At 41.7% G+C, this 101,580-nt stretch carries 94 protein-coding genes and 2 pseudogenes (1 of these 96 cut by a window edge); 23 read left to right on the forward strand and 73 right to left on the reverse strand.

Annotated features, from left to right (window positions below; translation table 11 throughout):
* On the reverse strand, positions 1–795 hold the 5' portion of the coding sequence (locus tag LJE09_RS01040; RefSeq protein ID WP_118613952.1) for a homoserine dehydrogenase. Its footprint begins 501 nt before the window's first position; only the first 795 of its 1,296 coding nucleotides appear in the window; the start codon lies at positions 793–795; the stop codon falls past the left edge of the window.
* Positions 796–848: 53 nt separating this feature from the next.
* Positions 849–1,109, reverse strand: coding sequence for a hypothetical protein (locus LJE09_RS01045; RefSeq protein WP_008704052.1), 261 nt, complete (start codon positions 1,107–1,109; stop codon positions 849–851).
* Positions 1,110–1,215: 106 nt separating this feature from the next.
* Between LJE09_RS01045 and LJE09_RS01050 the strand changes: the two genes are divergently transcribed.
* Together LJE09_RS01050 and LJE09_RS01055 are read left to right on the forward strand one after the other, a co-directional pair.
* Positions 1,216–1,437 (forward strand): helix-turn-helix domain-containing protein, encoded by a 222-nt coding sequence (locus LJE09_RS01050; protein ID WP_026648433.1) that lies wholly within the window; start codon positions 1,216–1,218, stop codon positions 1,435–1,437.
* Between the two features lie 374 nt (positions 1,438–1,811).
* Positions 1,812–3,182 carry an NAD(P)/FAD-dependent oxidoreductase gene (locus LJE09_RS01055; RefSeq protein ID WP_055057424.1) on the forward strand — a complete coding sequence of 457 codons (1,371 nt, stop codon included), beginning with the start codon at positions 1,812–1,814 and terminating at the stop codon, positions 3,180–3,182.
* 100 nt (positions 3,183–3,282) lie between these two features.
* Here LJE09_RS01055 and LJE09_RS01060 read toward each other — a convergent pair whose 3' ends face one another.
* From LJE09_RS01060 to gap, 5 genes are all read right to left on the reverse strand, one after another.
* Complete coding sequence (locus LJE09_RS01060; protein ID WP_118613954.1) at positions 3,283–3,756, reverse strand: GNAT family N-acetyltransferase; 474 nt, start codon at positions 3,754–3,756, stop codon at positions 3,283–3,285.
* A 34-nt stretch (positions 3,757–3,790) separates the two neighbouring features.
* Entirely contained in the window at positions 3,791–4,981 is a 1,191-nt protein-coding gene (gene rlmD, locus LJE09_RS01065; RefSeq protein ID WP_118408906.1) for a 23S rRNA (uracil(1939)-C(5))-methyltransferase RlmD, read from the reverse strand.
* Positions 4,982–5,649: 668 nt separating this feature from the next.
* The gene (gene tpiA / locus LJE09_RS01070; protein WP_022381027.1) at positions 5,650–6,399 is read right to left on the reverse strand and encodes a triose-phosphate isomerase; all 750 of its coding nucleotides are present in this window, start codon (positions 6,397–6,399) and stop codon (positions 5,650–5,652) included.
* Positions 6,400–6,443: 44 nt separating this feature from the next.
* Positions 6,444–7,637, reverse strand: a complete 1,194-nt coding sequence (locus tag LJE09_RS01075) for a phosphoglycerate kinase (protein WP_025577282.1) — start codon at positions 7,635–7,637, stop codon at positions 6,444–6,446.
* 158 nt (positions 7,638–7,795) lie between these two features.
* A complete protein-coding gene (gap, locus tag LJE09_RS01080; protein WP_008704062.1) occupies positions 7,796–8,815 on the reverse strand; it encodes a type I glyceraldehyde-3-phosphate dehydrogenase in 1,020 nt (339 codons plus the stop codon).
* Positions 8,816–9,133: 318 nt separating this feature from the next.
* Between gap and LJE09_RS01085 the strand changes: the two genes are divergently transcribed.
* On the forward strand, positions 9,134–9,952 hold the full coding sequence (locus tag LJE09_RS01085; RefSeq protein ID WP_227310913.1) for a histidinol-phosphatase HisJ family protein: 819 nt from the start codon (positions 9,134–9,136) through the stop codon (positions 9,950–9,952).
* Positions 9,953–10,209: 257 nt separating this feature from the next.
* Positions 10,210–12,291 (forward strand): amylosucrase, encoded by a 2,082-nt coding sequence (locus LJE09_RS01090; RefSeq protein WP_179962913.1) that lies wholly within the window; start codon positions 10,210–10,212, stop codon positions 12,289–12,291.
* A 76-nt stretch (positions 12,292–12,367) separates the two neighbouring features.
* On the opposite strand, the gene LJE09_RS01095 is transcribed toward LJE09_RS01090, so the two are convergent.
* The 4 genes from LJE09_RS01095 to LJE09_RS01110 all read right to left on the reverse strand — a co-directional run bounded on the left by LJE09_RS01095 (position 12,368) and on the right by LJE09_RS01110 (position 17,311).
* Positions 12,368–14,902 carry a cation-translocating P-type ATPase gene (locus tag LJE09_RS01095; protein ID WP_022381066.1) on the reverse strand — a complete coding sequence of 845 codons (2,535 nt, stop codon included), beginning with the start codon at positions 14,900–14,902 and terminating at the stop codon, positions 12,368–12,370.
* A 195-nt stretch (positions 14,903–15,097) separates the two neighbouring features.
* Entirely contained in the window at positions 15,098–15,547 is a 450-nt protein-coding gene (nifU, locus tag LJE09_RS01100; RefSeq protein WP_008704067.1) for a Fe-S cluster assembly scaffold protein NifU, read from the reverse strand.
* A gap of 85 nt (positions 15,548–15,632) precedes the next feature.
* A complete protein-coding gene (gene nifS, locus LJE09_RS01105) occupies positions 15,633–16,817 on the reverse strand; it encodes a cysteine desulfurase NifS (protein ID WP_022381065.1) in 1,185 nt (394 codons plus the stop codon).
* 17 nt (positions 16,818–16,834) lie between these two features.
* Complete coding sequence (locus tag LJE09_RS01110) at positions 16,835–17,311, reverse strand: RrF2 family transcriptional regulator (RefSeq protein ID WP_022381064.1); 477 nt, start codon at positions 17,309–17,311, stop codon at positions 16,835–16,837.
* A gap of 186 nt (positions 17,312–17,497) precedes the next feature.
* On the opposite strand from LJE09_RS01110, the gene LJE09_RS01115 reads away from it, so the two are divergent.
* A complete protein-coding gene (locus tag LJE09_RS01115) occupies positions 17,498–18,829 on the forward strand; it encodes a polysaccharide biosynthesis protein (protein WP_055057375.1) in 1,332 nt (443 codons plus the stop codon).
* Between the two features lie 264 nt (positions 18,830–19,093).
* Positions 19,094–20,125, forward strand: coding sequence for a 3-deoxy-7-phosphoheptulonate synthase (locus LJE09_RS01120; protein ID WP_055057376.1), 1,032 nt, complete (start codon positions 19,094–19,096; stop codon positions 20,123–20,125).
* A gap of 250 nt (positions 20,126–20,375) precedes the next feature.
* Here LJE09_RS01120 and xerD read toward each other — a convergent pair whose 3' ends face one another.
* The 42 genes from xerD to LJE09_RS01330 form a co-directional block, all read right to left on the reverse strand.
* Positions 20,376–21,260, reverse strand: a complete 885-nt coding sequence (gene xerD / locus LJE09_RS01125) for a site-specific tyrosine recombinase XerD (RefSeq protein ID WP_008704075.1) — start codon at positions 21,258–21,260, stop codon at positions 20,376–20,378.
* Between the two features lie 253 nt (positions 21,261–21,513).
* Positions 21,514–22,107 (reverse strand): stage II sporulation protein M, encoded by a 594-nt coding sequence (locus LJE09_RS01130; RefSeq protein ID WP_055057377.1) that lies wholly within the window; start codon positions 22,105–22,107, stop codon positions 21,514–21,516.
* Positions 22,108–22,325: 218 nt separating this feature from the next.
* Positions 22,326–23,885, reverse strand: a complete 1,560-nt coding sequence (gene rny, locus LJE09_RS01135) for a ribonuclease Y (RefSeq protein ID WP_008704078.1) — start codon at positions 23,883–23,885, stop codon at positions 22,326–22,328.
* Between the two features lie 174 nt (positions 23,886–24,059).
* On the reverse strand, positions 24,060–24,647 hold the full coding sequence (locus LJE09_RS01140) for a regulatory protein RecX (RefSeq protein ID WP_179961384.1): 588 nt from the start codon (positions 24,645–24,647) through the stop codon (positions 24,060–24,062).
* Positions 24,648–24,649: 2 nt separating this feature from the next.
* Positions 24,650–25,714, reverse strand: a complete 1,065-nt coding sequence (gene recA / locus LJE09_RS01145; RefSeq protein WP_022381059.1) for a recombinase RecA — start codon at positions 25,712–25,714, stop codon at positions 24,650–24,652.
* A 341-nt stretch (positions 25,715–26,055) separates the two neighbouring features.
* On the reverse strand, positions 26,056–27,504 hold the full coding sequence (glgA, locus tag LJE09_RS01150; RefSeq protein WP_008704084.1) for a glycogen synthase GlgA: 1,449 nt from the start codon (positions 27,502–27,504) through the stop codon (positions 26,056–26,058).
* 53 nt (positions 27,505–27,557) lie between these two features.
* Positions 27,558–28,364 carry a sporulation transcription factor Spo0A gene (gene spo0A / locus LJE09_RS01155; RefSeq protein ID WP_022381058.1) on the reverse strand — a complete coding sequence of 269 codons (807 nt, stop codon included), beginning with the start codon at positions 28,362–28,364 and terminating at the stop codon, positions 27,558–27,560.
* Positions 28,365–28,584: 220 nt separating this feature from the next.
* Positions 28,585–29,802 (reverse strand): SpoIVB peptidase, encoded by a 1,218-nt coding sequence (gene spoIVB / locus LJE09_RS01160; protein WP_227310914.1) that lies wholly within the window; start codon positions 29,800–29,802, stop codon positions 28,585–28,587.
* A gap of 154 nt (positions 29,803–29,956) precedes the next feature.
* Positions 29,957–31,648, reverse strand: coding sequence for a DNA repair protein RecN (gene recN, locus LJE09_RS01165; protein WP_227310915.1), 1,692 nt, complete (start codon positions 31,646–31,648; stop codon positions 29,957–29,959).
* An 83-nt stretch (positions 31,649–31,731) separates the two neighbouring features.
* Positions 31,732–32,190, reverse strand: a complete 459-nt coding sequence (gene argR, locus LJE09_RS01170; RefSeq protein ID WP_062807869.1) for an arginine repressor — start codon at positions 32,188–32,190, stop codon at positions 31,732–31,734.
* Between the two features lie 18 nt (positions 32,191–32,208).
* Positions 32,209–33,069 (reverse strand): NAD(+)/NADH kinase, encoded by an 861-nt coding sequence (locus LJE09_RS01175; protein WP_062807870.1) that lies wholly within the window; start codon positions 33,067–33,069, stop codon positions 32,209–32,211.
* Between the two features lie 23 nt (positions 33,070–33,092).
* Positions 33,093–33,902, reverse strand: a complete 810-nt coding sequence (locus LJE09_RS01180) for a TlyA family RNA methyltransferase (protein WP_008704090.1) — start codon at positions 33,900–33,902, stop codon at positions 33,093–33,095.
* Positions 33,899–35,770 (reverse strand): 1-deoxy-D-xylulose-5-phosphate synthase, encoded by a 1,872-nt coding sequence (dxs, locus tag LJE09_RS01185; RefSeq protein ID WP_227310916.1) that lies wholly within the window; start codon positions 35,768–35,770, stop codon positions 33,899–33,901. Before dxs ends, LJE09_RS01180 begins: the two co-directional genes overlap by 4 nt.
* A gap of 13 nt (positions 35,771–35,783) precedes the next feature.
* Positions 35,784–36,671, reverse strand: a complete 888-nt coding sequence (locus LJE09_RS01190) for a polyprenyl synthetase family protein (protein ID WP_227310917.1) — start codon at positions 36,669–36,671, stop codon at positions 35,784–35,786.
* The gene (gene xseB / locus LJE09_RS01195) at positions 36,655–36,894 is read right to left on the reverse strand and encodes an exodeoxyribonuclease VII small subunit (protein ID WP_008704094.1); all 240 of its coding nucleotides are present in this window, start codon (positions 36,892–36,894) and stop codon (positions 36,655–36,657) included. Before xseB ends, LJE09_RS01190 begins: the two co-directional genes overlap by 17 nt.
* Entirely contained in the window at positions 36,872–38,101 is a 1,230-nt protein-coding gene (xseA, locus tag LJE09_RS01200) for an exodeoxyribonuclease VII large subunit (protein ID WP_195382732.1), read from the reverse strand. Before xseA ends, xseB begins: the two co-directional genes overlap by 23 nt.
* Positions 38,098–38,520, reverse strand: coding sequence for a transcription antitermination factor NusB (gene nusB / locus LJE09_RS01205; protein WP_008704098.1), 423 nt, complete (start codon positions 38,518–38,520; stop codon positions 38,098–38,100). Before nusB ends, xseA begins: the two co-directional genes overlap by 4 nt.
* A 64-nt stretch (positions 38,521–38,584) precedes the next feature.
* Positions 38,585–38,971 carry an Asp23/Gls24 family envelope stress response protein gene (locus LJE09_RS01210; RefSeq protein ID WP_008704100.1) on the reverse strand — a complete coding sequence of 129 codons (387 nt, stop codon included), beginning with the start codon at positions 38,969–38,971 and terminating at the stop codon, positions 38,585–38,587.
* Between the two features lie 68 nt (positions 38,972–39,039).
* Positions 39,040–40,629 (reverse strand): peptide chain release factor 3, encoded by a 1,590-nt coding sequence (locus LJE09_RS01215; RefSeq protein WP_008704101.1) that lies wholly within the window; start codon positions 40,627–40,629, stop codon positions 39,040–39,042.
* Between the two features lie 155 nt (positions 40,630–40,784).
* On the reverse strand, positions 40,785–41,537 hold the full coding sequence (locus LJE09_RS01220) for a SpoIIIAH-like family protein (RefSeq protein ID WP_020994069.1): 753 nt from the start codon (positions 41,535–41,537) through the stop codon (positions 40,785–40,787).
* A gap of 10 nt (positions 41,538–41,547) precedes the next feature.
* Positions 41,548–41,808 (reverse strand): hypothetical protein, encoded by a 261-nt coding sequence (locus LJE09_RS01225; protein WP_227310918.1) that lies wholly within the window; start codon positions 41,806–41,808, stop codon positions 41,548–41,550.
* Positions 41,809–41,848: 40 nt separating this feature from the next.
* A complete protein-coding gene (locus LJE09_RS01230; RefSeq protein ID WP_008704104.1) occupies positions 41,849–42,415 on the reverse strand; it encodes a stage III sporulation protein AF in 567 nt (188 codons plus the stop codon).
* 32 nt (positions 42,416–42,447) lie between these two features.
* Positions 42,448–43,677, reverse strand: a complete 1,230-nt coding sequence (locus tag LJE09_RS01235; protein ID WP_227310919.1) for a stage III sporulation protein AE — start codon at positions 43,675–43,677, stop codon at positions 42,448–42,450.
* Entirely contained in the window at positions 43,674–44,060 is a 387-nt protein-coding gene (locus LJE09_RS01240; protein WP_020994071.1) for a SpoIIIAC/SpoIIIAD family protein, read from the reverse strand. The genes LJE09_RS01235 and LJE09_RS01240 overlap by 4 nt, the downstream gene beginning before the upstream one ends.
* Positions 44,061–44,112: 52 nt before the next feature.
* Positions 44,113–44,307: a stage III sporulation protein AC gene (spoIIIAC, locus tag LJE09_RS01245; RefSeq protein WP_008704108.1), complete on the reverse strand. Its 195-nt coding sequence runs from the start codon at positions 44,305–44,307 to the stop codon at positions 44,113–44,115.
* A gap of 81 nt (positions 44,308–44,388) precedes the next feature.
* Positions 44,389–44,907: a stage III sporulation protein AB gene (locus tag LJE09_RS01250; protein WP_008704109.1), complete on the reverse strand. Its 519-nt coding sequence runs from the start codon at positions 44,905–44,907 to the stop codon at positions 44,389–44,391.
* Positions 44,892–45,830 carry a stage III sporulation protein AA gene (spoIIIAA, locus tag LJE09_RS01255; RefSeq protein WP_227310920.1) on the reverse strand — a complete coding sequence of 313 codons (939 nt, stop codon included), beginning with the start codon at positions 45,828–45,830 and terminating at the stop codon, positions 44,892–44,894. Before spoIIIAA ends, LJE09_RS01250 begins: the two co-directional genes overlap by 16 nt.
* Before the next feature lie 34 nt (positions 45,831–45,864).
* Positions 45,865–46,995 (reverse strand): hypothetical protein, encoded by a 1,131-nt coding sequence (locus LJE09_RS01260; protein WP_025577324.1) that lies wholly within the window; start codon positions 46,993–46,995, stop codon positions 45,865–45,867.
* A 3-nt stretch (positions 46,996–46,998) separates the two neighbouring features.
* The gene (locus LJE09_RS01265) at positions 46,999–47,550 is read right to left on the reverse strand and encodes a 4'-phosphopantetheinyl transferase family protein (RefSeq protein WP_008704112.1); all 552 of its coding nucleotides are present in this window, start codon (positions 47,548–47,550) and stop codon (positions 46,999–47,001) included.
* Entirely contained in the window at positions 47,547–49,373 is a 1,827-nt protein-coding gene (locus LJE09_RS01270) for an ATP-dependent helicase (RefSeq protein WP_227310921.1), read from the reverse strand. The genes LJE09_RS01265 and LJE09_RS01270 overlap by 4 nt, the downstream gene beginning before the upstream one ends.
* Before the next feature lie 2 nt (positions 49,374–49,375).
* Complete coding sequence (gene gltX / locus LJE09_RS01275) at positions 49,376–50,827, reverse strand: glutamate--tRNA ligase (RefSeq protein ID WP_227310922.1); 1,452 nt, start codon at positions 50,825–50,827, stop codon at positions 49,376–49,378.
* Between the two features lie 754 nt (positions 50,828–51,581).
* Positions 51,582–53,297, reverse strand: a complete 1,716-nt coding sequence (locus tag LJE09_RS01280) for an acetyl-CoA carboxylase carboxyl transferase subunit (RefSeq protein WP_022381150.1) — start codon at positions 53,295–53,297, stop codon at positions 51,582–51,584.
* Between the two features lie 182 nt (positions 53,298–53,479).
* On the reverse strand, positions 53,480–54,826 hold the full coding sequence (locus LJE09_RS01285; RefSeq protein ID WP_055059529.1) for an acetyl-CoA carboxylase biotin carboxylase subunit: 1,347 nt from the start codon (positions 54,824–54,826) through the stop codon (positions 53,480–53,482).
* A gap of 3 nt (positions 54,827–54,829) precedes the next feature.
* Complete coding sequence (gene fabZ, locus LJE09_RS01290) at positions 54,830–55,261, reverse strand: 3-hydroxyacyl-ACP dehydratase FabZ (RefSeq protein WP_008704118.1); 432 nt, start codon at positions 55,259–55,261, stop codon at positions 54,830–54,832.
* Positions 55,262–55,280: 19 nt separating this feature from the next.
* On the reverse strand, positions 55,281–55,742 hold the full coding sequence (gene accB, locus LJE09_RS01295) for an acetyl-CoA carboxylase biotin carboxyl carrier protein (RefSeq protein WP_055059530.1): 462 nt from the start codon (positions 55,740–55,742) through the stop codon (positions 55,281–55,283).
* Between the two features lie 87 nt (positions 55,743–55,829).
* The gene (gene fabF / locus LJE09_RS01300; RefSeq protein WP_026649079.1) at positions 55,830–57,065 is read right to left on the reverse strand and encodes a beta-ketoacyl-ACP synthase II; all 1,236 of its coding nucleotides are present in this window, start codon (positions 57,063–57,065) and stop codon (positions 55,830–55,832) included.
* A gap of 14 nt (positions 57,066–57,079) precedes the next feature.
* Positions 57,080–57,820: a 3-oxoacyl-[acyl-carrier-protein] reductase gene (gene fabG / locus LJE09_RS01305; RefSeq protein ID WP_055199938.1), complete on the reverse strand. Its 741-nt coding sequence runs from the start codon at positions 57,818–57,820 to the stop codon at positions 57,080–57,082.
* A gap of 1 nt (position 57,821) precedes the next feature.
* Positions 57,822–58,742: an ACP S-malonyltransferase gene (gene fabD, locus LJE09_RS01310; RefSeq protein WP_118521349.1), complete on the reverse strand. Its 921-nt coding sequence runs from the start codon at positions 58,740–58,742 to the stop codon at positions 57,822–57,824.
* A 166-nt stretch (positions 58,743–58,908) separates the two neighbouring features.
* A complete protein-coding gene (gene acpP, locus LJE09_RS01315) occupies positions 58,909–59,142 on the reverse strand; it encodes an acyl carrier protein (RefSeq protein ID WP_008704123.1) in 234 nt (77 codons plus the stop codon).
* A gap of 249 nt (positions 59,143–59,391) precedes the next feature.
* The gene (locus LJE09_RS01320) at positions 59,392–60,588 is read right to left on the reverse strand and encodes an FtsW/RodA/SpoVE family cell cycle protein (RefSeq protein ID WP_055059531.1); all 1,197 of its coding nucleotides are present in this window, start codon (positions 60,586–60,588) and stop codon (positions 59,392–59,394) included.
* A gap of 257 nt (positions 60,589–60,845) precedes the next feature.
* Positions 60,846–63,860 (reverse strand): hypothetical protein, encoded by a 3,015-nt coding sequence (locus tag LJE09_RS01325; protein WP_227310923.1) that lies wholly within the window; start codon positions 63,858–63,860, stop codon positions 60,846–60,848.
* 58 nt (positions 63,861–63,918) lie between these two features.
* Positions 63,919–66,009: an efflux RND transporter permease subunit gene (locus LJE09_RS01330; RefSeq protein ID WP_055199934.1), complete on the reverse strand. Its 2,091-nt coding sequence runs from the start codon at positions 66,007–66,009 to the stop codon at positions 63,919–63,921.
* Between the two features lie 337 nt (positions 66,010–66,346).
* On the opposite strand from LJE09_RS01330, the gene LJE09_RS01335 reads away from it, so the two are divergent.
* Positions 66,347–67,006, forward strand: a complete 660-nt coding sequence (locus tag LJE09_RS01335; protein WP_055199933.1) for a TetR/AcrR family transcriptional regulator — start codon at positions 66,347–66,349, stop codon at positions 67,004–67,006.
* A 76-nt stretch (positions 67,007–67,082) separates the two neighbouring features.
* Here the strand turns inward: LJE09_RS01335 and LJE09_RS01340 are convergent, their stop codons facing one another.
* The gene (locus LJE09_RS01340) at positions 67,083–67,883 is read right to left on the reverse strand and encodes an MBL fold metallo-hydrolase (RefSeq protein WP_008704134.1); all 801 of its coding nucleotides are present in this window, start codon (positions 67,881–67,883) and stop codon (positions 67,083–67,085) included.
* Between the two features lie 364 nt (positions 67,884–68,247).
* Here LJE09_RS01340 and LJE09_RS01345 point away from each other — a divergent pair, with 364 nt between their 5' ends.
* The 3 genes and pseudogenes from LJE09_RS01345 to LJE09_RS18635 form a co-directional block, all read left to right on the forward strand.
* Complete coding sequence (locus LJE09_RS01345; RefSeq protein ID WP_020994075.1) at positions 68,248–68,571, forward strand: spore coat associated protein CotJA; 324 nt, start codon at positions 68,248–68,250, stop codon at positions 68,569–68,571.
* The gene (locus LJE09_RS01350; RefSeq protein ID WP_008704137.1) at positions 68,568–68,843 is read left to right on the forward strand and encodes a spore coat protein CotJB; all 276 of its coding nucleotides are present in this window, start codon (positions 68,568–68,570) and stop codon (positions 68,841–68,843) included. Before LJE09_RS01345 ends, LJE09_RS01350 begins: the two co-directional genes overlap by 4 nt.
* A 3-nt stretch (positions 68,844–68,846) precedes the next feature.
* Positions 68,847–68,942: pseudogene (locus tag LJE09_RS18635) on the forward strand (manganese catalase family protein); the annotation flags it as partial.
* Between the two features lie 104 nt (positions 68,943–69,046).
* Here LJE09_RS18635 and LJE09_RS01360 read toward each other — a convergent pair.
* The 4 genes from LJE09_RS01360 to LJE09_RS01375 form a co-directional block, all read right to left on the reverse strand.
* On the reverse strand, positions 69,047–70,480 hold the full coding sequence (locus LJE09_RS01360) for a GH25 family lysozyme (protein ID WP_008704138.1): 1,434 nt from the start codon (positions 70,478–70,480) through the stop codon (positions 69,047–69,049).
* Between the two features lie 44 nt (positions 70,481–70,524).
* Complete coding sequence (locus LJE09_RS01365) at positions 70,525–70,818, reverse strand: phage holin family protein (RefSeq protein ID WP_020994077.1); 294 nt, start codon at positions 70,816–70,818, stop codon at positions 70,525–70,527.
* Between the two features lie 73 nt (positions 70,819–70,891).
* Positions 70,892–71,047, reverse strand: a complete 156-nt coding sequence (locus LJE09_RS01370) for a hypothetical protein (protein WP_020994078.1) — start codon at positions 71,045–71,047, stop codon at positions 70,892–70,894.
* Between the two features lie 109 nt (positions 71,048–71,156).
* Positions 71,157–71,390: a DUF739 family protein gene (locus tag LJE09_RS01375; RefSeq protein WP_008704142.1), complete on the reverse strand. Its 234-nt coding sequence runs from the start codon at positions 71,388–71,390 to the stop codon at positions 71,157–71,159.
* 160 nt (positions 71,391–71,550) lie between these two features.
* Between LJE09_RS01375 and LJE09_RS01380 the strand changes: the two genes are divergently transcribed.
* The 10 genes and pseudogenes from LJE09_RS01380 (at position 71,551) to LJE09_RS01425 (ending at position 80,395) form a co-directional block, all read left to right on the forward strand.
* Positions 71,551–72,048, forward strand: coding sequence for a helix-turn-helix domain-containing protein (locus LJE09_RS01380; RefSeq protein WP_008704143.1), 498 nt, complete (start codon positions 71,551–71,553; stop codon positions 72,046–72,048).
* 1 nt (position 72,049) lies between these two features.
* A complete protein-coding gene (locus LJE09_RS01385; protein WP_008704144.1) occupies positions 72,050–72,370 on the forward strand; it encodes a DUF4258 domain-containing protein in 321 nt (106 codons plus the stop codon).
* On the forward strand, positions 72,370–72,597 hold the full coding sequence (locus LJE09_RS01390) for a type II toxin-antitoxin system MqsA family antitoxin (protein WP_008704146.1): 228 nt from the start codon (positions 72,370–72,372) through the stop codon (positions 72,595–72,597). The genes LJE09_RS01385 and LJE09_RS01390 overlap by 1 nt, the downstream gene beginning before the upstream one ends.
* A 41-nt stretch (positions 72,598–72,638) precedes the next feature.
* Positions 72,639–73,106, forward strand: coding sequence for a hypothetical protein (locus LJE09_RS01395; RefSeq protein ID WP_008704147.1), 468 nt, complete (start codon positions 72,639–72,641; stop codon positions 73,104–73,106).
* 138 nt (positions 73,107–73,244) lie between these two features.
* A complete protein-coding gene (locus LJE09_RS01400) occupies positions 73,245–74,075 on the forward strand; it encodes a hypothetical protein (RefSeq protein ID WP_008704148.1) in 831 nt (276 codons plus the stop codon).
* 429 nt (positions 74,076–74,504) lie between these two features.
* Complete coding sequence (locus LJE09_RS01405; RefSeq protein WP_025577348.1) at positions 74,505–75,047, forward strand: Uma2 family endonuclease; 543 nt, start codon at positions 74,505–74,507, stop codon at positions 75,045–75,047.
* A 170-nt stretch (positions 75,048–75,217) separates the two neighbouring features.
* Positions 75,218–76,633, forward strand: a complete 1,416-nt coding sequence (locus tag LJE09_RS01410; protein ID WP_227310924.1) for a recombinase family protein — start codon at positions 75,218–75,220, stop codon at positions 76,631–76,633.
* A gap of 130 nt (positions 76,634–76,763) precedes the next feature.
* Positions 76,764–77,306, forward strand: a pseudogene (locus LJE09_RS01415) (manganese catalase family protein); the annotation flags it as partial.
* Between the two features lie 278 nt (positions 77,307–77,584).
* Complete coding sequence (gene trkA, locus LJE09_RS01420) at positions 77,585–78,943, forward strand: Trk system potassium transporter TrkA (protein WP_118616635.1); 1,359 nt, start codon at positions 77,585–77,587, stop codon at positions 78,941–78,943.
* 12 nt (positions 78,944–78,955) lie between these two features.
* Positions 78,956–80,395, forward strand: a complete 1,440-nt coding sequence (locus LJE09_RS01425; RefSeq protein WP_144137254.1) for a TrkH family potassium uptake protein — start codon at positions 78,956–78,958, stop codon at positions 80,393–80,395.
* A 174-nt stretch (positions 80,396–80,569) separates the two neighbouring features.
* Here the strand turns inward: LJE09_RS01425 and LJE09_RS01430 are convergent, their stop codons facing one another.
* The 3 genes from LJE09_RS01430 to LJE09_RS01440 all read right to left on the reverse strand — a co-directional run bounded on the left by LJE09_RS01430 (position 80,570) and on the right by LJE09_RS01440 (position 83,299).
* Entirely contained in the window at positions 80,570–81,496 is a 927-nt protein-coding gene (locus tag LJE09_RS01430; RefSeq protein ID WP_144137259.1) for a radical SAM protein, read from the reverse strand.
* A 217-nt stretch (positions 81,497–81,713) separates the two neighbouring features.
* Positions 81,714–82,424, reverse strand: a complete 711-nt coding sequence (sigE, locus tag LJE09_RS01435) for an RNA polymerase sporulation sigma factor SigE (protein WP_020994083.1) — start codon at positions 82,422–82,424, stop codon at positions 81,714–81,716.
* Positions 82,425–82,441: 17 nt separating this feature from the next.
* Positions 82,442–83,299: a sigma-E processing peptidase SpoIIGA gene (locus LJE09_RS01440; protein WP_144137255.1), complete on the reverse strand. Its 858-nt coding sequence runs from the start codon at positions 83,297–83,299 to the stop codon at positions 82,442–82,444.
* Between the two features lie 295 nt (positions 83,300–83,594).
* Here LJE09_RS01440 and LJE09_RS01445 point away from each other — a divergent pair, with 295 nt between their 5' ends.
* Positions 83,595–84,467, forward strand: coding sequence for a shikimate dehydrogenase (locus LJE09_RS01445; RefSeq protein WP_025577361.1), 873 nt, complete (start codon positions 83,595–83,597; stop codon positions 84,465–84,467).
* 15 nt (positions 84,468–84,482) lie between these two features.
* On the opposite strand, the gene LJE09_RS01450 is transcribed toward LJE09_RS01445, so the two are convergent.
* The 11 genes from LJE09_RS01450 to LJE09_RS01500 form a co-directional block, all read right to left on the reverse strand.
* Positions 84,483–84,962, reverse strand: a complete 480-nt coding sequence (locus LJE09_RS01450; RefSeq protein WP_025577363.1) for a YdcF family protein — start codon at positions 84,960–84,962, stop codon at positions 84,483–84,485.
* Positions 84,955–85,470, reverse strand: a complete 516-nt coding sequence (locus tag LJE09_RS01455; RefSeq protein ID WP_055057400.1) for an SEC-C metal-binding domain-containing protein — start codon at positions 85,468–85,470, stop codon at positions 84,955–84,957. The genes LJE09_RS01450 and LJE09_RS01455 overlap by 8 nt, the downstream gene beginning before the upstream one ends.
* A 454-nt stretch (positions 85,471–85,924) precedes the next feature.
* Positions 85,925–86,752, reverse strand: coding sequence for an HAD family hydrolase (locus tag LJE09_RS01460; protein WP_022380911.1), 828 nt, complete (start codon positions 86,750–86,752; stop codon positions 85,925–85,927).
* Between the two features lie 93 nt (positions 86,753–86,845).
* Positions 86,846–88,126 carry an adenylosuccinate synthase gene (locus LJE09_RS01465; RefSeq protein WP_022380910.1) on the reverse strand — a complete coding sequence of 427 codons (1,281 nt, stop codon included), beginning with the start codon at positions 88,124–88,126 and terminating at the stop codon, positions 86,846–86,848.
* A gap of 144 nt (positions 88,127–88,270) precedes the next feature.
* Complete coding sequence (purB, locus tag LJE09_RS01470) at positions 88,271–89,704, reverse strand: adenylosuccinate lyase (protein ID WP_020994086.1); 1,434 nt, start codon at positions 89,702–89,704, stop codon at positions 88,271–88,273.
* Positions 89,705–89,832: 128 nt separating this feature from the next.
* Positions 89,833–90,519 carry an amino acid ABC transporter ATP-binding protein gene (locus LJE09_RS01475; RefSeq protein WP_008704195.1) on the reverse strand — a complete coding sequence of 229 codons (687 nt, stop codon included), beginning with the start codon at positions 90,517–90,519 and terminating at the stop codon, positions 89,833–89,835.
* A 66-nt stretch (positions 90,520–90,585) separates the two neighbouring features.
* Positions 90,586–91,236, reverse strand: a complete 651-nt coding sequence (locus tag LJE09_RS01480) for an amino acid ABC transporter permease (protein ID WP_020994087.1) — start codon at positions 91,234–91,236, stop codon at positions 90,586–90,588.
* Between the two features lie 135 nt (positions 91,237–91,371).
* Entirely contained in the window at positions 91,372–92,268 is an 897-nt protein-coding gene (locus LJE09_RS01485; RefSeq protein WP_144137256.1) for an amino acid ABC transporter substrate-binding protein, read from the reverse strand.
* Between the two features lie 107 nt (positions 92,269–92,375).
* Positions 92,376–93,170, reverse strand: coding sequence for a hypothetical protein (locus LJE09_RS01490; RefSeq protein WP_144137257.1), 795 nt, complete (start codon positions 93,168–93,170; stop codon positions 92,376–92,378).
* 13 nt (positions 93,171–93,183) lie between these two features.
* Positions 93,184–94,431: a DUF5716 family protein gene (locus LJE09_RS01495; protein ID WP_144137258.1), complete on the reverse strand. Its 1,248-nt coding sequence runs from the start codon at positions 94,429–94,431 to the stop codon at positions 93,184–93,186.
* Positions 94,415–98,002 (reverse strand): DUF5717 family protein, encoded by a 3,588-nt coding sequence (locus tag LJE09_RS01500; protein WP_227310925.1) that lies wholly within the window; start codon positions 98,000–98,002, stop codon positions 94,415–94,417. The genes LJE09_RS01495 and LJE09_RS01500 overlap by 17 nt, the downstream gene beginning before the upstream one ends.
* A 399-nt stretch (positions 98,003–98,401) precedes the next feature.
* On the opposite strand from LJE09_RS01500, the gene LJE09_RS01505 reads away from it, so the two are divergent.
* Together LJE09_RS01505 and LJE09_RS01510 are read left to right on the forward strand one after the other, a co-directional pair.
* Entirely contained in the window at positions 98,402–99,208 is an 807-nt protein-coding gene (locus LJE09_RS01505) for a transglutaminase domain-containing protein (protein ID WP_118566394.1), read from the forward strand.
* Positions 99,209–99,491: 283 nt separating this feature from the next.
* Positions 99,492–100,853, forward strand: a complete 1,362-nt coding sequence (locus LJE09_RS01510) for an MATE family efflux transporter (protein ID WP_118633711.1) — start codon at positions 99,492–99,494, stop codon at positions 100,851–100,853.
* Positions 100,854–101,106: 253 nt separating this feature from the next.
* Here LJE09_RS01510 and LJE09_RS01515 read toward each other — a convergent pair.
* Positions 101,107–101,580 (reverse strand): RNA-guided endonuclease InsQ/TnpB family protein (locus tag LJE09_RS01515; protein ID WP_227310926.1); only part of this gene is annotated, 474 nt, incomplete at its 5' end.

Genomic DNA, 101,580 nt, shown 5'->3' on the forward strand with positions numbered 1-101,580 from the left:
CACATATGCTTCAATTCCGTCTGCTTCGTTTCTTGCAACACCCAGAAGCTTGATATCACGTCCCATTTCTTTCGCATAATGAATATCTTTTGATGTGATCTTGGCAATTCCCTCTGTATATACATCGTTAAATACCACACGTGAGTTAAATGCCACAGATGCAAGGATCGCTACCTTACGTCCTGCATCCAGACCTTCGATATCAGCAGTCGGATCAGCCTCCGCATATCCAAGTTCTGTTGCAAGTGCCAGGGCATCCTTAAACTCCATACCTTCCTGAGTCATCTTTGTCAGAATAAAGTTTGTGGTTCCGTTTACAATACCCATAACTTCTGTCATGTGATTTCCTGCCAGACACTGTTTCAATGGTCTGATGATCGGAATACCACCTGCTACTGCTGCTTCAAACAGAAAATCCACTTTACTCTCATGTGCCGCATCCAGAAGCTCATGACCATGTACTGCGATCAGATCCTTGTTTGCAGAGACTACATGCTTACCGGCTTTTAATGCAGAAAGGATATACTCTTTTGCAGGATTAATCCCACCCATCAGTTCAATCACAATCTCAATCTCCGGATCATTTATAATCTCATCCCACTGGCTGGTGAGCAATGAGGCGTCTTCTATCTTCGCTGCTGCCTTCTCTATATTTCTCACAAGGATTTTCTTTATCTCAACTTTACAGCCAATCTTGGCCGACATTTCCTTTTCCTGATTCTTCAGTACCTTATATACACCTGTTCCTACTGTTCCAAATCCTAACAGTGCGGCTTTGATGACATTTTTATTCATTTTGCAGGATTCCCCTTTCGTTTTCGTTGGTTTTTATAGTATGGCAGAATTTCCTATTTGTCAAGTTTGTCTGCATTTTTAAGTAAAATCTTTATCATATTTTCCAGTTCTTTGTTCCGTCTGCGAAGCCATCTCACATACCATAATATCCCCACTCCTGCCACCCAGGCAGAAATACAGAATATTCCATCCAGGATCATATAAACAGTTCTCTCTGTTCCCCCGGCAGGGGCTCCACTCAGGAAGCAGTAATACATTGCCACTGATATGCAGGCTGCGGCCACGCCTTCCATTATCTTTCTGATCGTCTTCATTATATCACTTTCCTTCTCAATAGTGTCTTTATAAAGACACTGTTACAAGACCTATTTTAACCCGATAATAAATATGAATCAAGAACAAATCGGACGGTTATTACATATGATAAGCTATAGAAAATTATGGAAGACTATGAAGGAGCGGAAAATCAGCCAGTATGCCCTGTACACTCACTATGGCATAAGCACTTCTTTTCTGGATAAACTCCGTCATAATGAAAATGTGGAAATCCGCAGTCTTGATATCTTATGTTCAATCCTTGACTGCGATTTCGGTGATATTGTAGAACACATTCCGGATAATGCTGAACCTGAGGAAAAATAATTTTTTCGGGTTCAATATCAATATGATGTAGTTGTGTCCTTTTATAGAACTATTTGTTCTTTTTATCTTTCTCATGATGCTAGAGCGTGTCTGAAAAATCATTCCCGCAATCTCCACAGGGGACTTACCTGATTCGGTTAAAACATTATTTATAATGTTATCCTATAAGTCCATTCACAAAAACATAAGATTTTTTCATTTATTTATGATATACTTATTACTGTCTCCTTCGTTCTCAGTAACGCAGACTTATCTATGGCATTCTCTTCAGGCGCATAATATCATCCGCTTCGCAATTTATCAGTTAAATAGTGCGTTCAGGAGACTTGCTGCAGATTTACAAAATATTTTTACCTGAAAGGATCGTAGTATATATGAAATATGATGTAGTGATCATCGGCGCAGGACCTGGCGGTATTTTCTCTGCCTATGAACTGATGAAACAAAATAACGATTTAAAGATTGCTGTTTTTGAGGCTGGAAATCCTCTCAGTAAAAGACATTGCCCAATTGATGGTGACAAAGTAAAAACCTGTATCAAATGTAAAACCTGTGCCATTATGAGCGGCTTTGGCGGTGCCGGTGCTTTCTCTGACGGCAAATACAATATCACAAATGATTTCGGCGGAACACTTTATGAACATATTGGAAAGAAAGACGCTCTTGACCTGATGCGTTACGTAGATGAGATCAATGTTGCCTACGGCGGACAGGACACAAAAATGTATTCTACAGCCGGAACCAAATTCAAAAAACTTTGTATGCAGAACAAATTAAAGCTTCTGGATGCTTCCGTACGTCATCTGGGAACAGACATTAACTATGTGGTTCTTGAGAACTTATATGCAAAATTAAAAGAGCATGTTGATTTTCATTTCAACACTCCTGTAGAACGTCTGGAAGTACTTGAAGACAGATACCGTATCATCACAAAGAATGATACCACTGACTGCAGCAAATGCATTGTATCCGTAGGCAGAAGCGGAAGCAAATGGATGGAACAGATCTGTAAAGAACTTGATATCCCAACCAAATCAAACCGGGTAGACCTGGGTGTACGTGTAGAACTTCCTGCTGTTATCTTCTCACACCTGACAGACGAACTGTATGAGAGTAAGATTGTCTACAGAACAGAAAAATTCGAAGATAATGTGAGGACTTTCTGTATGAATCCTTATGGCATCGTTGTAAACGAAAATACAAACGGCATTGTCACAGCAAATGGCCACAGCTATGAAGATCCGTCCAAACAGACAGAAAATACAAACTTCGCACTGTTGGTGGCCAAACATTTCTCCGAGCCATTTAAAGACAGTAATGGATATGGCGAAAGCATTGCCCGTCTTTCCAATATGCTGGGCGGCGGAGTGATCGTACAGCGTTTCGGCGATCTGGTGCGCGGAAGAAGGAGTACGGTTGCACGTATCGAAGAAGGTATGGTACGACCTACTCTCGCAGCTACTCCCGGTGATCTGAGTCTTGTTCTCCCGAAACGTATCCTTGACGGAATCATTGAAATGATTTATGCTCTGGATAAAATCGCTCCCGGAACAGCTAATGACGACACTCTCCTCTATGGTGTGGAGGTTAAGTTCTATAATATGGAAGTTGATATTGATGAAAATCTGGAAAGCAGATACAAAGGCCTGTATATCATTGGAGACGGAAGCGGTGTAACCCATTCCCTGTCCCATGCTTCTGCAAGCGGTGTATATGTAGCACGCCAGATTGTTGAGAATCTGTAAAAGACCGGATTTCTTCTGATGGATACCTCTAACTACAGCAATCAATAACCTTAAAGTCCCAACCTGTCTCTTACAGTTGAAACAGATGGGGACTTGTTTATTATATTTTCTGGTATGCCATCCATTTATCCATTCCCAGACGTTCAAATGAACCGCAGTACTGAAATCCGCATTTTTCCAGAAGTTTCTGCATGGGGATGTTATCGCTGTATGTATCCATACGGAGATTCAGTGTCTGAGCATAGGCCCAGTCCAGACAGAATGATGCGGCTCCTCTTACTATTCCTGTGGACGCTACCCTGTGAACTACTCCATAGGGTTCTTCATTCAGCCATTTTCCATTAATTTCTTTATAATCTTCATCTTCTTCCGCCGCATAATAGAAAACACAGGCAATCTGCCCTTCTGACATGCACAGATACATTTTATCAATATCATGCTTTATCAGTTCTGCTGAGGGGTAATCTTCACCCCACTGTTCTGCATTGCCATTTTCTCTCATAAATTTGCGGGCTTTATCATAAACTTGCATGATCTGCCCAAGATCCTGCACTGATGCTTTTCTTATTTCCATGAAACCTTCCTTTTCTTTTGGTATTTATATTCTTTTAGTATTTGTATTCGTTTTGATTTTTCGTCTGTTTCTCAAATTTTTTCGTCAAAAGGCAAATATTTTCACAATGGTCTGTAAAACTGAACATATCTACCGGCTGTATTTTTCTCACATCATAGCCATGTTTTGTCAAATACTCCAGATCTCTTGCCAGTGTTTCCGGTCCACAGGAGATATATACGATTCTTGATGGATTCAGTTTGATAACAGAGGACATAAACTTTTTATCACTGCCGGTACGTGGCGGATCCATAAACACAACATCTGCATGTTCTCCGTTTTCTGCCATGTTTTCCATAAATTCTCCTGCATCTCCCTGATAGAAACGTGCATTTGTAATCTTATTTTCCTTTGCATTGATTCTGGCATCGCGGACTGCATCCGGATTTAATTCCACACCAATGACATTCTTTGCCCGCTTTGCGGCTACAAGTCCGATTGTTCCTATTCCGCAGTATGCATCTATCACTGTTTCTTTTCGTCCAAGCCCCGCATATTCAATTGCTGTCTTATACAGAATTTCTGTCTGTACAGGATTTACCTGATAAAAAGACTGCGGAGAAATGCGGAATGTACATCCGCAGAGCGTATCCCGGATATATCCTTTTCCATAAATGACGATATCACGCTCACCCAGTACCATACTGGTCTTCTTATCATTGACGTTAAGCACAACTGTTGTAATCTGTGGGTATTTCTTTCTCAGAGCTTTCACAAAATTATTTTTTGAAGGAAAGATCGGGGAACCAATCACAAGAACCACCATGATCTCATCTGTGGAAAACCCTCTTCTCACCAGCACATGGCGCAAAAGTCCATATCCTGTGTCCTCATCATATGTTTTGATTCTAAAAGATTTCAGCATATCCCGAATTGTACGGATGATTTCCTGACTGATCTTATCCTCGATCATGCACTCTTCTATCGGAACAACCTTATGTGTTTTCGCTTCGTAGGTTCCACAGATAATATTACCTTTTTTATCCCTGTCAAATACTGCATGAACTTTATTTCTATAATAAAAGGGATCATCCATTCCCATGATTGGTTTTACATTTGCAAACTTTCCAAGAAGCTTCTTCATCCTTTTCTGCTTGGCGGCAAGCTGTTCTTTATAAGGAACACCCTGATACTGACAGCTTCCGCATTTCTTTGATACACTACATTTTGTTACTTTTTCTTCCATAAAATATTAACCTGCTTTCTATAATTACACATTTTTTACATTATATCAGCGAAAATGGATTCCCGCAATCAGACAATCTTTATTTATCTGTCAATTTCCTCTCCGAATGTCGAAAAAACAGGGATTCTGTCGAAATGTTTTTGACTGATTTCTGTTGAAACTTGTAGACGAATGTAGAAAAATATGATATAGTTTATACATACAAAAGAGAAAATCATCGAATTGCCAAAGAGAAAAACATTTATATCACCAAGGATAAAAACTCAGAAATACTCCAAAATACAAAAGATAAAATACATGAACTAAATACACCTGATAAATAGTCAAAATACAAAAGTATCGAGGCATTCCTTTCGTGCAAAAGAGATTTACCCAAAGTACAAAAGAAACAGCTTACAGCAGATTTTTACACCAGATAAAAAAGACAGTTTCAGTAATGAAGCTGTCTTTTTCTTTATACATATTAATTTCATAAGATACTATGTGTCTGACATAGCCAAACAAATATTCGCAACAGCAATTAAAGCAGGTAACTTACCTGCTTCAACTATAACAATCCCCTGAATACAATCCAATCAATAAAATTACCAATTTTCCTGTATTCAGGGGCATTATATTATTTCTCGTTTGGACACAAAGATTATCTGCTTATAATCAGTTTTTTATTCTTATTTGTAGTTTACGATCTTTCCGAAATCAGCTTTCAGAGAAGCGCCACCTACAAGGCCGCCATCGATATCGTTCTGAACGAATAAGTCAGGTGCTGTTGCAGGATTTACAGATCCGCCATACTGGATACGGATTGCTTCTGCTGTTGCTTCATCATAGATTTCAGCGATGCATGCACGAATACCTGCGCATACTTCCTGAGCCTGCTCAGTTGTAGCTGTTTTACCTGTTCCGATTGCCCAAATTGGCTCGTAAGCGATAACTGCTGTCTTAGCCTGATCTGCTGTAACACCCTGGAATCCAACTTTAACCTGCTGACGGATGAAATCCATTGTCACGCCCTGTTCTCTCTGAGTAAGAGTTTCGCCACAGCACATGATAGGTGTAATTCCATGTTCGAAAGCTTTGAGAACTTTCTTGTTAACATCTTCGTTTGTTTCTCCGAAGTATTCTCTTCTTTCGGAATGTCCAAGAACAACATATTTAACTCCGGCATCTACGAGCATTGCAGGGGAGATTTCTCCTGTGTATGCACCTTTCTCTTCAAAGTACATGTTCTCAGCACCAACCTGGATGTTTGTTCCCTTAGCAGCTTCTACAACCGGGATGATATCGATTGCAGGTACGCAGAATACTACGTCTACTTCATCGTTAACTACTAATGGTTTTAATGTTTCTACTAATTTAACGGCTTCGCTTGGTGTCATGTTCATTTTCCAGTTACCAGCGATAATTTTCTTTCTTGCCATGATGATTTATCTCCTTAGTATCCCTGTGGGATGTTATTATATTCTTATTTATCGTTTGCTGCTGCAACACCCGGGAGTTCTTTTCCTTCCAGGAATTCAAGAGATGCACCGCCACCTGTGGAGATGTGTGTCATCTTGTCGCCATAACCAAGGATGTTAACTGCAGCTGCAGAATCACCACCACCGATAATAGTTGTGGCATCTGTTTCAGCAAGTGCTTTTGCAACAGCTTCTGTACCATGAGCGAAGTTTGGCATTTCGAAGCAGCCCATCGGTCCGTTCCAAACAACTGTCTTAGCATCTTTTACTGCGTCACCGAAAAGCTTCTCTGTTTCCGGTCCGATATCCATTCCTTCCCATCCGTCCGGAATCTCACCACGTTTAACAACCTGGATATTACAGTCATTAGAGAAGTTATCACCGATTCTGTTATCTAACGGAAGAAGAAGTTTCACACCTTTGTCTTCTGCTTTCTTCATCATGTCCAATGCATACTGAAGATAATCATCCTCACAAAGAGATGTTCCGATATGTCCACCCATAGCTTTTGAGAATGTGTAAGACATACCACCACCAATGATAAGAGTATCTACTTTATCAAGAAGGTTATTGATTACAGAAATCTTACTGGAAACCTTAGCTCCGCCAAGGATGGCAACAAACGGTCTCTCAGGATTGTTCACTGCATTTCCAAGGAAATCGATTTCCTTCTGCATTAAGTAACCAACAACTGCTGTATCAACATATTTGGTCACACCAACATTAGAGCAGTGTGCTCTGTGAGCTGTACCAAATGCATCATTAACAAATACATCACAAAGAGAAGCAAGTTCTTTGCTGAATTCGTCTCCGTTCTTTGTTTCTTCTGCGCGATAACGTGTGTTCTCAAGTAAGATAACATCTCCGTCTTTCATCTCAGCTACTGCTGCTTTTGCGTTAGGTCCTACTACTTCAGGATCTGCTGCAAACTTAACTTCCTGTCCTAATAATTCGGAAAGACGTTTTGCAACCGGTGCAAGAGATAATTCCGGTTTCGGCTCTCCCTTCGGTTTTCCAAGGTGGGAGCAGAGAATAACCTTTCCGCCGTCAGCGATCAGCTTCTTGATTGTAGGAAGAGCTGCAACCAGACGGTTCTCATCTGTGATCTTTCCATCCTGAAGAGGAACATTGAAGTCACATCTTACAAGAACTTTTTTGCCTTTTACATTGATATCATCAACAGATTTTTTATTCAGCATTTGTGGTGCCTCCTTAATAATATTCTTTAACAGTTACTGCATATCTGTAAACAGTAACTTATTGATTTCCTGCTGTCATTCCAGACCACGCGAAAAGGGTCCGGTCCAAATCAGACCGGACCCTTCGTTGGAGTCTATTCCTTTACACTTACTGAAAATTAAGCGTTCAGTAATTTACCAAAGTGTTTGATTGTACGAACCATCTGGCTTGTGTAGGAGTTCTCGTTGTCATACCAGGAAACTACCTGTACTTCTGTTGTGCCATTCTCAAGTGGAAGAACCATTGTCTGAGTAGCATCGAACAGAGAACCAAATCTCATACCAACGATATCGCTGGATACGATTTCATCTTCGTTGTATCCGAAGGATTCATTAGAAGCTGCTTTCATAGCTGCGTTGATCTGTTCTTTTGTTACGTTTCCTTCAACAACTGCTGTTAAGATTGTTGTAGAACCTGTTGGGGTAGGAACACGCTGAGCAGATCCGATAAGTTTACCGTTCAGTTCCGGAATAACAAGACCGATAGCTTTAGCAGCACCTGTGCTGTTAGGAACGATGTTAACTGCAGCTGCACGAGATCTTCTTAAATCACCTTTTCTCTGTGGTCCGTCAAGTGTCATCTGATCGCCTGTGTAAGCGTGGATTGTGCACATGATACCGGATTTGATTGCAGCAAGATCATTTAATGCTTTAGCCATTGGAGCTAAGCAGTTTGTTGTACAGGAAGCTGCGGAGATGATGTGATCTTCTTTTGTAAGAGTTTCATGGTTTACATTGTAAACGATTGTCTTAAGATCGTTTCCAGCCGGAGCGGAAATGATAACGTGTTTAGCACCTGCATCGATATGAGCCTGAGCTTTGTCTTTGGATGTATAGAATCCTGTACACTCAAGAACTACGTCTACACCGATTTCTCCCCATGGAAGTTCAGCAGCGTTAGCTTTTGCGTAAATTTTGATTTCTTTTCCGTCAACTGTGATGGAATCTTCTCCTGCTGTTACTGTATCTGCAAGAGCATATTTTCCCTGTGTTGAATCATATTTTAATAAGTGAGCAAGCATTTTAGGAGATGTTAAATCGTTGATTGCTACGATTTCAAATCCTTCTGCTCCAAACATCTGACGGAATGCAAGACGTCCAATACGTCCAAAACCATTAATTGCAACTTTTACTGCCATGATAAAATTCCTCCTATGAATTAAGTGGTTAATTATGGTAATCCTTTGTTTGTTAAAGAATCATCAACCTGTAATGTATTGTACATAATTCTAAACAAAAATTCAAGACCATTTTCCAAAAAACAGATAAAAATTAAGTAAAAAATGTAAATTATATGTTATACTGTGTATACAGTGCTTTATGAATACACTGATCCGGGCCTGTAATTGTGATATTTCAGGTGCAGATATATCCATTTAAGAGGACACAGTATTCATTTATAATATATCACACGCAAATATAACAGTACTGTTTTTACAGAAGAAAGGACTGAAATTATGGGCAGACAAATATTGTGGGATTGTCATATGCACTCTTCTTTTTCTGCTGACTCGGATACGCCTATGGAAGTTATGATCCATCGCGCTGTTGAAACGGGACTACAGGGAATTACTTTTACGGAACATCTGGATCCGGATTACCCTGTTACTCCGGACAATCTGGATTTTTCTCTGGATATTCCGGCTTACAAAGAAAAGCTGGCTGAACTTTCAGATATATATAAGGATAAAATTCAGGTACGTTTCGGAATTGAACTGGGACTGCAGATGCATCTGAGAGAATATTTTGACTCACTTCTCTCTCAGACACCTTTTGATTTCGTTATCGGTTCATCCCATCTTGTCCATGGGTATGATCCTTATTACCCGGAATTTTTTGAAGGACGTAAGGAATTTTTATGTTATATGGAATATTTTGAATCCATTCTTGAAAACATTTCCGCATATGACGGATTTGACGTTTACGGACATATTGATTATGTTGTCCGTTATGGTCCTAACAGGAACCGGGAATATTCTTACGGACGGTATAAAGATATTTTGGATGAGATTCTGAAGAAACTGATTTCCATGGGAAAAGGCATCGAACTTAATACAGGCGGATATCATTATGGTCTTGGAGAACCCAATCCATGTACTGCCGTAATAAGGCGCTATAGAGAACTCGGCGGAGAGATCATCACCATCGGAGCAGATGCGCATACTCCGGATAAAATCGCCTGTGCATTTGATAAAGCTGCCAGTGTACTGGAAGCCTGTGGTTTTCGTTACTATACAATCTTCAAAGACCGTAAACCGGAATTTATTTCTCTGTAAAACGTGTCAGTACTTGCCTATATGGCAGTTCCTATAATATAATATTACATATGATTTCAGAAGCCCAATTTCCAAACTGCTCCAAATACTGTTTCTCTGGTCTGCATCATAGCTGATCATGATAAAAAACTGACAGCAGATATGGAAATTGCAGCTTTCTGTATATATTCGTAACTGTCCGGTGTCTCCATATTTATGTTTTATATGTCCCGACACTGCCCGGTTACTGTATTTTTCATAAACCAGGGAGGAATATTATGGCTAAAAAAAGACTCCAGAAGAAACGTTCTTCATCAACAGTCAGAAAGCAGGAATCAGAAATTTTACAAGTGACTACTTCCAAAACTGAGCCTGTCAGAGTTGAAACTTCTAAAGTAGAACCTGTTAAGGTCGAGACTTCCAAAGTGGAACCTGTTAAGGTCGAGACTTCTAAAGTAGAACCTGTTAAGGTCGAGACTTCCAAAGTGGAACCTGTTAAACTGGACGTTCCTGTTGATCTTACTTTATATAATGAACGTTTTCAGAAACATTATGATGAGCTGAAATGGTTATATTGCGAATTATATCAGGATCATGATGATGTCATGACCTATCTGCATGATCTTACTTCTAATATGGAAGCTTTCTATAACAGCAGAAATTCAGCATTAAAGGCATCTGATAAAAAGCGTGAGGCTGATCCGGACTGGTATAAACGCAATGACCTTGTAGGCATGATGATGTATGTAAACAATTTTGCACATACTTTAAAAGGTCTGGAGGAACATCTGGATTATGTGGAAGAATGCAATGTCAATTATCTTCATCTGATGCCTCTGCTCGCATCTCCGAAAGGAAAAAGTGACGGTGGTTACGCAGTAGCTGACTTCCGCACAGTGCAGCCTGAGCTTGGTACTATGGAGGACTTTTCAGAGCTTACCTCCAAATGCCATGAACGCGGCATCAACATCTGCCTTGATTTCGTTATGAACCATACTTCCGAAGAGCATGAGTGGGCCAAACGGGCTCGCGCAGGTGAAAAAGAATACCAGGACCGTTATTTCTTCTTTGATACCTACGATGTTCCTGCACTCTATGAGAAGACCTGTCCACAGGTATTCCCAACTACCGCACCGGGCAACTTTACATGGCTGGATGACCTTCACAAGCATGTCATGACTACTTTCTATCCATACCAGTGGGATTTAAACTACAGAAATCCTGTTGTGTTTAACGAAATGGTCTACAATATGTTATATCTGGCAAACCAGGGTGTTGACATCGTACGTCTCGATGCAGTTCCTTATATCTGGAAGCAGCTTGGAACAAACTGCCGCAACCTGCCACAGGTTCACACAATCGTACGTATGATGCGTATGATCTGCGAGATCGTGTGCCCGGGAGTCCTTCTTCTCGGAGAGGTTGTCATGGCTCCTGAAAAAGTTGTTCCATATTTCGGTACACTTGAAAAGCCGGAATGCCATATCCTGTATAACGTTACTACTATGGCAAGCACCTGGCACACAGTTGCAACCAAAGATGTATCTCTGCTCCGCAGACAGCTGGATATTCTGGGATCTCTTCCAAAAGAGTACATCTTCCAGAATTATCTGCGTTGCCACGATGATATTGGCTGGGGACTGGATTATGATTTCCTGAAGAATTTCTCAATCGATGAGGTTTCTCATAAGAAATTCCTGAATGATTTCTTTACAGGCAAATATCCGGATACATTTGGCCGCGGTGAACTTTACAATGATGACCCGCGTCTGGGTGATGCAAGACTTTGCGGTACTACCGCATCTCTGTGTGGCATTGAGAAATATGGTTTTGAAGGAAATGTAGCTGGTGTTGACAGAAGTGTGCGCTATGACATCACACTTCATGCATTTATGCTTTCCCAGTCAGGTATCCCTGTAATCTACAGCGGAGATGAGATTGGTCAGGTAAACGACTATTCTTATAAAGATGATCCTGACAAGGCAGTTGATTCCCGCTATCTTCACAGAGGAGAATTCAACTGGTCACTTGCTCCAAACAGAAATATCGCAGATACAGTACAGGGAAAACTTTTCCACGCACTGGATCATCTGGAACATATTAGAAGTTCACACAGCGTTTTTGATACAACAGCTGATCTTCGTACAATCGATACCTGGGATTCTTCTATCCTTGCAATCGTACGCGAAAATGCAGAGGAGAAATTCATCGGAATCTATAACTTCAGCGATCAGGATAAGGTTGCATGGATCAACGAAGATGACGGCATATACACTGATCTTATCTCAGGACATGAGATGGAAGCTAAAGGTGTTATGATCCCTGCATTTGGATGCTTCTGGCTGTGCAGAAAGAAATAAACCATTAATCTGCATAACGCAGACCGCATAATGCAAACGAGGACAATCTGCATATTTTACAGATTGTCCTCGTTTTTTACTTCTGGACTCTTTCCAAAAATCTTGCAAAAAATCCTTTATTTTCATCTTCTCTGTCCAGTGACTTCTCATAAATCCTCCTGATCCATTCTGTAATAGTTTCGATCAGGATTGGAGAGAATGTCATCAGTACAAATACCAGAATGATCATTCCAAATTCCAGAGAACCCAGTGTCAGCAAATCCTGCAATACAACCGCACTTATAAAAAATGCAAACTGCATTCCATAAATGATCACTTTTCTGTATGTGTTCAGCGGCGAATAAACTGTACGCAGTGCAGACATATAGTTCCACCCCGTAACCAGAACACAGGCTGTATTAAGCATGACGTTAGAATGGTATACATCCTGACAGACCAGCATGATCGTAAATACACATCCTGTAATGGTTACTGCCGCAGGAAATGCATTCATAAATACGTGCCTCAGGAATGTATGGTCAATCTTATTGTAATTATTTTCCTGTGTCAGAAGAAATGTAGGAATTCCCACTGCGCAGGCACTGATCAGCGACATCTGGATTGGTTCAAAGGGATATGCATCTCCAAAGAAAATTGTGATCAATGACAGTAAAACAGAAAAAATTGTTTTGATCAGAAACATGGATGCCGCACTTCTGATATTGTTTACAACACGACGGCCCTGATTTACAATATGAGGCATTGCCCCGAAATTAGAATCAAGAAGAACGACATTTGCAATATTTTTAGCTGCATCGCTTCCTGCTGCCATGGCAATACTGCAGTCTGCTTCCTTGAGTGCAAGTACGTCATTTACACCGTCACCGGTCATCGCAACTGTATGCTTCTGCGACTGAAGAGCCTGTACCATCTGTTTCTTCTGCTGTGGTGTTACACGCCCGAATACACTGCACTCTGCAACTGCACGCTGCATTTCTTCCGAAGTTTTAATTGTTGTTGCATCGATATAATGATTGGCATTTTTCAGTCCTGCTTTCTTTGCAATCGCAGAGACAGTCACAGGATCATCTCCTGAGATAACTTTAAGGTCAACTCCCTGGCTGTCAAAAAAAGCCAGAGTATCCGGTGCTTCCTCACGTATCACGTCAGTGATGAGAAACAGTCCCAACGGTTCAAGTCCTGTCGGGCGTTCCGTTCCTTTTGTCTCCTGTTCACTGTGAGCCAGAACAAGGATACGGTATCCCTCCTGTGCGTAACTGCTGCAATGTTCCAGAAGTTCTTCATTTCCTTCCGGAAAAAGGAACTGTGCAGCTCCCATCAGATAAGTTCCTCTTCCTTCAAAAACAGCACCACTGTATTTCCTGTCTGAGGAGAAAGGAATGGCATGGATCAGTTTCAGGTCATTTCTTGAAGGAAAGCGCTTTCTCAGCGCATCTGCTGTTGCATTCTGATCATGAAGAACTGACATCATATTTCCCATAATGTGGTCAATTTCCTGAAGCTTCTGTCTTTCTTCCTGAGATACCGTTTCTGAGTTTACTGTTTCCTGTATCTGTCCGTTTTCCTTCTCTGCTGATACCGTAACCTCCGGTTTTAATGCTGACACATTCTGAACAGGCTCCCCTGTTTCCGGATCAAATTTTGCTGTATGTTGTACAACAGTTGTCTGTGCTGTATCATACAACTGCACATCTTCAACCTTCATGGTCCCTTCTGTGATCGTACCGGTCTTATCCAGACAGAGCGTGTCAACTCTCGCCAGCGTTTCAATACAGTAAAGCTCCTGCACAAGTGTCTTCTTTGTAGCAAGAACCATAGAACCCAATGTCAGTGCCACACTTGTCAGAAGTACCAGGCCTTCCGGGATCATTCCAAGTACTGCGGCAACCATATTTACCACAGAATCCTTCAGTGTATCTCCTACGATCATATATTGCTTGTAAAACAACATGGCACCAAGAGGCACGATAATGATACTGATCACCTTCAGAATCGCATTCAGAGAATTGCGAAGTTCCGAATTATGACGTTTAAATTCCTTTGCTTCACTTGTGATCTGCGATGCATAATTATCTTTTCCAACATGGATTACCTGACAGCAAGCTTCCCCTGATGTCACAAAGCTTCCTGAAAAAAGTTCGTCTCCCTGGCTTTTGGACAGATTGTCCGACTCACCGGTGAGTAGAGACTCGTTTACTTCTACAGTTCCCTCCAGTACCTTTACGTCAGCCGGAACCTGATCTCCTGTTTTCAGAAAGATCAGATCATCCAGAACCAGTTTCTCTGTGGAAATACTCCATTTCTTCCCCTCACGCAAAACTACTGTTTTACTCTCTGTAAGAATTGCAAGTTTGTCAATCGTCTTCTTTGCTCTGATCTCCTGAATAATACCTATCACTGTATTGATCAGAATGATTCCCATAAACATGGAGTTCTTATAAGATCTCACAAAAAGCACCAGAACAAGCAATGCAATATTTAAAAAGTTAAAAAATGTAAGCGTGTTTTCCAAAATGATCTGCTTGTAGGTTCTGGTATTCGGGTTCTCGTTGACATTAACTTTTCCTTCTGCAATCCTCTCCTGCACCTGTTCATTTGTAAGTCCTGTCATTTCTACCTCCTGCAGAAAATATTTATAGCAGCATCATATAATAAAAATTGCGGGAACTGCTTCACAAAATATCTTTTGTCCCTGGTATCATATAATGCCATAATATAAAGCACAGGGCAGATGATGAGTATCACCCGCCCCTTCTTTATAAATAACGATTTCAGATTACAAACAGATTCAGATTTTTTGCTATAATCAATATTCTTCTTCCTCTGCTTCTTCACCTTCGTGAATATCAGACTTTGGTTTCTTAAGACCTTTAATCTCAATATGATGCTTCTGTGCATAATCCCACAGAGCCGCATGGATTGCTTCCTCTGCAAGCAGGGAGCAGTGTACTTTTACAGGCGGAAGTCCGTCCAGGGCTTCCATAACTGCCTTATTTGTAACTTCCATAGCTTCTTCGATGGTTTTTCCCATTACCATCTCTGTTGCCATGCTGCTGGTTGCAACTGCCGCACCACATCCGAATGTTTTGAATTTGCAGTCTTTGATGATATGTGTTTCATCATCGATATCAAGAAAAATCCTCATGATATCACCGCATTTTGCATTTCCCACTGTACCTACGCCACTTGCGTTCTCTATTTCTCCTACATTACGCGGATGCTGAAAATGATCCATTACTTTTTCACTGTAAGCCATTTGTGTTTCCTCCTGTTATCCTGACTTTCTTTTAATATTATTTCTGTTGTAACTGCAAAAATACAAACAATTATCTTCTGTTTTGTTATTTATTCTGTTTTTTCATGAAATCTTCATATAATGGAGACATGCTTCTTAAGTGCGCTACAATTTCTTTCAATCTGTCCACTACGAAATCTACATCTTCCATTGTTGTCTCTTCGCTGAGTGTCATACGCAGAGAACCATGTGCAATCTCGTGCGGAAGTCCGATTGCAAGAAGTACATGGGACGGATCAAGAGAACCTGATGTACAGGCAGATCCGCTGGATGCACAGATTCCATAATTATCCAGCATCAGCAGGAGAGATTCGCCCTCAACAAACTGGAAGCTGACATTTACGTTATTCGGAAGACGTTTTATACGGTCACCGTTTACTTTTACATAAGGAATCTCTGTCTCAATTCTGTGGATCAGATGATCTCTGATAGCGATTTCTTTGTCAGTACGTTCTTTCATGGATGCATTTGCACGTGCTGCTGCTACACCGTATCCAACGATTCCCGGCACATTCTCTGTACCTGCACGACGTTTACGTTCCTGTGCACCGCCATGTACAAAGGAACGGATTTTTACGCCCTTACGAATGTAGAGGAAACCGATTCCTTTTGGTCCATTGATCTTATGTCCGCTGGAGCTTAACATATCAATATTGCATTCATCCACATTGATCGGAACCTGACAGAATGCCTGAACAGCATCTGTGTGGAAAAGCACTCCATGCTCTTTTGCGATACGTCCGATTTCCTTGATCGGCTGGATAGAACCAATCTCGTTGTTTGCAAACATTACAGAAATCAGGATTGTTTCCGGTGTGATTGCTTTCTCAAGTTCATCCAGTTTTACAATACCGTTCTCGTCTACATCTACATATGTGATCTTTGCGCCGCGTTTCTCCAGATATTCACAGGTATGGAGAATTGCATGATGCTCGATCTTTGTTGTGATGATGTGGTTTCCTTTTGCTTTATATGCCTCAAAGGTAGCCTTCAGAGCCCAGTTATCAGACTCGGAACCACCTGCTGTGAAATAAATTTCTTCTTTCTTTGCTCCAAGAACTTCTGCGATCTGCTCTCTTCCTTTGGTGATCGCCTCTTTGCTCTTGCCTGCAAAATCATAAATACTGGACGGGTTGCCATAATATTCTGAAAAATATGGCAGCATTGCCTGGACAACCTCCGGTGCTGTTTTAGTTGTTGCTGCATTGTCCAGATAAATCATTTTTCCCATTTTCTTGTCCTCCTGTTTTATTTAAGTATGTCCGGTACATTTTCTTCCATGCCCTGACTTTCCATTTTTTCTTCATGTACTCTTCTGCTTTCCTCGATCAGCTGACCAAGCATCAGGGTATCGACAGCGCTTGTAATACTGTCATTGATTCTCTTCCAGACGAGCTTTGCCACACATACATCACTGCCATGGCAGGTTCCGTCATTCTCAATCCCGGGACAGGCTGCTGCTTCCAGGCTGCCTTCCAGCACACGCAGGACTTCACCGACCGAGATCTCATCTGCCGGCTTGCCAAGCTGGTATCCGCCGTAAGCCCCTCTGCTGCTCTTTACAAGACCGGCCTTCTTAAGCATGGCCATAAGCTGTTCGAGGTAGCTTGTGGAAATATCCTGTCTCTCCGCAATACTCTGTAAAGATATCGCTTCATTCGCACTGTGCAAACCAAGATCTATCAATGCTTTCAAGCCATAACGGGCTCTTGTTGAGAGTTTCATTTTCTCACCTCGTTTTTTAATTCCCAGTGTTTCCCTCGGATTTCATGATTACTTTACCAGAAACAAACCGTTCTGTCAAGGCTGTTTTGTTCATATATTGCTGTAAAGGCGTTTCGGCAGGTTACTGTTTTTTAGTCAAGCGGATATTCGCACCTGCTGCGCATGAAAAGGTCTGGATTTTTCATTATGTCAAAAAAACTTTTTATCAAAGGAACTTTACTTCTTACATTTGCCGGTTTGTTAAGCAGACTTATGGGGTTCTTTTACAGAATATTCCTGTCACACACTATTGGTGCACATGGGCTTGGTATCTTTCAGCTTATACTTCCACTGCAGATTCTGATCATGTCCATCTGCGCTTCCGGTATCCAGACTGCAATCTCCCGCCTCACTGCCGCAGAAAAAGTTTCCAAAAATCCCAGTCGTCATATCTCAGATTATTTTGTCGTGGGAACTGTATTTTCTGTTGTTTTCTCCCTGGTATTCTCCTGGTTTCTTTACAGCTATGCAGATTTCTGGGCAGTACAGATTCTGAAAGAGTCACAGACCTCCGGTCTGATACGGATTCTTTCTCTGAGTATTCCGTTGAGTACACTTCATACCTGTATCAGCAGCTATTATTTAGGAAGAAAACAGGCCGGATTTCCCGCAGGAGTCCAGCTTCTGGAACAGCTTTTCCGCACAGGCGGATGTTATATTCTTTATCTGATCTGTGCATCGCAAGGGCGAAACATCACTCCGGCAATTGCAGTCGGCGGAAATCTTATCGGGGAAATAGCCTCATCTTTTATTTCTCTTTTCGCAGTCAGTATGCATTTTAAGGTAACACATTATAATATCCGGAATATCAGAAGACCGCTTTCTATTCTCAGAAAATTGCTCCATATTTCCGTTCCTCTTACCATGAATAAAATACTGCTCACCCTTCTGGGAAGTATTGAAGTGATTCTTATACCTGCAAGGCTGCAAATGTCAGGACTTACTCCCAAAGATTCCCTGAGTGTTTACGGAATCTTTACAGGGATGGCACTTCCGCTTATTCTTTTCCCCGCTACGCTTACAAACTCGGCTGCGGCCATGCTGATTCCCTCCATTACCCAGCTGCAGACTCTGGGGTATCAAAAGCGAATCCAATATGTGATCGGCAAGATTTTCCGATACTGTCTGCTACTAGGCGGATCCTGCTTGGTTTTTTTTCTGTTTCTTGGAGAATTTCTTGGAAATTTTCTGTTTCACAGTCAGACAGCCGGAATCTATATCCATACCATGTCCTATATCTGTCCTTTTCTGTACCTGAACACCACTCTCACCAGCGTACTCAACGGCCTTGGAAAATCCGGCATCTGCCTGCTGCACAGTGTGATCAGCGTCTGCATCCGGATCAGTTTCGTGCTGTTTGCAATCCCTGTTCTGGGAATCCGGGGATATCTGTACGGGATTCTCTGCAGCGAACTGGCGCTCAGCATCCTGCACAGTTTACAAATACTGCAAAACAACTATAGCAATCCCCGTAAATAATGCATATTGATTAAGAGACTTGATAGTTACTATTCACACTCCACTATCCCGCGAGGTGTTTTGGCATGGATATGCCAAAATTCCATTGCCGCAGGTAATCTGGAATGAATTTTGGCTACGTTACTGAGAACGAAGTGAACAGTAACGCTTGATATGATCGCAGAAAGTCATCCGAAAATATTTTGGCTATCGACATTCAGATAGGAATGGTTTATAATAAATTCCGAAAAAAGCAAGACAAATAGACACAAAGGAGATATTACTATGGGATTCGATTTTATCAAAAAATTACCAACCCCTGAAGAAATCCGTAATCAGTATCCCATTGATGCTGAAATTCAGGCTGTTAAAGATGCAAGAGATAAAGAACTGCGTGATGTTTTTACCGGAAAGTCCGATAAATTCCTTGCAATCATCGGTCCTTGTTCAGCAGATAATGAAGATGCTGTTCTGGACTATCTTACCAGATTACGCAATGTTCAGGAGAAAATAGCTGACAAGGTTCTGATTGTTCCACGTGTTTATACAAACAAACCAAGAACAACAGGAGAAGGCTATAAAGGTATGGTTCACCAGCCGGATCCCGAGAAACAGCCAAATCTTCTTGCAGGGCTTGTAGCAATCCGTAAAATGCATATCCATGCAATCCAGACCAGTGGTATGACCTGTGCAGATGAGATGCTTTATCCGGAAAATTACCGTTACCTTTCTGACCTGCTTTCTTATGTGGCAGTAGGTGCACGTTCTGTGGAAGACCAGCAGCATCGTCTTACCGTCAGCGGCATGGAAGTTCCTGCAGGTATGAAAAATCCAACCAGCGGCGATCTTGCAGTCATGCTCAATTCCGTTGTAGCAGCTCAGGGTGGACATCGTTTTATCTACAGAAGCTGGGAAGTAGAAACAACAGGTAATGAACTGGCTCATACAATTCTCCGCGGTGCCGTAAATAAACATGGGGAGGCAATCCCGAACTATCATTACGAGGATCTTCGTCTTCTCTGGGAGAAATATCAGGAGAAAAACCTTAAAAATCCGGCTGTTATCGTTGATACCAACCACTCTAATTCTAATAAACAATATGACCAGCAGGTTCGTATTGCAAAAGAGGTTCTCCACAGCCGCCAGGTAGACCCGGAACTTCATACTCTGGTAAAAGGGCTTATGATCGAGAGTTATATTGAACCGGGAAATCAGAAGATCGGATGTGATCATATTTACGGAAAATCTATTACCGATCCATGTCTTGGATGGGAAGAATCCGAACGTCTTCTGTATACAATTGCCGAGATGTGTTGATCCGTTATTGTTTATAAACAACATTCCATACTCTCTGATCAAATGGATCGCTGTAATTACATTATCTGTAAATAGCACATGTTATGACATTACAGGAAAAAACTATTCAGCCACCCACTGCTTATTGCTCTTCACAATTAAAGCAGGGGACTTACTTGATTCAGTTAAAAAAGCTTCTATAAACTGTTCAAAACAGACTATAGAAGCTTTTTCATTTGACATTATAGCAATCCTCATAAATAATAAGTTTTTAATGACGTGGATGTGTTTTCATATACACATCACGCATTTTATTCATATTCATGCCCAGATAAACCTGCGTAGTGGAAATATCGGAATGTCCAAGCATTTCCTGAACACTTCGTATATCCGCACCATTCTGCAGCATATGCACAGCAAAAGAATGTCTCAATGTATGCGGGGCAATATCCCTTTTGATACCGGCATCATCCGCATATCCCTTTAATACTTTCCAGAATCCCTGACGGCTCATCGCTTTCCCTGAACAATTTGTAAATAATGCTGTTTCTTTCTCATCTTTCACAAAAACAGTTCTGGCTGTTTGCAGATACCGTTCCATTGCCTTCTTGCATGGAATACCAATAGGGATAATCCTCTCTTTTCCATTCTCATTACAGACCACATATCCAAACTGGAGATTGACATCAAAAATCTGAAGATGAAGCATCTCACTGACTCTCATACCTGTTGCATACAGCAATTCTAGCATTGCTGAATCTCTTATCCCTTTAGGGGTATCCAATTTCGGCTGCTGAAGTAATTTATCCACTTCTTCTATGGTAAGTATCTCAGGTGCCCTTTTCTCAACCTTCGGAGGTTTCAGGTTATCTGCCGGATCTTCTGCGATCACGCCTTCCTTCCACAGATACTGAAAAAATGCTCTCATAGAAGCAACGCTTCTGGAAATGGAAGATGACGCAAACTTCTCACGTTCCATGTAACTGATATACCCTTCAAGCTCAAGTTCTTTTACATCTTTATAATTTCTGATTCCCCGTTCCTTCAGAAATTCCGCCATTTTTTTCAGATCTCTCTGGTATGAGATCTCTGTATTTGCCGATGTTTTTTTTGTATTATGCAGATATGTAATAAATTCCCTTATTTCTATGTCCATATTCCCGTTTCCTTTTAATCAAAATATCCGCTGCCTGTAGCTCCTGCAATCAGACGAAAATTAATCCTCTTCACAGTTTATCAGCAGAAAATCGTACTCTCTCCGATAAAATGTATATGTATTATACTGTTTATTTTACATAAAATCAAACCTTTTTTTCGAGTAAAATCCTTGTATTTCAAGCTTTTTCAGCATCAAATACCATATGTCGGAGATTTTATGACAACCAATACTAAATATAGTAAATATGTCATTAAAAAATTTTTATATATTTCAGAATAATGTCAATGATCAGAGGGTTCACATAGCATTCGATAAGTATTCCCAGAAAATATCCTACTGCTGCAATACACATTTTTTTAAGATAAATACTGACTTCTCCGGAAATCAGACCTCTGTTTCTCCATATTTCTGATGATATCTTCCATTCCTGTTCCATAGAATAAAGCCAGACCGGAATGTAAAATAAATATTGCGGCAGCAAAAGTCCCATTCCGATCACCCCGCCTGCAAATCCAAATTCCAGTATAGAAACAGTCATTATCATACCTGCATACAATCCTGATCCCAGAAGCGTTATAACAGCAAGCGGCGCACCAAAAATCGAAAATCCACAGATTATATTCAACAGATAAAAAACACCTCTGTATTTTAATATTTCTTTCAGATATTCAATATTGCCTGTATTTTTTCCTGCAAATGTACTCAGAAAATATACCGATGCCCATGTTTTCTGTTGCCATTTTGCCTTCCAGATTATATTCGGTATCAGATTTCCGGCCAGAAATCCAAGAAGAAATAAAATAAGCGCAGGAAATTTTTTGGTTCCCGTTCTGTTTTTCTTCATTCTATCACCCTGTACCAGTTTACTGAGAAATTCCAGGAAGTATTCCTGTCTTTACAAGAAAGAATCGTGTCCGGAGGGCTTTTTTATGTTATAGGAACATTACGGAGTAATTTCCTATAACATAACATAAAAAAACTGCACAGACTGTATAAATACAATCTGCACAGTTTATATCTGCAAAGAACTGTCCACGATAGTCCATAAAATGAACAATCATATTATTTCGCATAGTCAATCGCTCTGCTTTCACGTATCACGTTGACTTTAATCTGACCGGGATATTCAAGTTCTGCTTCAATCTGTTTCGCAATATCGCGCGCAAGGAGAACCATATCTGCATCATTAACATGCTCCGGCACTACCATTACACGTATTTCTCTTCCCGCCTGAATGGCAAAAGATTTATCAACACCTTTAAACTGGTTCGTAATATCCTCCAGTTGTTTCAGACGATTGGTATAAGTTTCCAGCGTTTCTCTTCTTGCACCAGGTCTCGCCGCTGAAATAGCATCTGCAGCCTGTACAATACATGCGATCAGAGATTCCGGCTCACAGTCACCATGATGAGATGCGACCGTATTGATAACAATCTGGGATTCCTTATACTTCTTACAGAGATCCACACCAATCTGAATATGAGATCCTTCTACTTCATGGTCAATTGATTTACCAATATCATGAAGAAGACCTGCTCTCTTAGCCATACGGACATCTACGCCAACCTCACCGGCCAGCATTCCGGATAACTGAGCTACCTCAATAGAATGTCTTAAAGCATTCTGTCCATAACTTGAACGGAACTTCATACGTCCAAGAAGTTTCAGTAATTCAGGATGAATACCATGAACTCCAACGTCCATAGCTGCATTCTCACCATCTTCGCGAATCTGCGCTTCTACTTCTCTCTGGGCTTTCTCAACCATCTCTTCGATTCTGGCCGGATGGATACGTCCATCTACGATCAGTTTCTCAAGAGCTACACGTGCAACTTCACGACGGATCGGATCAAAAGCAGATAACACAACTGCTTCCGGTGTATCATCAATAATAAGATCCACACCTGTAAGTGTCTCAAGAGTACGGATATTACGGCCTTCACGACCAATAATCCTTCCTTTCATCTCATCGCTCGGAAGCTGAACAACCGAAATGGTAGTTTCAGCTACATGGTCAACTGCACATTTCTGGATGGCATTGACAACATATTCCTTAGCCTTCTTACCAGCTTCTTCCTTTGCCCTGCTTTCCAATTCCCTGTAAAGTCTGGCTACATCCACTTTTACATCATCTTCAACGGATCTGAGTAATTCTTCTTTTGCCTGTTCGGAGGTCAGACCTGAAACTCGTTCCAGTTCCTGTACTCCTTTTTGCTCAAGTTCTTCTACCCGTTTTTCTTTCTTCTGCACCTCAGCTGCTCTCGCTGTGCATTCCGCTTCACGCTTCTCAACTGCATCTGCTTTCTTGTCAACCGCGGATTCTTTTGCTAATACACGATTTTCATATTTCTGCAGTTCGTTTCTTCGTTCCTTGGTTTCTTTCTCCAGTTCATTTTTTGTACGGAGAGATTCTTCCTTCACTTCCAATAAAGCTTCTCTTTTTTTAGTCTCAGCTGTTTTCAGAGCTTCATCTATGATGCTTCTTGCTTTGTCTTCTGCTGTCCCAACAATCTCGGCATCCTTCTGGATTTTATTGTTCACAGCGACTTTGCAAGTAACAGGAACTGCAATAAGTAGCGCGACTACCACAGCGACAATTGCAACAATAATTGTTGTTGTCACAGGAGCACCTCCTTATTTAGTTTTCATTGTACAAATACAACAATACAAGTTTATCTTTTTTTCATACTTATGTCAAGTTTTTCAGGATAATTGTTTGAATATTTTTCCTATATTTAATTACTGTTCGTTCTGTTCTCAGTAATATATTTTGCAATATACATACAATGGAGTATACTATGATTCATCCGAATATGTATGTACAAGTCTGATATTCATATTCTCAAGAGTATCTGCAATGTCTGAATATCCAAATCCTCTTCTCACAAGATAACCATAGAGCCGACGCATTTTTTTCTCATCCAGCTCAGTATCCGGCGGATATTTCTTTTCTATGGTTCGATAGAGGATTTCTTTTTCATCAGGCATATTTAAGGCAGCCTCTTCCTCCCATGCATTTATCGCTGTTTTCCTGTCTATTCCCTTTCCCATAAGTTCCCGGATGATCTTCTGCCGGCTCTTTATATCCATTCTGTATGCAATATAAGTTCTGGCATATCGTTCATCATCTATATATCCATAGGCTTCAACATATGTCAGAGCATGATCAACCGCCTGACTGGTAAATCCCGCCTGGCGCAATTTCTCTCTCAATCCCTTCTCCGTCCGATCCATATGTTCTAAGAGACGCATGGCTTTACGCCTTGCGTCTCTGTATTCTTCAGGTTCTTCCGTTAAATTTTTCTGTTGTTTCTGTACAGTCTGTCTCTTTAAAGCCTCTGCATTCCTGAGAAATTCTCTCAGATCTCCGGATGAATTCCCCATGATCACTCCTCAGAAGCATCCGGTGCATCACCTGTTGCCGGCACCGGCTCTTTGGCCTGTCCTTCTTCATCCGGAAGAAGATGATAATGGATTCTGACTTGCTTCTCAATCTCATCACAGATATCTGTATGCTCTTTCAGGAAAATCTTCGCATTTTCACGTCCCTGTCCGATCTTATCTCCGTTATATGCGTACCATGCACCGCTCTTATTTACAATTCCGCATTCCGCTGCCAGATCAAGAATATCTCCCTCTTTGGAAATGCCGGTTCCGAACATAATATCAAATTCTGCCTGTTTAAACGGCGGAGCCACCTTATTCTTCACAACTTTGATTCTGGTGTGGTTTCCCACCATCTCACCGCCCTGTTTCAATGTCTCTACTCTGCGGACATCCATGCGGATAGATGAATAAAATTTCAGAGCACGCCCACCTGTCGTTGTCTCAGGGTTTCCAAACATAACTCCAACCTTCTCACGCAGCTGATTGATAAAGATAACTACACAATTAGATTTACTGATCACTGCTGTAAGTTTACGGAGAGCCTGTGACATCAGTCTGGCCTGAAGACCTACATGGCTGTCACCCATATCTCCATCAATCTCCGCCTTCGGTACAAGTGCGGCAACCGAGTCAACGATCACAATATCCACAGCTCCGGAACGCACCATCGTCTCTGTGATCTCAAGTGCCTGTTCTCCATTGTCCGGTTGTGATATGTACAGGTTATCGATATCTACACCGATATTCTTTGCATAGACAGGATCCAGAGCATGTTCTGCATCAATAAATCCGGCAATCCCGCCTCGTTTCTGCACTTCCGCAACCATGTGAAGTGCAACGGTTGTCTTACCGCTGGATTCCGGTCCGTAAATCTCGATGATACGTCCCTTGGGAACACCGCCTACTCCAAGTGCAATATCAAGACTTAAAGATCCGGTAGGGACTGTCTCCACCTGCATATTTGCTCCGGATTCCCCGAGTTTCATGACTGATCCTTTCCCGTAATGTTTCTCAATCTGTCCAAGCGCTGCTTCCAGTGCTTTCTGCTTTTCTTCATTTATCATTTATTTTAATCTCCTTCAGCCCTTCAAGAACTTATGTTCGTTTTCTATTCACTATAGTATTATACTTCCTGTCAAATGTCAAGCTTTTTATTCTGCCTGAATAACCTTTTCATGTTACTGGTTACTGTTCACTCCGTTCACAGTAACGTTGCCAAAATTCATTCCAGATTGCCTGCGGCAATGGAATTTTGGCTTGTATCTCTCGGGATTTTGGCATATTCATGCCAAAACACCTCGCGGGATAATGGTGTGTAAACAGTAACAACATAACAGTAAAAGCAGGGAATGTGCTTTTTTTACATTCCCTGCTCTTTCGTAGTTTTTAATATTTCTCTCTGTTTTTATTTATCACCAATCAGCCAGTTGTACATTTCTTCATACTGACGTGCGGAATTACCCCATGAGAAATCAGCTGCCATAGCACGATCAACCATTTTATTCCATTCACGTTTCTTATCATAATAGATTCTTTCCGCATTGCGCACTGTTGCAAGCATCTCATGCGCATTGTAGTTTCTGAAAGAAAATCCGTTTCCGGTTCCCTCATATTCATTATAAGGTACGACCGTATCCTTCAGTCCACCTGTTTCTCTGACGATCGGAAGTGTTCCGTAACGGAGACTCATCAGCTGACTCAAACCACATGGCTCAAATAAGGACGGCATCAGGAACGCATCTGCTGATGCATAGATACGGTGAGACATTTTCTCATCATAATAGATCTGAGCAGATACCTTTCCATGATATTTCCAGTCAAAGTGACGGAACATATTCTCATAACGTTCATCACCGGTTCCAAGAATTACAAGCTGGATAGCATCCTGGCAAAGCTCATCCATCACATATGCGATCAGATCAAACCCTTTCTGATCTGTCAGTCGTGATACAATACCTATCATCATCGTCTTCGGATCTTCCTGCAATCCAAGATCTCTCTGCAGCTGAAGTTTGTTCTTAACTTTCTCTTTTCTGAAAGTTGTTGCATTATAAGTCTTTGTGATATATGGATCTGTTTCAGGATTGAATTCATTGTAATCAATACCATTTACAATTCCACGCAGGCTGTTTGCACGCGCACACATCAGACCGTCCAGTTTTTCTCCATAGAACGGTGTCTTGATTTCCTCTGCATAAGTATTGCTTACAGTAGTGACTGCATCTGCAAACACAATACCGCCCTTCAGATAGTTGGCATCTTTATATGCTTCCAGTTTGTCTGCTGTAAAATAATAATCGGACAGTCCTGTGATATTCTTGATTGTCTGTACATCCCATACACCCTGGAATTTAAGGTTATGTATTGTCATGATCGTCTTGATATTCCAGAAAAATTCATTCTGCTGGAAGCTGTCGTGCAGATATACGGGAACAAGTCCGGTCTGCCAGTCATGACAGTGTATAATATCCGGTCTGAATCCGATAACCGGAAGAACTGACAGTACAGCTTTGGAGAAGAATGCAAATTTCTCCAGATCCCATGTTCCTCCGTCATACGGTTTGGGTCCGCTGAAATAGTATTCATTGTCAATAAAATAAAACTGAATTCCTTCGTACTCCATGTGCATGATTCCTACATAGCAGTTCTTATATCCAAGATCCATATAGAAATGTGTGATATAGTTCATTTTATCTTTCCATTCCTGTTTCATACAGGCATATTTCGGTAAGATCACACGAATATCAAAATATCGTTTATCAAAATATTTCGGCAATGAGCCAGCTACATCTGCCAGACCTCCTGTTTTGATAAATGGTACAGCTTCAGATGTTGCAAATAAAATATTTTTCATGCGAAAAACCCTCCTTGGTAGCCTTTATTGAATAATTATACTCCAAACTATGACTATTGGAAAGAGCGATTTTTATATTCCAGTCTGATTTTATCTGCAATCAGAGCAATAAATTCTGAATTTGTGGGTTTTCCTTTTCCTGTACTGACTGTGTAACCGAATAATTCATCTATTGTGTCCATTTTTCCTCTGCTCCAGGCAACTTCAATGGCGTGTCTGATAGCCCGTTCCACTCTGCTGGCTGTTGTCTGATGTTTCTTTGCAATCGTAGGATACAGTATCTTGGTAATGGAATTGAGCATCTCCATGTCATTAACTGACAGGATGATGGCGTCACGCAGATACTGATATCCTTTAATATGTGCAGGCACTCCAATCTCATGAATGATATTTGTCACGTCTGTTTCCAGATTTCTCACAGGTACCGGATTGTCTTCTGTCCTTTCAGGCTGCCGCCCGATCTGACGTATTCTTCTCTCGCTGGCTCTGCGCACATGTTTGATACGATTAAGCAGCATCTGATTATCGAAAGGCTTCAGGATATAATAATCTGCCCCTAAGTTAAATGCATTTTCTGTAATACGTTCCTGACCGACTGCCGAAACTACGATAAATGATGGGATCTTTTTGAGACTTTTGTCATTGGCAAATTTCTCCATTACTGCCAGTCCGTCCATTTTCGGCATAATAATATCCAGAACCACAACGTCCGGTTCCTTTTCACGTATAATATTACAGATTTCTTCTCCGTTATGCGCTTTTCCCACAAGTTCCAGATCTTTGTCTTCTTCTATTATCTGACCAAGTACTTCCACCATTTTCTCATTATCATCTGCAATTGCCACATTTAATTTTTCCATAAATTTCACTCCTCCCCCATTTTTCAATAAATCTCTTTTCTTTTTCGGTTCATCACATATTATAGAGGAATGCTTACGGAAAAATCAAGACACAGAGGGAAATTTGTCCTATTTTATGTCGACATCTTTGGTGATTCTTTTTTCTTTATTTTCATTTTTCACAGGCATCTGATATATTTCGACAATAATCAGATTTTTGTTTCATAATCCTGATCATCCATTAAAAGAGTCTTTCTGTATTTTTCAGCATATTTTCAATAAAGATTCCATATCCGCTGGAAGCATCCTGAACAAATACATGAGTTACCGCACCAATGATTTTTCCATTCTGGATAACCGGGCTTCCGCTGAGCCCCTGTACAATCCCTCCTGTAGCTTCCAGAAGTTCTTTATCTGTCACCTTTATCACAAAACTTTTGTTGGTATCTTCATGATTCAAATCTATTTTTCTGATCTCTGCACCATATTCTTTTACCTCGCCATCTGTACTGCAGAGAATTGTGGCTGTTCCAATCTTCACTTCCTGCTTATACGCAGCCGGCATTTTCTTTAAAGTGATCGCATCATCTGCAATCCCTGTGAACTGACCATAAATTCCGTTTCTGCTGTTTGCTTCGATAGTTCCAAGAATATTTCTGTCATCATAGCAGATGTATCCTGCAAGTTCGCCGGGATTGCCTTTACTTCCTTTGTTAATCGCAAGAATCCGGGCTTTATACAAAGCTCCGTTTCGGATATTCAGAAGCTGGGCAGTGTCTATATCACTGATTCCATGGCCAAGGGCACCATAATTACCATTCTGATCTACGTAGGTAAGTGTTCCTATCCCCTGAGTATCATCTCTTACCCAGATTCCAAGTTTATAGTCTCCTTTTTTGTCTTTTACAGGAGTTACAGATACAGGAATACTCTCTCCTTTGCGGCTTATCCCCAGTGTAACTTCGCCGCCATCAAGTTCTGAGATGTCATCTATCAGTTCTCTTTTTGTAGAGATTTTTTCTCCGTTAAATGAGATAATGTAATCTCCCTGTCTGATAATATTTCTCGCAGGCTCCTCTGTCTCACCATTCCGATTCTGAATTTCACCGGTGTCGATCACCAGAACACCTTCTGTTTGCATATAAATTCCTATGGTGCTTCCGCTGACATAAATTTCCTGATCATCTGCAGGTGTTACTTTTATTTCTTTAAATGGAATATAACCCAAAAGTTTACAGGGCAGAATATAGCCTCCATCCTGCGAAACAGTAACTGCTTTTTCAAATGTAACAAACGGTGTTGACAAAACTTCTGTGACATCTTCTGTTTTTTTGCCTCTGGAAATCTGAATTTCGTCAGGTATCTTTCTGTCCAGATATCTGTAACCTGATATCAGCATCACCAACAGATCCAGTACAAGACAACAGATGACAAAAAGTCTATATTTTCTTTTGTTCATTGTTATGCACATCCTTTCATTCTGTATTTATGAAATTCTGTAACTGTGAAATTGCCATAAAACACTTCCCATCACAGTAAACCCGAAAGGTACAAAAATAAGAGAGAACAATCCGTCACAAAGATTATCCTCTCTTAGTATGTGGTCAATTATTTTATTTAAATCTTGTATTTTTTTGTTTCTGTGCCAATTCTTTCATCTCTTTCGCATTCTCAAAAACTGCAGGTGTAATTTCTGCACCACCTAACAGTCTTGCCAGTTCGCGGATGGAATCATGTTCTTTAAGCACATGAATCTGGGTAATAGTCTCAGTTCCCTGCAGATGTTTTTCAATTTCAAAATGACTGTCTGCCATAGCTGCAATCTGCGGCAGATGCGTGATGCAGAGTACCTGATGATGCTGTCCGATCACTGCCATCTTTTCAGAGACTTTCTGTGCAGTTCTTCCACTGATACCAGTATCGATCTCATCGAAGATCAATGTCTCAATCTCATCTCTGTCTGCAAGGATTGCCTTTAATGCAAGCATGATTCGAGACAACTCACCGCCGGATACGATCTGTCCCAGTGGCTTCAGAGTTTCTCCAGGATTTGTAGAAATGAGATACTGGATATCATCGGTTCCATTATCTGTGTAGTTTTTCTTTTTCCGGAAATCAATGGCAAAATTCACATCCAGGAAGTTTAAATCCTTCAATCCCTGAATAATCTTCTGCTCAAGCTGTTTACTGTATTCTTTACGGATTTCTGCTAATTCATCCGACTTTTTCTCAAGAATATTTTCCAGTTCTCTGAGATGCTCCTTTAATTCCTGTAAATTTTCTTCATATTTATGTAATTTTTCCAGTTTTTCTTCCTGAAGTTTGCGATATGTGAAAATTTCCTCAATGGTACGTCCATATTTTGCCTTCAGTCCATTGATCAGATCCAGTCTTCTCTCTGTCTCATAAAACTCTCCTTCATCAAAGGTCAGCTCGTCCAGATAAGCGGATAATTCTCTGTTAAAATCATTCAGAAGACCGTCTACAGAAGTAAGTGTCTCTGCAAGAGGTGTAAGCTCCGGATCATACTGTGTTACATGAGAGAATTCCTTTAATGCCTCTCCGACAGTCTCTCCGGCGCCTTCCTTGCTTTCATAGCCTGTGAGATTATGTACAAGCTGCAGGGAGTCAACGATGAGTTTTTCATTGCTCATTTTTCTGTACCGGGCTTCCAGTTCCTCATCCTCTCCCGGCTGCAGATTTGCTTTCTCGATTTCTTTGATCTCAAACTCCAGAAAAGCCAGCTCACGATTCCTCTGCTCCTCATTCATATTCATGGAACCAAGTTCTGTTTTGCATTTGCTGTATTCTTTATATGCCAGAGATACTTTCTCCTTTGCAGGAAGGATTTTTTCTTTTCCATATGCATCCAGGATTGCAAGCTGCTTATCCTGATACAGAAGTGACTGATGCTCGTGCTGTCCATGGATATCCAAAAGGCATGCAGCAGCGGCCTTCATCTGACCTACAGTACTTGTCTCTCCATTAATCTTGTTGATGCTTCTTCCATCCATGATTTTTCTGGACAGAAGTACCTGTCCATCTTCCGGACAGATATCCAGTGCTTTCAGTGTCTCCAGTGCTTTCTCGTTTTCTACCTGAAAAAGCAGCTCCACAAGTGCATAGGATGCATTTTCCCTTATCATATTTTTAGAAGTTTTTGCACCCAGGATCAGCTGCATAGACCCCAGAAGGATAGATTTACCTGCTCCGGTCTCACCGGTCAGGATATTCAGTCCGGGACCAAATTCTACTTCTATTTCTTCTATCAGTGCAAGATTTTTCACATGCAGATGAGCTAACATTTATTGCCTCCATAATCAAGTCATTTGTAATGTTAAAAGTTCAGGATCGTAACTGCAAAGGTATTGAGCAGTTACTCGTGGGATCACTTATTCAATCTGACAAAACTTCTCAGTTTCTCTGCTGCTCCCAGTGCCATGTCTGCAGTCTTTGCAACACACATAATAGTGTCATCACCTGCAATACATCCCAGTATTTCCGGCCATTTCAACGCATCCAGGGCTGCTGCCACGCCCATGGCCATTCCGGAAACGGTTTTGATCACAATGATATTCTGTCCCACATCAATAGAAAGCAGGGTATCTTCCAGTACTCTTGTATATTTTTCTCCAAGACTTCCTGATTCATTATTAATAATTGCATAACGGGACTTTCCGTCCTTTCCTGCCACTTTTGTCAGCTTGAGAGCACGAATATCTCTGGATACAGTCGCCTGTGTCACCTTAAATCCTGCCTCATTAAGTCTGGAGGCCAGCTCTTCCTGTGTATCAATATCATACTGATGAATCAGTTCAATAATTTTCTCATGTCTCGCAACTTTCACCTTATTTCCTCCTGCTGATCAGCTGTCTCTCATCTTCCGGCGCAATACCTCAACAAAACTTAAATGGTTCAGCTTCAGAATCTTTGTCTTTACATCTGCCCGCCGGATCTGAATGCAGTCACCGGTGACCATGGGGATAAATGTATCTCCGTCAAAAGATGCGATTCCCTTTTCACAGTCACAGTGTCTTCCTTTTCCTATCTCTACAGTGATCACATCCTGCGCAGGAAAAATAATGCTTCTTGTATTCAGTGTGTGTGGTGCTATGGGAGTCATGATCGTCATGGCGGCATTGGGCGATACAATAGGTCCTCCCGCTGACAGACTGTATCCGGTAGATCCGGTAGGTGTTGAAATAATAATTCCATCAGCATTATAAGAGTTAAGATAAACATCATTTACATAATTCTTAAACCGGACCACGCGGAGATGACCGTCTCTGCCAATCACAATGTCATTCAATGCAATATCCTGTCCGATCAGTTTTCTGCCGCGGTACACCCTTCCTTCCAGCATCATGCGTTCTTCTACCTCGTAATCATCCGCCATTAGCTGATCCAGAGCACTGTACAGAGAGGTCTGATTCACTTCTGCAAGAAAACCCAGATTTCCCAGATTGATTCCAAGAAGAGGAATTTCCTTATGCACCACATCCCTTGCTGCCTGAAGAAGTGTGCCATCTCCTCCCAGAACAATAATACACTGTGTATCGTCCGGAACCTTATCAGGATCTGTATAATGAAAGGAACCCTCATGTTTCCTTTCTGCCTGCTGTACTTCACAGTTTTTGTGATGTGTTTTCAGATAATCTGCGATTTTTTCTGTGATTTCAAGTTTTTTATCCTTGTCACTGTTTGTAATAATATAAAACCTGTCCATAGTTTCTTCCTGACTCAGCCTTTTTAATCCAACTGTCCATGAGCCTCTGCCACAACAGCTTCTACAGATACCTTCAGGCTGTCGGTAACCCCGGTACCTTCCGGATGTTTTTTCAGATGAAGAAGATATTCGATATTTCCTTCCGGTCCTTTAATTGGCGAAAAAGAAAGATGACATGGCTCCATAAAAATACTCATGGCATAATCGCGCACTTTTTCGATCACTTCCTGATGAACAGCAGGATCTCTTACAACCCCCTTCTTTCCGACTTTCTCTCTCCCCGCCTCAAACTGCGGCTTGATCAGACATACGATCTCACCCTCATCTGTAAGGAGATTTCTTACAGGAAGCAGTACTTTTGTAAGAGAAATAAAGGACACATCAATTGATGAAAAATCTGCCGGTTCTCCCAAATCCTCCGGTACCACATAGCGGATATTGGTTTTCTCCATACAGACTACACGCGGATCGTTACGAAGCTTCCAGTCAAGCTGTCCATATCCTACATCAATGGAATAAACTTTTACTGCCCCGTTCTGTAACATACAATCTGTAAACCCTCCGGTGGACGCACCTACATCCATACAGACCTTACTATCCAATGTGACATCAAAGTTTTTCATAGCTTTTTCAAGTTTCAGCCCACCGCGGCTTACATACGGAAGAGTGTTTCCTCTGACCTCAATCTTTACAGTCTCCGGGAACATGGTTCCCGCCTTATCTTCTTTCTGACCATCAACATATACATCGCCTGCCATGATGAATGCCTTTGCTTTCTCGCGGGATGGCGCAAGGGCGCGTTCCATCATAAGCATATCCAAACGTTTCTTCATTGCTCTCTTAATTCCTCACTATCTTCTATTGCCTGTCTTATGTCTTCCACTCCAAGTCCAATCCGGCTACGCAGGCTTTCTACATTTCCCTGGGGTACGAAACGATCCCAGACAGCTGCCGACAACACTCTTATTTCCGGATGACAGGCTTCCATATAAGCAGACACATGCTCTCCGTATCCGCCGCTTTTCACATTCTCTTCTACTGTCACAAACAGACTGTGATCCTTTGCCAGTTCATCAAGGAGATCCACATCCAGTGGTTTCACAAATCTGACATTTACAAAAGTAGGATCATAGCCGTCATCTTTCAGTCCTTTACAGATTTCCATGCAGGACGGGATCATACTTCCCACTCCCAGCACAGCGATTTTTTTTCCTTTGCGGATAATCTCACTTCTGCCATATTCCACAGGTGCCTGATATTCCTGAAGCCCCTGATGCGCACTGCCTCTCGGATAGCGGATTGCAATCGGTCCGTCAAAGCTTACCGCAAATGCAAGCATCTCTTCCAGTTCTCTGTCATTCTTCGGTGCCAGAACAGTCATATTCGGCATCATGGACAAATAAGACAGATCAAAGCAGCCCTGATGCGTCTCCCCGTCTGCGCCTACAAGCCCTGCCCTGTCAACAGCAAAAATCACATGAAGCTTCTGCATACATACATCATGCAGGATCTGATCTACAGCACGCTGCAGAAAAGATGAATAGATGGCAACAACAGGAACCAGGCCGCCAAGAGCCAGACCCGCCGCAAAACTCACCGCATGTTCCTCTGCGATTCCCACATCAAAAAATCTGTCCGGAAATCTCCTGGAGAATTCCACAAGTCCGGTTCCATCCGGCATGGCTGCGGTAATAGCTGTCAGTTTTTTATTTTTCTCACCAAGAGAGACCAGTGCTTTGGAAAAAACATCTGTATAACCCGGCACTGTTTTCTTCTGAAGTACCCGGCCTGTTTTAATATCAAAAGGACCTGTTCCATGAAACCTGTCCGGATGGGCACTTGCAGGTTCGTATCCTCTGCCTTTCTTTGTCAGGACATGAACAACTACCGGTCCCTCTACCCGTTTTGCTTCATTAAAGAGTTTCATCATCTGACGCATATTATGACCGTCAACAGGTCCCAGATATGTCAGCCCCATATTTTCAAACAGCATTCCCGGAATAAAAAGCTGCTTGACACTGCTTTTGGTTTTTCTCATAGTATCTACCAGAGCAGTCCCTACCTTCGGAACCTTCTTCAGTGCCTTTGTCACACCCATCTTCATTCCTGTATAAGCTTCTGCAGTTCTCAGTGCACTCAGATAAGTGGACATGCCTCCTACATTTCTGGAAATGGACATATTATTGTCATTTATGATAATAATAAAATTTGTCTTTAACTCTGCAGCATTATTTAATGCCTCATACGCCATTCCTCCGGTGAGAGCACCATCTCCGATCACAGAAACCACATGATGCTTCTGTCCCAGAATATCTCTGGCATGCACATATCCCAGTCCTGCCGAAATTGAATTGGAACTGTGTCCTGCATCATATGCATCACAGGGGCTCTCACTTCTCTTAGGAAAACCGCTTAATCCACCTTCCTGTCGCAGATTCTTAAATTCATCTTTTCTTCCGGTAAGAATCTTATGTGTATATGCCTGATGTCCTACATCCCAGATTAGTTTGTCTTCCGGAAAATCCAGCACATTATGAAGAGCCAGAGTCAGTTCCACTACTCCCAGATTTGAAGCAAGATGTCCGCCTGTCTGACTTACTGACCGGATTAAAAAGTCCCTGATCTCCGCTGCCAGAGGCTCGAAATCTTCCAATGGTATCTTATGGATATCATTGGGTTTCTTAATCTTTTCCAGAATCATTTGTATCCTTCCTTTATTTTCTGCGGTTTATTAATTTTTCAATTAACAAATACAGAAACTCGTTATTTTTATTCAGACTCTTCAGCAGATCGATTGCCTTTTCTGAGAGTTCTTCCACCTGTTCAGCAGCCTTCTCTGTTCCAAAAAGAGTCACATAAGTAACTTTATTATTCTTCTCATCACTGTGTACAGGTTTTCCCAGTTCTTCTGCAGTGCTGGTCACATCCAGAATATCATCCTGAATCTGGAAAGCCAGTCCTATATTTCCGGCAGCTTTCTCCACTGCAGATACTTCCTGCTCATTTGCTCCTGCAAGAATTGCGCCTGTCATCATGGAGGCTTCGATCAATGCTGACGTCTTATTTCTGTAAATATAGTCAAGCATCTCTTTTTCAAGGGGCTTTCCGTCATTTTCCACATCAACACTTTGTCCTCCAAGCATTCCATGAATGCCTGTTTTCTGTGAGACCACTCTCAACGCATGGATTACCCGATCCTGCTCTTTTGCCAGGGCAAATGCCTGAAACATGGTTTCGTATGCGTAATTAAGCAGCGCAACACCGCTTAACACCCCCATGGCTTCCCCATATACCTTATGTGTAGTCAGTCTGCCGCGCCTGTAATCATCATCATCAAGTGCAGGAAGATCGTCATGGATCAGGGAATGAGTATGGATCATCTCCATTCCTGCCATAAACGGTTTTACAACTTCTTCCTTACCATCAAACAGGCGATATGTCTCCCGGATCAACATTGGCCGAAGGCGCTTGCCTCCTGCCAGCATACTGTAATTCATAGCCTGAGCCATTGTTCCGGCGAATCCCGCCTCTGCAGGCAGAAAGCTTCTGATCACTTTCTCTGTTTCTTCCGTTCTCTTTGCTAATTCATCTTGAAAATTCACTAAATGTACCATCCTCATTAAGCTGCAGCATTTTCTTCTCCACTGTATCCAGCTTCCCGCTGCAAAGTTTCAAAAGTTCCATGCCCTGTCTGTACAGTATAAAAGAGTCCTCCAGCGATGTGTCTCTGTTTTCCAGTTTTTCAGCCAGCAGATCCAGTTCTGCAAACATCTCTTCCAGAGATTTCTCCTCCTGTAACTGCTCACAGTTTTCTTTCTTCGCCATAGATTCTCTCCTCCTTCACCGTACCTGTAACATCTGCTTCTATCGTACCGTCTGTCACAGATATATAAATGGTATCCCCATTTTGTACCTGTTCTACACTTGTCAATGTCTTTTTATATTTATCTGCCACATAAGAATATCCCTGATTCAGTTTCTTTAAAGGGGAAAGTCCTGCAAAACGTTCCAGATAAACAGACAATCTGTGTCTCTCATCCTGAAGTTTCCTGTTCATTCCATTTTGTACAGCATTCTCCAGATCTGCCAGACGCTGTCTCTGCTCCCGCAGTCTGTTCTCCGGACTCAGATAAGCAAATTTTGTCTGAAAATGCTCCAGTCTGTTGCGGTACAGATCCGTTTTACCACTCATTGCACGATATAACCGCTGCCTGTAAATACTTACTGCTTCAATCACACTTCTGTAATCATCCACCGCAAGCTCTGCCGCAGCAGAAGGAGTAGGAGCTCGCAGATCAGCAACGAAATCAGCAATCGTAAAATCCGTTTCATGACCTACTGCGGAAATAATGGGTGTACTGCACTCAAAAATAGCTCTGGCCACGATTTCTTCATTAAACGCCCAGAGATCTTCAATAGAGCCGCCGCCTCTTCCCACAATGATCACATCCACATCTGTCTTATCAAGCATCTGTATTCCTTTTACAATACTTTCTGCCGCACCCGCCCCCTGTACAAGAGCCGGATATAAAATAATCTGTAAATAGGGATTTCTTCGATAGGAAATATTGCGGATATCCTGAACAGCCGCACCTGTCGGTGCAGTTACCACACCCAGACGTCTGATAAATCTCGGAATGGGCTGTTTGTACTCCTGTGCAAACATTCCCATATCTTCCAGTTCCTGCTTCAATGCAAGATATCTCTCATACAGAGTTCCTGCACCTTCCAGGGTAATCTCCTTTGCATACATCTGATAGCGGCCGTCGCGTTCATATACATCCACACTCCCGCCAACGATCACCTTATCGCCATTTTTCATGGCAAATGCAAGTCCCCGTCTGTGTCCGGCAAACATCACACAATTCAATGTTCCTGTCTCATCTTTCAGGGAAAAATAGATGTGTCCGCTTGTATGATATTTACAATTGGACACCTCGCCTTTTACATAAATCTTCTGCAGTAAATAATCCTGGGTAAACATATTTTTGATATAACGGTTTACCTGACCTACAGAATATGTGTTTTTCATTCTGATTTTTCTTCGCTTTCACTGTTGGCAATCTTGCCAAGGATACCGTTTACAAAGGAACCGGAAGTCTCACCGCCAAAACGTTTGGCAAGCTCTACCGCCTCATTGATAGCTACACCTGTAGGTACATCTTTGTCATATTTCAGTTCATACACTGCCAGACGCAGGGCAGTCAGGTCAACGCGGCTCATTCTCTTTGTCTTCCAGCCATTGCTTGTCTCATTTAACAGTGCATCGATCTCGTCTAATTTTTCAAGTACATGGCGGTATTTCCGGCTCATATACTCCTGATCTTTCTCTGAAAGTTCCTCCAGAGTATCAAAATAAAGTGAAAGCTGCTCACTCATCTCTTCCTCTGAATTAAATTCTGTCATGAACAGTAATTTAAAAATATGTTCTCTCTGCTCTCTTCTTCGCATAATTTTTGCTGTATAAACAGCTTTCCTTTCTAAATATCTCTTAAGTACACAAAAAAGGAAAGGGTTACTTTCCTTTTTCGTTCTCCATATCTACACTGGCAATATGAATATTAACATCTGCAACCTCAAGACCTGTCATATTCTCTATGGATGATTTTACTTTCTCCTGAACTTTCTTACTTGTCTCAAGAATGTTCTTACCATATTCGATATTCAGGTTCAGGTCTACTGTTACAACTCCTTCGAGTACAGTAACCTTAACACCTCTGGAAAGATTCTTCATTCCAAGTTTGCTTACCAGTTCGTTTGTGATATTGCCTGCCATGGAAGCAACTCCGTTTACTTCCGTAGCAGCAAGTCCGGCAATGATAGCGACCACTTCATCTGCAATCTGGACCTCACCAATGCCTCCTAAATCCTGTATTTTATATGTTATTCTTTTCTCTGCCATCTGAAAACCTCCTGAGGGATTCTTTAATCTTTGTTCATTATACCAAATCGACAGATAAATGAAAAGGGTTATTTACTGAATTCCGTTAATATTAAGCCAGGATTTCTGTCCTCTGTCATACCCACACTCCAGGAATTTACAAAGAGGAGCAGCGGATTTCCCTTAAGATCAGTAACTTTTTTCATATCAGAGGTTCCAATGATCTTATCCACTTTTACTTCTTCTTTATTTGCAATCCAGCGAATATGTTCATATGGAAGTGTTTCCAGACGGATATCTACATTATATTCATTTTCCAGACGATATTTCAGAACATCAAACTGCAGGACACCTACAACACCTACAATAATTTCTTCCATACCGGTATTAAACTCCTGAAAAATCTGAATAGCACCTTCCTGCGCGATCTGATTGATACCTTTAACAAACTGTTTTCTCTTCATAGTATCAATCTGACGGACTCTCGCAAAATGTTCCGGTGCAAATGTAGGAATACCTTCGAATGCAAACTTTTTACCGGGTGCACAGATTGTATCTCCGATGGAAAAGATACCCGGGTCAAAAACACCGATAATATCTCCGGCATATGCCTCATCTACCACATGGCGGGATTCTGCCATCATCTGCTGCGGCTGAAGCAGACGCATCTTTTTATCACCCTGCACATGATATACTTCCTGGGAAGCGTCAAATTTACCGGAACAGATTCTCATAAATGCGATTCTGTCTCTGTGTGCCTTGTTCATGTTTGCCTGGATTTTAAATACAAACGCTGAGAAATCATCATCCATGGGGTCAATTTCCCCAATATCAGACACTCTCGGAAGCGGTGATGTTGTCATCTTCAGGAAATGTTCCAGAAATGTTTCCACACCGAAGTTTGTCAGCGCAGATCCGAAGAATACAGGTGTCAGCTTACCTTTGCTTACCAGCTCCTGGTCAAAATCTGCACTTGCGCCGTCCAGAAGCTCAATCTCATCCAGAAGCTGTGCTTTCTGCTCCGGATCCATAATCTCATCTGCCCGGCTGTCACTTAACGGGATTTCCTCGATCACACCTTCTTTGGTACCTTTCTGTGTATCAGAAAAGGTAAGTATTTTCTCTGTATTACGGTCATAAACACCGCGGAATTTCTTACCGGAACCGATTGGCCAGTTGATCGGGCAGGTTGCGATGCCAAGTTCTTTCTCAATCTCATCAAGAAGGTCAAATGTGTCGTTTGCATCGCGGTCCATCTTATTGATAAATGTAAAAATCGGGATATGGCGCATTACGCAGACCTTGAACAGTTTTCTGGTCTGTGCCTCCACACCCTTGGAACCGTCGATTACCATGACTGCAGAATCTGCTGCCATCAGTGTACGGTAAGTATCCTCCGAGAAATCCTGATGTCCCGGTGTATCCAGAATATTAATGCAGTAACCATCATAATGAAACTGCAGAACAGAGGAAGTAACGGAAATACCTCTCTCTTTTTCGATCTCCATCCAGTCTGACACTGCATGGCGGGCTGTTGCCTTACCTTTAACACTTCCGGCAAGATTGATTGCTCCGCCATACAGCAGGAATTTCTCAGTCAGTGTAGTTTTACCTGCATCCGGATGGGAAATAATGGCAAATGTTCTTCTTTTTTCTATTTCATTCGTATACTTAGACACGTTCAGCCTCCTGTTGCGCTTTTTTATAATTGTTTGCATAAAACACCGGCAACAGCCGGTATCAGTTACGTTTTCTATTTTTTTACAGCATTCCTATTCTAGTATATGCACCTCTTTTCTGTCAAGATATATGTTCGCATATTCATATCAAAATATCAGTCATAAATATCAGTTGTATCGATTGCGGTATCCTCATATGGCTGTGCTGATGTTTCGCTGTCTTCCTCATACGAAGTATCTGCTGATGTTTCATCTGTCTGTGTTGTATCTTCTGCATCTTCACTCTCCTTCAGTGGGGTGATCACAATATTTTCTGGCGCAATTCCTGTTTTCCTTTTTACAATATCTTCAATCTGTGCTCTCTGTGCATCAGAAAGTTCTGCTTCAGGGATCACAACATCCGCAGTTTCTCCGGTAAGATTTACAACTACATTCTTAAAGCCCTTCGCCTCCAGCAAAAGCTCTGCTGCCGCTTCTTTTTCTGAAAGGTCTGTCATCGAGACCATCGTATGTATTGCCTCCTGCTTCTCTTCATCATCAATTTCTTCATTATTGATAATGTCCTGCAGATCTGCCTTGTTCTGTGAGCGCACCTGTTCTCTGCTGATCTTTGCCTGTGCGGCAAATCCTGTAGAACCCGTAAACACAGCCTCCCCGGGAGTATCCGTTTCCTGACTGTCTGTAAGACTATTATCAGTCAGACCTCCATCTGCCTGATTTTCATCCAGAAGAGCAGTTTCATCTGTAAGATCATATCCTGCATCTTCAAGGATACTGCTGCTGTCCGTACTTGCCTCCTTATCCCTGAATCCAAGATCTACATCTGCAAAGTTCAGATATCCTGCCACTGCAATCAGAATTGCCAGCGATGTAATAATGACCTGATTTTTTCCGATGACTTTTTTCACATTTATCTCCTCATTTCATTTTCATTATTCTAATTCTATGAGCATCCACCTGAAATAATGCCATGACCGCCTCCTGAATATTTTGGACCACTACAGGATTTCCTCCGCCTTCCGCAGAAATCAGAACACCGGTCACCTGTATGGTTTCTGAATTATAGAAGCTCTGCCTGTCTTTCTTCTCATCTGTCATCAGGATAACCTGTGCCTTTCCCACCCCTTCCGTATTTTCAAGAAATGCTTCAAGTTTCTCTTCCAGAACACTTTTTTGCATATCTTCACTCTGCTCTCCTGCCGTATTTTTCTTTTGCTGCTTACTGGATACAGGCATCGCCGCTACTGCCAGAAGTACTCCGATGAGCAACAGGATTCCCCATTTTGCCGGATTCATTTCGGACAATCTGGATACAAATTCTGTTTTCTTTAAGTCCCCACTCTTCCACCAGCGCATCTTTAAGCTCCTTTCTCTCCTCCTGAGAAATTTCTGTCTTCAGTACAAGGTTTGCCTGCGTCTCCTCCCCTTCTATATTTACTTTCACCTTATATACTTCTATGCCTCTTTTTTCCAGAGTTTCCCGGATTTTCTGTTCCAGTTCCAGTTCGTAACCTTTTTCCAGATAGACTTTCTGAATATTCTGAAATTCCCGGAGTTCTTTCTCTCTGTTTTCTTCAGAAAAATTATCCAGAAAACTTTCCGTCAGTTCCGAACCTTTTCCAAGAATGGAAAATATCGGGGTACTCATCATAAAAATCAGCAGCAGGCCCATAAAAAAGCGTACATATTTCTCATACTTCTGGTCAGGTATCAGATTCAGAACCGCAGTGAAAAAGATATAAAATACTGCCAGATTCCGAATCCATAAATACAGCTCTTCTTTCATATGTTTCCTCCGGCAATCTTTCTGTCAGTTCATCAGGATACAGAAACTACAACTATCAGGAATGTCAGCATGCAAAGTACTTCTGCTGTCAGCAAAAGCTTTAAAAGCATTGCACATCCCTCCCCCATTGTACTCAGGGCTCCCACAACTCTTTTGTCAGAAATTGGCTGTGCAATCGCAGCCAGAAAACGATAAACCAGAGAAAGACTTCCATAATGGATAATCGGTCCTGCTCCAATCAGCAACAGAAGGATCACGATTACTGCGCCAAAACTGTTTCGCACCATCACTGCACTGGTCAGCACTAATTCTGTTACAGCGGTCACTGCATTTCCAATGCCGGGAATCGCACTCGCTGCCTTGCCAACAGCAGAACGCTTCATGGCATCCATCACCGGGCTCACCATATTCCGCACAATCTGCAGACCAACAATAGCTCCCAGAAGAGTTTTCAACCCCCAGTTTACAGCTACATCCAAAAGTTCTGCCATTTTTGTAAGCATCTCCTCTTTTGACAAATAATTAACCATTTTCAGAAGCAAACTCAGGTTTACGGCAGGCAGAAACAGATTTGCAAGAAGCCACTGAACCGCCCAGATCATCAGCAAAATTCCTTCATAAAATGCAGCAGCCGTTGATGATCCGGTTGATGCAGCCACTGTCATAAAATAAGCCGGAGACAGAACTTTCATGAAATCCGTCAGTCCAAGAAGCCAGTTTGTAAGCGTACTTCCAAGCCTTGAGAAATTCTCCATAAGCATTGTAAACAGCGCAAGATAGACAATATAAAAGCTGATACTGCCAGCCTGTCCGTTTCCGAAAACATCAGCAAACTCCGCCAGCACCGCTGCAATAAAAATCACAAGTAAAAGTTTCAGTATTAATCCTTTTTCATTCTCTATATCCGAAAAAAAGAGACTATACAAAAAGCTCCGTACAGTCTCTTTTGAAACAGGCTCCTCCCCGTTTATGATATTCATCAGTGCTTCTCTGACAGAAAAAACATGGTCATCCATGATCTCATCCAACATTTTCTGCATATCATCAATCTGTATCTCTTCCATTAGATTCTCCTGCAGGATCTGTACTGAAGAATCTTCTTTCTGTTCTGTCTGCGCAGCGGCATATACGGATACTATATGATTCTGAAAGAATGTAAGATATGACACTCTTCCTACCAAAAGTATACATGCCAGTATACACCAGTAACCTTTCCACAGATCTGCCTGTTCCCTGATACTTCTCTCTTTATCCTGCCTCATATCATAAACTCCGAAATCGTATCCAGAATTGCCAGCAGTACCGGCATACTCAGAACCATCACAGACAGTTTACAGAACAGGTCGATCTGTGTTCCGATCATCTGATATCCGGCATCTTTGCAGATTGCAGATGAAAACTGTCCGATATATGTAATCCCGATAATCTTAACCAGAACTGTGAGATAACTGCTGTCTATGGGGAAGCTTTCTCTCAGCCTGTTCATGGTTTCAAACAGATAAGAAACTTTTCCTGCTGCAAGACCAAGAATCAGAAAACCCGTCATCATGGTCACAAGTGCAGCAAATTCCGGTCTGGTTTCTTTTAGAATAAAACCAAGCATCATTCCGCAGATACCCATGATTGAAACTTTCACAATATCCATGCCATTCAAACCTCTTTCTGTTCTGTCAACTGCCATAACAGTTGATTTGAAATCACAGCACAAACAACTGCTGAATACTTTCAAACAGTTCATAAATATATGGAACAATCCAGAACAGCACCATCAGAAGCCCCGCCAGGCTTACCAGAAATGCCTGTTCATCCCTTCCACTGTGTTTTAGGATCTGGCAGAGAACAGAAACCAGAATCCCTACTGCAGCGATTTTAAAAATAAGACTTACCTCCACAGTCTCTCCTTTCCGGCTTCTGCTGCCAGATATAGCAAAACAGTAATCTACACAGTAAAGAAACAGATTATAAATACATGCTCACCAAAAAAACACAGCCACAAATATTCCGCCCAGTATTCCCATACTGCGGTATAATTTTCTTTTTTCACAAAAATCTTTCCTGAGTTCCCTGATCGCATATTCTGTTTCCTTTTCCATCAGATCCATCTGTTTTAGCTGCATATCCAGTCCAAGATAACCAAGCTGATCTCCCAGTGAATAAAATCTGTCTCTCTCTTCCTGCGAAAGACAATCCAGATCCAGACACTTTCCGGCCGATTCTCTGAAGATTGTCCCAAAGGAATCCCCTGTTTTTTCTTTCATTTTCTGTGCCGTAAGTATAAAAAATTCTCTGTACTTCCCTTCCAGTTTCCCGGAAGCACCTGTAAAGGCATCGTACAGAGATTTATTTCCATAACGTATTTCTCCTCTTAGGAGGATGATCATCCGTAAGATCATTTCCATCATCTTTTTGCGTCTGCCAAGTTCATTGCTCATGGCAAAACCGCAACCGACACCGGAAATTACAATTACACACAATCCTACTGTTCTAAGCATACTTTTCCATTTTCATCTAATACAGCTTTCAGACATCCTGCCTGAGCATTTTTGTCCAGGATAATATAACGTTCAAATACTTTCTCGCCCATAAGCTTATAAAAGAATGGCTGATCCAGAACATCCTCCAGACAGCTTCCATGTGCAGTCGCAATCAGCTTACATCCACAATGGATCACTGAGTCAACTGCCTTGAAATCCTCTTCACAGCCTAACTCGTCCACTGCAACCACATCCGGTGACATGGAACGTACCAGCATCTGCATACCTTCTGATTTCGGACAGCAGTCCAGCACATCTGTACGCATTCCCAGATCATTCTGAGGAATTCCCTGATAACAGCCTGCCAGCTCACTTCTCTCGTCCACCACACCTATTGTCAGACCCTGGGTATTGGCCCATCCATTACTGAGCTGCCTGATAATATCTCTGAGCAGCGTAGTCTTTCCACACCTTGGCGGTGAAATGATCAATGTATTTGCAACCCATTTCTCTGTACGGATATAAGGCATCACCTTATCCGCACATCCCTGAATCTCATGTGCCAGACGGACATTGATGCAGGAAATATATTTCATTCCCATGATCCTGCCCCGATCCAGCACTACCTTTCCGGTCACACCTACTCTGTGACCACCCTGAACACTGATAAATCCCTGTCTGATCTCATCCTCATAAGCATACAGGGAATATCCTGTGACATATTCCAGTGTTTCTTTCAGATCTTCCGTTGTCACCAGATACTGTTCCTGACCCGGTTTTCGCAGAAAACACTCTCCTCCGTCATAAGTTAAAAACAACGGGCGCCCTACACGAAGGCGTATCTCATATAATTTATCATAATCCAGCTTCGCATCCATTAAAAGATTCCGGATATTTCCGGCAAACAGGTTTTCAATCTGCTGCGCTTCTATATGTCTCACCTCTTTACACTTAATATATGTGGACAAACCGATTTTAGTACTCTTCCTGATAAGACTCTTCCATTTTTATCAGATTCAGCTTCAGAACCCGGTCTACCACATTTCCTGCATACCCCCTGTACGCATAAGCTCCTGATTCAAAGAGTACGTAAAGTTCATCCCCCTCTACAACAATCTGCTCGATCATCTCAGGCATTCTGTATGATCTTGCAGAATTTTCATTGACATACAGACGTTTATCCGACTGTTCATAAAAAACAATCCTGGATGGCAGAATACCAAAAGAATGAGACAACAACAGCTTATCGTTATAAAAAGCCATTCCCTGTGCCTGTTCTGATATTGTAGAATAATCCAGCGGAACCGCCATTTCAAACATCATGCCAAGTTCCTCATTAAAAGTATTCACCAGATCACCTTTTGAATCCACCGCATATCTCGCGATGGTGCTCTCTGTATATTTGTTAAAACATCCTACATACAGGCACCCCTTATAGAAAGTCATAAAAGAATCTCTCACGATTCCATAAAGACTACATGTCTGATTTACCTGCACAGGCATATGGTTATCCGCATAATTATAGTCACGCAGCACATCCATCTTAATGCTGATCGCCTGTGCGATTCCATTGGTATTTGAAGAATACCACAGCATATCATGTTCCTGATCATAGGCAAGTCCGCCTACATGAGGCAGACCTGGCAGGACTACCTCTTTGATAAATCTGTGAGTTTCTTTGTTGATCACATAAATAACAGAGTTATGTTTTTCCGTATGACAATAGGCACTTACAAGTACATACTCATCGGTCACTGCAAGTCCCTGAGGAGTCATGGAAGTACATACCGCCTGTTTTGTACCCTCTGCATTCAGGAATGTTCTTGTATATCTCAGTCCGGGAATAATATAAGTTCCGTACTCTTTTTCTTTTTTTCTGCCCTCAAAGGCAAAGGTATTTAACTCCTCCTGCTGCGACAGCATCTGTATCTGTCCACGTAATGAATACACTGCAGCATCCTGGTTGGTTACCGGATATTTTGCAGGAGGTTCCGTCTTACCCCTGTATACGAAAGCATATCCCCAGAAAGCCAGTCCAAGTGCCAGTACTGCTACAAGAATCTTCACTGCCAGTCTCCGGATTTCTTTCTTCGTTTGTCTGTTCATGTCTTACCCAAGTATGATGTCTTCATATTTCCAGTTGATTTCCATGGGATTCATTGCCCATACTGCTCCACTGTAACCGTCTTCCATATCAAGCAGCATATGACTGCCTTCATCCATGGATATAGTCCTCATGTCTCTGGAAAGCCCCTCACCGGTCCATTTGATATAAGCTTCCCTCAGTACCCACTGTTCAAAAAATTTCTTTTCCACATTTATATCTGAGAGAATTTCCAGATACTGTTCCCGGGGTACCATACGTCTGAGCATTCTTTCATAATTGGCTCTGCAATGAATCTGCACATCAATTCCAACCTCCTGATCAGCCAGAATACATACCACATATTTTCCGGAATGACTGATATTATAATGCAGGGACGGACGATAGGAAAGGAATGGTTTTCCATGTTCCCCCTCTGCTCTGGGTTCATTGTACAGATTGATTCCATATTCTTTTTTCAGTGCGATTTCCAGAAGTTTCTCTGCAATCATATGCTCCATATGTGCGCCTTCATATTCTTCCCGTATTTTTGTACAGTAAATAATTCCTTTATTCATAGGCCTGTCTCCTCAAGAAACCGGGAAGGCTCCCGTTCCTTCTCATACTGGCGTTTCACATAGGCAAGCACCAGCTTCTTTTTCGCCCTGGTCATCCCTACATAAAACAATCTTCGTTCTTCTTCCACTGCTTCTGCCAGAACCGCCTTGCGATATGGAATGCTTCCTTCATTAACATTCAGAATATACACAATATCATATTCCAGACCTTTTACCGCATGGAGTGTGGATATAGTCACTCCTTCTTTTTTATCCTGCTGTTTCCTTGCCTGTTCATTCAGGCGCTTCGTATATTCTTCTATGTAAGCCTGCCACTTCGCCAGGGTTTTCATGCCTTTTGCACTCTCATGGATCCGGTCCAGGGTCTCAAGCAGTTCCTCTGGTTTTATTTTACGATACTGTGCATATTCACGCAAGTATTCTTCGAATCCCATTCCTTTTCTGATAAAATTAATCGCAGCAAAAGGGGAAAGAGTACCAAGAATCCTCAGATGCGTTTCCAGTGTGGTAATCCTGTCGCACATCCAGTCTTTGTCTTTATAATATTCCCGAAGTTCATTAAAATTAATCTGCGAACTGTTCAACGCTTCTCTGGAAATATAGCGATTGGGCCGGTTCATGATCTCCAGAAAATTCTTCCTGCTCCTGTCTCCTGCTGCCATTTCAAGATAAGCCAGAAGCGCCCGGCAGATCCAGTGGCGGAAAAGATTGGGAAGCTGTTCTTTCATTGTAAAAGGAACCTGATATTCCATCAACACATTGATCAGACCTTCCGATTCCTGATTTGTACGAAGCAGAATCGCTGTATTCAGCAGATCCTCACCGCGCTCCATTCTTTTTTTCAGCGCTGCCACCACGCACATATACTCTTCTCTTGGATTATCAAATTCCTTGCACGTCACAGGCATCCCTTCTTCATTTGGAGTGTCCAGTTGCTTTTTGAAACGTCTGGTATTACATCCGATCACTTCCATGGCTGTACGCAGGATATTCTTACTGCACCGGTAATTCACATTCAGAAGGACTGTCTCTGCCTTCGGATAATCCTTTGTAAAATTTAACATAATCTCCGGTCTTGCGCCCCGGAAATGATAGATAGACTGGTCGTCATCCCCTACAATAAACAGATTATTGGCAGGTGCCGCCAGCATCTGCAAAATCTTGTACTGTAAGCTGTTGATATCCTGAAACTCATCCACCAGAATGTAGACAAATTTTCTTCTCCATGCATTCAGGATATCCTGTCTCTGAGAAAAAAGTTCATAGCAGCAGAGGATCATATCATCAAAATCCAACTTGCGTTTCGCCTTCAGAGCCTGCTTATAGCCATGAAAAATGTCCCTGAATATCTCATCCGAGCAACAGGATGAATAATAATGCTCCGGAGAAATGCAATTTCCCTTTACAACACTGATTTCCCTGGCAACTTCTTCAATGAAATCTCCCTCCTGAGCCATTTCCTGTCCATATTTCTCAGTCATCTCACGTAGAATACTGAATTTCTCTTCCTCAGAAAGAATATTGGCCGCACTCAGATGATAGGCTGCTTTGAGAATCCCATAAAAAATTCCGTGGAAAGTTCCAAAAGTCACTTCGCTTCTGTTTTGTCTCACGAATTTCAAAAACCGTTCTTTCATCTCTGTTGTCGCTGCTCTGGAAAAAGTTACAACCAAAATAGAAGAAGCCGGTATCTTCCCCTCATTGATCATGTATGCAGTTCTCTCCACAATAACGGAAGTTTTCCCCGAGCCGGGACCTGCCAGAACCATCATAGGTCCTGACAGGTGAGTGATTGCCCGAAGTTGAGATGGATTTCTCTTCATATTTATTTGCTTAATTTCTCAATAGCTGCCTTTACTCGTTTGATTGTTTCATCTTTACCGATGATCTCCATGATCTCAGTAGCACCGGCCGGCGTCATCTGCTTGCCGGAAACAGCAGTACGCAGAGGCCACATTACATATCCGTTCTTATAACCATGCTCTTTTACAAATGCACTTAAAGTCTCAAATAACGGATCATTTGTATAATCTTCCTGCTCTTCCAGAACCGGAAGTACTTCTTTTAATACTGCAAGAGAAGTCTCCTCATTTGTTTTCATTTTCTTATGGCAGTACATGGCGGAATCATATTCCGGTACTTCCTCAAAGAAGTCGATCAGAGCCGGTATGTCAGGGAATGTTTCGATTCTGGTCTGTACCATTCCTGCAATCTTCTTGAAATTGTAGTCTTTCTTCAGAACCTCTTTCATATACGGAAGTGCTCTCTCATAGAATTCATCCGCATCCATTTTCTTGATATACTCACCATTCATCCAACGAAGTTTCGCAATATCAAATACTGCCGGAGATTTATTGATATGATGATAATCAAATGCCTGTACCAGTTCATCCAGTGTAAAGATCTCTCTGTTGTCAGAAGGACTCCATCCGAGAAGTGCCACATAGTTGACGATCGCTTCTGAAACAAATCCCTGATCAAGCAGGTCTTCATAAGAGGAATGTCCACAACGTTTGGAAAGCTTCTGGTGTGTCTCATCTGTGATCAACGGACAATGTACATAAACCGGAATATCCCATCCGAAAGCTTCGTAGATACGGTTGTATTTCGGAGCTGAGGAAAGATACTCGTTACCTCTTACTACGTGTGTGATCTCCATTAAATGGTCATCGATTACGTTTGCAAAGTTATAAGTTGGGTATCCATCAGATTTGATCAGGATTAGATCTTCCAGTTCCTCATTGTTTACTGTGATATCTCCGTAGATTACATCATGGAATGTTGTAGTTCCCTCTGTTGGCATATTGAAACGGATTACGTGTGGTTCTCCTGCATCAAGACGACGCTGTACTTCTTCTTTGGAAAGTTTAAGGCAGCGTTTGTCATAAATGGAAATCTCTTTTCCTGCCACAACACGTTTCATACCTTCCAGTTCTTCCTTCTTACAGAAACAGTAGTATGCATCACCCTGTTCTACTAACTGCTGTGCATATTTCAGATAGATTCCCTGTGCCTGACGCTCACTCTGAACATACGGTCCAAAGCCTTTGTCCTTGTCCGGACCTTCATCATGGAGAAGTCCTGTTTTTGCAAGAGTACGGTAGATAATATCTACAGCGCCTTCTACGTAACGTTCCTGGTCTGTATCTTCAATACGGAGGATGAAATCTCCGCCTTCATGTTTTGTAATAAGGTATGCATATAATGCTGTTCTTAAATTTCCAACATGCATTCTGCCTGTAGGGCTTGGTGCAAATCTTGTTCTGATCTTGGTCATAACTTTTTTCACTCCTGAATTTTTTATATATTCAAAATCTGTAAAAAAAGACCCTGCTTAAAAGCAGCGCCTTTCTACTTTCGGGTTTATTATACGTCAGAGGCTTTCTTATTTCAAGTCGGGATGAGGGAAAATTTTAATGTTTTTGGGGAAGGGACGCATGGGAAGCAATTATGTTTGGGGGCTCAGTTTCGGAACCATTGTATTTCTAGGCATTCGGGAAGCCGCTAAAATCATGAGCCGCTCTCTCAAACTCGCTCCGTTGCAAACTCCGCTCAGACAGTGAAACGATCGGCTCATAACGCGGCTTCCCAAATACCAAGAACTACAATGAACCCTCAAATTCGCCCCCAAACATAATTGCTTCCCATGCTGACTATCGGCTATATAACATATTTACCGTACAACAGTAAAGAAAGCACCACTCCTGACTTCGCAGAATAATTAACCAAAATAATATATCTACTGTACAATATAACTATAGAAACCCTAAGAAAACGCATAACAACATGCAACAAAACAGCGCAGAAAAATATTTTATTTGGAGTGCATTTGCAGGGGTCTTAGATATTCTTAGTTCTCAGAAATCTGCGTTATGAGCCGGCTGCATCACTGTCTGAGCGAAGTTTGCAACGGAGCGAGTTTGACAAGACGGCTCATGCCTTTAGCAGATTTCTGAGAGCTTAGAATATCTTAGACCCCGAAACCGCACTCCAAATAAAATATTTTTCTGCGCGTCCCTTTTAACATCGTGCTACATCTTACGAAACCTCTCATACCGTTCCTGTGCAATCTGCAGTCCACTTTTACCAGTCTGTTTCTCCAGGAACTGCTTCATTCTGATCTTCATATATTCTGCAATTTCCGGCAAATTCTCCTCACTTGCAGGATATTCCTCCGGTATGATCCGTTCAATGATTCCCAGTTCTTTCAGATGAGCCGCCGTTACTTTCATGACCTCCGCAGCTTCCGGTGCCTTTCTGCTGTCTTTCCAGAGAATGGATGCAAAGCCTTCCGGTGAAAGGATGGTGTAGGTTGCATTTTCCATCATCCAGACTTCATTGCCAACTGCAAGTGCAAGTGCACCGCCACTGCCGCCTTCACCAATTACAACCGAAAGAACCGGCACCTTCAAATCGGACATTTCCAGAAGATTCCTTGCAATGGCTTCGCCCTGTCCCCGTTCTTCTGCTTCCAGTCCACAGAATGCCCCCGGAGTGTCTACAAATGCAATGACTGCACGTCCGAATTTCTCTGCCTGTTTCATCAGTCGAAGAGCCTTTTTGTACCCTTCCGGTGATGGCATTCCGAAGTTACATCTGATGTTTTCTTTTGTAGTATGCCCTTTACGGATTCCGATTACTGTAACGGGCTGTCCGTCCAGTGTAGCAATGCCGCCGATGATGGCATTGTCGTCTCTGACACCTCTGTCACCATGAAATTCCATGAAATCATCAAAAATGGCATCAATATATTCCGCTGCTGACGGACGGTCACTGCTTCTGGCAATCTGGACTCTATCCCAGGCTGTGAGATTTTTTTGTTTCTTCTGCTTTTTCTTTTTGCCAAAAGTATCGAAAGATCTGGCAGATGTTTCCTGTGGAAATTCTCCGTAACATTTTCTGGTATCATGCAGTTTCAGGATCAGCGAAAGAACATCCCGCATAGAGCCTCGTTCAACAATTCCGTCGAGAAATCCATGTTCCAGAAGAAATTCCGGTCTCTGGAAGCCCTCCGGCAGTTTCTGACCTATAGTCTGTTCAATGACTCTCGGGCCGGCAAATCCGATCAGTGAGCCTGGCTCTGCAAGGATAATATCTCCAAGCATGGCAAAGCTTGCTGTAACGCCACCGGTAGTCGGGTCTGTCAGCACAGATGTGTAGAGAAGCCCTGCCTGAGAGTGACGTTTAATGGCTGCGGAGGTTTTTGCCATCTGCATCAGTGATACGATTCCTTCCTGCATTCTGGCACCGCCGGAGCAACAGAACAGAATGACCGGAAGTCCCTGTTTTGTTGCTTCTTCAAATGAGCGGGTGATCTTTTCTCCCACCACATATCCCATGGAAGCCATGAGAAATCTGGTATCCATGGCTCCGATCACTGTACGGATTCCTCCGATGGTGGCTTCTCCGATGAGAATTGCCTCATCAAGGTGTGTTTTTTCTCTCAGATCCTCAATTTTCTGCGGATAATCCGGATAGTCCAGTGGATTACTGTTGTCAATTCCTGTGAACCACTCTTTAAAACTTCCTTTATCTGCGATCATTTTGATCCGGCGTTTCGCACTGATTCTGAAATATCCTCCGCATTTCGGGCACACATAGGCGTTGGATATTACGTCTTCTCTGTAAACCATTTCTCCGCACTTTGGACATTTGATCCATAAGCCTTCAGGTACGGAAACAGATGCGGCCTGTTTATGCCGGTCTTCTGAAACTGTTTTCTTAAAAAATCTCTTCAAGTCTGCCATTAAAATCCTGCTCCTTTATGTAACCCAATTTGATGTTCTTTCAGACAACAAAATAACATTAATAACTATTAATCAAACTAATTCTGTCAAAAATTATTTTATCGATTTGCTTATCAATTACCTTTCAATAATAAATATGTAATTTCTGCTGAACTATAAAATATATTTGCACCAGTTTTCTTTTACAGATCCGGATAATGCTGCGGAATGAAATCTGTGGTGATATTTCCTTCCTGAAAATCCGGCTGATTGAGAAGTTCATACAGAAAATCCACGTTAGTTTTTACTCCTTCGATGGCAACTTCTCCAAGTGCACTGATCATCTTTCGAATGGCACTGCGGCGGTCTTTGTCATAAACAATGATCTTGGCAATCATAGAATCATAGTAGGGCGGAATTGCGTAGTCATTATAAACTGCTGTATCCACGCGGATTCCGTTTCCACCGGGAAGATGTAAGTCAGTGATCTTACCCGGGCATGGCATGAAATGTCTCTCAGGATCCTCGGCATTGATTCTGCATTCCATGGCGTGGCCGCGGATTTCTATGTCTTTCTGCTGAACGCTTAACGGTTCACCTGCCGCAATGCAGATCTGCTCTTTGATCAGATCTACACCAGACACAAATTCTGTTACCGGATGTTCTACCTGGATTCTGGTGTTCATTTCCATGAAATAAAATTCTCCGGACTGATTCAGAAGAAATTCTATGGTTCCTGCACTTTCATAGCCTGCTGCCTTTGCTGCCCGTACTGCTGTCTCACCCATTTTCTTTCTCAGATCATCAGAGATTGCGATACATGGAGACTCTTCGATCATTTTCTGGTGACGTCTCTGAACAGAGCAGTCTCGTTCTCCCAGATGAACTACATTTCCGTATTTATCCGCAAGAATCTGCACTTCAACATGTCTGGGATTCTCCACAAACCGTTCCAGATACATGGTATTATCGGAGAAGGAATGGACCGACTCCTGCTGTGCTGTCTCAAACAATTTGGCAAATTCCTGTTCATTTCCGGCTACACGCATTCCTTTTCCACCGCCGCCTGCTGATGCTTTGATCATGACCGGAAAACCGATTTCCTTTACAGCTTCCAAAGCCTGCTCTACTGTGTAGACCGGTTCCTTTGTGCCGGGCACTACCGGGACTTTAGCTTTCCGCATTGTGTTTTTCGCCTCAGATTTATTTCCCATTCTGGAAATTACTTCTGCGGAAGGACCAATAAATGCCACATTACATTTCTCACACATTTCCACAAAACGGCTGTTCTCTGAGAGAAATCCGAATCCCGGGTGGATTGCTTCTGCTTTTGTGGCAATGGTAGCACTTAAGATTCGCTCCATGTTCAGATAGCTGTCTGATGACTGTGCCTTTCCGATGCATACTGCTTCATCTGCAAGCTGGGTATGCAGGGCATCTCTGTCTGCTTCTGAGTATACGGCTACTGTGCGGATTCCCATCTCACGACATGCCCGGATGATCCTCACTGCAATTTCACCACGATTGGCGATCAAAATTTTATTAAACATCTGTTATGCTCCTACTGCAAAAGTCAGCTCTGCGATCACTGCTACCTTACCGTCCTGGTTTGTTGCTTTTGCTTTTCCCACTCCCATGGGACCTTTTTCCTTAATGATCTCTACTTCGAGAGTAAGGGTATCTCCGGGAACTACCTTGTTCTTGAATTTTGCATTGTTGATCGATGCAAAATATGCGATCTTTCCTTTATTTTCCGGTTTACTCAGAATTGCAACTGCGCCTGTCTGCGCAAGCGCCTCAACGATCAGAACCCCCGGCATAACCGGTTCCTGTGGGAAATGTCCTGCAAAATGCGGTTCATTATAGGTAACACATTTCTTTCCTGTTGCCTTCACACCCGGCACCAGTTCTTCAATAGTATCAATCAGGAGGAACGGGTGTCTGTGGGGAATGATCTCCATGATTTCTTTTGTTGTAAGTTTCATAGTTTTTTACCTCCTTCTTCTATTCTATCACAAACATCGGCTGTCCGAACTCTACCATCTGCTCGTTTTCTACAAGGATTTCTTTTACTGTACCATCAAATTCTGATTCAATCTCGTTCATCAGCTTCATTGCTTCCACAATGCCAAGGACCTGACCTTTGCTTACTTTATCTCCTATTTTTACAAAGGGGGGATTTTCCGGAGAAGATGCTGCATAATAGGTACCTACAAGAGGAGATTTTACCACACTTCCTGTCTGTACTTCATCGTTAACAGCATTGACGGATTCTACATGTACAGCCTGCTGCACTACCGGCTGATACTGCTGAGCATCTGCCGGATCAGTATTGACTGCCATCTGCTGTACAATTGTTTTCTCTTTTGACATGGAAATATTTAAGGTATCGTCCTGCAGGTTAAATTCTGTGAGATCTGAATCGCTGACTGCGTGGATCAGTTCTAATATATTTGCCAGTTCCATTTATTTCCTCCTGCTGAAATAGCTATATTATAAGATCACTGTCGTATATTGTTTTCAAAATCACCATACCATTTATTATCTGCGTGATCAGTCTTCGTACTTTTTAATAAGTAAGGATGCGTTATGTCCGCCAAAGCCAAGAGAATTGGTAAGTGCATATTTGATATCCATCTTTACATTACCGTTTCCTACATAATCCAGGTCACACTGTTCATCCGGCACCTTATAACCAACAGTCTGATGGATCAGGCCTTCCTGAAGTTCTTTTACACAGGTGATCACTTCCACTGCACCGGCAGCTCCCAGAAGATGTCCTGTAATAGATTTTGTAGAATTTATTTTCATTTCTTTTGCGTGTTCACCAAATGTTTTCTTAATGGCAATTGTTTCAAATAAGTCATTATGATGTGTGCTTGTACCATGTGCATTTACATACCATACATCATCTGTGGAAATTCCTGCTTCTTTTACAGCCCATTCCATAGCTTTGGCAGCACCGGAACCGTCCTCTGCAGGGGATGTAATGTGATAAGCATCTCCTGTTGCACCATATCCGACAACCTCGCCAAGGATTTTCGCTCCACGTGCTTTGGCATGCTCCAGTTCTTCCAGAACTACCACGCCGGCACCCTCACCCATTACAAAACCGCTTCTTTCTTTGTCAAAAGGGATGGAACATCTCTCAGGATCTGTGGATGAGGTCAATGCTGTCAGTGCCGCAAAACCACCAAAGCCTGTTGGTGTGATAGCTGCTTCCGTTCCACCTGCAACCATAACATCTGCATCAGAGCACTGAATAGTACGGTATGCTTCTCCAATGCTGTGGGTTCCTGTTGCACAGGCAGTTACAACATTAATGTTCTTTCCGCGGAGTCCAAACTGAATGGAAACATTTCCGGATGCCATATTGGAGATCAGAAGAGGAATCATCAGAGGATTCAGTCTTCCTGGTCCCTTTGTGTTGAGAATTTCGCAGGATTTCTCTACCACCTGCATACTTCCGATACCGCTTCCCACGCTACAGCCTACACGGAAGGGATCTTCTTTTGTCATATCCAGTCCGGACTGCTCAATAGCTTCTTTTGCTGCTGCTACCGCATACTGGCTGAAAAGCTCCATACGTTTTGCAGATTTGAAATCCATATAATCCTTTGGATTAAAATTGTTGATCTCTGCTGCCATATGCGCTCTGTAATTTGTGGAATCAAAACGTGTTACTTCTGCAAAGTTTGTTTTTCCTTCTTTTACGCTGTTCCAGAATTCTTCTACACTAAGGCCTACCGGAGTGATTGCTCCCATACCTGTAATTACAACTCTTCTCATTTTGTTCTCCTTATTTATACGTTCATACCGCCATCTACGCTGATGACCTGTCCTGTAATATAGTCTGCTTTGTCTGATGCCAGAAATACCGCTGTATTTGCAATATCCTCCGGTTTTCCGAAACGTCCCAGGATAATCTGCTTACATGCATTTTCCCTGATTTCTTCTGAGAGTACTTCTGTCATCTCTGTGTCTACAAATCCGGGTGCAATGGCATTTACCGTAATTCCCCGGCTGCCCAGCTCTCTTGCCATTGTTTTTGTCAGACCGATCACACCTGCTTTGGATGCAGCATAATTTGCCTGGCCCACATTTCCGAGGATTCCGGAAACAGAAGAAATATTGATGATCTTTCCACTTCTCTGTTTCAGCATCTGACGGGCACTGTGACGGATTGTATTGAATGTACCTTTCAGGTTTACATTAAGTACAGAATCGAAATCCTCTTCTTTCATTTTCATGATCAGACCATCTTTGGTAATTCCTGCATTATTAACCAGAATATCAAGGTGTCCATATTCTTTAACTATATCTTTAATCATTGCTTCACAGGCTGCGAAATCACTGACATTGCATTTATATATGGAAGCTTTTCCACCGTTTTCTTCGATGGTCTGTTTTACTTCCTTCGCTCTCTCTTCAGAACCATTGTAATTGATAACCACCTCTGCACCTTCCTTTGCAAGAGCAATAGCAATGGCTCGTCCGATTCCACGTCCTGCACCTGTAATCAGGACAATTTTATTTTTCAGCATTTTACAGACACTCCTTTCTCACTTCATCCAGATCTTCTGTTTTCTCAACATGTAATGCTTTTACATTTCTGTTGATCTTTTTGAGAAATCCTGTCAGAGTTTTTCCCGGTCCAATCTCAATAAAAGTATCTACACCATCATCAATCATCTGTTCTACACACTGCTGCCAGCGCACAGAGGATGAAACCTGGCTGACAAGCAATTCCTTTACCTGCTCCGGTCCTGTCACATACTGTGCAGTTACATTTGTCACATAAGGTACTGTAAATGACTGGATTTCTACCTTCTCAAGTTCCTGTCCCAGTTTTTCCCCTGCGCCTTTGAGAAGCTCACAGTGAAATGGGCCACTGACTTTAAGAGGAATCACACGTCTGGCGCCTGCTGCCTTTAATGCCTCCCCTGCTGCTGCAACTGCTGTCTCCTCGCCTGTGATCACAATCTGTCCCGGACAGTTATAATTTGCAATGGATACAATTCCCTGTGTCTCATCGCAGATTTTTTCAATCAGCTCTGCATCTGTTCCAAGAACAGCGGACATTGCACCACCTGTAGGATATGCCTCCTGCATAAAAATTCCTCTTTTTCGCACTACAGTAAATGCATCCTCTTCCTTCATAACACCGGAGGCCACCAGTGCTCCGTATTCTCCAAGGCTCAGTCCAGCATTTACCTGAGACCTGATTCCGGCTTCCTCTACAGCTCTTAAAATTGCGATTTCTGCTGTCAGCATGGCAATCTGTGTATATTCTGTAATATTTAATCTGTCATTTTCTTCAAAGCATAAAGCTTTCACATCAAGTCCGGATGCTTTTGATGCGCTTTCAAATACTTCGCGACTTACAGCATATTTTTCATAAAAATCTTTCGCCATTCCTGTATACTGTGCACCCTGTCCCGGAAATACAAATGCAATTTTAGACATATCATTTTCCTTTCCTTTATTTTTATGTTTATATCAGATGATAACAATTTGTTTCTGATTGCAAATTATTTTAGTTTAAAATATTTTGATATTCAAATTATAATGTCAAAAAATTCTCCCCGAAGCCATCTCTGGCTCCAAGGAGTTATTTGTCATTTCTATATGATTAAGCCTCTACGCCTTTGTTTTTCAGATAATCCATAACAGCTCCGACTGTTGTTAAATCTGTAAGATCTTCAGCCGGGATCTCAATATTGTATTCATCTTCCAGAGCCATAACCAGCTCAAACAGGTCAAGTGAATCTGCGCCAAGATCATCCTTGAAAGAAGTTTCAGCAGTAATTCCTGCTGCATCACAATTTAACTGCTCTGCGATCATTTCACTCATTTTTTCTAACATAATTTTTTCTTCTCCTTTAATTCAAGCCCCGGAATGCTTCTCTTTTTCATGCTCCGGTTATCACTTGTTTTTTATTATTTTTGTTAAGCAGATGATGATTCTGCCTTTTCTTGTTTTCAACCTTATCATCCGTCAGACCAGTAAATACGTCTCATTTATTCAGATTTGGTTTTATCGGGATTGATTACTTTGATGTTCAAAGTATATATTCTTCCCTCCTGTTTGTCAAGCACTATTTTATTACATTTTTTATTCCTCAAATTTAATCTGCCTTGCCACACTCAGCGCAAGTCCCATCTCTGCCATAAGGAATACGATCGACGTACCTCCATAACTGATAAACGGAAGAGTGACACCTGTATTCGGCATAAGGTTTACAACAACCGCAATATTAAGAATAACCTGCAATGCTATGTGAATAAAAATCCCACTGACCATAAGTGAGCCAAACATATCCGGTGCATTCTGTGCAATAACAAACAGCCTGTATAACAGATATGCATAAAGCATCAGCACGATAAGACCTCCAAAAATCCCCAGTTCTTCACAGATAATTGAAAAAATCATGTCATTCTGTGCCTCAGGTACACTTCCCAGCTTCTGAATACTGTTTCCAAGTCCTCTGCCAAAAAATCCTCCCGAGCCAATCGCATACAATGCCTGAATTGTCTGATATCCCCAACTGTCCGCATATTCTTCCGGATGAAGCCATACCATGATTCGTCTCAGACGAAAGCTTCCACTTCCATCAACACTCACTGTTGCATTCAGAAAAATGACTCCGATCACTGCCAGCGCAATAACAACACCTGCAATAATAATAAAAATCTTAATATCCGGGTGAGCCACAAAAATCAGTCCTGCAGTAATACAGAAAATAATAATTGCTGTACTCAGATTGTCCGTAAATACATATGCAGCCAGTGCCAGTCCGCCTCCCACAACAGCAAGAACCATACAGCCCTTTAAGGTACGGACTTTCTTTCCCATATGCACGATCATATATGGGAGGCAGACAATAATTGCTATCTTGGCAAGCTCTGCCGGCTGGAACTGAACCGGTCCAAGATTCAGCCATCTCTGGGCACCATGAGAAGACTGCCCCAGCGGTGTTTTTACCAGTGCCATCAACACCAGTGCCGCTACATACAAAGCTGTGCTAAAACGGTTCAGTATCCGATAATTGATTCTGGAAATGATCAGTGCCATGATAATACATGCCACGCTGATGATGGCCTGTTTTTTAAAAAAATACATGTCGCTTCCGTAATTTATCTGAGCCATATAGGAGCTTGTACTGTACAGCATGATAAGCCCAAAACAGGTCAGCAGTACAATAACTGCTACCAGACTGTAATCATAATAATCTGTTTTTGTTTTTCGACGCGCCCTGCTCTTGGAAGATGCTGTTGAATACGACTTTTTTTGTGATTTTGTATTTTCCATTTAATCACCTGATGCTTTCTTGTTTTCTAAAATTCCCATCTGACTTTTTTATTATAACAGAAAGCTTTTTCATAAGCAATGGGGCAGTTGCCTGATTGCATCTGCCCCATTTTAGTTACTATTCACTGGTAATATCCCGCGAGGTGTTTTTGTGAGCGAAGGTCACAGAAAACCCGAGACATACTGCGCGAATTTATGCGATTAGCATAAATTCTGTTCATCTTTCCCTTATTCTGTATGTCTCAGGTTTATGATATCTATTTCTCATCATCACTGATTTCAATCGGGTCAGATTCGAAAATAAATTTAACATTTCCGTCCATATCGCCGGATCTGTCTGTGAATGTTGTGTACATTACATCGTCAGACTGGATTACCTCAAATCTGTCAAGAATATCCTGAAGATCTCCGTTTACTGTATCATCCAGTTTCTTAATACCTTCTTTATAGAATTTCTTCTGTCCTTTGTTCAGTTCTTTTGCTCCGTCATTCAGGTCGCTGATACCATCTTTAAGCTGATCACTGCCATCAGAAAGCTTATCCGCACCATCCATTAATGTCTGAGTGCCGGATACAAGGCTGCCTGTTCCTGATGCAAGGGTCTGTGCTCCGGATACAAGTGTCTGGGTTCCTGATGCAAGCTGAGATGCTCCGCTGTTTAATGCAGAACTGTTCGAAGAAAGCTGATCTGCTCCGCTGTACAGTGTTCCACTGTTAGATGCCAGAGTTTCCACACCACTTGTAATCTGACCTGTTGCAGAATTGATCTGAGACATACCACTGGTCAGGCTCTTTCTTGCGCTCTTAAGAGTCTCGGCTCCTTTTAACAGTGTCTGTGCATTAACATTATTTTCGCCCTGAAGCTGTGCAATTCCATCTGTCAGTGTCTTTCCGGAACTAAGCAGTGTATCTGCGCCGGAAATCATCTGTTCTGTGCTTGCTTTTGCAATGCTTTCATATCCACTCTGGAGAGATTTATTTGCAGTAGTCAGCTGATCAGAGCCTGCTTTCAGCTGATCGATTCCCTGCAGCATTTCCGGAAGCTGCTGTCCAAGTCCGGTAAATAATGTACTCATCTGATTTACTGCTGTAGCAATCTGGGTTCCTGACTGAGCAAGCTGGGTTCCACTTGCTTTTAATGTGCCATCATTAGAAGTAAGCTCTTTTGCACCTTCATTTAACTGTGATACAGTCTCCTGCACTGTCTGCATTCCCTGAGTTAATGCCTGTAATTGCTGTTTCATCTGTTCAACACTGCTGTTGACTGCCTCTTCCTGTGCATCTGCTGTTGATTCTGCACTGGACGCAGATGCCCTTAAAGCGTCTGCTGCTGACTGCAATGCTGACGTATCAGGTGCGGAGGCTGTAATTGTGGATGTATCAATATTAGATGCACTGTCCTCAGCTGCCTGAATAGAACCTAACGCACCATCAATCGCAGCTTCTACAGCAGCTGCTGTTTCATCATCCATATTGCTGGTATCAATATTATACAAAGCAGATTCTGCTGCTTCTAGCTGACTGCTGACTGCTGCAACTCCTGCATCTACAGAAGATGCATCTACAGAAGCCTCTGCGGAATCACTGATCCAAGATTCAATTGCATCTGCCTGACTGTTCATGGTTTCAGCACTGTCATTTAACTGTCCGGACATTGCATTTGCACTTTCTTCTATTTCTGAAGCTGTGGAAGCTCCCATGTTTTCAAGTGAGCTCTCAAGCTGGCTCAGTCCTGATGCAAGCTGTTCTACACTTTCAATATACTGGCTAACTGCAGAAGTGTAATCAGAAACGCCTGTTGTATAAGCCGTCATGCTGTCACTGAAATTAGCAATCTGATCTGCATCGATTTTAGATGAAAGAGCTGTCATTTTTTCTACAGCAGTCTGGATTCCATTTACAGCAGTATCAATTCCCGGAACAACCTGACCAATTCCATCTACTAAGCTCTTAATACCACCAGCATACTGACTCACACCGCCTGCAAGCTGATTAACTCCTGCAATATACTGCTGCATTCCGTCTGTCAGAGTAGTTGTTCCTGTTACATAACTCTGCACACCGCCTGCAAGCTGATTGCCGCCTGCAACATATGCATTTACACCATCGGAAAGAGATTTCATTCCAGCCTCATATTCAGCCATCTTGCTGTCCAGTGTATCTACTCCTGCTGTATATTGTTTGATTCCATCTGAAAGTGTGTCTGCCCCTGCTGTATAAGAGGAAACACCACTGTTTAAAGTCTGTGCCCCTGTATTCAGTGTCTGTGCTCCGCTGCTTAATTCCTTTGCTCCGTCATCCAGTTCTTTTGCTCCGTCATTCAGATCACTGACACCACTTTTCAGAGTTCCGATTCCATCATAAAATTCTTTATATTTGTCATTGAGTTTATTAGTTCCATCATAAAGATCTTTGGTTCCGTCTACCAGTTTTACTGCTGCATCCGTCAGATCTTTCATTGAATCCTTCAGCTCATCCAGTCCATCCACATCATTCAGATCAATATCTTTGAAAATATCTGTAAGTGCTACGGTAAATGTAGAATTCATCTCACAGTCTGTAACATCTGCTTCCACTGTAAATCCTTCAGGGATATTCACTTCATCTGCAATATCAGAAGACATATCCAGACTTTCTTTCATTCCCGGCATACCAAAACCGACAACAACATTTCTGCTTCCGTCAGAAATAACCTTACCGTTATCTACTGTAATATTGGAGAAATTATCTGTAGAAAGGATCATTCCTGTCACCATAACAAAGGGTGAATAAATATCAGTCTTTTTGCCATTCACTGTTTTGGTTGTTTTAGAAGTATTTGTATATGTCACTTCCATTTTCAGATGTCCTGTCTTTCCTGCCAGAGCTTCCGGAGAAACCTCAGTTCCATCCATATAATATTTAATTCCTACGGAAACCGGGAGATTTTTCTCTGTCTTTCCCTGATAATAAATATCCTTTCCATCAGTACTCCAGGTCAGATCATTTCCGTTCTGAGTAAATGTTTCATCACCTTTTACGTTTTTTATATCCTGAAGATCAGAGGCATCTTTCACCTCAGAATTGGAACTGTCTCCGGAATTTTTCAGCCAGTCAGATACTGTGACATCCGTTACTTCTCCTCCGGCAGTTGTATTTACATAAACGGTTTCTTCTTTCTGCAATCCATTATCACCTGTTGAAGCAGCTGCCATTACAGTACCTGCTCCGAGAACTACAGCCATTCCTGCTGCAAGCGTTGCTGCAGCTGCTTTCTTTCTGTTTCTGTTCATAATAACTTACTCCTTTATTCTATCTCTTTACAATAAGCTTCTTTTTAAAAATCCTGAATCACTGTTTCTTCTCTTTTGCCGATTTCTTCTTGGCAAATCCAATAGATGTGTGGCAGATGAGAGAATCAAATATCATAAACATAGCCGGAAGTATAAACAATACCACCAGTGTACTGATCACAGCTCCACGTGAAAGCAGGTTTGTGATACTTCCGATCATATCTACCTGTGTATAAAGACCAACTCCGAAAGTTGCCGCAAAGAAGCTGCAGCCACTGATCACAATTGACTTCATGGAAGTTTTATGTGCGATGGCAATGGATTCTTTCTTACTCTTTCCAAGACCACGTTCTTTCTGGTATCTGCTGGTCATAAGGATTGCATAGTCAACAGTAGCTCCCAGCTGGATACAACCGATAACAATGCTTGCTACGAACACCACTTCCTTTCCCTGATAATAAGGAACGGACATATTGACAAAAATCGCAAACTCAATAACTGCAACCAGAATAAACGGAAGCGAAATGGATTTAAACACAACCATGATAATAATGAAAATTGCCAGGATAGAGATAGTATTTACAGTCTTTAAATCCACATCCGTAACATCCTGAAGATCCTTGGTCAGAGGTGCTTCTCCGATTACCATAGATTCCGGACTGTATCCTTTTACAATCTTCTGGATCTCATCAATCTGATTGTTTACCTCGTCTGTAGCTGTTTTATATTTGGAACAGATAAATTCCATCTCGTACTCATCGCTTTCCAGCATCTTCTTCAGATTACTTGGGATCATAGTATCCGGGAATGCCGCACCTACGAAAGAGTCCATTCCAAGTGCCCATTTTACACCATCAACATCCTTGATCTGGTCAAGCATTTCTGTTTTTTCTTTTGATGTCAGACCTTTCTTTAATAACACCATATGAACATTATTCATATTAAAGGTTTCCTGAAGTTTGGCATTTGCCACATTACTGTCCAGCGTGGAAGGAAGTGACTTGTCAATATTGTAGTAATTCTTCAGATTGTTATTTCCATGAATTGCCGGGAAAAGCATTACCAGGAAAATGATCAGCCATACTTTATAATGCTTTGTAATAAAAGCAGATGCCTTATCAAAGCTTGGAAGCAGCGGCTTATGTGTTGTTTTTTCAATGGCTCCGTCAAAAGTAAGCACCAGAGCAGGGAGCAAAGTAACACAACACAGAACACCGATAACAACTCCCTTGGCCATTACGATACCCATATCACGTCCAAGTGAGAAGGTCATAAAGCAAAGTGCGATAAATCCGGCTACTGTTGTAATAGAACTTCCGATTACAGATTTGAAGGTTGCATTGATGGCATGTGCCATAGCCCTCTCTTTATCACCCTCAAACCGCTTCTTATTCTCCTCATAACTGTTCAACAGGAAAATGGAATAATCCATGGTAACACCAAGCTGCAGGACTGCTGTCAGTGCCTTAGTGATGTATGAAATCTGACCAAGAAAAATATTACTTCCAAGATTATACAAGACTGCAACACCAATGCAGAGCAAAAACAAAACCGGAACTACCAGAGAATCCATTGCAAGGAGCAACACTATCAGAGAAAGGCAGGAAGCAATCACAACGTAAATCGGCATTTCCTTAAGTGCGATCTGTTTGATATCAGTAACAATGCCTGTCATTCCACTGACAAAACAGTTCTTTGAAGTAATCTTACGAATCTGCGTCACAGCTTCCATGGAAGTTTCTGATGATGTTGTATTATCAAACAACGCGATCATCATAGTTGCATCTCCGTTAAAAAATGCCTCTCTTAAATCCTTCGGAAGCATTTCTACAGGAACGGAAACATCCAGGACACTGTCATACCACAGTACTTTTTTCACGTGATCAACTGCTTCGATTTTCTCTTTCAGAGCAGCTACATCCTTCAGTTCCATATCCTCCACCACTATCATGGAAAAGGCTCCCATCCCAAACTGATCTACCATAATGTCCTGTCCCTCAACTGTCTCAAGGGTATCCGGCAGATAACTCAGTACATCGTAGTTGATTCTGGTCGCCGCCATACCGAGATATGAAGGGATCAGCAATGCAATTCCGATGATAATGATCAGTATCTTGTGTTTTGCAATCCACTTTCCTACCTTAATCATCTTTTTCTCCTCTTCTTTCTTTATTATTGATACTGTTTGATCATTCTATGACCAACAGTCATTTTTTATTTCATGGAATGTTATATAACAAAAATGACTTTCAGTCAATAATCATTCTTCACAATTTGCCTAAATTTTTCCAGAACAAAAATGTAATATTGACTTTCAGTCATTTTTGTTTAAAATAGTAATTATATATGATCACAATATAATTACAAAGTAAGCTTATGTTGCTGTGAACAGTAAGACGCTTATTGTTTTTCGCAAACTCCGCAGAGGGACTTACCTGATTCGGTTAAAATGTTATGTATACAGTAAAGGAAGGAATGAATCTGAAATGGGAAAACTGGAGCTGAATAAAAAGAAGAAAAAAGATGCTCTTTTCAACACTGCCTTTGAACTTTTTACGACGAAGGGACTTACCAAAACTACAATTTCAGATATTGTAGATCAGGCTGGGGTTGCCAAGGGGACTTTTTACCTCTATTTTAAAGATAAATATGATATCCGGAATAAACTGGTTTCCCACAAGACCGGAGAATTGTTTTTCTGGGCCCATAAGGCTGTGCAGAATGCACATATCAGCGAATTTGACAGGCAGGTACATTTTATTATAGATTACATTCTTACTGAGTTGAATAAAGACCGTACTCTCCTGCTGTTTATTTCAAAGAATCTTGCCTGGGGTGTCTTCAAGGGTGCTTTTGAGGAAAAAATGCCTGACGACGAATATAATTTTTATCAGTCCTATCTGGATATGCTTGCTCAAAGCGGACTACATTATAAAAATCCGGAACTGATGCTCTTTACGATCATTGAGCTGGTAGGTTCCACCTGCTACAGCTGCATTCTGTATCAGCAGCCTGTGTCTCTGGCTGAGTACCGTCCTTATCTGCACAGGACTATTTCAGGAATTATGGAAACTTTTTCACAGGATCATACTACATGTGAAATTTTGTCTTCCGACACCAAAACACATGTGGACCATACAGCATAATCACTATGCAACCCTCATAAATGATACATTTAAAAAGATTGCTGTAAAAAAGGCAAGCCTCCGGAGGTTTGTCTTTTTATAATTTGTAGATTTCCAGATCATCAGGAATCCAGAGATTTCCTTTATAATACTGTCTGCCTTCTTCTGTGTAGAGCTCCTTTCGTCTGGAAATATTTTTATCCTCTGTATGATACAGAATCAGATTCTCTGCTTCCAGTTTCTGTGCCAGCTCACAGGCATCCTTTACGGTAGAATGATGTTTCTCATATGGTTTGAATTTATCTGCCTGGGAGAACAGACAGAATGCTTCATGAAGAAGCCATGTGCTGTTTTTGGCATATTTCTGTTCACATTCATTATATGGCTCATCTCCACAACAGGTCAGCTTCTTTCCCTCTGCATACTCCATGCAGAACCCAAACTGTTTTGCCTTTGTAGACAGAATATCAAAAAATGTCACCCTGTGTCCCAGAATCGTTCTATCTTCTCCGTCCTTTACTTCTTCCAGATGGACTTTGTCTCCGATAAATTTCGTTTCCTTTGGTGTGAGAAGCATCTCTGCCATCTGTTTCAGCAGGCTGATCACTTCATCATGTCCATAGATAGTCACTTCACCGCCAAACTGTCCTCTTGCCATTCCCTGACAATACATACGAAGCATCCAGATGATTCCAAGCAGATGATCGATGTGTTTATGTGTCACAAATATAGTTCTGATTTCTTTCCAGCTGATTCCTGCGTCCTCCAGCTGCTTCAGAATTGTGTTTCCGCCACCTCCGTCTATCATAAAATATTCTTTATCTTCATTTAGCGCAAAACAGGTGTTATAGCATTTCGTCACCTTTGCATTTCCGGTTCCCAATATTGTAAGTTTCATCTTTATGTACCTCCCGACTTTCTTTGGATGCTGACACTTGGCAGGCAGCAAATATTTCCTATATATAATAGCATATTCTAAAGTAAAAAGGAATCTGTCTGTCAGACGATATGAATCTTCGTTACTGTTCACTCCGTTCACAGTAACTTAGCCAAAATTCATTCCAGATTGCCTGCGGCAATGGAATTTTGGCTTGTATGTCTCGGGATTTTGGCATATTCATGCCAAAACACCTCGCGGGATAGTGGTATGTGAACAGTAACGAATCTTCACTATGGCAATGAAATTTCGCCTTGTATGAGCACGGTTTTATGAGCATGACATAAAATATAATGTAAACAGTTTTCAGAGAAGGGAATTATATATGGAAAATTATCGGATGGGATGTTCCGGCAACCGCCCTTATAACCGTACCTGCGGTATGAATATGCCTCAGCCTTCAAATAGAAATATGAACAGTTCCGAATGCTCTGTCAGAAACACGACAGACTGTAGCTGTACTATACCGGGTGTCAAAGAAAAAAAACATAAAATGTTTTCGCATCTTCAGTATCTGGAACCTGCAATGGCATATGTTCCCTGCCAGAAGTTTACAGAGAATTTCCCACTGCAGTATGCATTAAATGTAGGAACCATTTTCCCACAGTTATGCAAACCATTTTGTGGAAAGAGAGGTATTCGAAGATGAAAACAGATTGCTCCCAAAAACAGTTATTAAACCGTATCGATCAGGTCAGTTTCGCAGTCAATGATATGACTCTGTACCTTGACACACATCCCTGTGATGAAAAGGCTCTGACTTACTGTCACGAACTTGTGCAGGAACGAAAAAAGCTATTAAAAGAATACGCCGAAGCATATGGTCCCCTGATTATTGACATTACAGATCAGACCGGAGAATCCATCTGGAAATGGATGGAACAGCCATTCCCATGGGAAAAGGAAGGAGCGTGCAGATAATTTATGTGGAATTATGAAAAAAGGCTTCAATATCCGATCAATATCACACAACCCAATGCAAAAATTGCACAGTATATCATGAGCCAGTACGGTGGCCCATAGTGTAATACCCTATAATATATAAGAAGCAATGAAGCTGATACAATATCTTATGGGTAAGGGTACTCATTGTACCCATACTCTTTTTTTTATTTATATTTACTTTAAATCGCAAGTAAGTCTTTCCAAGTAGCAGATCCGCAAATACCATCCACTTCCAAAACTTCTTTTCTGGATTCCTGATAAGCTTTCAGAGCGTAAATCGTGTTTACATCTGCTGTCCATGTAAGTTTCAGGGCTTTGCCGTTTTTGCCTTTAAAGCCTCTGGCTCTTAATATTTCCTGTAAGAGAAGCACAGATGTATTTTTGTCTCCTGCTTTTACTGTCTCTGGGTTAAACATGTAGCTGCCTCCTTCTGGGTTTGTTGTCTTGTCTGTTTCATCTTTATCTGCAGATAAAACAATTGAATAGTCCGGTGTACAGAATTTTGTCCCTGGAAGGTTACTGTTGTAATAACTCTTCTGGCAGACCCCGCCACCATTTGCCACGATACCGGATGCTCCGGAAGTATTTCCCTCAATCGTCCAGAATCTGTCTCCGGCTACTTTTGTTACAAAGCCGGTATGGGTAAAGGTACCGCCATGTTTAAAGATAACAATATCTCCAACTTTTGGATTGGCATTCTTTACAAATAATACGCCTAAGGTTGGGCAGTATACATACGGCCAGTGCTTTAAGAGTTTCTTTGCATTATCCAGACCAAAAGCTTTCATGAAACACCAGGAGATAAACGCTGCGCACCAGGGCTGCCCCTGATAGGATGGTTTTATATCTCTCCAATATTTTGTATAGTTTGCTGATCCGGCATTTCCAGTCTTGCTGTCAAGCTTACTGTTATTTTTCTTTTCCAGGTACCCGATCTCTTCTTTTGCAATTCCCAGAACTACGTTGATAGCTTCACTCTTTGTCATGACTGCGTTTTCCTTTTTTATATCTTTTGCTTCGTTATAATCTTTGTAAAATATATTTCTATCTACAGTTCCGCTGATGCCAGGTATCTTTGCTTTACTGGAATACTGCCAGCCCACACCAAAGTCCGGCCGGAGTCGTTCCTGTAAAGTACCGTTATCTGATGCCGGATAACGTGCAATCCAGAAATCGTATTTTTTCAGATGGCTACAAATTACATTCAGGTACCAATCCACATTGCAATAAATACCAAATTTATATCCCGCTGCCGTGATAATCTTTTCGAATGCTTCTGCCAATTTATGGATCTGTTCAGCTCCGAGGCTTCTCTGATTATTCCATTCCAGATCCAGCCAGACCGGATACTGCAGTTTTCGCCCGTTCAGAACTTCCACTACTTTTCTGGCTTCGCTCTGTATCTCCGCAACTGTCATGGCATAAGAATACTTATATGCCCCAACCGGGATATTGTATTTCCGGCATTCAGAGAAGTTCTGCTCAAAGTAGCTATCTATCACGTTTCCCGCTTCTGTAATCCGCAGGATTGCGAACCCCATGCCGTAATCAGCAACTGTTTTCCAGTCAATTTTCCCTTGCCAGGCAGATACATCAATTCCTCTTATTTCCATGTCCGTCTCCTTTCATAGAGCGAAAAGGGATGGTTTCTCATCCCTTATTCGTCTTTATTTGCCTGTTTTACAATCTGGTTCACGTATGTAGAAAGACCAGCAATCAGTATTCCCTGTGTAATCGCTGTAAAAATTGCCATTGCAATATCCTGTCCGGTACCGCAGGTGCAGGTGGCAAACACATAGATCGCGCAGATTGCAATGCTGATTCCGCCAAGGATAAGCGGGATGTACTTATCCTTTACTGCCTGTGCCTGTTTGAGTGCCATTCCTACGAAATATAAGGCAATAGCTACTACGATGAGTTCCGGTTTTACATAGTTTGTGATCTGTTCCATGATCATTCTCCTTTTCTTTCCAGGTCTTCTATTCTATGATTCGCAACCTTAATATGTTCCTCCTTTCTCCGCCTTAACCGGCGGCTTTTCTTTCGTAATTCATATTCAGAAGAATTATATCCTGTCTCTGGATGAGCAGGCATTTGATTTCTTCTTCTGACATATCACTGGCTTTATGCTGAATTCCATTAATACGGATATTTCTTGTTACCAGTTTTAATTCTGACATCTTCCTCACCTCTTCTTTATGGTATGGGAAATGATATGTATAGGTTACTGTTTATACAAATTTAAGCAGTTTGTCGAACGACTTTCGTTGACTCTCCTCTCATATGCTCTTATCCTGTAAGTACAGAGTAGTGACCTACCCGAGTACATACGATCGGAATGTCCTCAATAGTAAGTTTCAACAACTGTATTGCTTTACAAATATCTATCTGCTTCCATGAACACATTCCATTCATCTTTAGTGCCAATATGCGCTCCGACCATCCCATTGCACTTGCGAAGTTCGACTGAGTGTTAAAAATCTCCACGATTCTTCCTCGTAGCTTGTTATAATCGAATGCCAACTTGATACCTCCTTTCCGGTTCAAGCTTTTGAATTATCTGTGTAATATCACGTCGTCCATTTTCTGCCAACATAAAATTCAATTTTTTTAACTTTTAGGTTTTTATTATTGAACTTTTGTATAATATGTGTTATATTTCAATTACGAAAAGGAGAACATTATGAAGAAAGAAAACACTGCAATTCGTTTAAAAACAATAATGAATATGCGAGGACTTCGGCAAGTTGATATTCTTAATCTGACTGTTCCATATTGTCAAAAGTATAATGTAAAAATGCATAAGTCAGATATAAGTCAATACTGTTCTGGAAAAACAGAGCCTAACCAAGAAAAGCTTTTTATTCTAGGAAATGCATTGAACGTAAGTGAAGCATGGCTTATGGGTTTTGACGTTCCTATGGAAAGAACTCCCTATAAAGCAGAATCTGTTCAGAACTCTTCCGTCTCTGCTCAGTGCAAGGAAATCATAGAAATCTGCAATCAGTTGTCTCCTCATAACCAGAGAAAGGTTCTCGCCTACTCTAAGAACCTTCTCTCCGCCCAGCAGATGGAAGAAGATCTTCTTGCAGCTCATGCCCGGACGGATGTTGAGCAAACACCCGAAGGTGTTCAGCATGATTTGGATATTATGAATGATGATTCAAAATGGGAGGAATGATATGGCATTAGATATATTGGAATTGCGTAAACTATGTATACCTAAAAACATTCGTATTACACTCCACGCAGCTAAAAGGCTGGAACAGCGTAGGATATTCTTAAAAGATGTAATAGCCTGTATTATGAATGGAGAAATCATCGAACAATATCCAGATGATTATCCTTACCCCAGTTGTTTAATTCTGGGGATGAGCATCGAAGATAAATATCTTCATGTAGTCATCGGAAATCACGAATCGGATTTGTTCCTTATAACAGCTTATTTCCCCAGTTTTGATAAATGGGAATCTGATTTCAAAACCAGAAAGGAGAATGCATAATGACTTGTTTTTACTGCAAAGGTAATATTGAATCTTCTACAACAACTTACATGACTGATTATCAGGGATGCTATATCATTATCAAGAATGTTCCTTGTGAAAAGTGTTCTCAATGTGGGGAAGAATACTTAAATGGTGAAACACTTGAACGAATTGAAGAAATTATTCAAAAAGTTAAAGGTATGCTGACTGAAATTGCAGTTGTTGACTACAAGCAAACAGCTTAGAGAGAACCGTTTTATTTTAATCGCTAAAGGGGTGATCCCAATTGAATTACGAACAATTACTGACTGCTGCCGATCAAGAAGGGTTACTTGTTAAAGAACAACCTCTTACTGAACATGATGGCCTGATCCGCGGCAGTCACATAGCAATCCGAAAGGATATAGAAACACAAGCAGAAAAATCCTGTGTGCTTGCCGAAGAAATCGGGCATTATCGCACCAGCTCCGGAAACATTTTAGACCAGAATAAGGTAGAAAGCCGAAAGCAGGAATATCGAGCTCGGCTTTATGGGTATAATCTAAAGATTGGACTTACCGGTCTGATCAGCGCTTATGAAGCAGGATGTGGGAATCTTTATGAGATGGCTGAATATCTGAACGCTACGGAAGAATATTTAAAAGAGGCTATACAGTGTTATCATTCTAAATACGGTGTATACGCTGTTGTTGATAATTATGTTATTTATTTTGAACCATTTGCGGTGATACATATGATTTCATCAGCAGATTAAAGAACGGAGCTGTTATTACCAGATTCGCTATTGGAAGAATATAGAGATTTTACTATTGAACAGATGTCTAGAATGACTGGATATCACCAAAAGCTCATAGAACTGCGAATGAGTTCTTGAATACAGGAGGTTTTTCACATGAAAAAGACATTATTAAAATATTTTACAGTTGCCCTAATTACAATCAGCACCATATCTATGCCGCTAACTGTTAAAGCAGCTCAAAAAAGTAACATTTCCATTCGGCCAAATGTAGCATACTCTAAATATGACATCACCGGTGATGGCAAAGCTGATAAAATTCGAATAAATTTCAAGTCGGAATCTTATCTGAACATTGAGGTGAATGGCAAAAAAAGTTTTAGTTTAAACGCCCAAAACATATATCTTGTAAATGCAGATCTTTATACTCTCAATGGAAATAAACATTTTTTGAAGCTAAAATGCCAAGACATTGATAATGATCACATTGATTACGACAAATTATTGACTTATAAATCTGGAAAACTTGTATCTGCTGTCAATTTAATGTCGCATCGTAAAGGTGCTTTCAATGCTCGCCATAATAGTTTTACTCAAAAAGTTGGTGCAAATTACATTCAAATCCGTATGCAGTCAATGCCAGGAGGAGTCGGTTCTATTCAATATACCATAACTTATAAACTTTCCGGAAGCTCTCTGAAGCTTTCCAAAACTACATATCCTGTCACTTATTCCAAATCATACAATCCCCTTCTTGGTGGACAAAATATGTGGAAATGTGCAAAATCATTGAATATAAAGAACGCCCCTAACGGAAATATTATCTATACAACAGATGCTTACGAAGTATGTACTGTAAATAAAATTAAATATTCTGGCGGCAGTGCCTATATATATATCCGGGCTGAGGATGCTGATATTTCTGGATGGGTAAGATGCCCTAATTCCTATACAAGCAGATTTTTTGAAGAATCCCTGTTTATTTAATTATCATTGCATTCAATAATGTCTTCAAAAAGTGCCCTTACTGGTAACAGCAACCAAACATTCTCGTTTGAACAGATGCCTCGAATGACGGGGAATCACCAGAAATTGATTGAATTGAGAATATCTAATAATTCAGATTTAGATCCGAATTATTTAATATTCTTTCACCTTATAAAGACATACATTTCAATGGTCAAAGCATATTTGATGTTTTGGGTTTTCCAAACGATTTGCTTGAACGTTTAAATCAGCTAATCACACAAAAATTCATATAAAAACCGCCCCTGCTAGTAACAGGGACGGATCAAGAATCTCCGAAGAGATCCAGTACTTTAGCAAAGATATTGTATCATCTTCGGAGCAGTTACACAAGTCGAACATTTGTATATATGTGATCACATCAATGGATTAACGAAAGGAGTTTTCATTATGCCATTACCCAAAGAACGGATTTATACAATAGATGACATCTACGCTCTTCCTGATGGCGAACGTGCAGAGCTGATTGATGGACAGATCTATATGATGGCACCACCTAATACCAGGCATCAGGTAATCGTCGGTGAACTGTATGCTACTATCCGCAATTACATTAAAAGTAAAAGCGGATCCTGTAAACCATATGTCTCTCCATTTGCAGTGTTCCTGAATGAAGATAACAAGAACTATGTCGAACCAGACTTAACAGTTGTCTGCTCACCGGACAAAGTAGATGAAAAAGGTTGTCATGGTGCACCTGACTGGGTAATTGAGGTTGTTTCTCCTGCTACCCAGAGTAAAGATTACGGAATAAAATTATTTAAATACCGGATGGCCGGAGTCAGAGAATATTGGATTATAAACCCCCTGAAAGGTATCGTAAATGTCTACGATTTTGAAAATGAATCGGGTACCGGATTGTATTCTTTCGACGATGAAATTCCAGTATGTATATATCCCGATTTATCAATTGCGATCTCTGAATTATTATAATAAAAACCGCCCCCGCTGGTAACAGGGACGGCTCAAGAATCTCCGAAGAGATCCCTTTCTTTTGGCAAAGATATTGTATCATCTTCGGAGCAGTTACACAAGCCAAACGTTTGTGTGGCTGTTATTTTTATGCTTAAAATTACATATTTTATAAAACCGAGGTGATATTTATGAGCAGTAAAGTGGCATGTCTTTACATCCGCGTCTCGACAGAGGACCAAACAGAGTTATCTCCTGATGCGCAGAAACGTCTTTTGCTGGATTACGCTCAGAAGAATGACATGATTGTTTCCGGGGACTTTATCTTTACTGAGAGTGTTTCCGGCCGGCATGCGCAGAAGCGTCCGGAGTTTCAGAAGATGATTGCCCTGGCGAAGCAGCCATCTCATCCTATTGATGTAATCCTGGTATGGAAATTCAGTCGTTTCGCCCGTAACCAGGAAGAGTCTATCGTATACAAAAGCATGCTCAAGAAGGATAATGTAGACGTGATCAGTGTATCTGAACCATTGATCGAGGGACCTTTTGGCAGCCTGATCGAGCGCATCATCGAATGGATGGATGAATACTATTCCATTCGATTGTCGGGTGAGGTCTTGCGTGGCATGAAAGAAAAAGCCCTGCAAAAAGGCTATCAGACGTCTCCCTGTCTTGGCTATACTGCAGTTGGACATGGAAAGCCTTATGTTATCAATGAGGCTGAATATGCCATTGTCTCTTATATTATGGACCTGTATGATAATCAGAACTTAGATGAGACAGCTATTGCCAGGCGTTGCAATGATCTCGGGTACCGGACAAAACGCGGAAAACTCTTCGAGCGGCGCAGCGTTGACCGGATTCTTGGAAATCCCTTCTATTGCGGAACTGTTGTCTGGAACGGAGTGGAATTTGAAGGAAGCCATGAGGTACGTCTTTCCAGGGAACGGTACGAAAAACGTCAGAAGCTGATCACTTCCCGGAAACGCCCGGTCAAGGCACGGAATGTCTCTGCCTGTAAGCACTGGCTATCCGGTCTTTTGAAGTGTTCTGTCTGCGGGGCCACGCTTTCTTACACCGGTAATAATAAGTGTCCTTATTTCCAGTGCTGGAAGTACGCAAAGGGATTTCATAAGACTTCTGTTGCCTTATCGGTCAAAAAGGCTGAAGAAGCTGTGATAAGTTATTTTGATCAGATCTTAGATGGGGCAGAATTTACATATGTATGTAAAAAGAAAAAGACTGATCATTCACTGCAGATCGAACAGTTACAAAAAGAAATCAGTAAGCTCACCATGAGAGAAAGCAGAATCAAAGAGGCTTATGAGGCAGGCGTAGATACTCTGGAAGAATATAAGAATAATAAGGATCGTCTGGTATCAGATCGGTTAGAATTGACTGCTGCCCTTTCGCAGCTATTGCAGGAAGAACAAGCAGATCAGCCTGACACAGAAGAAATCCTGAAAGAAATCCGTTCTGTTGCGGATGTCCTGAAGAATCCAGACGTAGGTTATGAAGAAAAGGGAAATCTGATCAGAAGTGTTGTGGAACAGATCATATATGATAAGGAATCCGGAAAAATGTCTTTTGACATCATTATTTCCTGAATTTCATCCATCCATAAAAAAGTGCTATTTCAGCCTTTTTAACATTTTTGTAATATTTTTTCTGAATTAAAAATCCCGCAAACCCGCATAAACGCTGGGTCTGCAGGTCTATTATAGGGTACTGCACTCCGGTGGCCCGGACGGTGAGATCAGCGCTTCCCTGCGTTATCTTTCCCAGCGTTTTACCATGCCGAACCGAACGACTTCTGCTTTGCTCAACGATATAGGAACAGAAGAACTCAGTCATCTGGAAATGGTATCCACTATTGTACATCAGCTTACCCGGGACCTTTCCATGGAGGAAATTGAGAAATCCGGATTTGGACCGTATTATATCGATCACACAGTGGGAGTCTGGCCACAGGCAGCAGGTGGCGTACCATTTAATGCATGTGAATTTCAGAGTAAAGGTGATCCGATCACTGATCTGTTCGAGGATCTTGCTGCAGAGCAAAAAGCCCGTTCTACTTATGACAATATTCTCAGAGTAGTCCGAAATATACCTGAGATTGCGGATCCCATCAAATTCCTGCGTGCCAGAGAAGTTGTTCATTTCCAGAGATTTGGGGAAGCTCTTCAGTCCATTCAGGAAGAACTTGATGCCAAAAATTTCTATGCTTTTACCCCGGGATTTGATAATCCCTGCACTGCATCATGCAACAGCAATAAATAACGTACGCAGCCAAAACCTGCGACATACTGCGCGAATTTATGCGATTAGCATCGCGAAGCGTGTTACTGAGAACGGAATGAACAGTAATACGCTCCATCTTAAAAATCACAGAAATTTCATATTTGCTTTACAAATATATCTGGTGGTGCTATAGTATTCTTAGCTTAATAGCCACAAAAGTAATTGCCAAAAATATTGAGCAATTACAAACAAAAATATGATATAAAAGGGGCTGTCTCACATAGATATTATGTGACAGCCCCCTTATTGGAGGAATTATGCAGATAATTATTGTTGGGTGCGGTAAAGTTGGACGTACCCTGGCAGAACAGCTTCAGGAAGAAGAATCCGACATTACTCTTATAGACGTTTCTTCTAATGTGATCACTTCCCTTCAGAATGACATTGATGCCATGGGTATCGTGGGAAACGGTGCAAGTATCAACACGCTGGTGGAAGCAGGTATTGAGAATGCAGATATCCTGATTGCCGTAACCGGCTCTGATGAAATGAATCTCCTCTGCTGCCTGATCGCACAGAAAACCGGCCATTGCCAGACGATTGCCCGTGTCCGCAATCCTATCTATGCCAAAGAGATCAGCTTCATCAAGAAGCGTCTGGGTGTTACTATGATCATTAACCCAGAGCTTGCAGCTGCACAGGAAATTTCCCGTCTCTTACGCTTCCCTTCAGCTATCAAGATCGATACTTTCGCACGTGGTCGTGTAGAAATGCTGAAATTCAAAGTGCTTCCTGAATTTAATCTGGATGGCATGACAATCTCACGCATTACGGAAGCCCTGAAATGCGACGTCTTGTTCTGCGCAGTAGAAAGTCGGGATCATGTATCTATTCCCGGCGGTAATCAGGTGATCCACGACGGAGATATGGTTTCCATTCTTGCTTCCCCGGTGAATGCAGCAGCCTTTTTCAAAAAGATCGGCCTGAAAACCAATCAGGTAAAAAACGCCATTATTGTCGGCGGAGGAACCATTTCCTATTACCTTACAAAAGCCCTGCTTGATATGAACATCTCCGTTAAGATCATCGAACAGAATGAGTCCCGCTGTGAAACCTTAAGTGATCTGCTTCCGGAGGCAACTATCATTAACGGAGACGGAACCAATCGTTCTCTCCTTATGGAAGAGGGACTCTCACGCACAGAGGCTTTTGTATCACTCACAAACATGGATGAGGAAAATGTTTTCCTTTCACTCTTTGCCAAAACAGTTTCCAATGCCAAACTGATTGCCAAGGTAAACCGCCTTGCCTTTGATGATGTCATTGATAACCTTGATATCGGAAGCGTCATTTATCCGAAATATATCACAGCCGACTATATCCTGCAGTATGTACGTGCCATGCAGAACAGCATCGGCAGCAATATTGAAACCCTTTATCATATCCTGGATAATCAGGCAGAAGCTCTGGAATTTGCCATCCGCGAAAATTCACCGGTAACAGGCATTCCATTATCTGAACTGAACCTGAAGAAAAACCTTCTTGTAGGTTACCTGAACCGAAATGGTCAGGTCAAGATTCCCCGAGGCCAGGATACCATTCAGGTCGGAGATACCGTTATCATAGTAACTTCTCAGAAGGGCCTTCGCGATATCACAGATATTCTGGAAAAATAAAGGAGCCAAATCATGAACTATTCCATTATTATCTATATCATCGGAATGATTCTGAAAATTGAAGCTGTATTTATGGCTCTGCCCGCAATTACGGCACTCATCTATCAGGAAACTTCCGGTGTAGCTTTTCTGATCACGATTGCTTTATGCCTGGTCATCGGGCTTCCTCTCACCAGGAAAAAGCCGACAAGAAAGGCTTTCTACACAAAAGAAGGTTTCGTGACTGTAGCATTAAGCTGGATCGTTCTGAGTATCATAGGAGCAATCCCCTTTGTGATCAGCCGAAGCATTCCAAATCCTGTAGATGCATTATTTGAAACAGTTTCGGGTTTTACTACAACAGGAGCCAGTATTCTCAGCGATGTGGAGACACTTCCTCATTGTATGCTGATGTGGAGAAGCTTCACGCACTGGATCGGCGGAATGGGTGTTCTGGTTTTCATCCTCTCCCTTCTTCCACTTACCGGCGGTTATCATATGAATCTTATGAAAGCGGAGAGTCCCGGACCATCTGTAAGCAAGCTTGCGCCAAAAGTACAGTCAACTGCCAAAATTCTGTATTCTATTTATTTCGTAATGACAGTGATCCAGATCCTGCTTCTTCTGGTCGGTGGTATGCCGCTGTTTGACTCCATATGTACAGCTTTCGGTACTGCAGGTACCGGAGGATTTGGTATTAAAAATGACAGCATGGCCAGTTACAGTACATATCTGCAGGTGGTCATTACTGTATTTATGATTTTATTTGGCGTTAACTTTAATGCTTACTTTTTCATTATCACAAAAAAATTTGCTCAGGCTTTTAAAATGGAAGAAGTGCGGTATTATTTCGGAATCATCGGTATTGCAATTCTTATCATCGCCTGCAATATTTACCATATTTTCGGAAGTGCAGCCAAAGCTTTTCAGCAGGCAGCTTTCCAGGTTGGTTCCATTATCACAACAACCGGATATGCAACAACAGATTTTAATACCTGGCCGGAAATTTCGCGGACAATCCTGGTGCTGCTGATGTTTATCGGTGCATGTGCCGGAAGTACAGGCGGCGGCATTAAAGTATCCAGGATCCTGATTCTCTGCAAAACAGTCCGCAAGGAGCTTCATATTTTTCTGCATCCAAATGCGGTAAAGAAAATAAAAATGGACGGCAAAGCCATCCCACATGAAGTTGTTCGTTCCACAAATATTTTCTTCATTGTATATATGCTGATTTTTGCATCCTCCATATTCCTGATTGCCTTTGACGATTTCAATCTGATCACGAATTTTACGGCGGTTGCGGCAACCTTTAATAATATCGGACCTGGTCTGGAACTGGTAGGACCTACCGGAAACTTCGGTATGTTCTCATGGTTTTCAAAGCTTATCCTTACTTTTGATATGCTGGCAGGACGTCTTGAGATTTTCCCGTTACTGATATTGTTTGTAAGGGATACATGGAAGAAATTCTAAAAATATTTTGGCAAAACAAATTTTATTTTTTTACACTGTATTCATATTTTATTCATATTTATTGGATATAATGAACTTTAGAAAGATGATGAATCTTTCTTATAAATATTTTTCTTTTTCATACGCGCCGGTACGAAAGTACCGGCCTCCTTCCATTTATGGGAGTTTTTTATTTTATGGCATTTTTCTCACGCCTTCATAATCAAACGCAGGAATAAAACTCTCTCTGGCAGTTTCACCATCTTGAAAAAATCCATTTTCAATCCCAAGCTCAAATGCATAGTCCAGAACTTTTTCATATTCTCTTCTGGTTACACAACGATTCAGTTCTGTATATTCTTTCTGCTCAAAAACCGGTGTGTACTGATTCATGATACTGATATAAATCTGCTTTCCAAAAGTCTTATGTAAAAGTTTCAGAACCTTTTTTGAATTTCTTGTATGCCCCGGCAATATAAGATGTCTCACAATAGTCCCACGTTTCATATATCCCTCTGCATCAAACTGTGGCATTCCTGTCTGGCGTACCATCTCATTAACTGCTTCCATAGCTCTTTCAGGATAATCATTCGCATGTGAAAATTTCACCGCCAATTCGCTCTCCGCATATTTGTAATCCGGAAGATAAATGTCCACATATCCGTCCAGAAGTTTCAATGTCTCTGTGTTCTCATATCCACCACAGTTATAGACAACCGGAATATTAAGCCCTTGCTTCTTTGCACAGTCCAAAGCTGCGATGATCTGTGGAATATAATGTGTTCCGGTTACCAGATTGATATTTGCAGCGTCCTTTTCCTGCAGTTCCAGGAATATTTCTGCCAGTCTTTCCTCAGTGATCTCAAGACCACTGTCACCAATGGCAATTTCCCGGTTCTGGCAGAAACAGCATCTCAGATTGCATCCTGTAAAAAAGACTGCCCCGGAACCTCTGGTTCCCGAAATACATGGTTCTTCCCACATATGCAAAGCTGCCCTTGCAATCTTAACCTTCTGATTCATTCCACAGTATCCGGTTTTTCCGGCTGTTCTGTCTACATGGCAATTTCTCGGACATAAACTGCAATCTGCCAGTATGCAGCTTTCTGTATCCTGCCTCAGAGTTTTATCTTTGTTTTTTTCTGTCTGTATTTTATTTACCTTCACTTTTCTCTTCTGTCCTTTTTTCTTTCCCCGACTTGATATCTGTGAATCACCCACTGCAAAACAGTTCCCACAGTTTGCTTATATCATAACCGTTCAGTGCTTTCACAGTTACAAGCGGATTGCTGAATAGTTACTATCCTTTATATCATTATACTACATTCCCCAATTACGTCTATTCATATTTCACAATTTCCTTTTTCAATCTCTTCATGATCCTTTTTTCCAACCTGGAAATATATGATTGAGAAATTCCCAGAAGGTCTGCAACCTCTTTCTGTGTTTTCTCTGCAGCATTCTCCTTTCCCAGACCAAATCTAAGACGGATGATCGTCTGCTCACGCGGTGAAAGCTTTCTAATTGCCTTTGATAACAACGAAATCTCCACTTCGTCTTCCAGACGTCTTGAAATCACATCCTCATCAGTTCCCAGAATATCAGAAAGCAGGAGTTCATTTCCATCCCAGTCTACGTTCAGCGGTTCGTCTATGGACACTTCCATCTTCGTCTTACTGTTGCGGCGAAGATACATCAGGATCTCATTCTCTATACATCTGGATGCATAAGTGGCAAGCTTGATATTTTTTACAGGATTAAAGGTATTGATCGCCTTGATCAGCCCAATCGTTCCGATTGAGATCAGATCCTCCACCCCGACTCCTGTGTTATCAAACTTCTTTGCAATATACACCACAAGCCTTAAATTATGTTCGATCAGAACAGACTTCGCTTCTTCTTCCTGCCCCGTTCCAAGCTTCTGCAGTATAAACGCCTCACGCTTCGGCTCCAGTGGTGCCGGCAGCACATCATTTCCACCAATATAAAAAACTTCTCCTGAACGGTTCATCACCATTCTTGACACTACCTGTAATGGATAACAGCTCATAGTCACAACCCCTCCCGTTAAAGTAATCTGGAATTCAAAAGTACCTCGTATTCCTTACCAAAAGCGGATGTTTCAAATGAAAATGCAAATACCGGATTGTCTATGCAGACAACCTCTGCGGGAGTCTGAATGCAGAGTCTCTCAAAAGTAACAGCCAGCATCATTCCCTGTTCTTTTCCTATACTGTGAAAAAAGGTAAAATGTGGATGAAGCCCGGCAGTTCCCGGTTTCCCAGACTCCCCGGGATTTTCTTTCAGGTGTTTTAAACAGCTTACGGTTTCTTCTGAACATATTTCAGATAAAACTTTTTCTGTCCCTACAGATACAGGTTTTCCGTTTACAGAATCCATAAGCAGATTTCCGGAATCATAAAATCCATGAAAAGGATATCCACATCCTTTATAGTATATGGTTATCGGATAGATATTCTTTGTCCGTATTCTCAGGGAATCCATCAGATATGACAACGCTGTAATGCCGGACCACGTTGCTGCTGCAAGGATCAGAAACATTTTGACTGTCAACTTATCACTGACGATCACTTCCCAGAACCCTCCACACAGAAATGCGGCAAAATACAGTGTAAGTATTGCTTTAAGCAGCAGACTTCCCCTTTTCAGATTACATCCGATCACAAGCATTCCTGCAGCACAGCCACCATGCAGCAGGACAAGTGCCGGAAGAAAAATCCCAGACTTCAGAAAAGATTGCAGATAAATGATCCAGCAGGAAAACACCGCACCTGCAGCAGCTCCCAGAAGAGCTCTTTTTCTGCTTCTTCCACATCGGAATAATATTCCTGTAAATCTGATCAATATGTAATCTATCAGGAGATTTGTGAAAAAAACTACATCTATGTATATTTCGTAATGCATTTCCTTCCCTCCGTCTGATACTGCCTCTGACTTCTCCTTCACTTCGGTAAGTGAGATTCATTATACGTGATAAAGTATGCGGATTTTGTCAAAACGGAGGAATTATGTCTTATTATTTGTCGCACTAAATCGACAGTTTTTATCATATAAACCAAAATGAACATGTATTGACATATAATTGAAGTTAGAATAAAATGATAGATAATTTCTATGTTTTAGAAGGGCATCTTCTATACTGTCACAATTCAGACAGTATTTTATGTCTCTGCTACAAAACAGACTGGAGGATTTTAACATGAATAATATTACCGGACACACAGGTCTTACCGCGCTTTTAGGAAGCCCGGTAGCACACAGCATTTCCCCTTTGATGCATAATGAATCATTTCGCCTTCTCGGGCTTGACTATGTATATTTATGTTTTGATGTAAATGAAGAAACTCTTCCTGCAGCAGTTGCAGGATTAAAGACTTGCGGCATTCGCGGTTTCAACCTTACCATGCCGAATAAGAATAAAATTGTAGAATTATTGGATGAGCTTTCCCCTGAAGCCCAACTGATCGGTGCTGTCAATACTGTACTGAACGATAACGGAAAGTTAATCGGATACAATACAGACGGGTACGGTTTTATGCAATCTGTACGTGATGCGGGACATGATATTACCGGTAAAAATATAACTGTCATGGGAGTAGGAGGAGCTTCGATGGCCATCTGTGCACAGTCTGCCTTGGACGGTGCGGCTTCCGTACATATTTTTGCCCGCCGCACCAGCAGATACTGGAATCGCACACAGAAATTCGCTGAGAATCTCTCTGCTAAAACAGGTTGTCAGGTCTGCCTCTTCGACAATGATGATCATACTGCATTGCGAGATTCCATTGCACAGAGTTATCTGCTGATCAATGCAACCTCTGTAGGCATGGTTCCGGATATCGACGATACCATCATCAAAGATACATCTCTGTTCCATCCTGAGCTTGTAGTGGCAGATGTTGTCTATGAGCCACAGGAAACCCGACTGCTCAGAGAGGCTAAAGCAGCCGGATGCCAGACCTTTAATGGCATGTATATGCTTCTTCATCAGGGGGCTAAAGCTTTCCAGATCTGGACCGGACAGGAAATGCCGGTTTCTGTTATTAAGGAAAAATATTTCTCTGTCAAATAGTGATTCGCATAACAGTCACATATTTCCCATCAGCTTATCTTTGATGATTGCCAGGATTTCTCTTGGAATATATATCAGAAGTCTCCATGAACGGTATCTGGAAGGAATGGGATAAATTTCTCTGCATCCACATTTCTTTCCTATGGCCGTTCCCCGGAAAACATGAAAATTATTGGTGACAATGCCAACCGAATGATTCAGTCCGATCATTCCCAGACTGAACTTCAGATTCTCTGTTGTGCTGGTAGATTTCTCTTCCAGGATCAGTCGTTCTCTGTCAATTCCATGTTCCACAAGATAATTGCACATTGCCTGAGCTTCTGTGATAGATTCTCCGTCCCCTTTTCCTCCGGACAGAACAGCCTTAGTCTCAGGATTTTCTTCCATATACTGTAAAGCCCTCCTGGTACGTTCCAGAAGGGCTTTTGTAAGCCGGGTACCTTCTACATGGGCACCAAGCACGATAATATATTCCAGATTTGGATGCTTACGCATTCTTACCGCAGCAATATTTATATTTCTTGCCGCTTCCGCAAGGACAAGGATCATTACGTCCGATTTTCTTTGCTTTGACAACTGTTCCTGATTTCTTCTGCTCGAGATAAAGTTCTTTTCTCTTCTCCGGTGTAAAGATCTCATCCCACTGTGGCAGTTCATACAGCCAGTCAGCTCTTGCATCTACCATATTCTTATAAAGAAGTTCTTTATCGAAGCACAGAGAAACCTTTGTGTTCTCATCCATTGTCTCAATCGGATTCGGAATCTTCAGACTGTCATTGATTCCATCCAGGAAACCAACCATTGTCAGAACTTCCTGTCCATATTTTTCAGCCAGTTCCTTAACTGTACCGGTTACTACCTCATCCGGGTTGCTAAGAAGCTGCTCATAAATTCCTTTTTCAATATTAAAATAATTTGCCCAAAATCTCTGAAGTTTATTACGGTCTGCCTGCTGGTCATAGGCGATGGCACGCCACTGCTCTAAGATTGTTTTATCGCTCATTTCCTTTAATCCTCTTTTCCAATATTTCATAGGTATTATGCCTGTGCGGAAACATATGGAAAATATTCCTTCCACAAGCTTTATTATTATATCATCTTTCAGTTAAAAATACAAATGATATTCTTTGTATTTTTAGTGAATTTTAAGTTACTGTTCACACACCACTATCCCGCGAGGTGTTTTGGCATGAATATGCCAAAATCCCGAGACATACAAGCCAAAATTCCATTGCCGCAGGCAATCTAGTACATCGTTTTCGAAATAACTATACCACTCACTTGTCTGCGAATCCGATTGCACAGGTCTAAAAGCCTCAGCGTAGCCCGCTACGCCTGCGTTTTTATACCAGCACACTCGAATCCGCATCCTACGCGATTGGTATAGTTATTTACGAAACGCTGTACTAGAATGAATTTTGGCTATGTTACTGAGAACGGAGTGAACAGTAACAATTTTAATTGACGCCCAGTTTCTCCAGTTCTGCTGCTGCCTGTTTAAAAGATTTAAACTGAATTGCATGGATTCCCTGTTTTCTGGCTGCCTCACAGTTCTCCGCTCTGTCATCCAGAAATACGGATTTCTCCGGGTCAAGATGGTAGCGTCCGAGCAGGGTTTTGTAAATTTCCGGTTCCGGTTTGATCTGCTTCACCTGACAGGAGAACACTGCTCCGTCTACATATTTAAGAAACGTAAGTTTATCCTCCGTTCTCTCCAGTGTGTCAGTTGCATAATTGGAAAGAATATAAACATGATATCCTTTATCTTTCAGATATCTCACCCAGGTTTCCGCATAATCTGTTTTCTCAATTGTCTCGTCAGAACGGCGCATTACCTCTCGGATATCCTTTTCGTACTCCGGTGCAGCTTTTACCATCTGATCTACATAATATTGCTCAGTCTCGCTGCTTCTGTCTCTCTCATTCCAGGTATTGCTCTGAAATACCACTTCCGCAATTTTATCACGCTCTTCCTTCGGAAAACCAAAACTGTCCAGATAGGTCTCCCAGTCATATTTTACAAGAACCTGTCCAACGTCAAAAATAATATTCTCCATATCCGAATCCACCACCTTTTTATTCCTGTTCAGTAATTTATAAACCATCCATATTGCATAAGCCATGATGGGAACCATGATCGCCACTGCAAGCGAGGCTTTAAAATAGACCTGCGAATCTTCTCCATTCCCGAATGCAAAAATCATCGGCATACAACATGCAAGAAGCAGGATTATGATTGCGATCCATGCCCCGATTTTTTTTATCTTATTATTATCTTTTTTCATAAGCCTCCAGTTATATAAAAGACACGCCGGAGAAATTCCCCGGCGTATAGTCTTATTTACCGTCTGCCGATCAGACAGGTAAATTTATCCTTATTATTTATTTCTGTAGATGATATCGTCACGTCCCGGGCCATTGGAGATCATAGTAATCGGGAATCCGATATGTTTCTCAACGAACTCAACATACTTTCTGCAGTTCTCCGGCAGATCTTCATATTTTTTGATTCCGCGGATGTCGCATTTCCATCCCGGCAGAGTCTCCAGAACCGGTTTTGCTTTCTCAAGCAGTGTAGTTGTCGGAAATTCTGTTGTTACTTTTCCATCAATCTCATATCCTGTGCAGACCGGAATTTCATCCAGATATCCAAGAACATCAAGAACTGTGAAAGCAACATCTGTAGCTCCCTGAAGACGGCATCCGTATTTGGAAGCAACACAGTCAAACCATCCCATACGTCTTGGACGGCCTGTAGTAGCACCAAATTCACCGCCGTCACCGCCACGTCTTCTCAGTTCATCTGCTTCATCGCCAAAGATTTCAGAAACAAATGCACCTGCTCCTACTGCACTGGAGTATGCCTTGCATACAGTAACAATCTGTTTGATCTCATATGGTGGAAGACCTGCTCCTACTGCACCATATCCTGCCAGGGTAGAGGAAGATGTAACCATCGGATAAATTCCATGATCCGGGTCTTTCAGAGAACCAAGCTGTCCCTCAAGAAGAACTTCTTTACCTTCTTTTAATGCGTTCCACAGATACAGGGATACGTCACATACATATGGTTCAACCATTTTCTTATATTCCATAAGTTCAGCAAATAATTCATCCACATTAAGAAGCGGTTTGTGATATAAATGTTCAAGAAGAACATTCTTTGTCGCACATACACTTGCAAGTTTTTCTTTCAGATGTTCTTCATCAAAAAGTTCACTTACCTGGAAACCAATCTTTGCATATTTGTCTGAGTAGAACGGAGCAATACCTGACTTGGTAGATCCGAAAGATTTGCCGCCCAGACGTTCTTCCTCATACTGGTCAAAAAGAATATGGTATGGCATAACCATCTGTGCTCTCTCGGAGATAAGGATCTTCGGGGCCGGAACACCTCTGCTTACCACTTCATTGTACTCTTTGAAAAATACCGGGATATTCAGTGCAACACCGTTGCCGATCACACTTGTAGTATGATCATAAAACACACCTGACGGCAGAGTATGAAGGGCAAATTTACCATAGTTATTTACGATTGTATGACCTGCATTTGCACCACCCTGAAATCTTACGATAATATCAGCCTTCTCAGCGAGCATATCGGTAATCTTACCTTTACCTTCATCTCCCCAGTTAGCACCAACAACTGCTTTTACCATTATATAATTCCTCCTGTATTTACCGATTACTGTTTACCCGGCCTTGCAGAATGACCTGCCGGACATCATCAGGAAACAGCAACGCTTATTATCTTTATATCAGATTCTGTAATATTCCAAACCGTTATGTTAAGTATTTACTGATCAGACATTGATCTCAGCTTTCACTCCCAGAAGTTCCTTATGGGAATCGAGGATCGGCTGAACTACTGTATTTACAAATCTCTCTGTCTGCTCTTTGGCACGTCCGATATATTTCTTCGGATCCATGGATCTCTGCAGATCTTCCAGAGAAAGGTTGAATGCAGGATCTGCTGCGATCAGTTCCAGCAGATTATTATCTTTGCCTTCTACCTTGACAGTCTTTCCGGCTTCCATGGAAAGCTCACGGATACGCTCATGAAGTTCCTGACGGTCACCGCCTGCTTTTACAGCATCCATCATGATATTCTCTGTAGCCATGAACGGAAGCTCTGCCATCATATGTTTCTCGATAACCTTCGGATAAACAACCAATCCATCTACAACATTAAGACAGAGGTCAAGGATTCCGTCAATAGCAAGGAAACCTTCCGGAATACTCAGACGCTTATTTGCAGAGTCATCCAGAGTTCTCTCAAACCACTGAGTTGCAGATGTGATCGCCGGGTTAAGGGCATCTACCATTACATATCTGGAAAGGGAAGCAATACGCTCACTTCTCATAGGATTTCTCTTATACGCCATTGCAGAGGAGCCGATCTGAGATTTCTCAAATGGTTCTTCTACTTCCTTCAGATGCTGAAGAAGGCGGATATCATTGGACATCTTGTGTGCACTTGCTGCAATTCCTGCAAGAATATTGGCAACACGTGTATCTACCTTGCGGGAATATGTCTGTCCGGATACCGGATAGCATTCCTTAAATCCCATCTTCTCTGCAATCATCGGATCAATCTTGTCGATAGTCTCCTGATCTCCGTCAAACAGTTCCAGAAAGCTTGCCTGTGTTCCGGTTGTACCTTTGGATCCCAGAAGCTTCATTGTTCCCAGAACATACTCCAGATCCTCCAGATCAAGCAGGAATTCCTGTGTCCAGAGTGTTGCACGCTTACCTACTGTAGTAGGCTGTGCAGGCTGAAAATGTGTAAATGCCAGAGTAGGCTGATCTTTATATTTATCAGCGAAAGCAGAAAGCTCGGCAATAACATTGACCAGTTTCTTCTTCACAAGCTTTAATGCTTCTGTCATTACAATAATGTCTGTATTATCACCTACATAACAGGAGGTTGCTCCCAGATGGATGATTCCTTTTGCTTTCGGGCACTGTACGCCATACGCATATACGTGAGACATAACATCATGACGCACCTGACGTTCACGTTCCTTTGCAACGTCATAATTGATATCCTCTGCATGTGCCTTCAGTTCATCAATCTGCTCCTGTGTAATGTTAAGGCCAAGCTCTTTCTCTGTCTCAGCAAGTGCGATCCAGAGTCTTCTCCATGTGCGGAATTTCATATCCGGGGAAAAAATATACTGCATTTCTTTGCTGGCATAACGTTCTGATAAAGGACTTACATATCTGTCTGTACTCATCTTCACTCTCCTGTTTTTTATAGGATATTATTTTTAATCCTTTTATTTCACTTCTGTACGTACGTTTTTCTCAACCACGTACGTTGAAATTATATAACATCATTCCTCTAAAAGCAACCACAAAAACCTTATCCCTGATGGAATTTACCAAGAAATTCTTTCATTCTCGCATGTTCTGATTCAAATACCTCTTTTGGACTCCCCTCAACTGCGATCAGTCCCTTATCCATAAAAATAATATGATCAGAAATATCTCTTGCAAATGTCATCTCATGAGTAACGATCACCATAGTGATGTGTTCTGCTGCCAGATCTTTGATTACCTTAAGAATTTCACTCGTAAGCTCCGGATCAAGGGCGGAAGTAGGCTCATCAAAAAACAGGATCTTCGGATTCATACATAATGCTCTGGCAATAGAGACACGCTGCTGCTGGCCGCCGGAAAGCTGAAACGGATATGCATTCTCTCTGTCTGCAAGTCCCATCTGCTTTAACAGAGTTCTTGCCTGTGCATAAACCTCTTCTTTCTTTCTCTTCTGCACTCTGATCGGAGCATCTGTGATATTTTTCAGTACGGAAAAATGGGGGAAAAGATTAAAGTTCTGAAATACCAGTCCCACATCCCCCTGCTTGATGATCTCACCGCTGTCCGGTGTCTCAAGGCCGGTGGCACAGCGGAGAAGTGTGGATTTACCGGAACCGGAAGGTCCGATAATACTAAGAACCTCACCCTCCTCTACCTGAAGTGAAATGTCTTTTAATACTTCAAGGCTGCCGAAGCTCTTCTTTATGTTTTTCATTTCAAATAATACCATAGCAAATATTCCTCTTAAATTAAATAATGTCAGAGTCAAAAAATATTTTATAACCCCAGCCGCCTGTCAGCGATAATAATTCAGTTTTTTCTCAATCTTATCCATTACAATCGCAACAAGAAGATTGAACACAAAATAGAAAACAGCAGCGATCACAAAAGGCATCATAGTCGTCTGTGCACTTGCAATCTGTTTTGCAATTGTAAACATCTCCGAAACAGCAACAACAAATGCCAGTGACGTATCCTTTACCAGTGTGATAACCTCATTTGTCACAGATGGAAGGATTCTCTTGATCACCTGCGGCAGGATGATCCTGAAAAATGTCTGGGCTTTGCTGTATCCCAAGATCTTTGCAGCCTCATACTGTCCCGCTGAAATAGATTCGATTCCTCCTCTGTAAATCTCCGCAAAATATGCAGCATAGTTAATACTGAATGCAATAAACACAGCGATCAGGCTGTATCCCATGGAAATACGGATTCCAAAAATAAAGTATGGTCCGAAATACACAACCATCAATTGCAGCATTAACGGGGTTCCACGCATAACTGATATGTAGGCAGACACAATTCCACGTATCGCCGGATTCTTGGACATTCTGCCAAAGCAGATCAGAAGTCCCAGCGGAAGTGAAAAAAGTAATGTCACTACAAAAATCTCTACAGAAACTACCATACCACTGGCAAGCTGCTGCAGCATTACACTTAAAGACATAAGCTTTCCTCCTGAAAAATTTCTCCTGTACAGTAAGAAAAGAGGGTGCACAAAATGTACCCTCCATTCCTTTATAATGCGGACAGCCTGCACAGATCTGTCCTCTTGTATCATAACTGTTTTTGTTCCGGCTGACTATTCAGCATCTTTCGCTGTATCAGCTGTATCTTCTTTTGCTGTGTCTGCATCGGAAGCATCATCCTCTGCTGCATCATCTTTTTTATCATCAGATTTCTCATCATCTCCAATGCAGAGCATATCTGCTACTTCATACTTCTCAGCAAGTTTATCAACTTCACCCGCATCATAAAGTTTCAGAACTTCTTCCCATACAGTATCTTTCAGCTCATCGTTACCCTTCTTAAAGCCGATTCCATACTGTTCGCTCTGGATTGGCTCGTCGAGGATCACATATTTTCCTTCTTCTCTCTGAGAAAGCTGATATTTGGCAACACCGATATCTACTGCGATGGCATCTGCAGCGCCTGAATCCAGATTCATGAATGCTGTATTGTAATCAGGATTCTCTGTCAATGATGCAAAGCTTGCTGTAAGATCCTTATTATCATCACTGTTTAATGCATCCAGTGCTGCGGAAGCGGCCTGAACTACTACATTTTTGCCTGCCAGATCATCCAGCTTCTCAATCCCTGAATCGGCTGCAACAACCATCACCTGCTCATTGTTCAGATATGGATCTGACCATGTATAGTCATCCTCACGTCCGTTAATTGTAAATCCGTTCCAGATACAGTCAATAGAACCGGAATTCAGTTCCATATCCTTGGAATCCCAGTTGATCGGTTTCTTCACAAGCTCCCAGCCGAGATTGTCACATACTTCCTGTGCAAGATCAAGGTCAAAACCAACATACTCTCCGTTATCGTCTTTATATCCGAAAGGAGGATACTCTGCATCGAATCCTACAGTTAATGTTTTACTGTCAGCATCTGCATATACAGAAACAACGCCTGTCATCATAGAAGCTGCCATAACTCCTGCCATGAGTACTGCTAAAGATCTCTTTTTCATGATAAATATCTCCTATTTATTTGTTTTGTTATTTATCACACAGCCACTCTACCATGTGAAAGTATGTGTTAATCCTATCACACACCTTCGCCTCTGTCAAGCGTAAGTTATGAACCTGTACTCCTGTGATAATCTTTCATAAGTTTCTCCAGAAGGGCATCCAGATTTTTTTCATCTGTTTTCTCTTCCGGTACAGACTCAAAAGCTTTCAGAGACTGCCTGATTTCTTCTTTTATATCTTTCTTTAGTTCTTCATCTACTTCAAGCTCTTCCATAACCTTATCATAGTCTGTTTTATCATGAACACTGCTGTATGCTATGATATAAGCTTTTAAGGCTTCTTTTGAATGCGCTTCTCTGTATGCTTCCAGAAAACATTCCTGTGCTTTTTCCATCTGAAAAAGATAACTGTATGCGCAGCCGAGATTATAGCGCACTGAAGCTGCGAAGCTTTTTCTCTGCTCAGACAGATCCTCTCTTTCCAGAAGTTTCTGGTATACCCGGATGGCGTTCACATACATTCCGTTTTCTGTCAGTGCATCTCCCTTTCTCTTCTGACGGACTGCCGCTTTTTCTTTTCCATAAGTCACAATCCTGCTGTTAAAGCCTTTCATCTCCTCATAGGTAAGGTAATTGATCTCCTTGAAAACAGGATAGATCATCTCTTCCACACTTACATTTCTCTCCAGATTCTGTTTCAGCTTTGCAGCCAGATGCACAAGTTCAAGCTCATCTCTGAGCCAGTTGCATAATTCTTCATTAAAAACAGTATGATCAGCAAGGTAAAGATTGTGGTACAGATAATAACAGAGTTCTTCTATAGAATAAATATTCATACTGATATTCTCTATAAAATAAGGACGCTGTGCTTTTTTTGTCTGACATAAAATATATCCGCTCATTGCTCCATCTCCTTTACCATTCTACTGTCTCTGTCCAGGTTTTCCCACTGGAAGGGAACATTTCTCCGAATCCCAGATCTGTAACCGTCACTTTACATTCTGTAGATGAGACATACTGTAATTCCAGCCGTAATCTGGTAGTCTTATCCGGACGCACCGGAATACCGGGCAGCATCATTCCTACCCTTCTTTTCTCCGGTCTGTGGTACGTGCTTACAATAAACACCAGCTCCTCTGTATCATCAAGAATAAATTCACAGGATGCCTTACTGTCATACCAGTTATTTCCTGCCTCGATCAGCGGATAATAGGTAGGAGAACCCATCACTCTCATTTCCATCCCCACATCAGCCATAACCAGAGAATCGCTTAAAAAGCGATATCCCTTTAATGCCTTGTTCTCTGTTTTCTCTTTTCCTGCAGCGCAGGCACCCTTTGCAAAAAGATTATTTCCATAGAAAACCTTTCTTTTCTGATAACAAAGTAACCTTACAGACTGCTCTGCCCAGTCCTGTGAAAATCCATCTCCTGTGATCTGAATGCTGGAAAACAGATCTCTGCCAAGTGTTTTCTGGACAAACTTACCGAATTCTGAATCTCTCTCCTGTCCCTCAGCAGGAAGTTCTGTCTCCACAGCTTCTTCCAGTTTTACAGTGACAGGCTTTGTTGCACCGTTCATTGTCATCTTGCGAAAAGACACGTTCTCCGGTGTAAAGGCATACCATCCCACACTGCGGTTCCAGGTTTCTCTTTTCTGTGAGAGCACATAATAATAGAAGCTTTCCCCATAATCCAGCAGCATATATTTCTCATGTGGAAATCCAATTATCTCAAATGCTTTCTGGAAATTCTCAACCTGAATTTCCGTCAGCCCGGGCAGTGTCACCGCCACACATTTAGTATTTTTGACCAGTTCTGCCACTCCCAGAAATTTAAGCATTCCCTGCAGAAACTGAGCCAGGATCTCCCATGGTGCAAGTTCCTGTCCTTCCACCAGCACAGAATCACTTTTTTCACAGATTCCATAGACATCATCAATCATGATCCCGCCCTTTTCCCGGACAAAGTAATCTGCTTCCAGTCCTACGCAATAGTCTTTCTGCTCCGGTCTCCAGCACAGAATACAGGGAGCCTCATACTGATTTCCACCCGCTTTCATAGAAAGAGAACGTGCCTCGTCTCCTTTTCTGTCATAATAACATATCTGAGAATACTCTTTGCCAAAATCAATTCCCACGATCAAATCACGAATTTCGTTCATTTGTTCCTCCCGGTTTCAGGACAATCTGTTCCTGCTCTTCTTTCTCGATCACAAACATCTTCTTCACATACTGTTCCTGGCGAAGATACTTCTTCACCTGTGAAAACACTTCTTTCTTTTTATCCAGTCTGCGTGCAGAGAGCATCTGATTGATCATATGATATTTGCTTACAGGTGTACCCTCAATCTTATTCATTGTAAGTACCCTCTCCTGCGTCCGATTTACCTGCTCTCCTGTTACTGATTCAAAATAGTACCGCAATGTCTCCCCGTAGAACAATGTAAATGATTTTGCAAAAATACCTTCATATAAATCACGCAGAGGCTCTGTCTGATATTTCACCTGATTTCCGAGGCCTGCATCCAGTGCATAATAGAGTGTCACCTTTGCAGACGGATCTGCATGGTATTCCACAAAAGTTTTATCATCCAGCTGATAGGGACTTAAGACAGATACCGGAAGTTTCCTGAAAAACGCAAAGTACATTCCCTGTTTCACACATTTCTGAAGAATCTCCTCTGCATTGCAAAGCTGTTTTTTCTCCAGTTTTTTTTCTTTGGAATACGCTTCCAGAAGAGCAAGACTGCATACAAAATCAACCGGCCATTTCTCATCATAAGCCCGCTCCAGCAGACTTCGTACAAAAACACTCATCGGATATTCTTTTACAAATGCACCATATGCAGTCTGCGTAAGATATGCTCCTGTAATACGTTCCTTTCCGCTGTGATGAACATAATCCTCCAGGATCTTCTCTCCCTCTTTCCTGTAATCAGAAGTAAACATCAGAAGGCCAAGAAGCTTCTCTTCCAGTTCATAAGTATCCATCTCAAAGCCCTGCGCACTTTTCCATACAGATATCAGTTCATCTACAGGACCAAATCTGTATTCCATAAGATACTTCAGAATCACTTCATCATATTTTCCGCGTCTGTATACATCCGATGCAAGGGCAAGCAATTCGTCATCCTCCTCCATCTCACATCTTGTCAGCATTCTGCTGGTCAGCTTCAGCTGGCTCTCTATGCGGATTCCTTCATATCCGAATTGGGAAACAATGGACATTGCCTGCTGATACATTCCTCTGGAGATCAGTACTTCCAGAAGAGCTGTTCTGTCTACAGCCGCATATTTCTTATAATCCATCTGTCTCAGATAATTATCTGCTTCTTCTGCTCTGGTGTGTTCGGAATAATAAGAAAGCAGCTTCTCTCTGATACATTTCTGATATTCATCTGAAAATTCCTCTGACTCCGGGATTCTCTGGAATGCCTGAAGATTCTCCGGTTTCAGTTCTGTATGCTCACTGCAGTGAAGTACCAGTCCCGGCTCTTCAATATGAAAACCAAGAACCTTATCTGTCAGTTCACGCTCATCAAATAATTTCTTGATATTATAATCTACTGTTGATACATATCTTCTCTGCTTCCCATCCTGAAACAGGATCACCGCATCATCTGTATAAATTCTTGGATAAGCTACGCCCTGGATACATGGGTAAATTTCTTCTTCCCTGAGCTGTTCATGGCGCACGATCACATAGCGTATCTTCTTATCATCACAGTACAGTCTGTGTGTAAACAGCTTCTGCGCGAGCAGTTTTGCCTGTCCTTCTGTTTTGGGATTGCTTAAAAATTCCTGATAAAGGACCGCATAATTCTCATTCATCCGTCCTTCTTTCGCCTTGCGCATGGCAAAAATCTTCATATGATCCCTGTAATCCGCATATGTCTGTGGCTGACGGCCTCTGTTTCCCACAATACTTGCATAAATAAATGCCTTTTTATCATCTGCAAGAGAAGTATTATTATAGGTAAAATACATCAGAAGGGGCTTTGGAAGTTCTCTCTGATAAGATGTATCCATTGTTTCCACATAATATTCATATATCCTTGTCAGACGGATTCCTTTCTCCACTGCCAGGGAAAACCATCTGAAATATTCCGGTTTTCTCGGATTTCCAAGCATGATATATCTGCAGATTGCTTCCAGCGTATCATCGGATTCAAAAGCATCGTATCCCATTGCCAGTGCTCTGTACATACTGGTACAAAATTCTCTCTCATACCCTGTAAGATAGGCAAATCTCATCACCAGCTCTTCTGTCAGAAGACCTTTCTCTCCCGCAAATAAAAATACCTGTGTCCAGAAACTGCTCATTCTGTGAAGAAGTGTTGTATCACTGCTGATATAATTCCATGCTTCCAGATACAGAAACGGACTCCTGCAGCCTTTCTCAAAAAGTTCCTCCATCATAAATACTAGCCTTGAAGGGGAACCCTTATCCTCCGGATTCATCTCCAGCCAGAGTTTAAACAACAGGAAACTGTCTTCCTTCTGCAGAAAGAAATTGTACAGACGTCTTATCGCCTGTTCTCTGTCTTTGTGCAATCCTGTAAGAACGCAGAGATAAAGGTAAGCACCTGCCAGTTCCAGATTCTCTCTGACAAAGTTCTGATGTTTAAATTTCTTCAGGATTTCTCTTGCCTGCTCATCCTTTTCTTCCATATGAAGAATGTATGCTTCATACATCTGATATTCCGGATAATCACAGCCTTCTTCCCTTAACTGATTAAGGACAAATCTGCTGCTGCCGATCCATGTCTTACTGTCCATTCTTTTGCAGGAGTATTCTGCAAGGTCACGTAACAGTTCCAGCTTATGCCGTTTCACATGAATCTCTGTTTTGAGCTGCACTTTCGATTCCATGGATGCAGTGATCTGATAAGTCAGCTGCTGATAAGGACTCTTCACAGTGATCTCACCAAACTGACGTCCTTTTTTCAGCTTTTCTTTACGGATTACATATTCCACCTGATAATAGCTTCCTATAAAATCCTCATCTGTGACCACATGCCTGGAAACTTCCAGAAAATCGCCTTTCGCCTCTACCTCCAGCCTGAGATGTCCCCATCCGCTCCTCTGGACTGCAAAAGTTTCGCGGACAGATTCACTGATATCATAAAAGCTGTTCTGATCTGCCTTCAGTTCAATTTTTACAGGATCCTTTTTTCCCGTTCCGATCAGAAACTCTTCTACATGCTGAAATGTCACAGGCTGTTTTGAGAGTCCCTTATAAAGAGCTTTCTCTTTCTGTCCGGCATTTCTTAACAGAAGTTCAAATCTGCGGTCTGTAAAAACACGATATGCTTCTTTAAAATCGTCCTTTGCAATATTCACAAAGGTATCCATATCCGGCACATCTCCGGCTGCACTTTTCAGTTCTGCTTTCTCTGTCTGAATAAGAAATGGCAGCTTATATTCTCCAATGTCTGTGGTGAAACAAAGCCATCCCTCATGTCTCTCACCCGGGTGCATCCCCGCACCGTCAATTCCATACTGCAGTCTCACCGTAGTTCCCGAAAATTTCTCGGTTCCCGGTACCACGCGCCTGTTGGAAGATGTAATATATCCACGTATTTTCTGATTATCCTCTGTTCCGAAATACAGTTCCCCTTTGTACACATCACCTGCTTTCAGAGTCACTTCTATTTTGTCCTGCGAAAAAAGGAGCTGCGGATGTTCATGTCTGAAATTTCCACTTAATAGTTCTTCTATCGTCTTTTTCAAAATTGTTCACCTTATATCCTTGCTTAAATTACAGAGCTACTGTTCACAAGCCTATTGCATTTAATTATACACCACAAAACACATCCGCGCAACAATCCGCTCTTCAGCTTTTTCGTTACTGTTCACTCCGTTCACAGTAACGTAGCCAAAATTCATTCCAGATTGCCTGCGGCAATGGAATTTTGGCTTGTATGTCTCGGGATTTTGGCATATTCATGCCAAAACGCCTCGCGGGATAGTGGTGTGTGAACAGTAACGCTTTTTCTCCTTAATTTAATATTGCGCACAGTTAAATTGTCTTATATAATAAAATATATCTTATGATTAGAGCAGATAATTTCTTCATTGTACATTATTTATCAGAAATAAGTATCTGCTCATAAAGAACGGAGGTGCTCTATGAAAAAATTAAAAGTATTTTCTATCTCAGCAATTCTTATTGCCATCTGCTGCTCTTTTTTATTTTCAGCTTCAGTATCCGCAGCATCAAAAAAGCGGAATAAGTTTGACCACAAGCCCAGCGGAAACATCTATTATTATGACGAAAATGGACATACCGTAAAAGGACTTGTCACGATCCGCGGAAAAAAATATTATTTTAATGAAAAGGGAATCCAGCAGAACGGCTGGCAGAAAATCAAGGGAGATTATTATTTCTTCCAGATCCGCAACGGCTGTTATGCCTCCATGGTAACTTCCCGGCGTGTAAATGGTATTTATCTTACCAAAAGTGGAGAAGCACGCTATAACAGTGAAGAAAAAAGAAAACTGAACCTTATGGTCACAGCTAACCAGGTCATGCGTCGTGTGACCAAAAGAAATATGTCCAAACCAGAGAAATTATGGAGATGTTATCTGAAGGCAGTCAGCTACGGATACGGTGGCACCGGCAATGACTACGATTTCCGTTACTATTACTCAAACTGGGATGTCAGCTATGCGGAGGATATGTTCTACCGGGGGCATGGCGACTGTTTCGCTTTTGCATCTGCATTTGCTTACCTGGCTAACGCAGTCGGATTTGAAGCCAAGGTTATCTCATCAGGCGGTCATGGATGGGCTGAGATCAAAGGAGAAGTCTGCGATCCGAACTGGGCAAAAGGCACAGGACATATCGAAAGATATTACCGTATGAGTTATGACCTCAGCGGTGTAGACGGACGTCCCTATTATAGAGGAAACAGGGCGTATGTAATTGCAATCTGATCTCATCCGGACATTTTCTGACATATCAGGCAGATAAAACTATACGCTTCGCTGCCTGATTTATAGTAATCCTCTAAAATAACGCATCTTAATCCAAAAAGTTCCGGGTATCTGTATCTGCCAGATGTCCCGGAACTGTTACTGTTCACTCCGTTCGTTACTGTTCACTCCGTTCACAGTAACGTTGCCCAAATTCTCTATCCTGAGTTGACTTTCCTTTCTTTATATCGTATCATTAAATATTATTCATTCAAAAACATTTTTAAGAAAGGGGTTATCATCCATGCAGGATAACAAAAATTTTCTGGGCACAGAACCTGTTGGAAAGCTTCTTTTAAAGCTATCCATTCCAACAGTGATCGCCCAGCTCATCAACATGCTTTATAACATTGTAGACCGTATTTACATCGGCCACATCCCGGGGGAAGGCAGCCTGGCACTTACAGGTGTGGGAGTCTGTATGCCCATCATCATGATCGTCTCCGCATTTGCGGCACTGGTCAGTTCCGGCGGCGCACCAAGGGCTTCTATTTACATGGGAAAACAGGATAATAAATCTGCTGAGAATATATTAGGCAACTGTTTTATTCTTCAGATTATTATCTCTGTTATCCTCACTGCCATTTTACTGATCTGGGGCAGAGATTTATTACTGGCTTTTGGCGCCAGTGAAAACACCATCAGTTATGCAACAGATTATATGCATATTTACGCTTTCGGTACCTTGTTCGTACAATTAACCCTTGGTATGAATGCATTCATCACTGCACAGGGATTTACCACATTTTCCATGGTTTCCGTCCTGATCGGTGCTGTCTGCAATATTGTTTTAGACCCTGTATTTATCTTTGTTTTTCATATGGGAGTACGCGGTGCTGCACTGGCAACTGTTATCTCACAGGCGATTTCCACACTCTGGGTAGTTTCATTCCTCTGCGGCAAAAAGACACTGCTTCACCTCAGGAAAAAGCATCTCCACCTGGAGGCAAAGGTCGTTCTTCCCTGTATCGCGCTGGGACTTGCTGCTTTTATCATGCAGTCAAGCGAAAGTATTGTAACTGTCTGCTTCAATTCATCCCTGCTTCGGTACGGCGGTGATATTGCAGTAGGAGCCATGACCATCCTGACCAGTGTTATGCAGTTTGCCATGCTTCCTCTTCAGGGAATTGCGCAGGGAGCACAGCCAATTTCCAGTTATAATTACGGTGCAAAAAATGCAGACAGAGTAAAGAAAACATTCCGTTTGCTTCTGATCACCTGTCTGTCATATTCTGTACTTCTCTGGGCTGCTGTACAGCTTGTTCCCAGAGTATTTGTAAGTATTTTTACTGCTGATACAGATCTTATTGGATTTACTGCACCAATGCTGAAGATCTATCTGGGTGGTCTGTTCCTCTTCGGTATCCAGATTGCCTGCCAGATGACCTTTACCTCCCTTGGAAAGGCTGTAAACTCTATTATTGTTGCTGTTGTCCGTAAGTTTGTACTGCTGATCCCGCTGATCTATATTATGCCTCATATGATATCTGATTCAACAACAGGCGTATATATGGCAGAACCCATTGCAGATATTACTGCTGTGATCTTTACCTCTGTTTTATTTACATTTCAGTTTAAAAAGGCACTGGCAGAAATTCAGAATTAAATACTGTACAAATTCATAATAAGGAGTGAACATTACAAAACGTTCACCCCTTAAATTATGCATTTCTATAGTCAAACGGATATTCACAATCCGCTTCGCTACTTGATTGAGTGACATGCTCTCGCCACTTAAATCTTACAGATTTTGAAGTGGGAGCTTCCTGCTCAATTGCCCTTCAGGGCAAAGCTAAAACAGGCTATCCCCGCGTGTCCCGCGGTTCTTTTTTATCCGGTTACGGATCTTTTCTGTGCTATTATGCACATTTTTTATATATTCTTTTTCCTTCTTTCAGAATATTGACCGCCGCATTCACATCCCGGTCCATCCGGTTTCCACATTCGCATAGGTATATCCGTTCTGATAATGCCAGCTCTTTCTTCTTATGTCCGCATACGCTGCATATCTTACTGGATGCAAAATATCTGTCTACTTTTATCAGATATTTTCCACGTTCTTCCAGCTTATATCCAAGCATGGAAAGGAACTGACCGTATCCGTTATCCTGTATCCCTTTTCCGAAATGCAGGCCTCCGGCTATCCCCTTCAGGTTCAGATCCTCCACACATACTGCGTCATAGTCTTCTGCAAGGCTGTGGCTGAGCTTATGCTGGAAATCCTTCCTCTGGTTCTTTATCTTTTCATGATATAAAGCAACCTTTTTCTTCTGTTTCTGATAGTTACGGCTGCCCTTTTCACATCTGGAAAGTTTTCTCTGTTCCCGGGCAAG

The sequence above is a fragment of the Blautia sp. DFI.3.45 genome, from assembly GCF_020593505.1.
In the GTDB taxonomy this organism is placed as follows: Bacteria; Bacillota; Clostridia; order Lachnospirales; family Lachnospiraceae; genus Blautia_A; species Blautia_A wexlerae.

Excerpts from the sequence above, each read along its gene's own strand:
- LJE09_RS01460 (WP_022380911.1), bottom strand. The coding sequence starts at position 86,752 with ATGAAAAAAGATAATAATAAGATAAAAAAAATCGGGGCATGGATCGCA.
- LJE09_RS01380 (WP_008704143.1), top strand. The coding sequence starts at position 71,551 with ATGAAGAAAGAAAACACTGCAATTCGTTTAAAAACAATAATGAATATG.
- LJE09_RS01365 (WP_020994077.1), bottom strand. The coding sequence starts at position 70,818 with ATGGAACAGATCACAAACTATGTAAAACCGGAACTCATCGTAGTAGCT.
- LJE09_RS01180 (WP_008704090.1), bottom strand. The coding sequence starts at position 33,902 with ATGAAGAAACGTTTGGATATGCTTATGATGGAACGCGCCCTTGCGCCA.
- LJE09_RS01110 (WP_022381064.1), bottom strand. The coding sequence starts at position 17,311 with ATGAAACTCTCAACAAGAGCCCGTTATGGCTTGAAAGCATTGATAGAT.
- LJE09_RS01325 (WP_227310923.1), bottom strand. The coding sequence starts at position 63,860 with ATGAACAGAAACAGAAAGAAAGCAGCTGCAGCAACGCTTGCAGCAGGA.
- LJE09_RS01330 (WP_055199934.1), bottom strand. The coding sequence starts at position 66,009 with ATGATTAAGGTAGGAAAGTGGATTGCAAAACACAAGATACTGATCATT.
- LJE09_RS01240 (WP_020994071.1), bottom strand. The coding sequence starts at position 44,060 with ATGGATATTGTGAAAGTTTCAATCATGGGTATCTGCGGAATGATGCTT.
- LJE09_RS01400 (WP_008704148.1), top strand. The coding sequence starts at position 73,245 with ATGAAAAAGACATTATTAAAATATTTTACAGTTGCCCTAATTACAATC.
- LJE09_RS01485 (WP_144137256.1), bottom strand. The coding sequence starts at position 92,268 with ATGAAAAAGAGATCTTTAGCAGTACTCATGGCAGGAGTTATGGCAGCT.
- gltX (WP_227310922.1), bottom strand. The coding sequence starts at position 50,827 with ATGACCAAGATCAGAACAAGATTTGCACCAAGCCCTACAGGCAGAATG.
- LJE09_RS01455 (WP_055057400.1), bottom strand. The coding sequence starts at position 85,470 with ATGAGCGATAAAACAATCTTAGAGCAGTGGCGTGCCATCGCCTATGAC.
- fabZ (WP_008704118.1), bottom strand. The coding sequence starts at position 55,261 with ATGAAACTTACAACAAAAGAAATCATGGAGATCATTCCCCACAGACAC.
- LJE09_RS01270 (WP_227310921.1), bottom strand. The coding sequence starts at position 49,373 with ATGAAGAGAAATCCATCTCAACTTCGGGCAATCACTCACCTGTCAGGA.
- sigE (WP_020994083.1), bottom strand. The coding sequence starts at position 82,424 with ATGAGCTGTTATCCATTACAGGTAGTGTCAAGAATGGTGATGAACCGT.
- LJE09_RS01440 (WP_144137255.1), bottom strand. The coding sequence starts at position 83,299 with ATGCATTACGAAATATACATAGATGTAGTTTTTTTCACAAATCTCCTG.
- LJE09_RS01140 (WP_179961384.1), bottom strand. The coding sequence starts at position 24,647 with ATGGGGAATTCATCCGGAGATCTGAGAGAATTTCTCAGGAATGCAGAG.
- LJE09_RS01280 (WP_022381150.1), bottom strand. The coding sequence starts at position 53,297 with ATGGCAGACTTGAAGAGATTTTTTAAGAAAACAGTTTCAGAAGACCGG.
- LJE09_RS01490 (WP_144137257.1), bottom strand. The coding sequence starts at position 93,170 with ATGAGCGGATATATTTTATGTCAGACAAAAAAAGCACAGCGTCCTTAT.
- LJE09_RS01320 (WP_055059531.1), bottom strand. The coding sequence starts at position 60,588 with ATGGAAAATACAAAATCACAAAAAAAGTCGTATTCAACAGCATCTTCC.
- purB (WP_020994086.1), bottom strand. The coding sequence starts at position 89,704 with ATGAGTACAGACAGATATGTAAGTCCTTTATCAGAACGTTATGCCAGC.
- fabD (WP_118521349.1), bottom strand. The coding sequence starts at position 58,742 with ATGTCTAAAATTGCATTTGTATTTCCGGGACAGGGTGCACAGTATACA.
- LJE09_RS01230 (WP_008704104.1), bottom strand. The coding sequence starts at position 42,415 with ATGAAAGAAGAGCTGTATTTATGGATTCGGAATCTGGCAGTATTTTAT.
- LJE09_RS01115 (WP_055057375.1), top strand. The coding sequence starts at position 17,498 with ATGTCAAAAAAACTTTTTATCAAAGGAACTTTACTTCTTACATTTGCC.
- LJE09_RS01130 (WP_055057377.1), bottom strand. The coding sequence starts at position 22,107 with ATGAAGAAAAACAGAACGGGAACCAAAAAATTTCCTGCGCTTATTTTA.
- fabG (WP_055199938.1), bottom strand. The coding sequence starts at position 57,820 with ATGCTGAAAAATAAAATTGTCCTGATTACAGGTGCAGGACGTGGAATC.
- LJE09_RS01175 (WP_062807870.1), bottom strand. The coding sequence starts at position 33,069 with ATGGACAGGTTTTATATTATTACAAACAGTGACAAGGATAAAAAACTT.
- LJE09_RS01405 (WP_025577348.1), top strand. The coding sequence starts at position 74,505 with ATGCCATTACCCAAAGAACGGATTTATACAATAGATGACATCTACGCT.
- LJE09_RS01370 (WP_020994078.1), bottom strand. The coding sequence starts at position 71,047 with ATGTCAGAATTAAAACTGGTAACAAGAAATATCCGTATTAATGGAATT.
- LJE09_RS01345 (WP_020994075.1), top strand. The coding sequence starts at position 68,248 with ATGGAAAATTATCGGATGGGATGTTCCGGCAACCGCCCTTATAACCGT.
- xerD (WP_008704075.1), bottom strand. The coding sequence starts at position 21,260 with ATGGACATAGAAATAAGGGAATTTATTACATATCTGCATAATACAAAA.
- LJE09_RS01360 (WP_008704138.1), bottom strand. The coding sequence starts at position 70,480 with ATGGAAATAAGAGGAATTGATGTATCTGCCTGGCAAGGGAAAATTGAC.
- LJE09_RS01250 (WP_008704109.1), bottom strand. The coding sequence starts at position 44,907 with ATGCTTAGAACAGTAGGATTGTGTGTAATTGTAATTTCCGGTGTCGGT.
- LJE09_RS01285 (WP_055059529.1), bottom strand. The coding sequence starts at position 54,826 with ATGTTTAATAAAATTTTGATCGCCAATCGTGGTGAAATTGCAGTGAGG.
- LJE09_RS01390 (WP_008704146.1), top strand. The coding sequence starts at position 72,370 with ATGACTTGTTTTTACTGCAAAGGTAATATTGAATCTTCTACAACAACT.
- LJE09_RS01495 (WP_144137258.1), bottom strand. The coding sequence starts at position 94,431 with ATGAACGAAATTCGTGATTTGATCGTGGGAATTGATTTTGGCAAAGAG.
- LJE09_RS01050 (WP_026648433.1), top strand. The coding sequence starts at position 1,216 with ATGATAAGCTATAGAAAATTATGGAAGACTATGAAGGAGCGGAAAATC.
- LJE09_RS01095 (WP_022381066.1), bottom strand. The coding sequence starts at position 14,902 with ATGACAGGACTTACAAATGAACAGGTGCAGGAGAGGATTGCAGAAGGA.
- LJE09_RS01055 (WP_055057424.1), top strand. The coding sequence starts at position 1,812 with ATGAAATATGATGTAGTGATCATCGGCGCAGGACCTGGCGGTATTTTC.
- LJE09_RS01225 (WP_227310918.1), bottom strand. The coding sequence starts at position 41,808 with ATGCAAAAAAGTGTTCTGGAAGAGAAACTTGAAGCATTTCTTGAAAAT.
- LJE09_RS01210 (WP_008704100.1), bottom strand. The coding sequence starts at position 38,971 with ATGGCAGAGAAAAGAATAACATATAAAATACAGGATTTAGGAGGCATT.
- spo0A (WP_022381058.1), bottom strand. The coding sequence starts at position 28,364 with ATGGAAAAATTAAATGTGGCAATTGCAGATGATAATGAGAAAATGGTG.
- spoIVB (WP_227310914.1), bottom strand. The coding sequence starts at position 29,802 with ATGAACAAAAGAAAATATAGACTTTTTGTCATCTGTTGTCTTGTACTG.
- LJE09_RS01350 (WP_008704137.1), top strand. The coding sequence starts at position 68,568 with ATGAAAACAGATTGCTCCCAAAAACAGTTATTAAACCGTATCGATCAG.
- nusB (WP_008704098.1), bottom strand. The coding sequence starts at position 38,520 with ATGCGAAGAAGAGAGCAGAGAGAACATATTTTTAAATTACTGTTCATG.
- LJE09_RS01505 (WP_118566394.1), top strand. The coding sequence starts at position 98,402 with ATGAAAAAATTAAAAGTATTTTCTATCTCAGCAATTCTTATTGCCATC.
- LJE09_RS01235 (WP_227310919.1), bottom strand. The coding sequence starts at position 43,677 with ATGAGGCAGGATAAAGAGAGAAGTATCAGGGAACAGGCAGATCTGTGG.
- nifS (WP_022381065.1), bottom strand. The coding sequence starts at position 16,817 with ATGGGAAAAATGATTTATCTGGACAATGCAGCAACAACTAAAACAGCA.
- LJE09_RS01120 (WP_055057376.1), top strand. The coding sequence starts at position 19,094 with ATGGGATTCGATTTTATCAAAAAATTACCAACCCCTGAAGAAATCCGT.
- gap (WP_008704062.1), bottom strand. The coding sequence starts at position 8,815 with ATGGCAGTAAAAGTTGCAATTAATGGTTTTGGACGTATTGGACGTCTT.
- LJE09_RS01445 (WP_025577361.1), top strand. The coding sequence starts at position 83,595 with ATGAATAATATTACCGGACACACAGGTCTTACCGCGCTTTTAGGAAGC.
- LJE09_RS01480 (WP_020994087.1), bottom strand. The coding sequence starts at position 91,236 with ATGTCTTTAAGTGTAATGCTGCAGCAGCTTGCCAGTGGTATGGTAGTT.
- LJE09_RS01045 (WP_008704052.1), bottom strand. The coding sequence starts at position 1,109 with ATGAAGACGATCAGAAAGATAATGGAAGGCGTGGCCGCAGCCTGCATA.
- LJE09_RS01090 (WP_179962913.1), top strand. The coding sequence starts at position 10,210 with ATGGCTAAAAAAAGACTCCAGAAGAAACGTTCTTCATCAACAGTCAGA.
- LJE09_RS01385 (WP_008704144.1), top strand. The coding sequence starts at position 72,050 with ATGGCATTAGATATATTGGAATTGCGTAAACTATGTATACCTAAAAAC.
- acpP (WP_008704123.1), bottom strand. The coding sequence starts at position 59,142 with ATGTTAGAAAAAATGAGTGAAATGATCGCAGAGCAGTTAAATTGTGAT.
- LJE09_RS01060 (WP_118613954.1), bottom strand. The coding sequence starts at position 3,756 with ATGGAAATAAGAAAAGCATCAGTGCAGGATCTTGGGCAGATCATGCAA.
- trkA (WP_118616635.1), top strand. The coding sequence starts at position 77,585 with ATGCAGATAATTATTGTTGGGTGCGGTAAAGTTGGACGTACCCTGGCA.
- nifU (WP_008704067.1), bottom strand. The coding sequence starts at position 15,547 with ATGGCTTACAGTGAAAAAGTAATGGATCATTTTCAGCATCCGCGTAAT.
- LJE09_RS01265 (WP_008704112.1), bottom strand. The coding sequence starts at position 47,550 with ATGAATAAAGGAATTATTTACTGTACAAAAATACGGGAAGAATATGAA.
- accB (WP_055059530.1), bottom strand. The coding sequence starts at position 55,742 with ATGGAACTGGCAAATATATTAGAACTGATCCACGCAGTCAGCGATTCA.
- rlmD (WP_118408906.1), bottom strand. The coding sequence starts at position 4,981 with ATGGAAGAAAAAGTAACAAAATGTAGTGTATCAAAGAAATGCGGAAGC.
- fabF (WP_026649079.1), bottom strand. The coding sequence starts at position 57,065 with ATGAGAAGAGTTGTAATTACAGGTATGGGAGCAATCACTCCGGTAGGC.
- xseB (WP_008704094.1), bottom strand. The coding sequence starts at position 36,894 with ATGGCGAAGAAAGAAAACTGTGAGCAGTTACAGGAGGAGAAATCTCTG.
- LJE09_RS01450 (WP_025577363.1), bottom strand. The coding sequence starts at position 84,962 with ATGCGTAAGCATCCAAATCTGGAATATATTATCGTGCTTGGTGCCCAT.
- LJE09_RS01475 (WP_008704195.1), bottom strand. The coding sequence starts at position 90,519 with ATGGTATTATTTGAAATGAAAAACATAAAGAAGAGCTTCGGCAGCCTT.
- LJE09_RS01075 (WP_025577282.1), bottom strand. The coding sequence starts at position 7,637 with ATGCTGAATAAAAAATCTGTTGATGATATCAATGTAAAAGGCAAAAAA.
- tpiA (WP_022381027.1), bottom strand. The coding sequence starts at position 6,399 with ATGGCAAGAAAGAAAATTATCGCTGGTAACTGGAAAATGAACATGACA.
- LJE09_RS01425 (WP_144137254.1), top strand. The coding sequence starts at position 78,956 with ATGAACTATTCCATTATTATCTATATCATCGGAATGATTCTGAAAATT.
- LJE09_RS01410 (WP_227310924.1), top strand. The coding sequence starts at position 75,218 with ATGAGCAGTAAAGTGGCATGTCTTTACATCCGCGTCTCGACAGAGGAC.
- LJE09_RS01335 (WP_055199933.1), top strand. The coding sequence starts at position 66,347 with ATGGGAAAACTGGAGCTGAATAAAAAGAAGAAAAAAGATGCTCTTTTC.
- LJE09_RS01465 (WP_022380910.1), bottom strand. The coding sequence starts at position 88,126 with ATGGTAAAAGCAGTTGTTGGTGCTAACTGGGGAGATGAAGGTAAAGGT.
- glgA (WP_008704084.1), bottom strand. The coding sequence starts at position 27,504 with ATGAAAAATATTTTATTTGCAACATCTGAAGCTGTACCATTTATCAAA.
- LJE09_RS01260 (WP_025577324.1), bottom strand. The coding sequence starts at position 46,995 with ATGAACAGACAAACGAAGAAAGAAATCCGGAGACTGGCAGTGAAGATT.
- recN (WP_227310915.1), bottom strand. The coding sequence starts at position 31,648 with ATGTTAGCTCATCTGCATGTGAAAAATCTTGCACTGATAGAAGAAATA.
- LJE09_RS01510 (WP_118633711.1), top strand. The coding sequence starts at position 99,492 with ATGCAGGATAACAAAAATTTTCTGGGCACAGAACCTGTTGGAAAGCTT.
- xseA (WP_195382732.1), bottom strand. The coding sequence starts at position 38,101 with ATGAAAAACACATATTCTGTAGGTCAGGTAAACCGTTATATCAAAAAT.
- recA (WP_022381059.1), bottom strand. The coding sequence starts at position 25,714 with ATGATAAATGAAGAAAAGCAGAAAGCACTGGAAGCAGCGCTTGGACAG.
- dxs (WP_227310916.1), bottom strand. The coding sequence starts at position 35,770 with ATGATTCTGGAAAAGATTAAGAAACCCAATGATATCCATAAGATACCA.
- LJE09_RS01340 (WP_008704134.1), bottom strand. The coding sequence starts at position 67,883 with ATGAAACTTACAATATTGGGAACCGGAAATGCAAAGGTGACGAAATGC.
- LJE09_RS01085 (WP_227310913.1), top strand. The coding sequence starts at position 9,134 with ATGGGCAGACAAATATTGTGGGATTGTCATATGCACTCTTCTTTTTCT.